The organism is Stenotrophomonas sp. SMYL41 (assembly GCF_036319965.1).
GTDB lineage: Bacteria > Pseudomonadota > Gammaproteobacteria > Xanthomonadales > Xanthomonadaceae > Stenotrophomonas > Stenotrophomonas maltophilia_R.
The window spans coordinates 112,534-227,530 of record NZ_JAWIRX010000002.1 but is presented as its reverse complement, the minus strand read 5'-3'; the positions used below and the strand labels follow the sequence as shown (position 1 = coordinate 227,530).

General features: G+C 66.6%; 103 protein-coding genes and 2 pseudogenes (2 of these 105 running past the window's edge). 47 read left to right on the top strand and 58 right to left on the bottom strand.

The window, feature by feature from the left end:
* On the bottom strand, positions 1-278 hold the beginning of the coding sequence (locus V3B30_RS03440; protein ID WP_262083388.1) for a TetR/AcrR family transcriptional regulator. Its footprint begins 298 nt before the window's first position; only the first 278 of its 576 coding nucleotides appear in the window; the start codon lies at positions 276-278; the stop codon falls past the left edge of the window.
* 69 nt (positions 279-347) lie between these two features.
* Here V3B30_RS03440 and V3B30_RS03435 point away from each other — a divergent pair, with 69 nt between their 5' ends.
* Positions 348-893: a thioesterase family protein gene (locus tag V3B30_RS03435; protein ID WP_262083389.1), complete on the top strand. Its 546-nt coding sequence runs from the start codon at positions 348-350 to the stop codon at positions 891-893.
* 3 nt (positions 894-896) lie between these two features.
* Here V3B30_RS03435 and V3B30_RS03430 read toward each other — a convergent pair whose 3' ends face one another.
* Positions 897-1,619 carry a hypothetical protein gene (locus V3B30_RS03430; protein ID WP_262083390.1) on the bottom strand — a complete coding sequence of 241 codons (723 nt, stop codon included), beginning with the start codon at positions 1,617-1,619 and terminating at the stop codon, positions 897-899.
* A 67-nt stretch (positions 1,620-1,686) separates the two neighbouring features.
* A complete protein-coding gene (locus tag V3B30_RS03425) occupies positions 1,687-2,817 on the bottom strand; it encodes an agmatine deiminase family protein (protein WP_262083391.1) in 1,131 nt (376 codons plus the stop codon).
* 105 nt (positions 2,818-2,922) lie between these two features.
* Here V3B30_RS03425 and V3B30_RS03420 point away from each other — a divergent pair, with 105 nt between their 5' ends.
* On the top strand, positions 2,923-3,807 hold the full coding sequence (locus V3B30_RS03420; protein WP_262083392.1) for a LysR family transcriptional regulator: 885 nt from the start codon (positions 2,923-2,925) through the stop codon (positions 3,805-3,807).
* Here V3B30_RS03420 and V3B30_RS03415 read toward each other — a convergent pair.
* Positions 3,782-4,570, bottom strand: a complete 789-nt coding sequence (locus V3B30_RS03415; RefSeq protein ID WP_100473268.1) for an SGNH/GDSL hydrolase family protein — start codon at positions 4,568-4,570, stop codon at positions 3,782-3,784. The genes V3B30_RS03420 and V3B30_RS03415 overlap by 26 nt on opposite strands.
* A 49-nt stretch (positions 4,571-4,619) precedes the next feature.
* On the bottom strand, positions 4,620-5,585 hold the full coding sequence (locus V3B30_RS03410) for a DUF2268 domain-containing putative Zn-dependent protease (protein ID WP_100473269.1): 966 nt from the start codon (positions 5,583-5,585) through the stop codon (positions 4,620-4,622).
* 138 nt (positions 5,586-5,723) lie between these two features.
* Between V3B30_RS03410 and V3B30_RS03405 the strand changes: the two genes are divergently transcribed.
* The gene (locus tag V3B30_RS03405) at positions 5,724-6,707 is read left to right on the top strand and encodes a hypothetical protein (RefSeq protein ID WP_262083393.1); all 984 of its coding nucleotides are present in this window, start codon (positions 5,724-5,726) and stop codon (positions 6,705-6,707) included.
* A 10-nt stretch (positions 6,708-6,717) separates the two neighbouring features.
* On the opposite strand, the gene V3B30_RS03400 is transcribed toward V3B30_RS03405, so the two are convergent.
* The 12 genes from V3B30_RS03400 to V3B30_RS03345 form a co-directional block, all read right to left on the bottom strand.
* Complete coding sequence (locus tag V3B30_RS03400; RefSeq protein ID WP_100473271.1) at positions 6,718-7,038, bottom strand: hypothetical protein; 321 nt, start codon at positions 7,036-7,038, stop codon at positions 6,718-6,720.
* Positions 7,039-7,165: 127 nt separating this feature from the next.
* A complete protein-coding gene (locus V3B30_RS03395) occupies positions 7,166-8,359 on the bottom strand; it encodes an FtsX-like permease family protein (protein WP_262083394.1) in 1,194 nt (397 codons plus the stop codon).
* A 50-nt stretch (positions 8,360-8,409) separates the two neighbouring features.
* A complete protein-coding gene (locus V3B30_RS03390) occupies positions 8,410-9,726 on the bottom strand; it encodes an ABC transporter permease (RefSeq protein WP_262083395.1) in 1,317 nt (438 codons plus the stop codon).
* A 10-nt stretch (positions 9,727-9,736) separates the two neighbouring features.
* Positions 9,737-10,513 (bottom strand): class I SAM-dependent methyltransferase, encoded by a 777-nt coding sequence (locus tag V3B30_RS03385; RefSeq protein WP_262083396.1) that lies wholly within the window; start codon positions 10,511-10,513, stop codon positions 9,737-9,739.
* Positions 10,497-11,369, bottom strand: coding sequence for a hypothetical protein (locus tag V3B30_RS03380; RefSeq protein ID WP_262083397.1), 873 nt, complete (start codon positions 11,367-11,369; stop codon positions 10,497-10,499). Before V3B30_RS03380 ends, V3B30_RS03385 begins: the two co-directional genes overlap by 17 nt.
* Positions 11,366-12,610: a hypothetical protein gene (locus V3B30_RS03375; RefSeq protein ID WP_262083398.1), complete on the bottom strand. Its 1,245-nt coding sequence runs from the start codon at positions 12,608-12,610 to the stop codon at positions 11,366-11,368. The genes V3B30_RS03380 and V3B30_RS03375 overlap by 4 nt, the downstream gene beginning before the upstream one ends.
* 65 nt (positions 12,611-12,675) lie before the next feature.
* The gene (locus V3B30_RS03370) at positions 12,676-12,978 is read right to left on the bottom strand and encodes a hypothetical protein (protein WP_262083399.1); all 303 of its coding nucleotides are present in this window, start codon (positions 12,976-12,978) and stop codon (positions 12,676-12,678) included.
* 22 nt (positions 12,979-13,000) lie between these two features.
* Positions 13,001-13,291: a hypothetical protein gene (locus V3B30_RS03365; RefSeq protein WP_262083400.1), complete on the bottom strand. Its 291-nt coding sequence runs from the start codon at positions 13,289-13,291 to the stop codon at positions 13,001-13,003.
* Between the two features lie 205 nt (positions 13,292-13,496).
* Positions 13,497-13,841 carry a helix-turn-helix transcriptional regulator gene (locus V3B30_RS03360; protein ID WP_262083401.1) on the bottom strand — a complete coding sequence of 115 codons (345 nt, stop codon included), beginning with the start codon at positions 13,839-13,841 and terminating at the stop codon, positions 13,497-13,499.
* Between the two features lie 129 nt (positions 13,842-13,970).
* Positions 13,971-15,788 carry a M3 family metallopeptidase gene (locus tag V3B30_RS03355; protein WP_262083430.1) on the bottom strand — a complete coding sequence of 606 codons (1,818 nt, stop codon included), beginning with the start codon at positions 15,786-15,788 and terminating at the stop codon, positions 13,971-13,973.
* Positions 15,789-16,085: 297 nt separating this feature from the next.
* Positions 16,086-18,548, bottom strand: a complete 2,463-nt coding sequence (locus V3B30_RS03350) for a prolyl oligopeptidase family serine peptidase (RefSeq protein WP_262083402.1) — start codon at positions 18,546-18,548, stop codon at positions 16,086-16,088.
* Positions 18,549-18,696: 148 nt separating this feature from the next.
* Positions 18,697-19,026 (bottom strand): hypothetical protein, encoded by a 330-nt coding sequence (locus tag V3B30_RS03345; protein ID WP_100473280.1) that lies wholly within the window; start codon positions 19,024-19,026, stop codon positions 18,697-18,699.
* Positions 19,027-19,647: 621 nt separating this feature from the next.
* Between V3B30_RS03345 and V3B30_RS03340 the strand changes: the two genes are divergently transcribed.
* Positions 19,648-20,424 carry a HipA family kinase gene (locus tag V3B30_RS03340; protein ID WP_262083403.1) on the top strand — a complete coding sequence of 259 codons (777 nt, stop codon included), beginning with the start codon at positions 19,648-19,650 and terminating at the stop codon, positions 20,422-20,424.
* Positions 20,402-20,794, top strand: coding sequence for a DUF3037 domain-containing protein (locus V3B30_RS03335; RefSeq protein ID WP_100473282.1), 393 nt, complete (start codon positions 20,402-20,404; stop codon positions 20,792-20,794). The genes V3B30_RS03340 and V3B30_RS03335 overlap by 23 nt, the downstream gene beginning before the upstream one ends.
* A gap of 16 nt (positions 20,795-20,810) precedes the next feature.
* Here V3B30_RS03335 and V3B30_RS03330 read toward each other — a convergent pair.
* The 9 genes and pseudogenes from V3B30_RS03330 to ligA all read right to left on the bottom strand — a co-directional run.
* A pseudogene (locus V3B30_RS03330) lies at positions 20,811-21,059 on the bottom strand (serine hydrolase); the annotation flags it as partial.
* Positions 21,060-21,074: 15 nt separating this feature from the next.
* Positions 21,075-21,290 (bottom strand): annotated as a pseudogene (locus V3B30_RS03325) (lysozyme inhibitor LprI family protein); the annotation flags it as partial.
* A gap of 307 nt (positions 21,291-21,597) precedes the next feature.
* Complete coding sequence (locus V3B30_RS03320; RefSeq protein ID WP_262083405.1) at positions 21,598-24,120, bottom strand: membrane-bound PQQ-dependent dehydrogenase, glucose/quinate/shikimate family; 2,523 nt, start codon at positions 24,118-24,120, stop codon at positions 21,598-21,600.
* A gap of 125 nt (positions 24,121-24,245) precedes the next feature.
* Positions 24,246-26,945 (bottom strand): DNA gyrase subunit A, encoded by a 2,700-nt coding sequence (gene gyrA, locus V3B30_RS03315; protein WP_262083406.1) that lies wholly within the window; start codon positions 26,943-26,945, stop codon positions 24,246-24,248.
* Positions 26,946-27,205: 260 nt separating this feature from the next.
* The gene (gene mtnA / locus V3B30_RS03310) at positions 27,206-28,270 is read right to left on the bottom strand and encodes an S-methyl-5-thioribose-1-phosphate isomerase (RefSeq protein ID WP_262083407.1); all 1,065 of its coding nucleotides are present in this window, start codon (positions 28,268-28,270) and stop codon (positions 27,206-27,208) included.
* Positions 28,271-28,317: 47 nt separating this feature from the next.
* On the bottom strand, positions 28,318-29,049 hold the full coding sequence (locus V3B30_RS03305) for a DUF3011 domain-containing protein (protein WP_100473286.1): 732 nt from the start codon (positions 29,047-29,049) through the stop codon (positions 28,318-28,320).
* Positions 29,050-29,192: 143 nt separating this feature from the next.
* Positions 29,193-30,149, bottom strand: a complete 957-nt coding sequence (gene epmA, locus V3B30_RS03300; protein WP_262083408.1) for an EF-P lysine aminoacylase EpmA — start codon at positions 30,147-30,149, stop codon at positions 29,193-29,195.
* On the bottom strand, positions 30,146-30,631 hold the full coding sequence (locus V3B30_RS03295) for a GNAT family N-acetyltransferase (protein ID WP_014037728.1): 486 nt from the start codon (positions 30,629-30,631) through the stop codon (positions 30,146-30,148). The genes epmA and V3B30_RS03295 overlap by 4 nt, the downstream gene beginning before the upstream one ends.
* Before the next feature lie 49 nt (positions 30,632-30,680).
* Positions 30,681-33,152: an NAD-dependent DNA ligase LigA gene (gene ligA / locus V3B30_RS03290; protein ID WP_262083431.1), complete on the bottom strand. Its 2,472-nt coding sequence runs from the start codon at positions 33,150-33,152 to the stop codon at positions 30,681-30,683.
* A gap of 164 nt (positions 33,153-33,316) precedes the next feature.
* Between ligA and V3B30_RS03285 the strand changes: the two genes are divergently transcribed.
* Positions 33,317-34,441, top strand: coding sequence for a pyridoxal phosphate-dependent aminotransferase (locus tag V3B30_RS03285; RefSeq protein WP_262083409.1), 1,125 nt, complete (start codon positions 33,317-33,319; stop codon positions 34,439-34,441).
* Positions 34,442-34,559: 118 nt separating this feature from the next.
* Here V3B30_RS03285 and zipA read toward each other — a convergent pair whose 3' ends face one another.
* From zipA to rpsF, 5 genes are all read right to left on the bottom strand, one after another.
* The gene (zipA, locus tag V3B30_RS03280) at positions 34,560-35,297 is read right to left on the bottom strand and encodes a cell division protein ZipA (RefSeq protein ID WP_006376490.1); all 738 of its coding nucleotides are present in this window, start codon (positions 35,295-35,297) and stop codon (positions 34,560-34,562) included.
* A gap of 46 nt (positions 35,298-35,343) precedes the next feature.
* Positions 35,344-38,847, bottom strand: a complete 3,504-nt coding sequence (gene smc / locus V3B30_RS03275) for a chromosome segregation protein SMC (protein ID WP_262083410.1) — start codon at positions 38,845-38,847, stop codon at positions 35,344-35,346.
* Between the two features lie 259 nt (positions 38,848-39,106).
* Positions 39,107-39,556: a 50S ribosomal protein L9 gene (gene rplI / locus V3B30_RS03270; protein ID WP_014647660.1), complete on the bottom strand. Its 450-nt coding sequence runs from the start codon at positions 39,554-39,556 to the stop codon at positions 39,107-39,109.
* A 105-nt stretch (positions 39,557-39,661) separates the two neighbouring features.
* Entirely contained in the window at positions 39,662-39,892 is a 231-nt protein-coding gene (gene rpsR / locus V3B30_RS03265) for a 30S ribosomal protein S18 (RefSeq protein WP_002804494.1), read from the bottom strand.
* A gap of 11 nt (positions 39,893-39,903) precedes the next feature.
* Positions 39,904-40,341: a 30S ribosomal protein S6 gene (gene rpsF, locus V3B30_RS03260; RefSeq protein ID WP_049445625.1), complete on the bottom strand. Its 438-nt coding sequence runs from the start codon at positions 40,339-40,341 to the stop codon at positions 39,904-39,906.
* Positions 40,342-40,741: 400 nt separating this feature from the next.
* On the opposite strand from rpsF, the gene V3B30_RS03255 reads away from it, so the two are divergent.
* Entirely contained in the window at positions 40,742-40,975 is a 234-nt protein-coding gene (locus tag V3B30_RS03255) for a hypothetical protein (RefSeq protein WP_262083411.1), read from the top strand.
* 89 nt (positions 40,976-41,064) lie between these two features.
* Here the strand turns inward: V3B30_RS03255 and V3B30_RS03250 are convergent, their stop codons facing one another.
* Positions 41,065-41,403 carry an iron-sulfur cluster assembly accessory protein gene (locus tag V3B30_RS03250; RefSeq protein ID WP_006452998.1) on the bottom strand — a complete coding sequence of 113 codons (339 nt, stop codon included), beginning with the start codon at positions 41,401-41,403 and terminating at the stop codon, positions 41,065-41,067.
* A gap of 128 nt (positions 41,404-41,531) precedes the next feature.
* On the opposite strand from V3B30_RS03250, the gene asnS reads away from it, so the two are divergent.
* The 12 genes from asnS to V3B30_RS03190 all read left to right on the top strand — a co-directional run bounded on the left by asnS (position 41,532) and on the right by V3B30_RS03190 (position 52,050).
* Entirely contained in the window at positions 41,532-42,926 is a 1,395-nt protein-coding gene (gene asnS, locus V3B30_RS03245; protein WP_201116775.1) for an asparagine--tRNA ligase, read from the top strand.
* 30 nt (positions 42,927-42,956) lie between these two features.
* A complete protein-coding gene (locus V3B30_RS03240) occupies positions 42,957-43,256 on the top strand; it encodes a hypothetical protein (protein WP_005417403.1) in 300 nt (99 codons plus the stop codon).
* 7 nt (positions 43,257-43,263) lie between these two features.
* Positions 43,264-43,578, top strand: coding sequence for a hypothetical protein (locus V3B30_RS03235; RefSeq protein WP_014037738.1), 315 nt, complete (start codon positions 43,264-43,266; stop codon positions 43,576-43,578).
* 7 nt (positions 43,579-43,585) lie between these two features.
* Positions 43,586-44,227, top strand: a complete 642-nt coding sequence (locus V3B30_RS03230) for an FMN-binding negative transcriptional regulator (RefSeq protein ID WP_262083412.1) — start codon at positions 43,586-43,588, stop codon at positions 44,225-44,227.
* 72 nt (positions 44,228-44,299) lie between these two features.
* The gene (can, locus tag V3B30_RS03225) at positions 44,300-44,962 is read left to right on the top strand and encodes a carbonate dehydratase (RefSeq protein WP_100473294.1); all 663 of its coding nucleotides are present in this window, start codon (positions 44,300-44,302) and stop codon (positions 44,960-44,962) included.
* Between the two features lie 19 nt (positions 44,963-44,981).
* On the top strand, positions 44,982-45,503 hold the full coding sequence (locus tag V3B30_RS03220) for a 3-hydroxyanthranilate 3,4-dioxygenase (protein ID WP_049442510.1): 522 nt from the start codon (positions 44,982-44,984) through the stop codon (positions 45,501-45,503).
* 165 nt (positions 45,504-45,668) lie between these two features.
* Positions 45,669-46,943 (top strand): kynureninase, encoded by a 1,275-nt coding sequence (gene kynU / locus V3B30_RS03215; protein WP_262083413.1) that lies wholly within the window; start codon positions 45,669-45,671, stop codon positions 46,941-46,943.
* A 31-nt stretch (positions 46,944-46,974) separates the two neighbouring features.
* On the top strand, positions 46,975-48,342 hold the full coding sequence (locus V3B30_RS03210) for an NAD(P)/FAD-dependent oxidoreductase (protein ID WP_262083414.1): 1,368 nt from the start codon (positions 46,975-46,977) through the stop codon (positions 48,340-48,342).
* Positions 48,342-49,781, top strand: coding sequence for an exodeoxyribonuclease I (sbcB, locus tag V3B30_RS03205; RefSeq protein WP_262083415.1), 1,440 nt, complete (start codon positions 48,342-48,344; stop codon positions 49,779-49,781). The genes V3B30_RS03210 and sbcB overlap by 1 nt, the downstream gene beginning before the upstream one ends.
* Positions 49,778-50,464: a DUF2461 domain-containing protein gene (locus V3B30_RS03200; RefSeq protein ID WP_032127674.1), complete on the top strand. Its 687-nt coding sequence runs from the start codon at positions 49,778-49,780 to the stop codon at positions 50,462-50,464. The genes sbcB and V3B30_RS03200 overlap by 4 nt, the downstream gene beginning before the upstream one ends.
* Complete coding sequence (locus tag V3B30_RS03195) at positions 50,464-51,456, top strand: aldo/keto reductase (RefSeq protein ID WP_262083416.1); 993 nt, start codon at positions 50,464-50,466, stop codon at positions 51,454-51,456. The genes V3B30_RS03200 and V3B30_RS03195 overlap by 1 nt, the downstream gene beginning before the upstream one ends.
* A gap of 42 nt (positions 51,457-51,498) precedes the next feature.
* The gene (locus tag V3B30_RS03190; protein ID WP_100473299.1) at positions 51,499-52,050 is read left to right on the top strand and encodes a DUF2939 domain-containing protein; all 552 of its coding nucleotides are present in this window, start codon (positions 51,499-51,501) and stop codon (positions 52,048-52,050) included.
* Between the two features lie 75 nt (positions 52,051-52,125).
* Here V3B30_RS03190 and V3B30_RS03185 read toward each other — a convergent pair whose 3' ends face one another.
* The 3 genes from V3B30_RS03185 to V3B30_RS03175 form a co-directional block, all read right to left on the bottom strand.
* Positions 52,126-53,070, bottom strand: a complete 945-nt coding sequence (locus tag V3B30_RS03185) for a 5'-nucleotidase (RefSeq protein ID WP_100473300.1) — start codon at positions 53,068-53,070, stop codon at positions 52,126-52,128.
* Positions 53,071-53,117: 47 nt separating this feature from the next.
* The gene (locus V3B30_RS03180; RefSeq protein ID WP_262083417.1) at positions 53,118-53,891 is read right to left on the bottom strand and encodes an NAD kinase; all 774 of its coding nucleotides are present in this window, start codon (positions 53,889-53,891) and stop codon (positions 53,118-53,120) included.
* 257 nt (positions 53,892-54,148) lie between these two features.
* Complete coding sequence (locus tag V3B30_RS03175; RefSeq protein ID WP_100473301.1) at positions 54,149-59,125, bottom strand: NAD-glutamate dehydrogenase domain-containing protein; 4,977 nt, start codon at positions 59,123-59,125, stop codon at positions 54,149-54,151.
* Positions 59,126-59,375: 250 nt separating this feature from the next.
* Between V3B30_RS03175 and V3B30_RS03170 the strand changes: the two genes are divergently transcribed.
* From V3B30_RS03170 to V3B30_RS03160, 3 genes are read left to right on the top strand one after another with little or no spacing between them, the layout of a single operon-like run.
* A complete protein-coding gene (locus tag V3B30_RS03170; RefSeq protein WP_262083418.1) occupies positions 59,376-60,032 on the top strand; it encodes a TetR/AcrR family transcriptional regulator in 657 nt (218 codons plus the stop codon).
* A complete protein-coding gene (locus V3B30_RS03165; RefSeq protein ID WP_262083419.1) occupies positions 60,032-61,300 on the top strand; it encodes an efflux RND transporter periplasmic adaptor subunit in 1,269 nt (422 codons plus the stop codon). Before V3B30_RS03170 ends, V3B30_RS03165 begins: the two co-directional genes overlap by 1 nt.
* Positions 61,301-61,315: 15 nt before the next feature.
* Positions 61,316-64,489 carry a multidrug efflux RND transporter permease subunit gene (locus tag V3B30_RS03160; RefSeq protein WP_100473304.1) on the top strand — a complete coding sequence of 1,058 codons (3,174 nt, stop codon included), beginning with the start codon at positions 61,316-61,318 and terminating at the stop codon, positions 64,487-64,489.
* A gap of 187 nt (positions 64,490-64,676) precedes the next feature.
* Here the strand turns inward: V3B30_RS03160 and V3B30_RS03155 are convergent, their stop codons facing one another.
* Together V3B30_RS03155 and V3B30_RS03150 are read right to left on the bottom strand one after the other, a co-directional pair.
* A complete protein-coding gene (locus V3B30_RS03155) occupies positions 64,677-64,940 on the bottom strand; it encodes a hypothetical protein (RefSeq protein ID WP_262083420.1) in 264 nt (87 codons plus the stop codon).
* A gap of 154 nt (positions 64,941-65,094) precedes the next feature.
* On the bottom strand, positions 65,095-66,243 hold the full coding sequence (locus V3B30_RS03150) for an acyl-CoA dehydrogenase family protein (protein ID WP_262083421.1): 1,149 nt from the start codon (positions 66,241-66,243) through the stop codon (positions 65,095-65,097).
* A 153-nt stretch (positions 66,244-66,396) separates the two neighbouring features.
* Here V3B30_RS03150 and V3B30_RS03145 point away from each other — a divergent pair, with 153 nt between their 5' ends.
* The 4 genes from V3B30_RS03145 to V3B30_RS03130 all read left to right on the top strand — a co-directional run bounded on the left by V3B30_RS03145 (position 66,397) and on the right by V3B30_RS03130 (position 72,443).
* Complete coding sequence (locus V3B30_RS03145) at positions 66,397-67,326, top strand: metalloregulator ArsR/SmtB family transcription factor (RefSeq protein ID WP_014037755.1); 930 nt, start codon at positions 66,397-66,399, stop codon at positions 67,324-67,326.
* Positions 67,327-67,339: 13 nt separating this feature from the next.
* A complete protein-coding gene (locus V3B30_RS03140; RefSeq protein WP_262083422.1) occupies positions 67,340-68,431 on the top strand; it encodes a homocysteine S-methyltransferase family protein in 1,092 nt (363 codons plus the stop codon).
* A 57-nt stretch (positions 68,432-68,488) separates the two neighbouring features.
* A complete protein-coding gene (gene metH / locus V3B30_RS03135) occupies positions 68,489-71,173 on the top strand; it encodes a methionine synthase (protein WP_262083423.1) in 2,685 nt (894 codons plus the stop codon).
* Positions 71,174-71,258: 85 nt separating this feature from the next.
* Positions 71,259-72,443, top strand: a complete 1,185-nt coding sequence (locus tag V3B30_RS03130; protein WP_262083424.1) for an MFS transporter — start codon at positions 71,259-71,261, stop codon at positions 72,441-72,443.
* A 12-nt stretch (positions 72,444-72,455) separates the two neighbouring features.
* Here the strand turns inward: V3B30_RS03130 and V3B30_RS03125 are convergent, their stop codons facing one another.
* From V3B30_RS03125 to V3B30_RS03100, 6 genes are all read right to left on the bottom strand, one after another.
* Complete coding sequence (locus V3B30_RS03125; RefSeq protein ID WP_262083425.1) at positions 72,456-74,528, bottom strand: acyltransferase family protein; 2,073 nt, start codon at positions 74,526-74,528, stop codon at positions 72,456-72,458.
* 48 nt (positions 74,529-74,576) lie between these two features.
* Positions 74,577-75,257 carry a DUF2058 family protein gene (locus V3B30_RS03120; protein WP_100473311.1) on the bottom strand — a complete coding sequence of 227 codons (681 nt, stop codon included), beginning with the start codon at positions 75,255-75,257 and terminating at the stop codon, positions 74,577-74,579.
* Between the two features lie 10 nt (positions 75,258-75,267).
* Positions 75,268-75,510, bottom strand: a complete 243-nt coding sequence (locus tag V3B30_RS03115) for a SlyX family protein (RefSeq protein WP_005410256.1) — start codon at positions 75,508-75,510, stop codon at positions 75,268-75,270.
* Positions 75,503-76,852 (bottom strand): UDP-glucose/GDP-mannose dehydrogenase family protein, encoded by a 1,350-nt coding sequence (locus tag V3B30_RS03110; RefSeq protein WP_100473312.1) that lies wholly within the window; start codon positions 76,850-76,852, stop codon positions 75,503-75,505. Before V3B30_RS03110 ends, V3B30_RS03115 begins: the two co-directional genes overlap by 8 nt.
* Before the next feature lie 23 nt (positions 76,853-76,875).
* A complete protein-coding gene (locus V3B30_RS03105) occupies positions 76,876-77,853 on the bottom strand; it encodes an FKBP-type peptidyl-prolyl cis-trans isomerase (RefSeq protein WP_014037761.1) in 978 nt (325 codons plus the stop codon).
* Between the two features lie 96 nt (positions 77,854-77,949).
* Positions 77,950-78,537, bottom strand: coding sequence for a glutathione peroxidase (locus V3B30_RS03100; protein WP_262083426.1), 588 nt, complete (start codon positions 78,535-78,537; stop codon positions 77,950-77,952).
* 606 nt (positions 78,538-79,143) lie between these two features.
* Between V3B30_RS03100 and V3B30_RS03095 the strand changes: the two genes are divergently transcribed.
* The 6 genes from V3B30_RS03095 to V3B30_RS03070 all read left to right on the top strand — a co-directional run bounded on the left by V3B30_RS03095 (position 79,144) and on the right by V3B30_RS03070 (position 83,484).
* On the top strand, positions 79,144-79,503 hold the full coding sequence (locus V3B30_RS03095; protein ID WP_005410261.1) for a GntR family transcriptional regulator: 360 nt from the start codon (positions 79,144-79,146) through the stop codon (positions 79,501-79,503).
* The gene (locus V3B30_RS03090; protein ID WP_100473315.1) at positions 79,503-80,378 is read left to right on the top strand and encodes an ABC transporter ATP-binding protein; all 876 of its coding nucleotides are present in this window, start codon (positions 79,503-79,505) and stop codon (positions 80,376-80,378) included. The genes V3B30_RS03095 and V3B30_RS03090 overlap by 1 nt, the downstream gene beginning before the upstream one ends.
* Positions 80,375-81,403 carry an ABC-2 transporter permease gene (locus V3B30_RS03085; RefSeq protein ID WP_100473316.1) on the top strand — a complete coding sequence of 343 codons (1,029 nt, stop codon included), beginning with the start codon at positions 80,375-80,377 and terminating at the stop codon, positions 81,401-81,403. Before V3B30_RS03090 ends, V3B30_RS03085 begins: the two co-directional genes overlap by 4 nt.
* Positions 81,404-81,428: 25 nt before the next feature.
* Positions 81,429-82,316, top strand: coding sequence for a DUF4097 domain-containing protein (locus V3B30_RS03080; RefSeq protein WP_262083427.1), 888 nt, complete (start codon positions 81,429-81,431; stop codon positions 82,314-82,316).
* Positions 82,317-82,346: 30 nt separating this feature from the next.
* Positions 82,347-82,952, top strand: coding sequence for a hypothetical protein (locus V3B30_RS03075; RefSeq protein WP_100473318.1), 606 nt, complete (start codon positions 82,347-82,349; stop codon positions 82,950-82,952).
* Positions 82,953-83,058: 106 nt separating this feature from the next.
* The gene (locus V3B30_RS03070; protein ID WP_100473319.1) at positions 83,059-83,484 is read left to right on the top strand and encodes a hypothetical protein; all 426 of its coding nucleotides are present in this window, start codon (positions 83,059-83,061) and stop codon (positions 83,482-83,484) included.
* Between the two features lie 70 nt (positions 83,485-83,554).
* On the opposite strand, the gene V3B30_RS03065 is transcribed toward V3B30_RS03070, so the two are convergent.
* Positions 83,555-84,982 carry a class II fumarate hydratase gene (locus V3B30_RS03065; protein ID WP_100473320.1) on the bottom strand — a complete coding sequence of 476 codons (1,428 nt, stop codon included), beginning with the start codon at positions 84,980-84,982 and terminating at the stop codon, positions 83,555-83,557.
* Positions 84,983-85,229: 247 nt separating this feature from the next.
* On the opposite strand from V3B30_RS03065, the gene purB reads away from it, so the two are divergent.
* From purB to lpdA, 6 genes are all read left to right on the top strand, one after another.
* A complete protein-coding gene (gene purB / locus V3B30_RS03060) occupies positions 85,230-86,597 on the top strand; it encodes an adenylosuccinate lyase (protein ID WP_262083428.1) in 1,368 nt (455 codons plus the stop codon).
* 789 nt (positions 86,598-87,386) lie between these two features.
* Positions 87,387-88,802 carry a cupin domain-containing protein gene (locus V3B30_RS03055; protein WP_262082687.1) on the top strand — a complete coding sequence of 472 codons (1,416 nt, stop codon included), beginning with the start codon at positions 87,387-87,389 and terminating at the stop codon, positions 88,800-88,802.
* Between the two features lie 9 nt (positions 88,803-88,811).
* A complete protein-coding gene (locus V3B30_RS03050) occupies positions 88,812-89,708 on the top strand; it encodes a GNAT family N-acetyltransferase (RefSeq protein WP_262082688.1) in 897 nt (298 codons plus the stop codon).
* 187 nt (positions 89,709-89,895) lie between these two features.
* A complete protein-coding gene (locus V3B30_RS03045; RefSeq protein WP_262082689.1) occupies positions 89,896-92,727 on the top strand; it encodes a 2-oxoglutarate dehydrogenase E1 component in 2,832 nt (943 codons plus the stop codon).
* Between the two features lie 40 nt (positions 92,728-92,767).
* Positions 92,768-93,970, top strand: a complete 1,203-nt coding sequence (sucB, locus tag V3B30_RS03040; protein WP_329809636.1) for a dihydrolipoyllysine-residue succinyltransferase — start codon at positions 92,768-92,770, stop codon at positions 93,968-93,970.
* Positions 93,971-94,033: 63 nt separating this feature from the next.
* Positions 94,034-95,470 carry a dihydrolipoyl dehydrogenase gene (gene lpdA, locus V3B30_RS03035; RefSeq protein WP_100473325.1) on the top strand — a complete coding sequence of 479 codons (1,437 nt, stop codon included), beginning with the start codon at positions 94,034-94,036 and terminating at the stop codon, positions 95,468-95,470.
* Between the two features lie 88 nt (positions 95,471-95,558).
* On the opposite strand, the gene V3B30_RS03030 is transcribed toward lpdA, so the two are convergent.
* The 9 genes from V3B30_RS03030 to V3B30_RS02990 form a co-directional block, all read right to left on the bottom strand.
* Entirely contained in the window at positions 95,559-95,804 is a 246-nt protein-coding gene (locus V3B30_RS03030) for a hypothetical protein (protein WP_262082690.1), read from the bottom strand.
* Complete coding sequence (locus V3B30_RS03025; protein ID WP_010486834.1) at positions 95,801-96,013, bottom strand: hypothetical protein; 213 nt, start codon at positions 96,011-96,013, stop codon at positions 95,801-95,803. The genes V3B30_RS03030 and V3B30_RS03025 overlap by 4 nt, the downstream gene beginning before the upstream one ends.
* Positions 96,014-96,169: 156 nt before the next feature.
* Complete coding sequence (locus V3B30_RS03020) at positions 96,170-97,600, bottom strand: replicative DNA helicase (RefSeq protein WP_075677331.1); 1,431 nt, start codon at positions 97,598-97,600, stop codon at positions 96,170-96,172.
* A 347-nt stretch (positions 97,601-97,947) separates the two neighbouring features.
* Positions 97,948-98,508 (bottom strand): NAD(P)H-dependent oxidoreductase, encoded by a 561-nt coding sequence (locus V3B30_RS03015; protein ID WP_262082692.1) that lies wholly within the window; start codon positions 98,506-98,508, stop codon positions 97,948-97,950.
* 66 nt (positions 98,509-98,574) lie between these two features.
* A complete protein-coding gene (asnB, locus tag V3B30_RS03010; protein ID WP_262082693.1) occupies positions 98,575-100,518 on the bottom strand; it encodes an asparagine synthase (glutamine-hydrolyzing) in 1,944 nt (647 codons plus the stop codon).
* Between the two features lie 3 nt (positions 100,519-100,521).
* Positions 100,522-102,801, bottom strand: a complete 2,280-nt coding sequence (locus V3B30_RS03005; RefSeq protein ID WP_100473329.1) for a thiamine pyrophosphate-dependent enzyme — start codon at positions 102,799-102,801, stop codon at positions 100,522-100,524.
* Between the two features lie 78 nt (positions 102,802-102,879).
* Positions 102,880-103,536: a glutathione S-transferase family protein gene (locus V3B30_RS03000; protein ID WP_262082694.1), complete on the bottom strand. Its 657-nt coding sequence runs from the start codon at positions 103,534-103,536 to the stop codon at positions 102,880-102,882.
* Between the two features lie 130 nt (positions 103,537-103,666).
* On the bottom strand, positions 103,667-104,209 hold the full coding sequence (locus V3B30_RS02995; RefSeq protein ID WP_100473330.1) for a GNAT family N-acetyltransferase: 543 nt from the start codon (positions 104,207-104,209) through the stop codon (positions 103,667-103,669).
* Positions 104,210-104,334: 125 nt separating this feature from the next.
* Positions 104,335-105,180, bottom strand: coding sequence for a glycine zipper 2TM domain-containing protein (locus V3B30_RS02990; protein WP_100475219.1), 846 nt, complete (start codon positions 105,178-105,180; stop codon positions 104,335-104,337).
* Between the two features lie 163 nt (positions 105,181-105,343).
* On the opposite strand from V3B30_RS02990, the gene V3B30_RS02985 reads away from it, so the two are divergent.
* Both V3B30_RS02985 and V3B30_RS02980 read left to right on the top strand, forming a co-directional pair.
* The gene (locus V3B30_RS02985; protein WP_100473331.1) at positions 105,344-105,559 is read left to right on the top strand and encodes a DUF6116 family protein; all 216 of its coding nucleotides are present in this window, start codon (positions 105,344-105,346) and stop codon (positions 105,557-105,559) included.
* On the top strand, positions 105,556-106,335 hold the full coding sequence (locus tag V3B30_RS02980; protein ID WP_262082695.1) for a TatD family hydrolase: 780 nt from the start codon (positions 105,556-105,558) through the stop codon (positions 106,333-106,335). The genes V3B30_RS02985 and V3B30_RS02980 overlap by 4 nt, the downstream gene beginning before the upstream one ends.
* 71 nt (positions 106,336-106,406) lie before the next feature.
* Here V3B30_RS02980 and V3B30_RS02975 read toward each other — a convergent pair whose 3' ends face one another.
* Positions 106,407-107,234 (bottom strand): tRNA threonylcarbamoyladenosine dehydratase, encoded by an 828-nt coding sequence (locus V3B30_RS02975; RefSeq protein ID WP_262082696.1) that lies wholly within the window; start codon positions 107,232-107,234, stop codon positions 106,407-106,409.
* A gap of 79 nt (positions 107,235-107,313) precedes the next feature.
* Here V3B30_RS02975 and V3B30_RS02970 point away from each other — a divergent pair, with 79 nt between their 5' ends.
* Entirely contained in the window at positions 107,314-107,748 is a 435-nt protein-coding gene (locus tag V3B30_RS02970; protein ID WP_100473334.1) for a cytochrome c, read from the top strand.
* A gap of 137 nt (positions 107,749-107,885) precedes the next feature.
* Positions 107,886-108,380, top strand: coding sequence for a glycine zipper 2TM domain-containing protein (locus V3B30_RS02965; protein ID WP_005410289.1), 495 nt, complete (start codon positions 107,886-107,888; stop codon positions 108,378-108,380).
* 72 nt (positions 108,381-108,452) lie between these two features.
* Here the strand turns inward: V3B30_RS02965 and V3B30_RS02960 are convergent, their stop codons facing one another.
* Entirely contained in the window at positions 108,453-108,662 is a 210-nt protein-coding gene (locus V3B30_RS02960) for a cold-shock protein (RefSeq protein ID WP_100473336.1), read from the bottom strand.
* 235 nt (positions 108,663-108,897) lie between these two features.
* Here V3B30_RS02960 and V3B30_RS02955 point away from each other — a divergent pair, with 235 nt between their 5' ends.
* The 3 genes from V3B30_RS02955 to arsC all read left to right on the top strand — a co-directional run bounded on the left by V3B30_RS02955 (position 108,898) and on the right by arsC (position 110,997).
* Positions 108,898-109,383 (top strand): DUF456 domain-containing protein, encoded by a 486-nt coding sequence (locus tag V3B30_RS02955; RefSeq protein ID WP_100473337.1) that lies wholly within the window; start codon positions 108,898-108,900, stop codon positions 109,381-109,383.
* Positions 109,384-109,501: 118 nt separating this feature from the next.
* Entirely contained in the window at positions 109,502-110,656 is a 1,155-nt protein-coding gene (locus tag V3B30_RS02950) for a phospholipase A (protein WP_262082698.1), read from the top strand.
* Positions 110,656-110,997, top strand: coding sequence for an arsenate reductase (glutaredoxin) (gene arsC / locus V3B30_RS02945; RefSeq protein WP_100473339.1), 342 nt, complete (start codon positions 110,656-110,658; stop codon positions 110,995-110,997). Before V3B30_RS02950 ends, arsC begins: the two co-directional genes overlap by 1 nt.
* 20 nt (positions 110,998-111,017) lie before the next feature.
* On the opposite strand, the gene V3B30_RS02940 is transcribed toward arsC, so the two are convergent.
* The 3 genes from V3B30_RS02940 to V3B30_RS02930 all read right to left on the bottom strand — a co-directional run bounded on the left by V3B30_RS02940 (position 111,018) and on the right by V3B30_RS02930 (position 113,685).
* The gene (locus V3B30_RS02940) at positions 111,018-111,653 is read right to left on the bottom strand and encodes a glutathione S-transferase family protein (protein WP_100473340.1); all 636 of its coding nucleotides are present in this window, start codon (positions 111,651-111,653) and stop codon (positions 111,018-111,020) included.
* Positions 111,654-111,710: 57 nt separating this feature from the next.
* The gene (locus tag V3B30_RS02935; RefSeq protein ID WP_100473341.1) at positions 111,711-112,046 is read right to left on the bottom strand and encodes a hypothetical protein; all 336 of its coding nucleotides are present in this window, start codon (positions 112,044-112,046) and stop codon (positions 111,711-111,713) included.
* Between the two features lie 121 nt (positions 112,047-112,167).
* Positions 112,168-113,685, bottom strand: a complete 1,518-nt coding sequence (locus V3B30_RS02930; protein ID WP_049429429.1) for a fumarate hydratase — start codon at positions 113,683-113,685, stop codon at positions 112,168-112,170.
* Positions 113,686-113,946: 261 nt separating this feature from the next.
* Here V3B30_RS02930 and V3B30_RS02925 point away from each other — a divergent pair, with 261 nt between their 5' ends.
* On the top strand, positions 113,947-114,843 hold the full coding sequence (locus V3B30_RS02925; protein ID WP_262082699.1) for an RNA polymerase sigma-70 factor: 897 nt from the start codon (positions 113,947-113,949) through the stop codon (positions 114,841-114,843).
* 36 nt (positions 114,844-114,879) lie between these two features.
* Positions 114,880-114,997, top strand: partial view of a carboxymuconolactone decarboxylase family protein gene (locus tag V3B30_RS02920; protein ID WP_053509636.1) — the 5' end (the start) only. 332 nt of this gene lie beyond the right edge of the window; only the first 118 of its 450 coding nucleotides appear in the window; it begins with the start codon at positions 114,880-114,882; its stop codon lies off the right edge, out of view.

Here is a 114,997-nt window from a genome sequence, read left to right as displayed (position 1 = left end):
CGCTCGCGCCACATCGCCAGGAACTGCTGCAGGCCCTTCACCGCCCCATCCTTCAGCAGCTCCGCCAGCAGCGCCTCCACCTTGTCGCCGGCCATGTGCGTGGCACGCGCCAGCAGCTCCTGCTTGCCGCCGGGAAAGTGGTGGTAGGTGGACCCTAGCGGCGCCTCGGCCAGCTTGGTCACTTCACGGATGCTGGTGGCATTGAGACCCACGCGCGCCAGCATCTGTGCCGCAGCATCAATCACGCGTTGAGGCGCATCAGAGGGGCGCGGGCTCACGGCAGGTTCCTTGCCAGGACAGTCGTCATAGATTAGCTTACCGACCGTTCTATAACAGTCGTCATAGCCATGAATCTCTGGTTCCGCCTGCTCCACCTGCTGCTGTGCAGTCTGTTCCGGCCCAGGCTGGAGGCCCCGTTCGGGATCTCGCGGCTGCAGTTCCGGGTACTGCCCAATGACCTGGACAGCAACCTGCACATGACCAACGGCCGCTACTGGAACATTTTCGACCTGGGCCGGCTGGACCTGATCCTGCGCATGGGCCTGGGCCGGGTGGCGCTGCGCGAGAAATGGGCACCGATCGTCGGCGCCGGCACCATCCAGTTCCGCCGCGAACTCAAGCCGTTCCAGCGCTTCACCCTGGAAACGCGGCTGGTCGGCTGGGTCGGTTCGCGCGGCATCATGGAGCAGCGCGTGCTGATCGGTGCCGAGCAGAAGATTGCCACGCGCGCGCTGCTGGTCACCGGCATCTACGATCGCCGCGCGCGCCAGTTCCTCGGCATGCCCACGATGATGGAAGCGATCGGCGTGGTCGCCCCGCCGTCGCCGCCGCTCAGTGCAGCCGCCGAGGCGCTGCTGGCGGCCGATGCGGCGTTGAAGCAGGACGATGCCTGAGCCTCAGGGAGCCGCCACCGGCATCATGGGCTGTCCGCGCGATACGACCTGGGTGCGCCCACCCACGTGCAGCACGTATTCGAAGGACTGCCGCATGCGGCTGTACGCGCCCCCATCCGGTACACCGTAGTTGGCGCCCACGCTGAGGGTATGCCGGCCTGGCGGCAACGGCTTGATCATCACCCAATAACCATCCGCAGCAGCCAGCCGCGAGCGTTCGTCCTCGGCATCCATGCGGAAGCAGCCTTCGCTGCGGACCCGATGCCTGCGCATGTCGCCCAATGGCTGGCCGTCCAGCAGCACTACCGCGCTGATCAGGTAATCGTTGTTGACCGCGGCCCCTGTCTGCAGCTCCTTGCAGGACACACGCTCATCCATCTGGTAGTGCGCCATGTTGATGATCGGCAGCAATAGGTACTTGCCGGCCGGCACCACGCATTCGCGATGTGGCCGGAAACGGCCGTTGGTGCCGGCCAGGTTCCAGACCGGACCCTCCTGGCCCAGATCGCACACACGGCCATCCGGGTCGAGATAGGGCGCGCCGCCCTGGCTGTCGGCCCACCGCCACCACCGTGCGGTCCATTCGGCCAACGACACGCCGCCCACCGGTTCACGCGTCAGCGGCGAAGGCGCCGCCGTGCCTGCACTGAACGCCGGCGCGGCGGCCAGCAGCAATGCCATCGATGCGCCGCCTCGGCGCAGCCAGCCCTGGACTCCCTTCCGCATCACTCGCTCCATCATCCCTGGCGGCCACGCTGCGTGGCCGGCTTCCGCGCCACTGTACCGTGACGGGCTAGACCTTGGGCATGTTCTTGGTCACGCAATGGATGCCGCCACCACCGCCGGCAATCGCATCGATGTCCACCTGCTCGATCGCCCGGCCCGGATACAGATCCTCCAGCAGCTCGCGGCAATAGCCATCGGCTGCATCGTCTCCGAACTGCGGCGCGACCACGGCGCCGTTGATCGGCAGGTAGTTGATGTAGCCCATCGCCAGATCATCGTTGTCGCGGGTATGCACGTTGTCGCGCCCGTCCGAGGGCGGCGGCAGCGTGTGCACCTGCAGGCGACGGCCATCGGCATCGGTGGCCCCGCGCAGAATATCCAGATGCTCGCGGGTCAGATCGTAATCGTAGGACGCCGGGTCGTTGTCCAGGTTGGCGATCACCACGCCCGGCCGCACGAAACGCGCATAGAAGTCAACGTGCGCATCGGTGATGTCCTTGCCGACGATACCGGGCAGCCAGATCACCTTGCGCAGCCCGAGGTGGTGTTTCAGCTCGGCCTCGATATCCGCGCGCGACCAGTCCGGATTGCGATTGCGATTGACCCAGCAGCTTTCGGTAAGGATGGCCGTGCCGTGGCCATCGACTTCGATGCCGCCGCCCTCGCCCACCAGATCGCTTTCCAGCAGCGTGGCACCGGTCACCTGTGCCAGCCACGGCGCCACCGCGCCATCGTTGCGCGCGCTCTGCTTGCCGCCCCAACCGTTGAAGTTGAAGTCGACCAGGCCGAGGCCACCTTTGCCATTGGTGACGAAGCAGCCACCGTAGTCGCGCACCCAGATGTCGTCCAAGGGCACTTCCAGGAACTCGATGTTGTCGCGCCCGCAGCGGTCCTGCGCCTGCTTCAACTGCGCCGGGCGGCACAGCACGCTGACCGGCTGGTGGCGGGCGATGGTGCGGGCCAGCCGTGCCACGGCGGTGTTCACCGCATCGGCCCGCGCCCCCCACACCCGCGGCTGCGCGGCGAAGGCCAGGAAGACGCGTTCCTGCGGCCCATGTTCATCGGGCATGCGCCAGATGCCTACACCCGGTTCCTCGGCAGCCACGCGCCCCGGCAGGCCGGCCAGGCCAAGAGCAGCAAAGCCGCCAAGACCGGCGGCGCCCGCCAGCTGGGTGAGGAAGTGACGTCGGTTGGTCATGACAGGCTCCAGGGCCGGTGTGGGATGGGCGCTATGCTGCGCTTGCCGATACATAAGAACAAACGATATATTCAGCCACCAATTGAACAGTTTTACTTATCTGAAATGCTCAAGCACTGGCCACCGCTGAACGCCCTGCGGGGTTTCGAGGCCGCCGCCCGGCTCGGCAGTTTCCACCGTGCGGCGGAGGAACTGCACCTGACCCAGTCGGCCATCAGCCAGCAGATCCGGGGCCTGGAAGCGTCGCTGCAGCAGCCGTTGTTCTTCCGGCAGGGCCGCAGCGTCACCCTCACCGATGCCGGCATCGACCTGCTGGAAACCACCCAGTCCCTGCTGCGGCAGCTGGCCAGCGGCATCCGTCGGCTCGACCAGTACCGCAAGCCGAATCAACTGATCGTCAACACCAGCCCGGCCTTTGCCCGCCACTGGCTGGTGCCGCACCTGGCCAGCTTCCGCCGGCTGCATCCCGATGCCGACCTTTGGCTGCTGACCAGTGAGGAAGCCCCGGACATGACCACGCAGACGCTTGACGTGGCGGTACGTGATGACCTCGACTCGCAGGCGCAGTGCCAGCATCGCGTGCTGCTGCAGGACCGTCTCTATCCCGCTTGCCACCCCAGGCTGCTGGCCACGCCCGTGCACGAGCGCCTGACCCTGCATGGGGAACGCGAAATGGACTGGAGCCAGTGGCAGGTACAGGGCGGTGCAGATGTCGGCCAGCGCCGCGAGGGCATGAATTTCTCCGAGCCCGGGCAACTGCTGGATGCCGCATGCCAAGGGCTGGGCATCGCGCTGGTCAGCGAACTGCTGAGCGCGCGTGCGTGCGATCAAGGCCTGCTGCTAGCCCTGGATGATGCACGCGTGCGCGGCCCGCGCTGGAGCTGGCTGGTGCATGAGGACAGCGCGGAAGACCCGTTGGTGATCAGCTTCTGCGAGTGGCTGTTGGCGAGCCTGCCCGCCGGTGCTACTTCTGCTGCAGCGCGCGCTTGACCGCCGCTTCAGCCAACGGCGCCATCACCGCATAGCCCTTCGCCGTGGGATGCACGCCGTCGACGGCCAACTGCGGATCCAGCCCACCGGCGGCATTGGCCATGGGCGTGTAGTAGTCCAGATAGACCAGTTGCTGCACATCGGCATAGCGCTTCAACGCCGTGTTCAATGCACGCACCTTGGGCGCAGGTGCCGTGCCCGGCAGCCACGGGTAATCGCTGACCGGCAGCACCGATGCCAGCACCACACGGATGCCGTGTGCGCGGGCCAGGTCCACCATTGCGTGCAGGTTGTCTTCGATCATCGCCTGCGTGGACGGGCCGGTGTTGCCGGCGATGTCGTTGGTGCCGGCCAGGATCACCGCCACCTGTGGCTTCAGTGCCAGCACGTCCTGCGGGAAACGCACCAGCATCTGCGCCGTGGTCTGGCCACTGATACCGCGGTTGAGCCAGCCCTTGCCCGGGAAGAAACCGGCACTGCCTTCCCTGCCCCAGCCTTCGGTGATCGAGTCGCCGAAGAAGACCACGCGTGGCTGACCCGGCACCGCCGCAGGCAGTCGCGCGTTGGCGTCACGATAGCGTTGCAGCTCCGGCCAATCGGCCAGGCGCTGCTGCATGAAACGAACCTCGTCGGGGCGCAGCTGGTCGATGGGCGTCTGCAGCAGCGGATTGACTGCGACGGCTTCGGCGGCGCCCAGCGGAGAAGCCATCGCGAGGCCCAGCGTCACGACGGTGGCAGTGGCAAGCTCAACAGGTCCACGCATGCGGATACTCCTGAAATCATCTTCCGCAGTCTAACGCCATGCCCTGTGCTCAGCGCACAGCCGTACGCGCCGCCACACCCGTGACTTTCGCAGGCATCCACATGCCTGGCGTCCAACCACTGGCGGCGAGGATCGCCTTCGGATTGTCCTGCTGGATCAGCGCACGCACCGCATCGCGCTTGTCCTTGGCCTGCAGGTAATAGGCCTTGGCGATGCGGTAGCCGACCCAGTAGCCGAGGTCATAGGGTTCCTGTGAACCGGGCTTGTAGTTGTACAGCCACGGCGACAGGTCGGTGCTGTCCACGTCCAGCGCAAAGGCGCTTTCAATATGGACCTCCCGGCCGCGCGTCCAGGTGGCGTGGCGACCGTTGCCGACGTTGCCGGAAATCAGCTCGGCAATGAACTCAGCGATGCCTTCGCCCAGTGAAACACGCAGCACCGTTGCATGCGGGTCGCCCGGCTCGAAGTCGGTCAGGCCGGTCTGCTGGATGTGCACGTACTCGTGCGCGATCACGTGCACAAAGCGGTCCTGCACATTGGGATTCATGAAATCCGCTGCGCACAGCGCTTCCAGGCCGATGATCACCCCACTTTTCGAGGTCAACCCGACCGGACGGCCACGGCCGACCGCGATGGTCACCGGCGGAAACGTGGCCTGCGGATAAATAGCCTGCAGGTTACTAAACACCTGCACCAGGCGCTGCTTCACCGCCGGCAGCTCCGCAAGGCAACTGCGGCCCTTTGCATACACCTCGGGCTGGCTGGCAATGGCCTCGGCAATACGCTCGGGCGTGACCCGGCGTGCCTTCGCCAGTTCACCCAGGCCCGTACTGCCTTCGGCCAGGTAACCGGCCAGCTGGGCGACACTGGGCTTGCCGCCGGTGCTGTCGTAGAGCGCGTAGAAACGGCTGGCATCGGTGGTAAGGATCTGCGGCCCGGGCGGGGTACCCGCCGACGCCACGCCGACCACCCCGGCACAGGCCAGGGCAAGCAGGCAACGCAGGAAACTGGACATCGCTCCGTCCTTGGTGGAGTGCATGCGAAGCGCGCAATCTACCACTCCGCCCCGGCCACCGCAGCGGGTACATGCGGCCCCTTCGGGGCTGTGCCAGACTCACTCTGGCACCGGCCATGGATGATGGAGCACCGTACGATGATGATCGTTCCCGCGTACTGGGCTGAAGCCCGCCTGCAGTCCCGCTTTCGTGGCCGGCCGGTGGTGGTGCGCCGCTTCGGCTGGTCCGACGAAGGCCCTGCCCAAGCCCAGGCCCACGCCGACGCACGTGCCCATGAAGCCCTCAACGCCATCATCGCCGGGCAGGTACTGCCGCGCCGCGAAGTGCGCAGCAACTACGGTGTGGAGGGCGTGCCGATCCGCGAGCAGATCGTGCAGCGCGACGGCGATGTCATCATCACCCGCAACAGCTATGGCGCGCTGTGCCTCAACAGCCCCGACGTGCTGTTCGCCGATATCGACCATGCGCAGCCACCAGCCGGGTGCGTGATACCGGCCATCGTCGCTGCGGTCGTACTGCTTGCCGGTGCCATCATCGGCACCCTGCTCTGGCATTGGCTGGTGGGCCTGGTACTGGGCGTGGCGGCAGTGCTGCTGGTCAACGCGGCCCTGCTGATGCGGCGGAAGCAGCGCCTGGCCGCGGCCGGCGGTGCTGAAGGGCTTGCGTTGAAGCGCGTGGACACTTTCAGTGAACAGCATCCTGATTGGCATCTTCGCGCCTACCGCACCCCGGCGGGGCTGCGCGTGCTGGTGATGCATGCCACGTTCTCACCCGAGGACGAGCTGCCGCAGGACTTCTTCAAGGCGCTGGGCACCGATCCGTTGTATGCGCGCATGTGCCGGCTGCAACATTGCTTCCGTGCCCGGCTGACCCCCAAACCCTGGCGTGTTGGCCTGCGATATCGCATCCGCCCGCCAGCGGCGGCATGGTCGGCCGAGCAGGCCAGCAATCCGGATCGCCTGGCCTGGATTGCCGACTACGAAAAGAAGAGCGCTGGCTTTGCCGCCTGTACCTATCTGCGCAGCTTTGGCGACACCACCCGTGTGCATGCAAAGGCCGAGCATGTGCGCGAGCTGCACGACCGGCTGTCGCACGCGCAGGACCGCCTGCCGCTGGCGTGAAGGTGGAGGCTCAGTCAGCACCCTGCACGAACGGCTGCCCTGCCAGGGTAGTGCCCAGCCGCACCGCGACCTGCTGCCCGCCCTTTTCGAAGGTTGTCGTGCAGCGGGTTCCCCCCTTCTGGCATCCGACTTCCGGAAAGCCCTCGAGCGACTCAGGCGTGCCCTGTACCGGGCGCGCCTGCCACCCTGCCGCATCCAGCAGGCGCTTGGCCTTGGCATAGGGCATGCCGGCAACGATGCCAAGCTGCGCCAGTTCCGACGGGAGTGACTGGGCATGCAGGCTCGGCGTCATCCCCAGCGCCAACACTGCGGCAACAAGTTTGGACTTCATTGGTGAAACCCATGGCGGACAGCAACAGACCTGCAGCGTATCGCAGCTTCCGCGCGCCATGGCTGCGGCATCACACACGGTTACGTAATCGCAACAGCACATGACACGGGGTCACCCTGCGGATCAATCAGGTGCTGTTGAGAACCGCGACCGGCGCCTCGCGCGCCGCCCGACGTGCCGGCACCCAGGCGGCAAGCTGTCCCAGCGCGAACACCAGCCCGACCCCCAGCGCGAGAAAGCCAGGATCGATGCGGGGTATCTCGTAGTAGCGCGCAACCCAGATATTCAATGCCAATGCCAGCGCGCTCCCAGCCAGTGCACCGACGAGTGTCAGCATCAGGTTCTCGATCATGAAGAAGCTGACCACATCACGCCTGCGCGCACCCAATGCCCGTCGTATCCCGATCTGGGGATAGCGCTTGCGGACCCAGAAGCTGGCCAACCCGTAAACGCCAGTACCGGTCACGATCAGCAGCGAGACGCCAGCGCACAGGAAAATGATCGCCATGGTGCGGTCACGCCGGAAGTACTCGGCCCGCAGCTCGCTGAAGCGCTGGACGCGAGGCAGCATGCGATTGGCTTCGCGCCCGGCCAACGCGTTGCTGGCAGAGTCGAGCACGGTGGGAAGTACGCCCGGCTCGCTACGCAGCGCATACATCACCCGGGTGCCATCAGGAATCAACGGCAGCAGCAGGCTCATGTCGTTGTCTCCATCGGTCCGCAGCACCGGCCTGGACAGGGTCTCGACGACCCCGACGATGCGCAGTGGATGGATGCCGTCCGTATACAGATCCCGCCCGACCGCACTGGCCGAGCCGAACAGGTGACGTGCGAGCGCGGCGGAGACGATGGCTTCACTGGCTTTGTAGAGGCCGGCGTAGTCCTGCGCGGACTCGGTCTGCACGAATGATGCGGCGGAGAAATCACGGCCTGCGACAAGGCGCATGCCCAGCGCTTCCACCGCACCGGCAGACATGCCATAGACTGCGGGCTCGGCCTCTACGATGCCGGACGTGTCCTGGCCCTGCACCGGCGCATTGGTGAAGCCGACGGTCCAGTTGTGCTGGCTCAACGGCAGTGACTCGGCCGCCACCACGGCCTTCACCCCGGCCACGTTGCGCAATGCCTGCATGTCTGCCTTGACCGCGGCGGCTGGATTGGCCGCCGCGCTGCCGACGAACTCGGTTTCGATGATGCCAAGCCCCTGCTCCTGCAGGCCGGTGTCGTAGGCGAGCGTCTCCACGCGCTGCGCAAGCAGGAAGGCGATATTGGTGACGCAGGCGGTGGCGATGACCACCTGCAGCAGCAGGATGCCGGCCACCAGCCGGTTCTTCTTCATCGCACGGGCAATCAACGGAATCTGTGAAACGCTCATTCAGCGGCCTTGATCTGCATGGCGACACGGGTGGAGGCCGCACGCAGCGCGGGCAGGACGGCGGCGAACAGGCTGGCGATGCATGCCAGCACGGGCGTGGCGATCACCATCGCCGGGTCGATGACAGCGAGGCTGGCATAGTCTTCCGGCTGCATCCGCACCAGGAACAGGCCGGCCTGCGCGACCAGCAGGCCCACGCCTCCTCCCAGCAACCCGATCATCAGCGCTTCGGTGCACAACTGCAGGATGATGTCCCTGCGGCGGGCCCCCAGCGCACGGCGGACCGCGATCTCGTGCGTCCGGCGGACAAAACGGGCGAAGATCAGCGCTCCCATGTTGACCAGGCAGACGACCAGGAAGGCCAGGCACAACGCCAGCTGCAGCCGTACTTCGTCCGGAATGATCCGGCGCTGGACCAGATAGCTGCGCAGGCCGTCCAGGTGCGGGGGCGTCTGCCGGTCGAAGCGCCCACGTGCGTGCTGGTCCTGTACGTAGCGTTGCAGGAAGTGCAGGTACGCCTGCTGGCCGGCCTGATCCGGGATCTCGGCCCAGAGCTGGACCCACGCCGTGCTCGCGTCGACCATGCGGTTCGCCGGCGTGCTGCCTGACCAGCCGTACATGCTGTTGGCAACCCGAAGCTGAAGTTCTACCGCGGTCTGCAGCGGAATGAAGACATCGTCGCGTCCCTTGAAGGGTTCTTGCTGCAGGTCGGTATGGAAGCGCGGCAGCGGCATCCAGTCAGCGATCACTCCGACCACTCTGAAGGGCTGGCCATCCAGCTGCAGGGTCCGCCCGACCAGGGAACGTCCATGACCGAGCCGCTGCGCCAGCGTGTGACTGACCACCACGACCCGGGAGCGCTGCAGATCATCGTCCGCAGACCACCAGCTCCCCTGCAGCACCTCCATGCCGAACATCGCCGCTGCGTCCGCATTGGTGTACTGGCCATCAACGAAGAAGGCCGTCGATGCGCCCGGCTGCGGATCCACCAGCAGCCGGCCCGCAGCCAGTACGGCCTGCCGATGCGCAGGTGCATTGCGCAGCAGTTCGCGGGCATCGGGCCAGGTCATGGCCACCCTCGGATCCAGCCCCCCCTTGAGCTGGTACCCGGCCGGCAGCGGATCCAGGAAGGGGTGGAACAGCTGACCGCTGCGCCCGGGCAGCGGGTCCCAGGACATGGCGCGGACGACAGTGAGCATGGTCACGCTGGCACCGATGCCCAGCCCCAACGCCAGCACCAGAGCCAGCGTCATGCCTTTGGTCTCCAGCAAGCGGGTTCGCGCCAGCCCCAGGTAATACGTCAGCATCATCATCCTCGGCACCTCAATGGAAGAACTCGGCGGCGGTCGGAACGACATCCACCGGCTCGATGCTCAACCACGCAGTGCTGTTCTGCGCACGTGCCCGCGCCTCGATGAGGTGCATCAGGCGGAACCGCGAGCGCTGCACCCGATCGATCGCCGCAGCGGTCTCCTGCGGCGCCCAGCAGCGCGCCAGCCCCAACGGGATCTTGTTGCCGTTGAGATCGTCGACGATCCGCTCCAGCGTCAGGTAACTCAGGCGCTGGGTCGAGGCGCTGTCGATGAATACCGATGCGGTGGGTGACAGGTGGGGCAGGAAGTGGCCCAGAAGGGCCTGGATGCTGTCCGGCGAATGATTGAAGTCCGAGAACAGCATGTCGATGCCGCCGTGCAGAGCGGGAGTAGCCGCGATGGCGGCGAAGTCGATGTCCTCGACGTGCACGTGGGCGAAGTCGGCCACGCCCGCCCAGGTCAGCAGCGCGTGCAGGAACGAAGGATAGTCCTGCCCCGGTTCGACGATCGTGCGCAACGGCCCCTGCAGCTCGGCCAGGAAACGCCGTGCGGGATCGCTGGCATAGTGTGATCCATTGTCATAGCTGTGCAGGGCACCGGTCTCGTTCTCTTTCAGTGCTGCGGCGATCCAGGCAGTGGATACGCCGAACCCCGTACCAAGTTCGACCACTCTCTGTGGACGCGCACGCTTGATCAGGCTGTACAGCAGCACGCAGAGATCCTCGCTGCCGTACAGCCAGCCCATGCGCTCGCGGATCTCGGCCAGGCGCTCAATGCACGAGTGCATGTCGGGCATCGTTGCTCCCACAGCTGGAATCATCAGCGGCCAACCATTTGTCCAGCATGTCCACCATTGCGGGTTCCTCCGCCACTGAAAGCAGATAGGGCGAGAATGCGTGGAAGCGCAGCTGCCCGCCCTCGGCGAAGAGCAGCAGCTCTCCGGTTTCAGAACGGAAGGCACGACGCGCGGCCTGGTTGATGGCGCGCACCCGCTCGAGATCGAACGGCACCGTTTCGCCCCTGGGGAAGTGGACGCCATGCGCCGTTTCACCGCAGAAGTACGCCACCAGCGGTATACCTTGTGGCCGCGAAACGAAGAACTGGTGACGCCGTTTCTCTTCCGGCAGCAGGTTGCGCTCCTGCTTCCAGTCGAACAGCGACCATACCGACTTCTGCAGAGGATCAACCAGACCGCGCAGGTCCGGCGCCTCATAACCGATCGAATAGACGAAGTCGGGCGTCTGGATATCGGCAAGTACCCGCTTGAGCTCGAACCACTGTACGTTCAGCGGCATCAGTGTGCGCGAGACGCCACGCACGCCGGTGTCGTGGCAGACGCTGGCCGCGGAATCGAGCAAGGACTGCAGCCGGATGTGCAGCCAGCGAGCGTCGATTCCGCTGTCACTCAGGAATCCGTCCATGTGGGTGTTGGCCAGCGAGAACACCCGGTTGACCACCCTCGCACCGATGAACCGCTCGCGCATTTCCGCGCTGGGCTCGAAATCCAGAACTGCAGGCCAGCTGCCGGCACGCACCCGTGGCAACAGGTCATCAAGGTGCAGCAAATCGGCCCCGGACCGCGCCGCCCGGCGCGCGACCGGATCAGCGTGATCGGTGTACAACACGATGGTCCTGGCCTTCATTGCTGCCTCCCATAGCCATATTCCCGCTTCATGTCCGCCTGCATCTCGTCCATCATCGTCCCGATGTCGGCATTCAGTGGCTGGGTACTCATCAGCCGGCTGCTGAGATCCTGCTCGATGAGGAATCCGGCAGCACACACCGCAAGGCGACGGTGCACGTGCGCACGGGCAGCGGCATCGATGTTGTCGGCCACCGCAAGATGGCTCTTCAGCAACCGATGGCAGATGTAGTACACGAAGACCGCGTGGATGTACGAGGAGTTGGGGATCGGATTGCCCGACCACGGCGACACCACCCGGTGCTGATAGTCGTTGGCGACAAAGAAGCCATTGGCCAACTCCCACGCTGCAAGGAAATTATGGGTGCTCTCGTGCATGATGCTCTCCATGCAGGCCTCCACGCTCAGCTCGGGGTGGTGGATATTGAGCAGGCGCAGGGAACCGGGCTGGCGCGGTACATGCTCCGACCCGAAACGGCGCGCGACATCGGGCGTTGATTCCTCGGATTTCCGGACAACGATGCGGCGGACGAAGTTGCGGATCACCAGGCCATACAGCGGTTCGGCGCGATCAATGCCTGCCAGCGCGCGCGACAGCTTGTCGAGCACGGCCGTCTGTTCCGCCTCATCCAACGCAAGGCACGGCTGGCTGAGCACGCCGGAACGCGGTTCATGGTGCCTGGCGACCTTGCTGTGCAGGTCGACGGCAACGCAATCACCCAGCATCGGAGGCGCGTCCAGGATCCAGCGCCCCTGCTCGTCCTTGCGGGCGAACTGGTCACCCACCGGGCTGTCGACCACCCAGTCGCGGCTCTCAAGCAGGTAGCGCGAGGGGGTGCCTGTGGCCAGGTCCAGCAACGCCTTTTCCCTCTGCACCAGATCGTGGATGGCAGACAGATTGCGTGCGGTTTCGGCATCCCATGCCATTGCGTCGGCGCCGGCTTCCGGCCGTTGCTTGCGAGCGGCGTCAAGCGCCATGTAGTTCTCGCAGAACTCGGAGCTCAGCAGCACACGCGCCTGGCGGTCGGCCGGCAGCGTTTCATAGATTGCATGGATCGAGCGAGCGATGACGCCATGCTCGGCATTCCCCAGTGCTTCCTGCAGGCGCGTCCGCATGCGTCGCAGGCGGGCCCACATAATGCCTTCCATCACGGCATCCATCTGGGCACTTGTGCGGGTGATCTCCATCAAGCACGCCGGGCGTGCCACATCGGCTTCCAACGGTTTCAGCTGCGCATTCATCGTTGCTCTCCCTGCATCCCGCATCAAAGAGTTGCGGGGGACACGGCCCCCCGCAGGCCGCCAGGTCAGACGTTGAAGCGCGTGGCTTCCACGTTCAACTCCGGCTCCTTGACGATATCGTGATGATGGTGCGAACCAATCGAATCGTCGTGGTGGCCGGTGGCCAGCGCTTCCAGGTTGTTGGCACGCGCGTTGGCCTGGAACTCGGCCATGGCCAGGTCATCCAGGCTCACGATGGCCGTGGCCTGGTCCAGGACACTGGATGCCACCGGAGCCTCGCTTGCCATCACGGCACCGGCTGAAGCGCTTCCGATCACCAGCAGCGTCAGGGCCGACAACGCCTTGGGCATGTTGCGGTTGTCCTTCATGATGTTGCTCCCTTTGACTGACTCAGACGTCGAAACGTGCGTTGGAAAGGCCCTGGGCCTGCTCCTCGGGCACGGCATCGTGATGGTGGTGGGAACCGATGGAATCGGAGTGATGGCCCCCGGCGAGCGCGATGGCCTGCAGTTCGACGAACTCGGACATGCGCAGCGCGTCCAGGTCGGCATTGATCGAGGTGGCCGACTGCAGTCCCTGCTCCGCCGGTGCCGGGAGTGCCGCAGCACCTGCGGTGCCGGCAGCGCCGGCAATGATCAGGGTGAGCGAGGAAAGTGCGGTGGTTTTGATGCGATTGCTCATAACTAACCTTTCTCCAGAATGATGGACTTTCAGGCAACTACGAGTCGCGCTCCGTCCGTCGTGCACGAACGTCGGACCGCGATCGATTAATGCCAGTGTCGGAGAAGGGGAGCAAACACTCTGCTGTGCGCTGCACAGCACCGATGAAGTTGCAGGCTCAGCGATGGGCGTGACCGCCTGGCAGCACGAGGCTGCCGGTGCAGGATCAAAGATAGGTTTCTGCGTTTTCCATCAGCGCGACAACGCTGGCAAGAAACGATACCGGCAGGTGCTTGGAGAGCTCGATCATCTTCTCTTCCAGCCTTGCCCTGGAGCCGCGCACCACGGGCTCGGCGGAAGGGGTTTCGCCCTGGGCCAGCCAGGCCAGCGTGACGCCAAGGGCATCGCTCATCTTATGCAGGTGATCGAGCGTCGGCGTGAATCCCTCCTCGCGCTCCCAATGCGCGACGGTGGCGCGGTTCACGCCCAGGCGGCGTGCCATGTCGGTCTGCGACAAACCGCAGTTGGTACGGGCCAACTTGATTCGTGAAGAGATCGTGCTGACATCCATCGGCTGGCCAAGCTCCCTGATCTGCCCATGTAGTCCAGGGACGGGCAGGAACGCCGAGTGTCAGACATGATCCGGAGCGAGTCAACGCAGTTGCGTCGCCTCCCGTGAATCCATCCGTGCGCCGCCTGTTCAGCGACTGCGCTGGCGCTCGATTTCTGCGTGGAGTTCCTGCAGTTGCGCAAGGTACTGCTGGAAAACACCCAGGTCCGCCTCGACCAGGCGTGGCCAGTCGGGCTTCGCATTCAGCAACTGCTCGACCTGCTGTTGCGGCGCGCGGTCGAACCCCTCACCCAGGACCGCCAGGTAGCGCTGCCTGAAGCCCTCCGGATCCTGCTGGTCCTGTACAAAGAGCTGCACCGCGATCAGTCCGGCATACAGATAATTGGCCAGATAGAGCGGATCTTCGTACATGAGCCGTTTCGATATCCAGGTATTGCGCAGCTCGGGACGTTGCTCCCACGCCCCCCCATACCGGCCCAGAACCTTCATCGTCAGGGCGTCAAGCGCATCCGCATTGCCGACCCCATCGGCCACCACTTCCCGGTAGATGGACTGTTCCAGATCGGCCTCTTCCGAGGAAATGAACAGCTGCAGGATGATGTCATCGAGCAACGATTTCAGGTAATACGCCCTGGCCCGTGGATCACTCGCCTGCCGATAGAGCTGATCGCGGAACTTCAGTTCGTTGTAGATGGCAAACGACTCGGTCAACCACTTGTTGCCGTTGCGCTGGAATGATGATGCGCCGCCGCGCTGCATCCACTGGCCGTGCATGGCATGACCGGCTTCGTGGGCGATCTGGACGTCCCCTTCGAGGTCTCCCTGGCGATGGCCAACGAACAGCAGCGAAGGCATCCCCGGGGCACTGATCGAAAACGCATCCATCGCGCGCCGCCCTGCCGATCCGCCCAGATCCATGCGCCCGCCTGAAGGATCAAGCAACGCTCGCAGTCCTGTCACGTAATCCGGCCCCAGCACCTGCATTGATGCAGCCGCAGCATCCCGCAACTGCGTCAGGTCAAGCGGCGGAGGGATATAGCCGGCATCAGGCAGGTCCATGTCCCATATCTGTGGAGAGGCCAGGCCCATGCGCTCAAGATGGGCCAACTGCATCTGCTGATAGTTCCGCCGCAGCGGCGCGTGGCGCGCTACCGCCGCCAGTGTCGCGTCGACGGCGGCCTGGTCCAGGCCCATGTGCCGGTAACTGCGGCCAGGTGCAGTTCCATCACCTTGCAGTTCCGACGCACGCTCATTGAGGCGCACCAGACCCAGCAGCACCGTTGCCATTTCGCCGCGCCGCGACGCCATCCCCTGCCAGTAGGCACGCCATGCCGCCTCGCGCAGCGGACGGCCCGGCAGGCGGGAAAGGGTACGCGCGTCGGTCCGGCTGTCGAGCGTCCGGCCTTCATGCTCGAAGCGCGCAAAGGACGCCGATTGCAGCAGCTGCCGGTGCAGGCGCCCGAAGCTGTCCAGCGCCGGGTCGGCCAGCGCGTCGACCGCATCAACCAGCGCTGCATTGGCCGGTTGCATGTCCTCCCGCAACGCCCGCTCACGCAGGTCGGCATGCGGCGCGATCCAGGCAGCGTGCGCAGGGGCATCACGCAATGCCTGCTTGGCAATCGCCGCGATACGTCCACACAGGCTGGCCACTTCGCCTTGGGTATTGGCCAGCCGCGCATCATCGGCATTGCGTGCTGCCTGCAGATGCAGGTAACCATGGTGCCGGAGACACTCGCCATACAGATGCTCGGCCTGCTGGAAACGCGCTTCTGCTGGCGCATGCAGGGCCTTGAGGGCATCGGTCCTGCGCTCGAGGTTCTGCCATGCCGCACGTTCAGCAGTGGCGCTGCCAAAGTAGCTGCGGTCATCCGCCCGCAGGGCCTGCGCTTCCACTCCGTGTGTCATCCCGGCCAGCAGCGTCGCGATGATGAAAGTGATGGCGCGCATCCCGTTGCGATGCATCGATGTCTCCTGGACTGTTCCCGTGCGCAGCTTAGCAGCCCCGGCCCCGCCGCTGCCGCATCATGGACCGCCACGCAATGCAGGCCGGGCGGAACAGGCAACCTGCCAGCGACAGGAGCATCACCAGCGCCCTCTGCGCGCGGCCGTTCATGACGATCCATCGCTGCCCATTCCGCATGCCGTTCCTGGATGCTGCCTCTCTGTCAATGCGCGACGAATTCGTCGCGCACGGTTCCCCTCTTCCGATGCAGCAAGGCCGCCCAGAGGCGGCCTTGCCGTTCGTCACCTGGCGTTCTTCACGTAGGTGTCGAACCAGTTCAGCATTTCCGACACCAGCTGCTCGTTCGATTCCAGCGCGGTGTACCAGTGCGGTTCGTTCGGCAGCATCACCAGGCGGGTGGTACCGCCATTGCCGCGGATCGCCTGGTACAACTTTCGCGACTGGAACGGCTCGGTGCCCGGGTTGGCGTCATCCTCGCCGTGGACCAGCAGCAGCGGCAGCTTGATCTTGTCGGCATAGAAGAACGGCGAGGCCTTCAGGTACACATCCTGCGCCTGCCACACCGAGCGACGCTCGTTCTGGAAGCCGAACGGAGTGAAGGTCTTGTTGTAGGAACCGCTGGTCGCTACGCCAGCCTTGAACAGGTTGGTGTGCGCGATCAGGTTGGCGGTCATCAGGCCGCCGTGGCTGTGGCCGGTCACGCCGATGCGGTTGCGGTCGACCACGCCCATGTCCACGGCCTTGTCCACCGCCGCCTTGGCGTCGGCTTCCAGCTGCTCCAGGTAGGTGTCGTAGGCGTTCTTCGGGTCGCCCACGATCGGGAACGAAGCGTTGTCGATGATCGCGTAGCCGGCCAGCAGCATCAGACGGTACGGCTGCAGGCGGGTGAAGGTCTGCTGCGAGCCGGACACCTGGCCGGCCTGCGCGGCGTTGGCGAAGTCGGCCGGGTACGCGTACAGGATCGCCGGCACGCGCTGCCCTTCCTTGTAGCCCGGCGGCGTGTACAGGGTGAACGACAGGTCCACGCCGTCGGCACGCTTGTAGGTCACCAGCTGCTTCTTGATCTGGCGTACCTCCGGGGTCGGGTCGGCCAACCTGGTCAGCGCGGTCGCGATGGAAGCGAACTCCGCCTCGCCGGCCTTCGCATCGGCCACCGCCTCACCCTGCTGGCGGATGAAGGCGTTCGGCGGATCGATCACCGACTGGTGCCAGGTCAGGTAGCGGCCCGGCGTGCTGCTGAAACCGAGGAACTGTTCGTAGGCATCAGCACTGCTGCGGAACAGGCGCTCGCTCTTCAGCGTGCCCAGGTCCAGGCGATCAAGGAACGGACGGTCGCCCTGCGGCGAGGCACCACGGCCGCTGAGGAACACGTAGTTGCCGTCCTGGCGCACGACCTGCGCGCCATTCGCCAGGCGGGTAAAGACCAGGTTGCCGGGGTTGCCGTACAGCTCATCGCTGGACATGTCCCACAGCAGGCGGCCTTCCTTCTTCGGCTGGTCCACGTCGACGATGCGGGTCTGCATCCAGTGGCGGTTCTCGTCGTTCTCGTACTGGAAGGCCACGGCCGGATCGGCGGTCCACGCGAAGCCTTCAAAACGCTGCACGGTACGGGTGATTTCGGTCGGCTTGCCGGTGAACGGGGCCTTCAGCATCAGCACGCGATCGCGATGCGGCACGTTGACCTTCCAGTCGCCCTTGTCCAGCGCTTCGGCATAGACCAGGGTGGCCGGATCGGTGGCACGCCAGTCGAAACCGCGCGGGCCTTCCGGTACGCCGTGCACCGGCACGCGGTCGGCCAGCGGCAGGCTGGCGATCGGCGTGCTACGGCCATTGCTGATGTCCAGCACCGTCACATCATTGGCGAAGCGCTGGTAGGTCACCGCATGCGAGTACGGTGCCTTGATCGATTCGGTCAGCACGTGCACGCCATCGGGCGCGGCGCTCACCTCGTTGAACAGCGCCGGCTGCCCCACCGGGCGCACGCTGCCCGCGGCAGTGTCGACTACAGCCAGCTGCGAGGCACCGTAGTAGGCGAACAGCTTTTCGTCATGCACGCTGGTCAGCGTATCGCGGGCCTCATAGGTGCTGCTTTCGCCACTGCTGCCCAGCGACTCCTGCGCGTCCGGACCGGTCGGCACGCCCCCATTGGACGGCGCCGGGCCCTGATTGGCCGGAACCAGCTTCACCAGCAGATTCTGGCTTCCACCCAGCCACTGCACGGTGTTGCCGAAGACCGGGTTCAGCTGCACGTTCGGCACCTGCTTCACCTGGCCGGTAGCAGCATTGCCCACCCACAGCTGCACGCTGGTATCGACCGCGTTCTGGAAGGCGAAGTGACTGCCATCGGCCGACCACAGCGCCCCGGTCGCGCAGCCCTGCGGCAGGTCCACCTTGTTTTCCTTGCCACTGCCGATGTCGACCAGGGTGAAGTCGGCCACGCAGGCCGGAATGCCGTAGCCGCCGGGAGTGTCATGGCGACTGCGGTTCTTCGGCTCCAGGCGCACACCGGCCAGCTTCAGGTACGGCTGGGCCACGCGGCTGATCGACGGATAGGTCTGCGCGGTAGTCAGCAGCAGGCGCTGGCCACCCGGCGCCACGTTCGGTACTGGCGGCGGCGGTGCCTTCAGCACCTTGAGCAGGTGTTCCGGCGGCTTCGCGTAATCAGCGAAGGCCGGGCCGGCGGCCAGCAGGCCGACGGTGGCAGCGGCAACAGCCGCCGCCAGAGAGGTTCGACGGATCAGCATCCTTATCCCCTGGGTGTGAATGGATGCCCGGATTCGGGCATGGCCCCGAATCTAGCACCGCAGGGGGTGAGGAGAATGGGCCGGAAGGGCTAGTGGCCGGATGGGGCAAAGTGGAGTGCGGGCGGCCATCGCCAGGCATGGCCTGGCACTACTGCCGGGCGTGCAGGTCCCAGGTGGCCAGATAGTCCGGGTCGACCACGATCATGCCGCTGTTGCGCATGCGGTACTCACCGGGCTCGGCCGGCAGGTACTGATCGAGCATCGGCGGCAGGTAGCGCTCGTGGCCATCATTCTCGTCGGCCAGCACCACGCCCTCAACGGCACTGATGCGCAGCACCGTGCCGGCGTACTGCTCGAGTCCCTGCACCTGGCCGTCACCGCCATAGCGCGTTACGCCGACCAGCACCACCTTGCCGATCATTTCCTCGACCTTGGCATCGTCCAGGGGCGGCAGCATGGGAGTGAGTTCGTCGCTCATCGGTACACCTCCAAAGCCTGCAGGATCATCGTGGACAAGGCACCTTCCGCGCGGCAGTCATCGGCGGCATCGCAAGGGGCGCATTGAAAGCAGGTATCCAGCGGAATCGCAGCGCCGGCAATCCATGCCGGTTCCGCCATGATGGCTGAGGCAGGTCGTGCGTTGGGCGGCCATCCCTGCCGGCATTATGACCGTATCAGGCCAGGCTCAACTCCACGCGGTGCATGGCGTGCAGGATGATGCGTGACAGCTGCGCTGTAGCGGCATGACAGCCTCCCGTTGAAAGTTACACGCGGGTGGAATGCTCCATTGAAGGCGATGCTGCCACCGGCAACGGAAGGGCGAAGTGAAGACCAAGCCGCAATTCGTCTTTCCTGTCGCTTTCGCATGGATCAGGTGCACTTGACCTTCGCTTCATCCGGCTCAGCCACCAGACAGAGGGTGCGGGCGCGGCGCAGGACATCTTCATGGTGAAGAGCGCGCAGGAGGAGCCGTCCTCGCTGCGCGCGCCCTCGCCCACCGCAGCGGCCCGTGCAGGACGTCCAGACAATCGCCGGGCTCAACCAGTGCACCGCCGCGGCGTTGCCGGGCGCGCCCCCCAGCACCACGCTAGAATGCGCCATGCGCACCGTACACGCCCTCCGCTACATCACCCCCTTACGGGAGGGGGGCTCCCTGCCGGCTGTGGTCGAGACCGACGACGACGGCATGGCCGTGCTGAAGTTCCGTGGCGCCGGGCAAGGCCCGAAGGCGCTGATCGCCGAGCTGGTCGCCGGTGAGATGGCGCGCACGCTGGGCCTGCCGATTCCGGAAATCCTGTTCGTGGAACTGGACCGCGAGTTCGCCCGCACCGAGCCCGACCCGGAGATCCAGGAGCTGATCCGCGCCAGCGAGGGCCTGAACCTGGGCCTGGACTACCTGCCCGGCGCGATCAATTACGACCCAGCGGCGATGCCGGTGGATGCCGAGCTGGCCTCGCGCATCGTCTGGTTCGATGCGTTCACCAGCAATGTCGACCGCACCACCCGCAACCCCAACCTGATGGTGTGGCACCGCAAGCTGTACCTGATCGACCACGGTGCGGCCATGTACTTCCATCACGACTGGGCCAATGCCGGCGACGCCTGCGAAAAACCCTTCGTACTGATCCGCGACCACGTGCTTCTGTCGTTCGCCAACCGCATCGCCGAAGTGGATGCCGAGCTGGCCGCGCGCCTCACCGATGCCGAGATCGAGCGCATCGTCGGCCTGGTGCCGGACAGCTGGCTGGTCAACGAGCCGGCATTCGACAGCCCGCAGGCCTACCGCCAAGGCTACATCGACTATCTCAAGCATCGCCTGAAAGTGCGTGCGGTGTTCGTGCAGGAGGCCCTCCGTGCCCACGCTGCACACGTATGACTACGCGGTCATCCGCGTGGTACCGCGGGTGGAACGGGAGGAATTCATCAACGTCGGGGTGATCGTCTCCTGTCCTGGAGCGCGTCATCTGGAGGCGGCCATCGAGATCGATCCTGCGCGCCTGCACGCGTTTGCCCCGGCGCTTGACCAGGGGGCATTGCAGCCGTGGCTGGATGCGATCGTGGCGATCTGCCGCGGCGATGCTGGCGCTGGGCCGATCGCGCAGCTGCCCGCACGCGCACGGTTCCACTTCCTCACCGCCAAGCGCAGTTCGATCGTGCAGATGTCGAGCACGCATGTGGGCCGCACGGCCGATCCGGCAGGTGTGGTGGAACACTTGATGACGAAGATGGTGCGGGTGCCGGAATGACCGGCACCTGCCGCGGTCACAGTGGCACTCTGCGCGCGATGTAGTTGACCACGTTGCCGATCGCATCCGGATCGACATTGGCCAGCCCAACGATCACATAGCCCTGTGCGGGCAGCACCACGATGGCGCTGTTGGAGCCGGGCGCACCGCCTTCGTGGCCATACTGGTGTTCCCTGCCCTCGCCCTGCACCACGAAGCCGAATCCATACCAGCCCTTGTGGTTCTGCGCCGTGGTGGCCTGCTGCAGCAATGCAGGCGAGACCAGCGTGCGGCACTGCTGTGCATCCAGCTGGGCAACGGCCGTTCCACCTTCCGGACATCGGTTGTCGCGCTGGCGCATCCATTGCCGCTGCAGATCGCGCAGCACCCGCTGGTCGCTGGCCGTCAGCGTGGAGCGCGCCGCACTATGGGCGGCGTTGAGCGCATCGTCGTGCACCTTGAATTTAGCGTCGGCACAACCACGCTGGGCGTCCAGCGCGTTGCCCGCGGCCGCCATGCAGGGCGCATGGGCGGGGCTCAGATAGCGCGCATCGCCCGCGATCAGCTCGGCACCGCTGGGCACCTTGCGCACGGCAAGCTGGGGTGACGCCTGCGCGCTTGCCCACATACACGGGCCAAGCAGAAGCAGTCCTGCCAACAACCGGGTGGCGCACCCCGGCAGGCGTTCAGAGTTCAGCATGCGTTTCCTTCCATGGGGACTTTGGCCGGCCCCGTCCTGTTTCGATGATGGATGCTGCCCGGCCGCCAGCGAAACGTCAGCGACAGCGGTCCCAGCCCCATGGCCGTGTTCAGGCGAGCAGCCGCTATTTCGGCAGGGCGAAGGCCATCACGTAATCGCCGTTCGGGGTTTCCATGAAATGGTGGCCGCCGGCCATGATCACCACGTACTGGCGCCCGCCCTGTTCGTAGACCATCGGAGTGGCCTGGCCACCGGCCGGCAGCCGGGTGTGCCACAGCTCCTTGCCGGTCTTCAGATCGATGGCGCGCAGCAGGTCATCGGTGGCCGCGGCGATGAACACCAGGCCACTGGCAGTGATCACCGAGCCGCCATTGTTCGGTGTGCCGATCTCGATCGGCAGGCCGGAACGGATGCCGAACGGCCCATTGCCGCGCGCACTGCCGAATGGGCGATCCCATAGCAGCTTGCCGGTGCGCAGGTCGATGGCACGGATGCCGCCATAGGGCGGCTGCTTGCACAGCAGGCCGGTGAACGGCAACCGCCAGCCGGCATTGACATCGATGGCATACGGCGTGCCCACCTGCGGGTCGCCCGCGCCCTCGGCACCGCCCTTGTCGAACCGGATCTTCTCGCGCGGCAACCAGCCCAGCCGGTCGGCCTCGGCACGTGGCACCAGCCGGTTGTAGTTCGGCATGTCGTTGTAGTTGGCCACGATCACGCCGCGGCGTGTATCGATCGACACGCTGCCCCAGTCCGAGCCACCGTTGTAACCGGGGTACTCGATGGAATGGCGGTCACTGCTCGGCGGCGTGTAGAAGCCTTCGTAATAGGCCTTGCGGAACTGGATGCGGCAGACCAGCTGGTCGATCGGAGTGATGCCCCACATGTCGCGCTCGGTCAGGTCATGCTCGCGGCGCAGCGTGTGGTACAGCGAGAACAGCTGGGTGGGTGAACGCTGCTCGGGTTCGACGCCACCCACCGGTACCTTGCGCTCTTCGGCGGCGGTCAGCAGCTTGCCGTTGCGGCGGTCGAGGATGTAGAGGTCACCCTGCTTGGTCGGCAGCAGGATCGCCGGCACCTTGCCCGCCGCCGTCGGGTAGTCGATCAGGCTGGCCTGCGAACCCAGGTCGTAATCCCACACATCCTTGCGCACGGCCTGGAAGTGCCAGGCCGGCTTGCCAGTGGCTACGTCGATCGCCACCAGCGAGGTCGAGTAGCGGTTCTGGTTTTCCGTGCGTGAGCCACTCCAGTAGTCACCCGCGGAATTACCCAGAGGCAGGTAGACCAGGCCCAACGCCTCATCACCGGTGGCCGTGGTCCACATGTTGGGCGTGCCGCGCGTATACGTCTGCTCGCGGGGCGGCAGGCCGCTGCGCTCGGGCTGGTCCATGTCCCACGCCCAGCGCAGCTTCCCAGTGATCGCGTCGTAGGCCTGGATCACGCCCGACGGCGCATCGCGGCGCTGCCCATCCAGCACCTGGTGGCCGGTGACGATGACACCGCGCACGATGGCCGGCGGCGAGGTGATCGACACATAGCCCGGCGGCACCTCGCCCATGCCCAGGGTGATATCGACCTGGCCGTTGTTGCCGAAGTTGGCGCACGGGCGGCCGCTGTCCGCATCCACCGCGATGATGCGCCCGTCCAGCGTGCCTTCGATGATGCGCGCCCAGCACGCCGGACGGCTACCCGGCGCGGCACCGCGGGTGACGCTGGGCGACGGTTCGGGCAAGGCCAGATCGGCTGCGGCATCGGCCAGCGTTGCATCGGCAAGGACCGGTGTGCGGGGCTGCTCGTAGTAGCTCACCCCACGGCAGGCGGCGGTGTACGGGATCGAGGCGTCCTTCACCTTCGGATCGAACCGCCACAGTTCCTTGCCGCTGGCTGCATCCAGCGCGATCAGGCGGTTGCGCGCGGTGCACAGGTACAGGCGGTCGCCGATCTTCAGCGGCGTGGTTTCCGCGCCCCAGCGCTTCTTCGGCAGGTCACCGGTGCGGAACTGCCAGGCCAGCTGCAGCGTGCCGACGTTGGCCGGCGTGATCTGCTGCAGCGGCGAGTAACGGGTGGCGGCGTTGCTGCGGCCCCAGGCCGGCCAATCACTGTCGGCAGGTTGGTCGGCCGGCTCCAGGCCGGTGGTATCACGGGTGGGTTCCAGGCCGGCGCTGACCGCGCCTTCCGGGAACGGCTGGTGCCCATCCACCTCGCCATGCGGCGCAAACGCCAGGCCGAACGCGGCCACGAATACCAGCATCAACATAGCGGCCACCGCACGCGACAGCCGTTTGGGAACGGGATCACGCAGGGTCGGCGCCAACAGCGCCAGCACGATGCCCAGTGCGGTCACCAGGCCCAGCCGCGGCACCCACCGCCAGTAGTCGCTGCCCGACTCCCACCAGGTCCACAGCAGCGTTCCGATGAACACCAGTGCGTACAGCAGCGCGCCACTGCGGCGGTTGCCGAACAACAGGATGCCGCTGGCCAGCAATCCAAGGCCGGCAATGGCGTAGTACGCCGAACCGCCCAGGCTGAGCAGCCACGCGCCGAGCCCGCCGATGACCAGGCCAAGCACGACCAGCAGCAGCGACAGCACGGTCACCAGGGGATGGCGGTACACAACGGGGGCGGCGGACTGCGGCGTGGCGGACATCGTCGATCTCCGGGGCAGCATGGCCTGTTATCCCACCGTCGCTGTGAAGTGCGCGTGCGGTGAGCGCCGGATACAACAACGCCGGCACGAGGCCGGCGTTGTTGAGGTGGCGAGACGACGCGGGCTTACGCCTGCGGCGCGTCCTCGCTTGGTGCGGGGGCTTCGGCCGGGGCGGCGGCTGCCACCTCGTCCTCGTCCTCGTCGATCGAGGCGTCCATGCGCTCCACCGCCTGCAGCTTCTCGTCCTTGGACAGGCGGATCAGGGTCACGCCCTGGGTGTTGCGGCCGACGCGGCTGATTTCCGAGCCGCGCGTACGCACCAGGGTGCCACCATCGGAGATCAGCAGGACTTCGTCGCTGGAACCCATCAGCACCGCAGCAACCAGCTTGCCGTTGCGCTCGGTGGTCTGGATGCCGATCACGCCCTGTGTACCACGGCCCTTGCGCGGGTAGTCCGGCAGCGGGGTGCGCTTGCCGTAGCCGTTCTCGGTGGCGGTGAGGATGTACTGCACGCTGGCGTCATCAGCACCGTCGATCACCGCATCGCCAGTGGCGACGGCTTCATCGACACCGTTGTCGTCCTCGTTCTCATCCTCGATGCCACCGGCACTCTCGGCCACGATCAGGCTGACCACTTCCTCGCCGGCCGGCATCTTGATGCCGCGCACGCCGGTGGCGGTACGGCCCATCGAGCGGACCTTGTCTTCACCGAAGCGCACGGTCTTGCCGTTGGAGGCGAACAGCAGGATGTCGCGTTCGCCATCGGTCAGGCCGACGCCGACCAGGGCATCGCCCTCGTCCAGGTTGATCGCGATCTTGCCGCGGGCCAGACGGAAGGCGAACTCGCCCAGCGGAGTCTTCTTGACCGTACCGTTCTTCGTGGCGAAGAACACGAACTGGCCATCGGCGTACTCGCGGACCGGCAGCACGGCCTGCACGCGTTCGCCCGGCTCCAGCGGGATCCAGTTGATGATCGGACGGCCGCGGGCGTTGGAACCGGCTTCGGGAAGCTGGTAGACCGGCAGCCAGAACACCTTGCCCGAGCTGGTGAAGGTCAGCAGCGTGTCGTGCGTGTTGACCAGCCACAGCTGTTCGATGAAATCCTCTTCCTTGGTCGCCGCCGCACTGCGGCCACGGCCACCGCGGCGCTGTGCGCGGTACACGCTTACCGGCTGCCGCTTCACGTAACCGGCATGCGACACGGTGACCACCACGTCTTCCGGGGCGATCAGGTCGAGGATGTCCAGGTCTTCTTCGCTGTGGCGGATTTCGGTACGACGCTCGTCGCCGAACTCGGCCTTGACGTTGACCAGCTCCTCGCGGATCACCTGCAGCAGGCGGTCGGGATCTTCCAGGATGTGGATCAGCCCGGCGATCACTTCCAGCAGCTGCTTGTACTCGTCGGTCAGGCGGTCCTGCTCCAGCCCGGTCAGGCGGTGCAGGCGCATCTCCAGGATCTGGGTGGCCTGGATCTCGGTCAGCTGGTAGCCGCCCTCGATCAGGCCCACGCCCTTGGGCAGGTCTTCCGGACGCGAGGCTTCGGCACCGGCGGCACCCAGCATCGCCCCCACCAGGCCCGGCTCCCACACGCGCGCCAGCATGCGCTCGCGGGCTTCGTTCGGGTTCGGCGAGGTCTTGATCAGTTCGATCATCTCGTCGATGTTGGCCAGCGCAACGGTCAGGCCTTCCAGCACGTGCGCACGGGCGCGCGCCTTGCGCAGCTCGAACACGGTGCGGCGGGTGACCACTTCGCGACGGTGGCGGACGAAGGCCTCGAGCATCTGCTTGAGGTTCATCAACTGCGGGCGGCCATCGACCAGCGCCACCATGTTGATGCCGAACACCGATTCCATCTGCGTCTGCTGGTACAGGTTGTTCAGCACAACCTCGGCAGATTCACCGCGCTTGATCTCGATGTAGATGCGCATGCCGTCCTTGTCGGACTCATCGCGCAGCTCGCTGATGCCTTCGATCTTCTTTTCCTTGACCAGCTCGGCGATCTTCTCGATCAGACGCGCCTTGTTCACCTGGTAAGGAATTTCAGTGACGATGATCGATTCGCGGCCGTTGTCGGCCACTTCGATATCGGCCTTGGCACGGATGCGCACGCGGCCACGGCCGGTGCGGTAGCCGGCGACGATGCCGGCGGTGCCATTGATGATGCCGGCAGTCGGGAAGTCCGGGCCGGGGATGTATTCCATCAGGCCGTCGACATCGATGTCCGGGTTGTCGATCAGCGCGATGCAGGCATTGATCGATTCACTCAGGTTGTGCGGCGGGATGTTGGTCGCCATGCCCACCGCGATACCGGCCGAACCATTGACCAGCAGGTTCGGGAACCGGGTCGGCATGACCGTCGGCTCCAGTTCCTTTTCATCGTAGTTGGGCTGGAAATCGACGGTTTCCTTGTCGATGTCGGCCATCAGCTCATGCGCCAGGCGCGACATGCGCGCCTCGGTGTATCGCATCGCTGCGGCGGAGTCGCCGTCGATCGAACCGAAGTTGCCCTGGCCGTCGACCAGCATGTAGCGCAGCGAGAACGGCTGTGCCAGGCGCACCAGCGTGTCGTACACCGACTGATCGCCATGCGGGTGGTACTTACCGATGACGTCACCGACGATACGCGCCGACTTGAAATAGGGCTTGTTGCTGTGCGCGTTGAGCTCGTTCATCGCGTACAGCACGCGGCGATGCACCGGCTTGAGGCCATCGCGCGCATCCGGCAGCGCACGGCCCACGATCACGCTCATGGCGTAATCGAGGTAGCTCTTGCGCATCTCGTCTTCCAGGTTGACCTGGATGATTTCCTTGGCGGTTTCTGCCATTCGGGTTCCGTTGTCTGGTAGCGGTCCAGTCCGGCGCAGCCCTCTGCGGGAGGGGGTCGTGCCGGAACCTCGATTCAACCTGCGAATACTACCACAACAGGCTGTTTCCCGCCTCCCTTTACGGGGATTTTACCGGCACAAATCAGGAACTTAGGGGGCTATACCGCGCCAGTCGGGCCAGGCCCATGCTGGGTTGCGGCGGATTCCCGGCTGGGCCGAGTATGGGCTCGGCTCCGCAGGCATCCGCGACCCAGCCTGCCTCAACCGCCGAAGGCGGCGCGCATGTTCTCGGCGGTCGGGTTCAGGATGACCCCCCGCTCGGTCACGATCGCGTCGATCAGCTCGCCCGGGGTGACGTCGAACACCGGGTTCCAGGCAGCAATGCCCTCGGCGACGGTACGGGTACCGCCCACACCGTACAGCTCACCCGGGTCACGCTGCTCGATCTCGATCTGGCTGCCATCGACGGTTTCCATGTCCACGGTCGAGGACGGCGCCACCACCATGAACCTGACACCGTGGTGGCGCGCGGCGATGGCCAGCTGGTAGGTGCCGATCTTGTTGGCGGTATCGCCATTGGCGCAGATGCGGTCCGCGCCCACGATCACCCACTGCACGGCGCCGGTCTTCATCAGGTGCGAGGCGGCCGAATCGGCGATGAGGGTGGCATCGATGCCATCCTGCTGCAGCTCCCACACGGTCAGGCGTGCACCCTGCAGCCACGGCCGGGTCTCGCCGGCGAACACGCGGGCGACGCGGTGCTGGGCCATGCCGGCGCGGATCACGCCCAGCGCGGTACCGAAGCCCGCAGTGGCCAGCGAGCCGGTATTGCAGTGGGTCAGCACGCCGCTGCCGGCCTCGATCAGGCCCGCGCCCAGCGCGCCCATGTGGCGGTTGGCGGCCAGGTCTTCCTCGGCGATGGCCTGCGCTTCCGACTCCAGCAGAGCCTTCCAGTCGGCACCGGCGGCGCTCAGGCAACGGCGCATGCGTGCCAGCGCCCAGGCCAGGTTGACCGCAGTCGGGCGCGATGCGTTGAGGCGCTGCAGGGCCGGTTCCAGCTGCTGCAGCGCGTGCGCACCATCGGCGGCCTGCACCTCTCGCGCGGCCAGCACGACGCCCCAGGCGGCGGCAATGCCGATCGCCGGCGCGCCACGCACGGTCAACGCGTGGATCGCGCTGGCAACTTCGTCGCTGTCATGGCAGACCACGTGCTCGACCACGAACGGCAGCTTGCGCTGGTCCAGCAGTTGCAGGGCATCGCCGGTCCACAGGATCGGGCGGATGTGGTCGTAACGGGCGTAGTCGATGTCAGAGGCAGTGTTCATGGGCCCATTGTAGGGCCAGGCCCCGCAGGGTTGGAGCCTGCCCGGGCTCAATTCACCGAGAATTCGGCGCGGCAGCCGCCGTCCACCCAGATCCCGTTGCGACTCCAGCCCCAGGTGCTGCCTTCCTCGCAGGGCGTGCTGGACAGCTGCTCGGAGACCACGGCGCCAACCGAGATGCTGGCACCGCAGAAACGCCGCTTCTTCGACTTCGATTCGCAGGTGAGGCGGCGTGGCACGTCAACGAAGCGGCCGTCATCATCGGCCACTTCGAAATCGCCCTGGCAGCCACGGCTGGTCCAGACTTCATTGCGCTTGTAGCCCCAGCCCTGCCCTTCGCGGCACGGCAGCACGGACAACTGGCGCAGCAGGCGCACCGGCGCGCCATCGAGCCGTACCGGGCAACTCTGCGGACGGCCATTGGATTCACAGCGCACCACGCGGCGCACCAGGCGCTTTCCAGAGGTGTCTGCCGGCAGCGCCGTCCCCGCTGCGCGCCGGGCACGGAACTCGGCACGACAGCCCAGGGTGACCCACACGCCGCTGCGGTCGGTTCCCCACTCACTGCCACGGATGCAGCTGTTGCTGGACAGCTGGCGCACCAGATCGACGCCGTTGGCGACCTCGATATCGCAGTGCACCCAGCCCATGTCGCGTGATTCGCAGGTCACCACTTCGTCGTCGTAGCCCACCTGCTGGGCCGACGCCGGCGACGGCAGCCAAGCCCCCCACAGCGCGATGGAGTAGACCGGTGCCGCCACGACCGCAAACCACTTGACCAATGCCTTCCCCAACAGGAGTGGACGAATTCCGATGCCAGTGTCCCGCATCTGCCGTGATAAGAGCATCATCCTGCTTGCCGAAGCAAGCACGGAAATGCGGCAATCCGTTCAGTCTTCAATGTTCAGGAACGTGCGCGCCACGCTCACGCGCGGGCAAAGTCGTAGGCCAGCACGTCGGCGATCCGCGGCGTGCGGTTCATCGCCATCAACAGCCGATCAATACCCACCGCCACGCCGGCACAGGCAGGCATCGATGGCAACGCCGACAACAATGCCTCGTCCACGGCCGGCTGCACCTGGCCGCGCTCGTGGCGGCGCTGCAGATCACGCTGGAATCGCATGCGCTGTTCGTGCGCGTCGTTCAGTTCGTGATAGCCGTTGGCCAGTTCCACCGCGCCCAGATACAACTCGAAACGCTCCGCCAGCGGCGGCGTGCCGACACGGATGCGTGCCAACGCGGCTTGGCTGGCGGGCCAATCGTGGACCACGGTCATGACCGCGTCATCGAAATGCGGCTGGATATGATGGGTCATCAGCAGATCCAGCCAATCGTCGCGGGTCAGCCCGACGGGATCGACATGCACGTCACCGAGCGCGGCACGCAGCGCGGCCTGGTCGGCCTCGAACGGATCCACGCCCACGTACTGCTGGAACAGCTCGCGGTAACCGAGCACACGCAGCGTCGCACTGCGCCCGACCAGGGCCAGTGCCTGTCCGACCAGCTCGGCGGTTTCCCCTACCAACCGATGATGGTCCCAGCCGACCCGGTACCACTCCAGCATGGTGAATTCCGGGTTGTGGCGACCACCAGCCTCGCCGTTGCGGAACACGCGGCCCAGTTCGTAGCAATCGCCAACACCGGCAGCAAGCAGTCGCTTGAGCGGATACTCCGGCGAGGTGCGCAACCAGCGGCGGCGCCCGCCCGCGTCGACGTGGCCAGTGAAATCGGTATGGAAGCTGTCGATGTTCGGCTCGGTGTTGCCCGCCACCGACAGGATCGGCGTTTCCACCTCCAGCACATTGCGCTCGGCGAAGAAGCGGCGCACCAGCGCATTGAGCGCGGCTCGCTGCCGCAGCGCGCGCAGCAGGGCCTCGCTCACAGGATGCCCTCCGGGCGCGGATGGTCCAGCGGCAGGGTCAGCAGATCGCGGGTATCGTCGATGTAGCCGCTGGCCAGGTACAGGCGCCGGGCCAGTTCGTTGTGGTGGTTCACTTCCAGGCGCAGGCGGCTGACGCCACGCCCGCGAGCGCGCTGTTCGCAGATGGCCAGCGCCTGCTTGCCGCGGCCGCGGCCGCGCGCGCGATGGCTCAGGTACAGCTCGTCCAGCAGCATGAAGTGGCCGCCCTGCTCCAGGCTGAAGCCCATCGCGATCACTGCGTAGCCAACCACCTCGCCCGCCTCGTCCAGCCACAGCAGCACTTCGCCGTTGCGCGGATCGGCCAGCAGCGCGTCCACGCCGCGACGCACGCGCGCGTCATCGAAGTCGATCCTGTCTTCGGCGTAGAACTCACGCATCAGCTCGATCAACAGTTCTTCGTCGGCACGGGTGGCCAGGCGGAAATCCAGCGGGGCGGTCTGCATCGGTATTCCTTTGTGCTTCATGCCGGGCGCGAGGCACCCGGCGGGGTCATCATTCGTGCTGGGCGAGATAGGCCAGCAGGCGGTCTTCGTCCCATACCGGCACGCCCAGCGATTGCGCCTTGTCCAGCTTGGAACCGGCCTCGGTACCGGCCACCACGAAGCTGGTCTTCTTCGACACGCTGCCGGAGACCTTGGCACCCAGTGCTTCCAGGCGCTCCTTGGCTGCATCGCGGGTCAGCTGGGCCAGGGTGCCGGTCAGCACCACGGTCTGCCCATCCAGCGGGCCAGCCACGATCTCGGCCATCGCCGGCGCCTTGGCCAGGATCTGCTGCATCGCCTTCTCGGCCGCCAGCAGCATCGCGCCATGACCTTCGGCATCCAGCCACTCGGCCAGACCGCGCGCGGTGTCGTCCGGCAGGCCCGCGTTGACGAACTGGCCATGTTCGGCATCCAGCACCGCCTGAGCGCCCGGCAACGCCGCCACCAGCTTCTCCGCACGCAGGCGGGTGATGCCAGGGATCTCCGATTCAACCAGCAGCTGTGCCAGATCCAGCCCCTCGCGCAGCTTGGCACTGGGCGCATGCACGTCGCTGATGCGCACCTGGCCGACCTGCAGCAGATCATCAATGGCCTGCTGGTTGCCCTGCTGTTCGAAGAAGTGGCCGAGCGAGCGCGCCACTTCGCCACCGATGTCCGGCACGCGCTTGAACAGCGGCCACGGCAGGTGGCGGATCAGCTCCAGGTCACCGAACCACTGCGCCAGCGCCTTGGCCGTGCTCTCGCCCACGTGCTCGATGCCAAGCGCGAACAGCAGGCGCTCCAGCGTGGCAGCGCGACTGGCGTCGATGGCCGCGATCAGGTTGTCGGCCCACTTGGTGGCGATCTTCTTCGTGTTCCATTCGAAGCCGGCCGGCTGCGCCAGCGCCTGCGCGCGCCACGCCGGATCGTTGCCATCCAGCTTGAGCACCGCATTGAGCACCGCGCCGCTCCCCTCTGCCGGCAGGTGCAGCTTCAACGCGGCGGCCAGTGCGGAAGGGTCCTCGGCATCCAGCACCAGTTTCAGGTGCAGCAGCTGGTCGCGGTTGAGCCGGTACAGGTCGGCCACGCTCCTGACGATGCCGGCGTCGACCAGCGTTTCGATGTACCTGTCGCCGAGGCCGTCGATATCCATCGCACGACGCGAAGCGAAATGGGCAATGGCCTCCTTGCGCTGCGCCGGGCAGGACAGTTCGCCCGAACAGCGCCACGCGGCGGCACCTTCCTCGCGCACGATTTCCGAGCCGCACACCGGGCACTGCATCGGCATCTGCCAGGGCGCCGTGCCTTGCGGACGGCGGTCGAGGATGACGCTGACCACTTCCGGAATCACGTCACCAGCACGCCGCACGATCACGCTGTCACCGGCGCGCACATCCAGACGCGCGATCTGGTCAGCGTTGTGCAGGGTGGCGTTGGACACGATCACGCCAGCCACGGCCACCGGCGCCAGGCGGGCGACCGGCGTGGCGGCACCGGTGCGGCCGATCTGGATCTCGATCGCTTCCACCGTGGTGCTCTGTTCCTGTGCCGGGAACTTGTGCGCGATGGCCCAGCGCGGCGCACGCGAAACAAAGCCCATGGCCTGCTGGCCGGCGCGGTCATCCAGCTTGTAGACCACGCCATCGATGTCGAACGGCAGGCCATCGCGGCGCTCGCCGATGTCACGGTAGTAGCCGAGCAGGCCGTCGGTGCCTTCCACCACCTTGCACAGCTCACTGACCGGGAAGCCCCAGGCACCGAGCTGGGCCAGCGTGCCCGAATGGGTGTCCGGCAGCTCGCCGCCCTGCACTTCGCCGGTGCCGTAGGCGAAGAAACTCAGCCTGCGCTGCGCACTGATCTTTGGATCAAGCTGGCGCAGCGAACCGGCGGCCGCGTTGCGCGGGTTGGCCAGCACCTTGCCCCCCTGCCGGCGCGCGCGTTCGTTGTAGGCCTCGAAGTCGGCGCGGGCCATGTAGACCTCGCCACGCACCTCCAGCACGTCCGGCCAGTCCTTGCCATGCAGGCGCTTGGGAACATCGTCGATCTCACGCAGGTTGGCGGTCACGTCCTCGCCGGTGCTGCCATCACCACGGGTTGCGCCGAGTACGAAATGACCGTCCTCGTAGCGCAGGCTGATCGCCAGGCCATCCATTTTCGGTTCGGCCGAGAACCGCAGGCTGCGACGACCCAGGCGCTCATCGATGCGGCGCACGAAATCGGCCACTTCCTCATCGCTGAAGGCATTGGACAGCGACAACATCGGCACCGCGTGGCGCACCTCGGGGAAGCGGCCGGACGGACGTGCACCGACCTGCTGGGTCGGGCTGTCGGCACGGGCCAGTTCCGGGTGCTCGCGCTCCAGCGTTTCCAGCTCGCGCACCATCCGGTCGTAGTCGACGTCGGGGATCTCCGGCGCATCCAGCTCGTGGTAGGCGCGGTTGGCCTGGGCGATCTGCCGGCGGAGTTCGTCGGCGCGTTCGGCGGGGCTGGGGCTCATCGGGATCCGGTGGTTCTGGGATGGCCGGGGATTCTACCGCGCCCGGCCGTCAGGCCCTGTAACGCCGCTGCGTTCATAGCGTCGAGCCATGTTCGACTCCACAGAAGGCGGGCTTGCCGCCCACCTCCACCGGCGCTAGCGTGCGACGTTCGCCCTTCGGAATACTGCCCGTGACCCTGCCTGCCTCCCGTCGACGCTTCCTGCAACTGGCCGGTGCCGGCCTCGCCGTCGCCGGCAGCGGGCTGCCGCGGCTCGGCCATGCCCAGCCCGCGACAGCCGCGGCCCCCGCCCCTGCCGAAGGTGCAGTACTGCTGAACTTCAACGAATGCCCATATGGTCCCTCGCCCGCAGCCCAACAGGCAGCGCGCGACAGCATCGCAAGCTGTGGCCGTTACCGCTTCGAGCTGGCGGGCAGCGTGCGCGACGCCTTCATCGAGCAGGCCGGCATTCCGGCCGACCATGTACGCCTCTACCCCGGTTCCAGTGAACCGCTGAACCGTGCCGCCACGCTGTGGACCGGCCCGCAGGCGGGGCTGGTGGTGGCCGCCCCGACCTTCGAGACGCTCGGCGAGGTCGCCGCCGCGCACGCTGCGCACGTGCAGAAAGTGCCACTGCGCGGCGACGGCGCGCATGACCTGCGCGCGATGGTCGCTGCCGCGCACCGGCGCCCGACCGGGTTGCTGTATGTGTGCAACCCGAACAACCCGACCGGCTCGATCAGCCCACCGGATGAGCTTGCCTGGCTGCTGGCCCACAAGCCCGCCTCCACCCGCGTGCTGGTCGACGAGGCCTACCTGCAGTACAGCGAACAGCCCAGCCTGATCACGCAGGTGACGCAGCGCGACGATCTGATCGTGCTGCGTACGTTCTCCAAGCTCTACGGCATGGCCGGCCTGCGCCTGGGCGTGGCGGCCGCCCATCCCGACCGTCTGCGCGAACTGGCGAGCCTTGGCGACAACCCGCTGCCGGTGCCGGCACTGGCCGCTGCACTGGCCAGCCTGCGCGATCCGCAGTTGATTCCGCAGCGCCGCCTGCAGAATGCCAAGGTGCGGCAGGCAACCATCGCATGGCTCGGCAAGCGTGGTTTCAGCTGCGTGCCGTCGGAAGCGAACTGCTTCGTGGTCGACGTGCAACGCGACGGCAGCGCGTTCGCCAAGGCGATGGCGGAGAACGGTGTAGTGATCGGACGCAGCTGGCCGATCTGGCCACAGCGCGTGCGCGTAACCGTCGGCACCGAGGACGAGATGGCCGCGTTCCGCCGCGCGTTCGCCAAGGTGGCCGGCGTACCGGCCTGACCCTGTTGGTGGGGGCGAACCTTGGTTCGCCCCATCCACGCATGGCGTGGACCTACTGTTGTGGGTGCCAACCGTTGGTCGGGGTGGGTGCCGACCGTTGGTCGGCACACCATGGCGCTTACCAGCGCGGGGTCTTGGTCAGCGGCGGCGCCTGGTGCTGGCGGTCATAGGCGCGCAGCTCGTCACGGATGTGCGCGATGCGCTGGCGGCCCAAGGCATTGCGGCTGTCATCCAGCACCACGCCGTCAAGCAGTTCGGCCATGCGCTGCACGGTCGGCAGCATCTTCTCCCAGGCGTCCAGCGCGGTCAGCGGTGCCGGCAGGGTCAGGAAGAAGGCGATGGCCGGGGTCTCCATGGCGCGGATGTTGGCCATGTCGAAGCTGCCCGGCTTCATGATGCTGGCCATCGAGAAGATCGGGCCGCGCTCGGGATGACCTTCCACCAAGCGGTGGAACACGTTCATGTGGCCGAACACCAGGCCGGTCTTCTCGGCCGCCACCACGATGTCTTCGCCACGCAGCTGTTCGCCGGCCCGGGCGGCCACGAACAGCGAGACAATCTTGTCGAAATCCTGGGTGGCGCGCTTGCCGAGATCGCTGGCGCCCGGGTCGGTTTCGCCCAGACCGAGTTCGGCCTGCTCGCCTTCCGTGCCCATGCCCGGTTCGACGCGCCCATCGGCCACGGCGACGCCGTCTTCGCCCAGTACCGGTTCGCGGCGCTCGCCGCTGGTCGGTTCCGCGCCTTCCACGCGGCGCCCCTGGGGCTTCTTTTTCGGACGGCCAAACAGGAAGATCGCGGCGATCAACAGCAGGCCGGCGGCCAGGATGCCGATGCGCAACAGTGCCGTGTCGGACATTCGATAGGTTCTCCGGCTAGTTCATTCAGGTAACTAGGATGGCACGTCAGGCCGCGCCCGCCAATCGCGCGGCTTCTTCCAGGTCCACGCTGACCAGGCGGCTGACACCCGGCTCGCGCATGGTGACGCCCGACAGCTGGTGCGCGGCCTCCATCGTCGCCTTGTTGTGGCTGACGAACAGGAACTGCACCTTCTCGCTCATTTCCTTGACCATGTTGGCCAGGCGGCCGACGTTGGCTTCGTCCAGCGGCGCGTCCACCTCGTCCAGCAGGCAGAACGGCGCGGGGTTCAGCTGGAAAATCGCGAACACCAGTGCCACTGCGGTCATCGCCTTCTCGCCGCCGGACAGCAGCGAGATGCTGGACACGCGCTTGCCCGGCGGGCGCGCCATGATGGTCACGCCGGTGTCGAGCAGGTCTTCGCCGGTCAGTTCCAGGTAGGCGTGGCCGCCGCCGAACAAGCGCGGGTACAGCGCCTGCACGCCGGCGTTGACGCGGTCGAAGGTGTCCTTGAAGCGGCCGCGGGTCTCACGGTCGATCTTGCGGATGGCGTCTTCCAGGGTCTCCAGCGCGGTGGTCAGGTCCACGTGCTGCGAATCCAGGTAGTCCGAACGCTGCGAGGCCTCGCCGTACTCGTGGATGGCGGCCAGGTTGACCGGCTCCAGCCGGCGCATGCGGCCATCGATCTGGTGCACGGCCTGCTCCCAGTCACCCAGGCGGGCGTCCTCGGGCAGTGCGTTGAGCACGTCCTGCAGCACGAACCCGGCCTTCTCCACCGCGCCCTGCAGGGTGTCTGCGCTGAGCACCAGCGCCTGTTGGTCCAGCTTGCGCTGCGAAATGCGTTCGCGCTGGGCCAGCGCCTGTTCGTCGCGCTGGTGGCGGGTCTGTTCGTAATTGCGCAGCTCGGCGTCGATACCGTCCAGCAACGTGCGCGCTTCGGTCAGCACGCGATCAGCCCGCACGCGCTCCTCCAGCGCATTCTGGTGCTCGGCCTGCAGCGATTCGACCGGCGAATCCCCTTCGTCCAGCTGTGAATGCAGCTCCTCCAGCCGCGAATCCAACTGCCCGCGCTGGGTACCCATGCGCTCCAGTGCCTGGCTCAGCGAGGCCAGCTGCGCACGCTGCGATTCCAGGGTCAGCGCCAGCGAATGCGAGCGCTCACGCACCGCGCGTGCGGCGTCGCGGGCCAGGTCGCGTGCCTCGGTCAGCTGGCGGCGCTCGCCCTCCAGCCGCTGCCGGGTCGATTCCAGGTCGCCCATGCTGCTGACCGCATTCTCCAATCGCGAGCGCGCCTCACGCGCCTGCTCGTTGTTGGCCTCGAGCGTTTCCTGCAGCTGCTTCAGTTCGCCCTCGATGCGGTCGATGCGCGTGCGTGCGGCCTCCACCTTGCCCTGCTGGCCCTGCAACTGGCCTGCCAGTTCGGACACCGCACGGTGGGCCTGGTACAGCGCACGCTGCGCGTCTTCGCGCTGCTGTTCGGCCGCCTGCAGCTGTTCGCGGAACCCGGACAGCTGCTCTTCCAGCTCGGCCTCGCGATCCTGCAGTTGCTCGATCTGCTCGCGCAGCTCATTGATCTCACGTTCGCGCAGCAGCGCGCCCTGCTGGGCCGCACCGGAGCGCGACACGCGCAGCCAGCCCTGGCCCAAGCGCTCACCACCCTGGGTGATGATCGAATCGCCTTCCGGAAGACTGCCCTGCAACACCTTCGCCTCGGACAGGTCCTTGGCTGCGTGCAGGTGCGCAAGCAGGCGACGGATCGCTGCAGGACCACGCACGCGGGCCGCCAGCGAGGTCGGCGCGACCTTCAGGTCCGCACCATCGTTGGCGACCAGTGCGATGTGGCCCTCGCCCAATTCGCCGAGCGCATCGACCAGGCTGGCCGGGTCATCGACCAGCACGCCTTCGATCAATTGGCCGAGCGCGCTTTCCACCGCGTTTTCCCAACCGGTATCAACGTCCAGGCGTTCGCCGACACGCGCCGCCGAATCCAGCCCGCGTGTCTTCAGCCACGCCACGGCCGCGCCCTGCTCCTGGCCGAGTGCAGCCTGCTGCAGGGTTTCCAGCGAGGCCAGGCGACCGCGCAGGCCATTGGCCTGCTTGCGCAGTTCGGCCAGCTCGTTCTGGCCACTGCGCTGCTGCTCCTGCACCGCCGCCACGCCCTGCTTGCGCAGCTCCACGTCTTCGCTCAATTCATCCAGCGCTGCCTTCTGCGTGTCGTGCTGCAGGTGCAGCTGCTCGAAGGCTTCTTCCAGCGCGTCCACGTCCAGCCCGGCGCGCTCGGCAGCCAGAGCCTCGCGACGGCGGTCGGCATCGAGGATCTGCTTATCCAGGTAGTCCACGCGCGTGCGCTCGACATCGCCGGCGCGCGAGGCCTCCGAACTCTGCGAGGTGTGCTGTTCCCAGCGCTGCTGCCAGCTCGCCAGCCGGTCTTCGGCCTCGCGCAGGCTTTCCTGCTTGATCTCGTTTTCTTCCTGCAGCGCTTCCAGCTGCGGGGTGGCCGCCTCGACCGCTTCCCGCAGCACCCTCAGCCTGGCCTCGTCGCCGCTGATGTGCTGGCCCAGGTCAGCCAGCGCCTGGCGGGTTTCATCGCGCGCCTTGTGCAGGCGCTGCGACAGCTCGCGCTGGTGCTGGATCTGCTGTTCCAGGCGCGCCAGCGTGCTGCCGACCTGGTAGACCGCGGCCTGCGCGGTATTGAGCGCATCGGCAGCCTCCTCGCGACGCGCGCGCGAGGTCTCGATGCGGGCCTCGGCGTCGCGCTGATCGGCAATCAGCTGCTGCAGCTTGGTCTCTTCCTGCGACAGCCCTTCGCGCAGCTTGGACAGGCGCCCGTCCAACCCGCGGAACTCCAGGGCCTTCCATTCGGCATCCTTGACCCGGCGTTCTTCCTGCAGCGCCTGGTACTGCTCGGCCTGCTTGGCTTGGCGCTTGAGGTGTTCGAGCTGCTTGCTGATCTCGTCGCGCAGGTCGCCCAGCCGGTCCAGGTTCTCGCGGGTGTGGCGGATGCGGGTCTCGGTCTCCTTGCGGCGCTCCTTGTACTTGGAGATGCCGGCCGCCTCTTCAAGGTACACGCGCAGGTCTTCCGGGCGCGCCTCGATGATCTGGCTGATCATGCCCTGCTCGATGATCGAGTAGCTGCGCGGGCCCAGGCCGGTACCGAGGAACAGGTCGGTGATGTCGCGGCGGCGGCACTTGGTGCCGTTGAGATAATAGTTGCTGGTGCCGTCGCGGCTGACCGTGCGCTTGACCGAGATTTCGTTGAACGAGGCGTACTCGCCGGAGATCGTATGGTCGGAGTTGTCGAAGATCAGCTCGACGGTGGCCTGCGAGACCGGCTTGCGGGCGTTGGAACCGGAGAAGATCACGTCGGTCAGCGAGTCGCCGCGCAGGCGGCTGGCCGAACTCTCGCCCATGACCCAGCGCACGGCGTCGATGATGTTCGACTTGCCGCAGCCATTGGGCCCCACCACGCCGGTCATGTTGGTCGGCAGGTGCAGGGTGGTCGGATCGACGAACGACTTGAAGCCGGACAGCTTGATCGTGGAAAGACGCATAGGGGTTCCGGACTGGGGCCGTCGAGCGGCCTGCGTTTACCCTCCAAGTCATTGATCCTGCTGGGATCGCTGGCCGTGGAACGGGTGTGACGCCCTGAGTATACCGATGTGGCCGTGTTCTACGAATGGGCGTGGAACATTGCCCGGCCGTGCCCCTCGGTCGGGCATGGCTCAACGCCACGAAACCCGGGCCGCAAAACAAAACGGGCACCCTTGCGGGCGCCCGTTCTGCGGTGATTCCAGGCCTTGCGGCGAGGGATCAGGCTTCGGCGACGACGACGACCTTGACGGTGGTCTCGACGTCGGCGTGCAGGTGAATCAGCACGTCGTACTCGCCGATGTTGCGGAAGGCGCCTTCGCCCAGGATGACTTCGCTCTTGCTGACCGGCAGGCCGGCGGCGGTGAAGGCATCGGCGATTTCGCGGGCGCCGACCGAGCCGTACAGCTTGCCTTCGGTCGAAGCGTTGGCCGGGATGGTGACGCTCGCGCCGTCCAGCTTGGCCTTGCGGGCGTCAGCGTCGGCGTGGATGGCCTGGGCCTTGGCTTCGTATTCGGCGCGCTTGGCTTCGAACTCGGCCTTGTTGCTCTCGGTGGCCGGAACGGCCTTGCCCTGCGGCACGAGGAAGTTACGGCCGTAGCCCGGCTTCACGTCGACCAGGTCGCCCAGGTTGCCGAGGTTGGTGACTTTCTGCAGAAGGATCAGCTGCATGGTATTGCTCCAGATGAGTTATTCGTTAGCGAGGCGATGCCCCGCAACAAAGGCTGTCCGAATAGCTGGCACAGCGGGGGCGGCACCGGGCCGCCCCGCCGGGCATCAGACGTCGTGGTTGTCGGTGTACGGGATCAGGGCCAGGAAGCGAGCGCGCTTGACGGCGGTCGCCAGCTGACGCTGGTACTTCGACTTGGTACCGGTGACGCGGCTCGGCACGATCTTGCCGTTCTCGGTCAGGTACTGGCGCAGGGTGTTGAGATCCTTGTAGTCGATCTCCTTCACACCTTCAGCCGTGAACTTGCAGAACTTGCGGCGACGGAAGAACTTGGACATGGGAAGGCTCCTTAGGCGGCGGAAGCGGCGTCGTCGCCGGCTTCGTTGTCAGCGGTGGTGGTGGACTCGCCTTCTTCGTCGTCACGACGACGGCGCTCACCGCGCTCCGGCTTGTCACCCTTCTCGTCCTTGCTCTTCATGATCAGCGACTGCTCGGTGTCAGCCTCGTCACGCTTGATGACCAGGTTGCGCAGCACGGCGTCGTTGAAGCGGAAGCTTTCGGTCAGTTCGTTCAGCACGGCCTGGTCGGCTTCGATGTTCAGCAGCACGTAGTGCGCCTTCACCAGGTTCTGGATCGGGTACGCCAGCTGGCGGCGGCCCCAGTCTTCCAGGCGGTGGATGGTGCCGTTGCCGTTCTCGACCAGCGACTTGTAGCGCTCGATCATGGCCGGGACCTGCTCGCTCTGGTCCGGGTGGACCATGAACACGATTTCGTAATGACGACTCATGTTTTTTCTACCTTTCGGATGTGGCCTTGCGGCCGGACAGCCCCCCGCCGTTGAGACCGCGGTGGGGCAAGGATTCCCGCCAGGGAGGCAGGAAGCCGCGCATTATGGCGCAGATGGGGTGGCCGGGCAACCGGCAGGCCCCATGGGGCAACCTGAACCGGGGGCGCCGCTCCCATGCCCTCCCCCTGGGCCGACCAGGAACGGTCACCACCGGAGCCCCCGGCAGAACTCACGGCTCCGCCCGACGTCACCCCAGGTCGACGTGATGGCGTTGCCGGCCGCATTCCGCGCACTGGAACGGGCAGCCAACCCTCATCGGTCCCAGCTCAGATGGTCCAGTCCCCCCGTCGGCAAGAGCGGTCGTTGCATCCGCACCTCCCTTCCGGGCTACATTCCGCCCATGAACCGCCTTTCGCGCCTCCGGCGCTGGATCAACCGCGACGATGGACGCCTGATCCACGTGGGCAATGCCCCGCTCGGCATCCTTGAAATCCTGGGCTGCATGAGCCTGCTGGTGGCAATGCTGCTGCACCTGCTGCGGGAGACGATCGGCCTGTCGGGCCTATGGGCGACAGCGAGCGTGATCCTGGGACTGGTACTGCTGGGACGGAACGCTTGGCGCGAGCGGCGATAGCGCCGGATCATGCCCCGCGTGCCGGCCAAGGACGGCACCTACCACATCAGATTCCGCCAGCACGGGGCATGCCCGGCAGACAACCGGCGTCAGGCCTTGTCGGCGTCGGTGGTGAAGCTTTCGCCGCAGCCACATTCGGCAGTGGCGTTCGGGTTGCTGAACGTGAACGTCTCGCTCAGGCCGTGCTTGCCGAAGTCGATCACGGTGCCGTCCACCAGCGCCAGGCTCTTGGCGTCGACGTAGATCTTCACGCCGTCCTGGTCGAACACGGTATCGCCCTCGCGCTCGTCGCGGGCCAGGTCGGTCACGTGGCCCCAACCGGAGCAGCCGGTCTTGGTCACGCCGAAACGCAGGCCCAGCGCGCCGGGGGTCTGGGCGACGAAGCGCTGCACGCGCTCAAAGGCAATGGGGGTCAGGCTGACGGCCATGGGGCTACTCCAGAGGTACGGGGACATTATAAGGAGCCGTTGCCACGAAAAATGCCTCGCAAGCAGAACGCTGCAACCGGTAAACTCCCTTGTTCACAGATCGAGTCGATCAGCAGAGGATTCAAGTCATGACGGTGGTCAGCGTTGAACATGCGCTTGCCGGGAAGATCCCGGAAGGCGGCGAAGTCACGGTACGCGGATGGGTGCGCACGGTGCGCGGTTCAGCGAATCTGGCCTTCGTGAATGTGAGCGACGGCTCCTGCTTCGCCCCGATCCAGGTAGTGGCCAATGACAACCTGGCCAACTTCGACGAGATCAAGCGCCTGACCAGCGGCTGCTCGGTCATCGCCACCGGCACGCTGGTGAAGTCGCAGGGCAAGGGCCAGTCGTTCGAGATCCAGGCCAGCGCACTGGACGTGGTCGGCTGGGTCGAAGACCCGCTGACCTACCCGATCCAGCCCAAGCCGATGTCGCCGGAGTTCCTGCGCGAAGTGGCGCACCTGCGCCCGCGCACCAACCTGTTCGGCGCGGTCACCCGCATCCGCAACTGCCTGGCCCAGGCGGTGCACCGCTTCTTCCACGAGAACGGCTTCAACTGGATCAGCACCCCGATCATCACCACCTCCGACGCCGAAGGCGCCGGCCAGATGTTCCGTGTGTCCACCCTGGACATGGTGAACCTGCCGCGTGACGAGAAGGGCGCGATCGATTTCAGCCGCGACTTCTTCGGCAAGGAAACCTTCCTGACCGTGTCCGGCCAGCTGAACGTCGAGGCCTACTGCCTGGCGCTGAGCAAGGTCTACACCTTCGGCCCGACCTTCCGCGCCGAGAACAGCCACACCACCCGCCACCTGGCGGAGTTCTGGATGATCGAGCCGGAAATCGCCTTCGCCGACCTGGCCGAAGATGCGCGCCTGGCCGAAGAGTTCCTGAAGTACCTGTTCCGCGCGGTGCTGAACGAGCGCGGCGACGACCTGGCCTTCATCGCCGAGCGCGTGGACAAGAACGCGATCACCAAGCTGGAAGACTTCATCAACGCGCCGTTCGAGCGCATCGACTACACCGATGCAGTCAGCCTGCTGCAGAAGTCCGGCAAGAAGTTCGACTTCCCGGTCGAATGGGGCCTGGACCTGCAGACCGAGCACGAGCGCTGGCTGACCGAGGAACACGTCGGCCGCCCGGTGGTGGTGACCAACTATCCGGAGCACATCAAGGCGTTCTATATGCGCCTGAACGACGACGGCAAGACCGTCGCCGCGATGGACGTGCTGGCCCCGGGCATCGGCGAGATCATCGGTGGCAGCCAGCGCGAAGAGCGCCTGGACGTGCTGGACGCGCGCATGGCCCAGTTCGGCCTGGACCGTGAGCACTACAGCTGGTATCGCGACTTCCGCCGCTATGGTTCGGTGCCGCACGCCGGCTTCGGCCTCGGCTTCGAACGCCTGGTGGTGTACGTCTGCGGGCTCTCCAACATCCGCGATGCGATCCCCTACCCGCGCGCCCCGGGCAGCGCGGACTTCTAAGCCCCACACGACCACGGAGGTACCGCTCCCATGACCCTGTTCTTCGCCCTCTGTTTCGTCGGCGTTGCAGTGGCCGGGTTCAGTGCCTTCGTGATCTTCTGGCCGCTGACCCTGGTGCACGTGCGTGACCGCCATCCGGCGCTCGCCGAGCGCTTCGGCAGCGGCGCCTTCCTAAAGCCCGATGCCCTGGCCTGGCTGCTGCGCCGTGACTATCGCCAGCAGCCGGACCGCTCACTGTCCGGGCTGGCGACGCCGGCCTGGGTATCGCTGCTGACCCTGCTGGCCGGACTGGGCATGGCCGCCCTGCTCTGGCTGGCCTCGCTCTGGTAATACCTCCATGAATGACATCTCCGCCTCGCGCGACAGCTGGTGGCTGGCCAGCCTCGGCAACACCCTGATCTGGGCGCGCCTGCGCGTGCGCCCGGCCGGCACCGCCGAGGTGCTCGACAGCGACGGCAACACGCTGAGCTATGACAGCGAAGACACCGCCCGTTCGCAGCTGTTCGACGCCGAGTTCGTCGAGTACGACGGCCTGGACGAGGAAGACGCGCTGGTGCGCGGTTTCAGCCTGCACGAAGTACAGCCGCCGCAGGCCGACAGTGACGAGGGCCTGCGCGGCCGCATGATCCAGTCGCTGGGCGGGCGCGCCTGACTCTCGCATGTTCACCCCGCGCGCCTTCGCCGAGACCGACCTGCGCTGGCTGGACCGCCTGCTGGCGCGCGATCCATTCGTCACCGTGCTCACCGCCGGCGACGATGGCCTGCCGGAGCTGACCCGGATGCCGGTGCTGTACCGGCGTGTTGGCGAGCGTATCGAGCTGCGCGGGCACTGGGCCCGCGCCAACCCGCAGTCGCGCCACAGCGGCGCGGCCAAGGTGCTGGTCGACGGCCCCCACGGTTACGTCTCGGCCAGCTGGTATCCGGACAAGGAGCCCGCCGCGCGGGTGCCGACCTGGAACTACGCCACTGCCGAGCTGTGTGGCCAGCTGCAGACCTTCGACGATACCGATGCACTGGCCGAACTGGTCGGCGCGATCAGCGACCGATTCGAAGCCAGCGTAGGCCAGGCCTGGCAGTTCGATGCTTCGCGCGCCGAACATGGTCCGGAGCTGCGCGCCATCGTCGGTTTCCGCTTCCAGGTCGAACAGGTGCAGCTGAAGCTGAAACTCAGCCAGAACCACCCGGAAGCCAACCAGCAGGCGGTGATCGCCGCACTGGAAGCGCTGGCCACGCCCTCCTCCCAGGAACTGGCGCAGTGGATGCGCTGGCACCGCGACCCGGCCGCCCTGCAGGGCGACTGAACACCACAGATTCCCGCGACGACGCAGCCGGACGGCTGCGGCGAGCCCCCACCCGACGCCAGGGACCCGAACATGAAAGACATCCACAAGCTGCTGCAGAACAACCGCGACTGGGCCGACCGGATCGAGAAGGAAGACCCCGAGTTCTTCCACCAGCTCGCCAAGCAGCAGCACCCCGAGTACCTGTGGATCGGCTGTTCCGATTCGCGCGTGCCGGCCAACCAGATCATCGGCATGGCCCCGGGCGAAGTGTTCGTGCACCGCAACGTTGCCAACGTGGTCGCCCACACCGACCTGAACTGCCTGAGCGTGGTGCAGTACGCGGTGGACCAGCTGAAGGTCAAGCACATTCTGATCGTTGGCCACTATGGCTGCGGCGGCGTGCATGCCTGCCTGCACAACACCCGCGTTGGCCTGGCCGACAACTGGTTGCGCCACGTCGGTGACGTGATGCAGAAGCACACCGGCATCCTCGATGCGATCGAGACCAATGAGCTCAAGCACGCGCGCCTGTGCGAACTGAACGTGATCGAGCAGGTGGCCAACCTGTGCCGCTCGACCATCGTGCAGGACGCCTGGGCCCGCGGCCAGAAGCTGATGGTGCACGGCTGGGTCTACAGCCTGAAGGACGGACGCGTGCGCGAGATGGGCATCGACGTCGGTTCGCAGGAAGAGCTGCAGCCGGCCTATGAAAAGGCCCTGTCCTACGTCCCGCGCAAGGGCAAGCGCGACTGATCCCCCACGGATGACCACCATGCTCGCTTCGCCGATCAACCTGCACGCCTGGATCGAAGAGAACCGCCACCTGCTGAAGCCGCCGGTGGGCAACAAGATGATCGACAACGGCGATTTCATCGTGATGGTGGTCGGCGGGCCAAACTCGCGTACCGACTACCACTACGACGAAGGCCCGGAGTGGTTCTACCAGCTCGAAGGCGAGATGGTGCTGAAGGTGCAGGAAGACGGCGCGGTGCGCGACATTCCGATCCGCGCCGGTGAGATCTTCCTGTTGCCGGCGAAGGTGCCGCACTCGCCGCGGCGCCCGCCCGGTGGTATCGGCCTGGTGGTCGAGCGCAAGCGCCTGCCGCATGAGATGGACGGCGTGATCTGGCACTGCGAGCGCTGCAACCACAAGCTGCACGAAGAGTTCTTCCCGCTGCAGAACATCGAAACCGACCTGCCCAAGGTATTCGCGCGCTACCACGCCAGCCTGGAACTGCGTACCTGCAGCCAGTGCGGGCACGTGGACCCGCTGCCGGCGCCCGCGGTGGGCTGAACCATCGAACGGTCGTCGCCCACCTGGGTGGGCGCCTGCTCGCACGTGCGCCAACCAAGGTTGGTGACCACCGGATCATGCAGTGCTGGTGTTGGGCTGGTGGCGGCTACCGGGCCATGCCCCAGGCGCTACACTGGCGGTCCCGTTGCAGCCTGTTGCCCGACCATGTCCGACCTGCTCAGCCGCACCCACGCCATCGCCCTGGACGCCGCCGATCCGCTGCGCCCGCTGCGCAATGAATTCCTGATTCCGCGCCACGGTGGCGGCGAGCAGACCTACTTCGTCGGCAACTCGCTGGGCCTGCAGCCGCGCGGCGCGCAGGCCGCCGTGCAGGAAGTGATGAAGCAGTGGGGCGAACTGGCCGTGGAAGGCCACTTCACCGGCCCGACGCAGTGGCTGTCCTACCACCGCCTGGTAAGCGCGCAGCTGGCACGCGTGGTCGGCGCGCTGCCCAGCGAAGTGGTGGCGATGAACACGCTGAGCGTGAACCTGCACCTGATGATGGTCAGCTTCTACCGGCCGACCACGCAGCGCCCGGTGATCCTGATGGAAGCCGGCGCGTTCCCGACCGATCGCCACGCGGTGGAAGCCCAGATCCGCTTCCATGGCTTCGACCCGGCCGAGTGCCTGGTGGAAGTGCAGCCGGACGAAGCCAACGGCACGATCTCGCTGAACGCCATCGAACGCGCCATCACCGAACACGGCCCGCGCCTGGCGCTGGTGCTGTGGCCCGGCGTGCAGTACCGCACCGGCCAGGCCTTCGATCTGGATGCGATCACCCGCGCCGCACGCCTGCAGGGCGCACGCATCGGCTTCGACCTGGCGCACTCGGTCGGCAACCTGCCGTTGCGCCTGCATGACGTGGCCCCGGATTTCGCCGTGTGGTGCCATTACAAGTACCTCAACAGCGGCCCGGGTGCAGTCGCTGGCGCCTTCGTGCACGAGCGCCACCACCGCGACACCAGCCTGCCGCGCTTCGCCGGCTGGTGGGGCCATGAGGAAGCCACCCGCTTCCAGATGGCGCCGCAGTTCACGCCGGCCATCGGCGCCGAAGGTTGGCAGCTGAGCAATCCGCCGATTCTCGGCCTGGCACCGCTGCGTGCCTCGCTGGAGCTGTTCGAGCGTGCCGGCATGGAAGCGCTGCGCGGCAAATCGCTGGCGTTGACCGGCATGCTCGAAGCGCTGGTGCGCGCGCGCCTTCCGCAGGTGCTGGACATCATCACCCCGGCCGACCCGCAGCGCCGCGGCTGCCAGTTGTCGCTGCGCGTGATCGATGGCCGCGAGCGTGGCCGCGCACTGTTCGAGCACCTGCGCGGCATCGGCGTGCTGGGCGACTGGCGCGAGCCCGACGTGATCCGCATCTCGCCCACGCCGCTCTACAACCGCTACCTGGACGTGCACCACTTCGTCGAGGAAGTGGAAGCCTGGGCCGGCCTTTAGGCCGGCCCCTCCCCTACTGCTGGACAGTTCGTTGATCGCACATGCTTCCCGCTCGTTGAGCATTATCGGCGCCGGCCTGGCCGGGTCCCTGCTGGCCATCCTGCTGTCACGGCAAGGCTGGCGCATCACCCTGTACGAACGCCGCGGCGATCCGCGCGTGGCCGACTACGAGAGCGGCCGCTCGATCAACCTGGCGTTGGCCGAGCGCGGGCGCAATGCGCTGCGCCAGGCGGGCGTGGAGGACGAAGTGATGGCGCGGGCGGTGATGATGCGCGGCCGCATGGTGCACCCGCGCGACGGTGAACCGCAGCTGCAGCGCTATGGCCGCGACGACAGCGAAGTGATCTGGTCGATCCACCGCAGCGACCTGAACACCACGCTGCTGGAGCTGGCCGAACAGGCCGGCGCAACCGTGCACTTCCATCGCCGCCTGCACACCGTTGATTTCGATGCCGGCTACGCACGTTTCATCGATGACCGCGACGACAGCCCGCACGACATCCGCTTCGACACCCTGATCGGGGCAGACGGTGCCGGCTCGGCACTGCGCGCGGCGATGAACCGCCGTGCGCCGCTGGGGGAGGACATCGCCTTCCTCGACCACTCCTACAAGGAGCTGGAGATCCCGCCGGCCGCCGACGGCAGCTTCCGCATCGAGCGCAACGCGCTGCACATCTGGCCGCGCGGCCACTACATGTGCATCGCCCTGCCCAACCACGAAGGCACCTTCACCGTCACCCTGTTCCTGCCCAACCAGGGCGATCCCAGCTTCGCCACGGTCAACACCGGCGCGCAGGCCGAAGCGCTGTTCGCACGCGAGTTCGCCGACACCCTGCCGTTGATCCCGAACCTGCGCGCGGACTGGGAACAGCATCCGCCGGGCCTGCTCGGCACGCTCACCCTGGAGCGCTGGCATCAGCACGGCCGCGCCGTGCTGATCGGCGATGCCGCGCACGCCATGGTGCCGTTCCACGGCCAGGGCATGAACTGCGCGTTCGAGGACTGCGTTGCGCTGGCACGCCACCTGACGGAAGCAGATGATCTGGAAGGCGCGTTCGCCGCGTTCGAAGCCGAGCGCAAGCCGAATGCACGTGCCATCCAGCAGATGGCGCTGGAGAACTACCTGGAGATGCGCGACCGCGTCGCCGATCCCGCGTTCCTGCTGCAGCGCGAGCTGGAGCAGGAACTGCAGCGACGCTGGCCGACCCGTTTCGTACCGCATTACACGATGGTCACCTTCCTGCACACGCCCTACGCCGAGGCGCTGCGCCGCACCGAGCTGCAGCGCGACATGCTGGTGGCCGCCACCGCCGGCCACGATTCACTGGACAACATCGACTGGACCGCCCTGGAAGCGCAGATCCACGCGCAGCTGCCGGTCCTGGAGGGCGCGCACTGATGGCCGACAGCTTCCTGTTCTACGACCTGGAAACGTTCGGCCAGGACCCACGACGCACGCGCATCTCGCAATACGCCGCGATCCGTACCGACGCCGACCTGAACGAGATCGACACCCCGGTCAGCTTCTTCGTGCGCCCGGCCGATGACCTGCTGCCCTCGCCGATGGCCACCCTGGTCACTGGCATCACCCCGCAGCAGGCCCTGGCCGAGGGCATCAGCGAGGCCGAGGCCTTCGATCGCATCAACGAGCAGCTGTCGCGCCCCGGTACCTGCGCGCTGGGCTACAACACGCTGCGCTTCGACGATGAGTTCGTCCGCTACGGCCTGTTCCGCAACTTCCACGACCCGTACGAACGCGAGTGGCGCAACGGCAATTCGCGCTGGGACCTGCTGGACATGCTGCGGCTGATGCGCGCGATGCGCCCGGACGGCATCCAGTGGCCGCTGCGCGAGGATGGCGCCACCTCGTTCAAGCTCGAGCACCTGGCCGAGGCCAACAACGTGCGCGAAGGCGATGCGCACGAAGCGCTGTCCGACGTACGCGCCACCATCGGCATGGCACGCCTGTTCAAGCAGTCGCAGCCACGCCTGTGGGACTACGCGCTGAAGCTGCGTGACAAACGCTTCGTCGGCGGCCTGCTGGACGTGGCCGCGATGAAGCCGGTGCTGCACATTTCCATGCGCTACCCGGCCAGCCGCCTGTGCGCGGCACCGGTACTGCCGCTGGCCGTGCACCCGACCATCAACAACCGGGTGATCGTGTTCGACCTGGAAGGCGGGATCGACGACCTGCTGGAACTGCCGGCCGAGGTGATCGCACAGCGCCTGTACATGCGCGCCAGCGAGCTGCCCGAAGGCGTGGCGCGGGTGCCGCTGAAGGAAGTGCACCTGAACAAGGTGCCGGCGCTGATCGCCTGGAACCACCTGCGCGCCGATGACCACGCGCGCCTCGGCCTGGACGTGGCCGCGATCGAGGCCAAGGTGGAACGCCTGCGCGCGTTCGCCCCACAGCTGGCCGAGAAGGCGCGACAGGTCTACAACCAGCCCCGCGCCGCCACCGTGGCCGACGTCGATGCCTCGCTGTACGACGGCTTCCTCGGCAGTGGCGACAAGCCGCTGCTTGCGCTGGCACGCACCACCGCGCCGGAGCAGCTGGCCGCGCTGGAAGGCCGCTTCCGCGACCCGCGCCTGCCGGAACTGCTGTTCCGCTACCGCGCGCGCAACCACCCCGACAGCCTCGCACCGTCCGAACGCCAGCGCTGGCAGGAGTACCGCCGCCAGCGCCTGCTGGGAGACGGCGGGCTGGGCGAACTCAACCTGCCCCAGTACCAGCAGCAGCTCGATGCACTGGCCGCCGAAGCGCCCGACGACGCCCGGCGCCAGGCCCTGCTGCAATCGCTGCGCGACTGGGGCCAGCACCTGCAGGAGACGCTGTGAGCACCTACTTCTCGGACGCCAGTTTCAAGTTCCTGCGCAGCCTGGCGCGGCACAACGACAAGGCCTGGTTCAACGACCACCGCCAGCAGTATGAAGACCACGTGCGGCAGCCGTTCCTGCGCCTGCTGGGCGACCTGCAACCGGCACTGGCCGAGGTCAGCGACCATTTCCGCGCCGATACGCGCGGCGTCGGCGGCTCGCTGTTCCGCATCCATCGCGACGCGCGCTTCTCCAACGACAAGTCACCGTACAAGACCTGGCAGGGCGCGCGCCTGTTCCATGAGCGCCGCCGCGAAGTGGCCGCGCCTTCGTTCTACGTGCACCTGCAGCCCGGCGAGAGCTTCGTCGGTGCCGGCCTGTGGCATCCGGAGCCGGAAACCCAGCGTCGCGTACGCCACTTCATCCTCGACAACCCGGGCAGCTGGAAGGCCGCCGCGCATGCGCCGGCCCTGCGCAAGCGCTTCGATTTCGAGGAGAGCGAAAAGCTGGTGCGGCCACCCCGCGGCTTCCCGGCCGACTTCGAGTTCATCGACGATCTCAAGCACCGCAACTGGGTGATGTGGCGCTCGCTGGACGACGCCACCATGACCGGCCCGCGCCTGCTGTCCACGCTGGGCAAGGACCTGGCCGCGCTCGGTCCGTTCGTCGACTACCTGTGCGCTGCGCTGGATCTGGAGTTCTGATGTCGCCGGATCTTCCGCTGGCCCGCCAGCGGCGCGTGCTCGGCCGCACCGGCCTGGCCGTTTCACCGATCGGCCTGGGCTGCTCCGGCTTCTGGGGTCATCGCCGCTTCCCCGAGCCTGAGGCGGCTGCCGTGGTCGAGCATGCGCTCGCCCATGGCGTGAACCTGCTCGATACCGGCCACAACTACTCCGGCTTCCATGCCGAACCGCGCCTGGGCCGCATCCTGCGTCCGTTGCTGAAGCAGTACCCGCGCGACGCGCTGGTGGTCTCCAGCAAAGGCGGCACGCTCACCGGCCAGGCCGGCATCAGCGGTGCCGAGCAACGCAACTTCTCGCCCGCGGCCATCACCGCCAGCTGCGAGGCGTCGCTGCGCAACCTCGGCCTGGATCATCTGGACCTCTACCAGCTGCATGGCGCCAGCGAACACGACATCAACGATGACCTGCTAGCCGCGCTGCAACGCCTGCGCGAACGCGGCCTGGTCCGCCACACCGGCATCAACACCCACTCGGCATCGACCCTGCGCTGGATGATCGCCCATCCCGACGCGTTCGATGTGGTGCTTCTGGACTACAACGCCCTGCAGCAGGACCGCGAACCGCTGATCGACCAGCTGCAGGCGGTGGGCATTGGCGTGCTGGCCGGCACCGTGCTGGCGCAGGGCCACCTGCTGCCCGCCCGTCCGCGCCTGCCACGGCTGGCCGATGGCTGGTACCTGGCGCGCGCCTGGCTGAAACCCAGCAGCCGCCAGCTGATGCGCAGTGCCCGCCAGATGCGGCGCGCCATGGGCGCGATCCACAGCCAACGCCCGGCCCAGACCGCCTTCGCCTATGCGCTGGGCCATCCCGGCGTGGCCAGCGGCATCCTCGGTACCACCCGCACCCGCAGCCTCGACGAGGTGCTGGCGACGCGGCTGGAAGCACTGACCCCGGCCGAACGGCAACAGCTGGTCGATGCCTTCGGTGACGGCCGTGGTTCGCCCAGTCATTGAGTCTTCACCCGGCACTGCCGCCATTGCGGCAGTCTGGTCGGCATGAAGAAACTCACCGCACTCATTGTGCTGCTGGTCCTGGCCGTGGCGGCCTGGTGGTTCGGCGGCCCCTACATGACCGTCAATGGCCTGTCCAAGGCCATCGAGCAGCGCGACACCGCCCGCCTGGAGCGTTATGTCGACTTCCCGCGCGTGCGCAGCAGCCTGCGCGCGCAGCTCAATGACTATCTGGTGCGCCAGGCCGGCCCCGAGGTGGCGGCCAGTCCATTCGGTGCCCTGCTCTATGGGCTGGGCGACCAGCTTGGCGGTGCCGCAGTGGAGACCATGGTGACCCCGACCGGGATCGGCGCGATGCTGCAGGGCCACGTGCTGTGGAAGCGTGGCCGCAATGAACTGCAGGGCGGCGATGCCTTCGGCGCGACCGAACCGGCGCGGCCGCTGAAGCATGCCGAGCACCATTTCGAGGCACTGGACCGCTTCGTGATCGATGTCGATCGCGGCCCTGGCCAGCCGCCGCTGAAGGTGGTGCTTGAACCGCAGGGCCTGCGCTGGAAGGTGGTGGACCTGCAGCTTGGGATGTCGGTCGCGCAGTGACCAGTAGAGGCCCACCTCGGTGGGCACCGATGCATGGCAGGGCCAACCGACGGTTGGCACCTGCCCGTCATGGCCTCAGCTCTCGTTGGCGACACCATGCGGTACGTGGCCAGCGGCCACATGCTCGCGGGCACTGTCGATGTTGTGCTGCGAATCATCGAAGAAGATGTCGGCGCCGAACGCCTGCAGGAACGGCCCCTTGTGGCGGCCACCGAGGAACAGCGCCTCGTCCAGGCGCACGCCCCACTCGCGCAGGGTGCGGATCACCCGTTCATGCGCCGGTGCCGAGCGCGCGGTGACCAGTGCGGTGCGGATCGGCGCACTCTCGCCGGCCGGAAACACTTCCTGCAGCGTGTGCAGGGCCGACAGGAACCCCCGGAACGGCCCGCCGCTGAGCGGCTCGCGGGCGCGCTCGCGCTCGTGGCGGCCAAACGCCTCCACGCCCTGCTCGCGCGAAATGCGCTCACTCTCGTCACCGAAGATCACCGCGTCACCATCGAAGGCGATGCGCAGCTGGCCGGCCGGGCGACCGATATCGATCTGGTCGGCCGCTGCCGCAGCGGTCTCGCCGGGCGGCTTGGGCAGGATGGTCGCCGCCGCGATCCCATGGCGCAGCGCGCTGCGCACCGATTCCGGGTTGGCCGACAGGAACAGGTCGGTACCGAACGGCTTCACGTACGGCCAGGTCGGCTCGCCGGCGGTGAACGTCGCACGGATGATGCCCAGGCCGTAGTGCTGGATCGAGTTGAAGATGCGCAGGCCGGTATCGGCCGAGTTGCGCGACAGCAGGATCACCTCGACCCGTGGGTTCTCCGGGCTGGCGCCCTGGTTCAGCGCCAGCAGCTTGCGCACCACCGGGAAGGCCACGCCGGGGCCGAGGATGTCGTCCTCATGCTGGCGCTGGAATTCGGCATAGGCCGCCACGCCATCACTCTCGAACAGCGCATGGCTTTCCTCGAGGTCGAACAGGGCGCGCGAGGTCACCGCGACGGTCAGCAAACGGGGGGAGTTGTCGCCCATCGGTGGGGGTCCTTCAAGCGGTCGGCGGGGCCGGCCGCCCATTGTCCTCAAAAAACGAACTGTTCGCTCAGGATCCGGTCTTCCAGGTTGTGCTCCGGGTCGAACAGCAGGGTCACGCGGCGGTCCTTCGACTCGCGGATGGTCACCTCGACCACGTCACGGGTCTCGTGCGAATCCGCAGTGACGCTGACCGGGCGCTTGTAGGGGTCAAGCACGCGGAAGCGCACCTCGGTGTCGGCCTTGAGGATCGCCCCGCGCCAACGACGCGGCCGGTACGGAGCCAACGGCGTCAGCGCGATGGTGTGCGAGCCCAGCGGCAGCACCGGACCGTGCGCGGAATAGTTGTAGGCGGTGCTGCCGGCCGGGGTGGCCACCAGCACGCCGTCACCGATCAGCTCGGCCACGCGTTCCTGGCCGTTGAGGTCGATGCCGATATGCGCTGCCTGCCGGGTCTGGCGCAGCAGCGACACATCGTTGTAGGCCAGCGAACCGGTACTGGTGCCCGACTCGGTCAACGCGACCATCTCCAACGGGCGCAGGTTGGCCGGCTCGGCACGGGCAATGCGGGCCTGCACGTCGTCGTCGCCACGGTACTGGTTCATCAGGAAGCCGACGGTGCCCAGCTTCATGCCGAACACCGGCTTTCCCAGGTGCCCGTGCCGATGCAGGGTCTGCAGCATGAAGCCGTCGCCGCCCAGCGGACACAGCACGTCCGCCTGGTCCGGCGCGTGATCGCCATAACGCGAGACCATCGCGGCGCGGGCCATCTGTGCAGGTTCGGTGGCGCTGGCCAGGAAGGCGATGCGGGGGGTGTCGCTCATCGGTGGATCCGGGGGGAAGGCATGAGGGAGAGCATAACCGAGCGCCGGGCATTGGACCCCGCAGGGCGGATGACCGGCGTCGGGTCAGTGATCGCAGAAAAACAGGCAGAAACAGAACGGCCCCGCTTTCGCGGGGCCGTTCCTCCAACTGCCCCCTGAGTCAGGGGGGCGCGCCAACGGCGCGGGGGTCCGGGAGCATGGTTGGCATGGGGCCCACGGTTTGCAGAGCAAACCGTGAGGCGTCAGCGCGAATGCGCTTACGCACCATGCGCGGCCAGCTGGCCCAGGCGCTGGACCGCGACCGAGACGGTCGGGTAGTCCAGGGTCTTCTGCTCGGCCAGTTCGGCCAGCATCGCCAGGGTGAAGCGCAGGCTGTTGTCGTCGCGACCCATCCAGGCCGCCACCTTCGCTTCAGCACTGCTGCCCTTGGTGCCCAGCACCTGGCCGGCCAGGTTGCGGTGGTTGGCGGCCAGCTCGTCACGCAGCACGCCCCGTGCCACGGCGTGCCAGCGGCCGTTGACCTCCAGCGCGTCGACCTGCTCGAACAGCCACGGCAGCTGCAGGGCATCGCCCAGGCGGAAGTGGACCTTGGACACGTCCACCGGCTTCAGCTTGCGGGTACGGGCCAGTTCGATGATGTCGAACGCCGGCTCCAGGAAGTGCAGTTCGGCAAGCTGCTGCGCCAGCGCGGACGGCAGGCCCTTTTCCTTCCACTCGGCCACCAGGGCTTCGTAGGTCGGACGCTGCGAATCCGGCAGCACGCCCGAAGCAACGCGGATGTCGTTGAACGGACCCTGGTAGCGGTTGACCGCTTCGGTGATGCCCGGCATCGCACCCGGGCGCGACAGCAGCCAGCGCACGAACGAACGCTGCAGCTTCCAGATCACTTCCAGTGCGTCGATCTGCACCGACTCCGGCACCTTGCCGTCGAGCGCATCGATCTGCGCCCACAGCGCGCGTGCATCCAGCGTTTCACGGCTGATGGTGTAGGCCTTGGCGACCTCGGCGATGGAACGACCGGTGTCTTCCTGCATGCGCATCAGGAAGGTGGCGCCCATGCGGTTGATGGTCTGGTTGGTCACGGCCGTGGCGATGATTTCGCGCTTCAGGCGGTGACGCTCCATTGCGTCGGCGTACTTCTTCTGCAGCGGGGTCGGGAAGTAACGCTGCAGTTCCTTGGACAGGTACGGATCTTCGGGGATGTCCGAATCCAGCAGCTGGGCGAACGCCACCAGCTTGGAGTACGACAGCAGCACCGACAGTTCCGGACGGGTCAGGCCCTGGCCGCGTGCCTTGCGCTGCGACAGCTCGGCATCGGACGGCAGGAACTCGATCTGGCGATCGAGCAGGCCCTGCTGTTCCAGGGTACGGATGAAGTGCTGCTTGGAGCCCAGGCGCTTGACCGCCATCCGCTCCATCAGGCTCAGCGCCTGGTTCTGGCGGTAGTTGTCGTTGAGCACCAGCTCGGCGACTTCATCGGTCATCGAGGCCAGCAGCTTGTTGCGCTGCTCGACGGTCAGCTTCTTGGCCCGCACCACATCATTGAGCAGGATCTTGATGTTGACTTCATGGTCGGAAGTATCAACACCGGCCGAGTTGTCGATGAAGTCGGTATTGAGCAGCACGCCAGCCTGCGCGGCTTCGATACGGCCCAGCTGGGTCATGCCCAGGTTGCCGCCCTCGCCCACCACCTTGCAGCGCAGCTCGCCACCGTTCACGCGCAGCGCGTTGTTGGCGCGGTCGCCGACATCGCTGTGCTGCTCGCTGGCGGCCTTCACGTAGGTACCGATGCCGCCGTTCCACAGCAGGTCGACCGGCGCCTTCAGGATCGCGCTCATCAGATCGTTCGGCGACAGCGCCTTGACGTTTTCGTCCAGGCCCAGCGCCTCGCGCACCTGCGGGGTGATCTCGATCGACTTCAGGCTGCGCGGGTACACGCCGCCGCCCTTGCTGATCAGCTTGGCATCGTAGTCCGCCCAGCTAGAACGCGGCACAGTGAACAGGCGCTCACGTTCAACGAACGTGGTGGCCGCATCCGGGTTCGGGTCCAGGAAGATGTGGCGGTGGTCGAACGCAGCGACCAGGCGGATGTGGCGCGACAGCAGCATGCCGTTGCCGAACACGTCGCCGGACATGTCGCCGACGCCGACCGCAGTGAAGTCCTGGCTCTGGCTGTCGCGGCCGAGCGCACGGAAGTGGCGCTTGACCGACTCCCACGCACCGCGTGCGGTGATGCCCATGCCCTTGTGGTCGTAACCGACCGAACCACCGGAGGCGAACGCATCGCCCATCCAGAAGCCGTGCGCGATGGCCAGGCCGTTGGCGATGTCGGAGAAGGTCGCGGTGCCCTTGTCGGCGGCCACCACCAGGTACGGATCGTCCATGTCGTGGCGCACGACATCCACCGGCGGCACGATCTTGTTGTTGACGATGTTGTCGGTGATGTCCAGCAGGCCCTGGATGAACAGCTTGTAGCAGGCCACGCCGTTGGCGAAGATCGCATCACGGTCGCCGTTCACCGGCGGGGTCTTGGCGAAGAAGCCGCCCTTCGCGCCGACCGGCACGATGACGGTGTTCTTGACCATCTGCGCCTTGACCAGGCCCAGCACCTCGGTACGGAAGTCTTCGCGACGGTCCGACCAGCGCAGGCCACCACGGGCGACCGCGCCGAAGCGCAGGTGGGTACCTTCCACGCGCGGGCCGTAGACGAAGATTTCGCGGTACGGACGCGGCTTCGGCAGGTCCGGCACCAGCGCCGAATCGAACTTGAAGCTGATGACATGGCCGTGCTGGCCGTTGGCATCGGTCTGGTAGTAGCTGGTACGCAGGGTCGCGTCGATCACGCCCATGAACGAACGCAGGATGCGGTCCTCGTCCAGGCTCGACACGCGGTCCATCAGCTTCAGCAGCGCATCGCGCGCGGCCTGCATCTGTGCGTTGCGGTCACCCTTGCGGGCATCGACCACGGTCTTGAGCACCTTCAGGGTGGCATCGTCGCCAGCAGCCAGCACATCGAAGTGGGCCTTCAGCTGGGCCTGGCCGGCCGCGATGTCGTCCTTGCTTTCGTGGCCGGTGGCCGGATCGAAGCGGGCTTCGAACAGCTCGACCAGCAGGCGGGCCAGCAACGGGTAGCGCGCGAAGGTGCCTTCCACGTAAGCCTGCGAGAACGGCACGCCGGTCTGCAGCAGGTACTTGCAGTAGCCACGCAGCATGGCGACCTGGCGCCAGTGCAGGCCGGCAGCCAGCACCAGGCGGTTGAAACCATCGTTTTCGGCATCGCCGTGCCAGACGCGTGCAAAGGTCTCGCCGAAGGCTTCATCGACGCTGGCGGCATCGATCGCGCCGGCGGTCGACTCGACCTCGAAGTCCTGCACGTACACCGGGGCGTTATCGACCGACAGGCGGTACGGACGCTCGGCGATCACGCGCAGGCCCATGTTTTCCATCATCGGCAGCGCGTCCGACAGCGGAATGTCGTCCAGCTGGCGATACAGCTTCAGGCGCAGGCCATCGCCGCTTTCGCGCGGCACGGCCTGCAGGCTCAGGCGCAGGTCGTCCGGGCCGGTCAGGGCGTCGAGCTGGCTGACATCGTTGGCGGCAACCGCGGTGCTGTTGTCTTCGATGTAACCGGCCGGCAGTGCCTTGCCGATACGGGCGGCGATGCGCAGGCCTTCGGTCTCGCCATGGCGGGTCACCAGCGCTTCGCGCAGGTCGTCCTGCCAGTTGCGCAGCACCTGGGCCAGCTTCTGCTCCAGTTCGGCGGTATCGACGTCGAGCATTTCACCCGGCTTCGGACGCACGATCAGGTGCACCTGGGCCAGCGGCGATTCGCCCAGCACCACCGAGCTGTCGACGTACTCGCCATGCAGCGCGTCCTTCAACATCGCTTCGATGCGCAGGCGCACGTCGGTGTTGAAGCGCTCGCGCGGCAGGTAGACCAGCGCGGAGATGAAACGGCTGTACTTGTCACGGCGCAGGAACAGGCGGCTGCGCACGCGCTCCTGCAGGCCCAGCACGCCCATCGCGGTGCGGAACAGTTCGTCCTCGCTGGACTGGAACAGTTCTTCGCGCGGCAGGGTTTCCAGGATGTGGCGCAGGGCCTTGCCGCTGTGGCTGGCCGGGGCCAGGCCCGACTGCTTCATCACGTGCTCGTGGCGCTGGCGCACCAGCGGGATTTCCCACGGGCGACGGTTGTAGGCACTGGACGTGAACAGGCCGAGGAAGCGCTGCTCGCCGATGATCTTGCCCTTGGCGTCGAATTCCAGCACGCCGATGTAGTCCATGTAGCCGGCGCGGTGCACGCGCGAGCGGGCATTGGTCTTGGTCAGGATCAGCGCGTCCTTCAGACCGGATGTGGTGTTCAGGCCCTGCGCGGCCAGGGTCTTGACCGGGCGGGCGGCGGACTTGTCCTTGCCGCGCATCAGGCCCAGGCCGGTGTCGTTCAGCGGCGCGAGCACTTCTTCCTTGCCCTGCTTCTCGACGCGGTACTCGCGGTAGCCGAAGAAGGTGAAGTGGTTGTCGGCGGCCCAGCGCAGGAATTCCTGTGCTTCCTTGCGCGACGCGTCGTCGACCGGCAGCTGGCGGCTGCCCAGGTCGTCGGCCAGCGCCAGCGCCTTGTCCTTCATCGGCTGCCAGTCGCGCACGATCGCGCGCACTTCATCCAGCGCCTTGTTGATGGCCTGCTCGATGGCGGCCATGGCTTCAGCCGGCTGGCGGTCGATTTCCAGCAGCATCACCGACTCGGCATCACCTTCGCCGACCTTGACCAGCTTGCCGGCCTTGTCGCGGGTGAAGCGCAGCACCGGGTGGCCCAGCACGTGGACACCCACGCCCTGCTCGGCCAGCGACATGGTGACAGTGTCAACCAGGAACGGCATGTCGTCGTTGACGACCTGCAGCACGGTGTGCGGCGATTCCCAACCGTTGGCCTTCGCGGTCGGATTGAACACGCGGACGTTGGCCTTGCCGGCCTTGCGGGCGCGGGCGAATTCCAGCGTCTCAGCCGCGAGAGCGGCCCACTCTTCAGCGCTGTGGTGCGGGAACTCGTCCGACTCCATGCGCTTGTAGAAGTCAGTGGCGAAGGCCACTGCTTCGGCCTGTGCGGCCGCGGGGTAACGCTTGCGCAATGCCGTGTACACCGGCTCCAGGGAGAAACCAGCGGTCACTGCGACCTCCGACTCAGCTGGTTTGGTCTTGTTTTTCACGGTCTTGGCTGCGGTTTTTTGCGGTTTCATGGCAGAGCGATGCGCTTGCTCAGTTGGGAAAATGAAATTGTAGCCCTACCGCACGAAAAGGCCTTGCTGCAGGACGGAATAACCAGATTCGGGTTTGCTGCGGTTTAGACGCCTATTCAGTTCGCTCCGGTATGGAGCTGGCGCCTGTTTCAGCACTGCCGACAGGATCGGCAAAACGTGTTACCGGAAGACACACGCGGCGACGCAGATTCGATTCCACAATCCTGAACTGGACGGTATAGTCCACCGCGTGAACCCGGCCTACCTCCCCGTTGCCCTCGACGCGCGCGATGAGCGCGTGTTCGATGCCGTGCGCGAACTGCTGGCCCAGCAGGGCATGCAGATGAGCATGGACGCGGTGGCCCAGCATGCCGGCTGCTCCAAGCAGACCCTGTACTCGCGCTACGGCAGCAAGCAGGAACTGCTGCGCCGGGTGATGCAGCGCCACGTCGGCCACGCCACCGGGGCCATGCTGCGTGCACTCCGCGGTGACGACCTGCGTGCCAGCCTGCTCCAGTTCTCCACCGACTTCCTGGAGCATTTCAACCAAGCGCACGTAGGACAGGCCTGCCGGCTGATTGCGGCCGAGGCGGCCCAGTTTCCCGAAGAGGCGCGTACGCTGTACCGGCACGGTGCCGGCGCGCTGACGCTTCATCTTGCTGAATGGATTGAAACCGTTTGCATGCGAGGCCAGCTCCGGCATGACGACCCGCACTTCATGGCCGAACTGCTGCTGAGCATGATCGCCGGTCAGGATTTCGACAAACAGCGCTTCCATACCCCCCATCGTGATGACGCACTCTTGCGTCGGCGCTGGGCAGAGTTCTCCGTCGACAGCTTCCTGCGCGCGTTCGCGCCACGGCCGTCGCCGGCCCCGTCTACAAACCAACCCCGGAGTTCCTCCTGATGACCGCCCCACTCCGCACCCTTGCCTTGACGTGCGCCGTTGCTGTCGCTCTGGCTGCCTGCAAGAAGCCGGAACAGCAGACGCCCCCGCCGCCGGAGGTGGGCGTGATCGACGCCAAGCCGCAGACCCTGCCGCTGCAGCGCGAGCTGGTCGGCCGCCTGTCGCCGTTCCGCAGCGCCGACGTCCGCGCACGCGTGCCCGGCGTGCTGCTCAAGCGCGTCTACCAGGAAGGCTCGCAGGTCAAGCAGGGCCAGACCCTGTTCCTGATCGACCCGGCGCCGTTGCGTGCCTCGCTCAATGCCTCCGAAGCGCAGCTGGCCTCGGCCCGCGCGAGCTACGCCAACGCCAAGGTCGCCGCCGACCGCGCACGTTCGCTGGCGCCGCAGCAGTTCGTCTCCAAGGCCGACCTGGACAACGCCGAATCGGCCGAGCGCACCGCCCTGGCCGCGGTCAAGCAGGCCGAAGCGGCGGTGACCTCTTCGCGCATCAGCCTGGGCTACACCGAAGTGACCGCACCGATCAGCGGCGTGGCCAACAAGCAGCAGGTCACCGAAGGTGCGCTGGTCGGCCAGGGCGATGTGACCCTGCTGACCACCGTCGACCAGCTCGACCCGCTGTACGTGAACTTCTCGCTGAGCGTGGATGAACTGACCCAACTGCGCGCGCAGCAGGCCAAGGGCGCGCTGGCGCTGTCGGGCGACGGCAAGGCCACGGTCAACGTCAAGCTGGCCGATGGCAGCACCTACAGCGAGCCGGGCACCCTGGACTTCTCCTCGACCACGGTCGACCCGGCCACCGGTGCGGTGTCGTTGCGTGCGTTGCTGCCGAACCCGCAGCAGATCCTGCTGCCGGGCGCCTTCGTCAGCTTCCAGGCCAACCTGGGCGAACGCAACAATGCCTTCCTGGTACCGCAGCAGGCCCTGCTGCGCGACACCACGGGCGGCTACGTGATGGTGGTCGGCGCCGACGGCAAGGTCGCGCGCAAGAACGTGAAGACCGATGGCGCGCAGAACGGCAACTGGCTGGTCAGCGACGGCCTGGCTGCCGGTGACAAGGTGATCGTGGCCGGCGTACAGAAGGTCAAGGAAGGTGCACCGGCGGTGGCCAAGCCGTGGACCCCGGGGCAGGACGCCAACGGCAAGTCTGCCGCAGGCGGCGCCGCTCCGGCGGGCGCAGCACCGGCCGCAGGCAAGGCACCGGCCGACGCGGCCAAGCCCGAGCAGGCCGATGCGGCCAAGCCGGCCGCCACCGATTCGAACAAGCAGTAACGGGAACCTTCCGTCATGCCTAAATTTTTCATCGAACATCCAGTCTTCGCCTGGGTGGTGGCGATCCTGATCTCGCTCAGCGGCGTGATCGCGATCCTCAACCTGGGCGTGGAGTCCTATCCCAACATCGCCCCGCCGCAGGTCACCGTCTCGGCGACCTACCCGGGCGCCAGTGCGGACACCACCGAGAAATCGGTCACCCAGGTGATCGAGCAGCAGCTGACCGGCATCGATCACCTGCTGTACTTCAGCTCCTCGTCCGCCTCCAACGGCCGCGCGCAGATCACCCTGACCTTCGAGACCGGTACCGATCCGGACATCGCCCAGGTGCAGGTGCAGAACAAGGTCTCGCTGGCCACGCCACGACTGCCTTCGGAGGTGACCCAGCAGGGCGTGGTGGTGGCCAAGGCCAACGCCGGCTTCCTGATGGTGATCGCGCTGCAGTCCGATACGCCGGCCATCAACCGTGACGCCCTGAACGACATCGTCGGCTCGCGCGTGCTCGACCAGGTCTCGCGTATCCCCGGCGTCGGCAGCACCCAGCAGTTCGGTTCCGAGTACGCCATGAACATCTGGCTGAACCCGGAAAAGATGCAGGGCTACGGCCTGTCGGCCAGCCAGGTGCTGGCCGCGGTACGCGCGCAGAACGTGCAGTTCGCCGCCGGTGCGCTTGGCTCGGATCCGTCGCCGGAAGGCCAGCACTTCACCGCCACGGTCTCGGCCGAAGGCCGCTTCAGCTCGCCGCAGGAATTCGAGAACATCATCCTGCGCGCCAACGCTGACGGCTCGCGCGTGCTGCTGAAGGACATCGCACGCGTTGCGTTCGGCGCCAACAATTACGGCTTCGACACGCAGTACAACGGCAAGCCGACCGGCGCCTTCGCCATCCAGCTGCTGCCGGGCGCCAACGCCCTGAACGTGGCTGATGCGGTGCGCGCCAAGATGGACGAGCTGCAGCCCAGCTTCCCGGCCGGCGTGACCTGGTTCTCGCCGTACGACAGCACGACCTTCGTCAAGATCTCCATCCAGGAAGTGGTCAAGACCCTGTTCGAGGCCGTGTTGCTGGTGTTCCTGGTGATGCTGATCTTCCTGCAGAACTTCCGCGCTACCCTGATCCCGACCCTGGTCATCCCGGTGGCCCTGCTCGGTACCTTCCTGGGCATGTGGATGATCGGCTTCACGATCAACCAGCTGACCCTGTTCGCGATGGTGCTGGCGATCGGCATCGTGGTCGATGACGCGATCGTGGTGATCGAGAACGTCGAACGCATCATGACCGAGGAAGGCCTGGCGCCGAAGCCGGCCACGCAGAAGGCGATGACCCAGATCACCGGCGCGGTGGTGGCGATCACCGTCGTGCTGGCCGCGGTGTTCATCCCGTCCGCCCTGCAGGGTGGTGCCGCCGGTGAGATCTACAAGCAGTTCGCGCTGACCATCGCCATCTCGATGGCGTTCTCGGCGTTCCTGGCACTGGGCTTCACCCCGGCGCTGTGCGCGACCTTCCTCAAGCCGACGCACAACGACAACCCGAACATCGTCTACCGCACCTTCAACAAGTACTACGACAAGATCAGCCACACCTATGTGGGCCACATCACCTCGGCGGTGCGCCATGCGCCGCGCTGGATGATCCTGTTCGTGGTGCTGACCGCGCTGTGCGGCTTCCTGTTCACCCGCATGCCGGGCAGCTTCCTGCCGGAAGAAGACCAGGGCTATGCGCTGGCGATCGTGCAGCTGCCGCCGGGCTCGACCAAGGGCCAGACCAACGAAGTGTTCGCGCAGATGCGTGGCATCCTGGAAAAGCAGGATGGCTATGAAGGCATGCTGCAGGTGGCCGGTTTCAGCTTCGTCGGTTCCGGCGAGAACGTGGGCATGGGCTTCATCCGCCTGAAGCCGTGGGAGGAACGCAAGTTCACCGCACCCGAGTTCATCCAGAACATGAACGGCGCGTTCTATGGCATCAAGGAAGCGCAGATCTTCGTGGTCAACCTGCCCACCGTGCAGGGTCTCGGCCAGTTCGGCGGCTTCGACATGTGGCTGCAGGACCGCAGCGGTGCCGGCTACGAGCAGCTGACCCAGGCGCGCAACATCCTGCTCGGCAACGCAGCGCAGAAGCCCGAGGCACTGGTCGGCGTGCGTCCGAACGGGCTGGAAAACGCCCCGCAGCTGCAGCTGCACGTGGACCGCGTGCAGGCGCAGTCGATGGGCATGTCGGTGTCGGACGTGTACAGCACCATCCAGCTGATGCTCGCCCCGGTGTACGTCAACGACTTCTTCTACGAAGGCCGCATCAAGCGCGTGACCATGCAGGCCGATGGCCCGTACCGCACCGGCCAGGAGTCGCTGAAGAGCTTCTACAGCCCGTCCAGCCTGACCACCAATGCTGACGGCACCAACGCGATGATCCCGCTGAACACGGTGGTCAAGTCCGAATGGGTGTCGGCACCGCCGTCGCTGAGCCGCTACAACGGCTACTCGGCGATCAACATCGTCGGCTCGCAGGCCCCGGGCACCAGCTCGGGTGAAGCGATGCAGACCATGGAGAGCATCGTCAACGACGACCTGCCGGCCGGCTTCGGCTACGACTGGTCCGGCATGTCCTACCAGGAAATCCTGGCCGGCAACGCCGCGACGCTGCTGCTGGTGCTGTCGATCGTGGTGGTGTTCCTGTGCCTGGCGGCCCTGTACGAAAGCTGGTCGATCCCGGTGGCGGTGCTGCTGGTCGTGCCGCTGGGCGTGCTCGGTGCCCTCGGCCTGTCGATGCTGCGCGGCCTGCCCAACGATCTGTTCTTCAAGATCGGCCTGATCACCGTGATCGGCCTGGCGGCGAAGAACGCGATCCTGATCGTGGAGTTCGCGGTGGAGCAGCGCGCAGCAGGCAAGAACCTGCGCGATGCCACCATCGAGGCGGCCCGCCTGCGCTTCCGCCCGATCCTGATGACCTCGTTCGCTTTCATCATGGGCGTGATCCCGATGGCGATCTCCACCGGCGCCGGCGCCAACTCCCGCCACGCCATCGGTACCGGCGTGATCGGCGGCATGCTGTTTGCCACCCTGCTGGGCCTGCTGATGATCCCGGTGTTCTTCGTGGTCGTGCGCCGCATGCTGGGTGACAAGCTGGATGAGCCGTCCAAGGAGTTCATGGAGCGCCAGCGCGATGCGGAATCCGCCCACCGCCCGGATCGTTGATCCGGTGGTAGGCTGAAACGAGAAAGGCCCCGGAGCGATCCGGGGCCTTTTTTCTTGCCGCTTTTGAATCCATGCCAACCAAGGTTGGCATCTACCAGGGCAACGGCATGCCCGAAGGTTGCAATCCACCAGAGCAACGGCATGCCCGGTAGCCGCCAACCTTGGTTGGCACTACCAGGGCAACGTCTCAGCGCAGCAGCGCAACCACTGCGCACACCGCCACGATCACCAGTGCAGCCCATTGCATCGGCACAAAGAAGAAATGATGGGGTGCGACCTCGCCCTTCTGCCGGGGCGCACGGTTGAGCCACAGACCCAGCAGTACGTTCACCGCTGCGCCGATGCCTGCACCCAACAGAACCTGCGCCAGCGGCGTGTTGCCCTTGGAGCCTTCATGCGGGAAGAAGTACGCCAGCAGCAGGATGGCTGCAATCGGCGTCACCAGCGTCATGAATCCCCAACCACGATAGATCATATTTGCAGACCGCGTAAAAACGGCCTGCATTGGAACAGATCGGGTATCGCTCGGCCAAGTGGACCGTGTATCCACGCATGCCGTGGATCTACTGGCCGCGCCGCCGTTGCAGCGGCGCGGCCGTTGCGACTCAGCGCAGCCCGGTCTCGTTGCGGGCGATCACCAGGCGCTGGATTTCCGAGGTGCCTTCGTAGATCTCGGTGATCTTGGCATCACGGAAATAGCGCTCCAGCGGCATTTCCTTGGAATAGCCCATGCCACCGTGGATCTGCACGGCCTGGTGGGTGATCCACATCGCTGCTTCCGAAGCGGTCAGCTTGGCAATGGCCGCTTCATTGCTGAAGCGCTTGCCCTGGCCCTTCACCCACGCCGCGCGCAGGGTCAGCAGCAGCGCCGCATCCAGCTTGCACTTCATGTCGGCAATCTTGGCCTGGGTCATCTGGAAGGTGCCGATGGCCGCGCCGAACGCCTTGCGTTCCTTCACGTACGCCAGGGTCGCTTCATAGGCGGCACGGGCGATGCCGATGGCCTGCGAGGCGATGCCGATGCGGCCGGCATCGAGAACGCTCATGGCAATCTTGAAGCCCTCGCCTTCCTGGCCCAGCACGTCTTCGGCCTGCGCCACGTAATCGTTGAACTCGATCTCGCAGGTGGCCGAAGCGCGGATGCCGAGCTTGGGCTCGGTCTTGCCACGGCCGAAGCCGGCCTTGTCGGTATCGATCAGGAAGGCGGTGATGCCGCGCGCGCCCTTGTCCGGCTCGCTCATCGCGAACAGCACGATGTACTTGGCCACCGGGCCGGAGGTGATCCAGCTCTTCTTGCCGTTGATGACGAAGGTGCCATCGGCCTGCTTCACCGCACGGCAGCGCATGGCGGTGGCGTCCGAACCGGACTGCGGCTCGGTCAGCGCGAACGCGCCGATGGCCTCGCCTTCGGCGATGGCACGCACGTAGGTCTGCTTCTGCTGCTCGCTGCCATGGGTGAGGATGCCGTTGCAGAACAGCGAGTTGTTGACCGACATGATGGTCGAGTGGGCTGCGTCGGCGGCGGCGACCTCCACCATCGCCAGCACGTACGCCACCGGGTCCATGCCCGCACCGCCGTATTCGGTCGGCACTTCGATGCCCATCAGGCCGTTCTCGCCCAGCAGGCGGATGTTGTCCAGCGGGAACTCGCCCGTGCGGTCATGGTGCTCCGCGCTGGGGGCGATCTTTTCCTGCGCGATGCGCCGCGCCACGTCCTGCAGCATCAACTGCTCTTCGGTAAAGCTGAAATCCACAACACCCTCCCGGGTACATGAAGTTATGGGCTGCATACGGCGCGCCCAGGTGCCCCGATTGTACCGGGGCCCGGCTGTTTCCGTACGCTGGCGACTTGACCGCGGCAGGCCTTCTCGGCGAATATATCTCTATATCGCGATAGGTAGATATTTATGGATCTGGAAGACTGGTCGACCCGCCTGAAGGTGTTCGCCGATGCCACCCGCGTGCGCCTGCTGGCGCTGCTGGAGCAGGAAGAGCTGACCGTGGCCGAACTGTCGGCGATCACCCGGCTGGCGCAGCCGCGCGTGTCCACCCACCTGGCGCGCCTGAAGGAAGCCGGCCTGGTCCGCGATCGCCGCGCCGGCGTGTCGGCCTACTACCGCTTCGACGAGGCCCAGCTGGACCCGGCGCAGCGTGCATTGTGGCATGCCTTGAGCAACGGAAGCGACGACCCGTTGCTGCGACAGGATGCCGAGCGGGTGGCTGCAGTGCTGGCCCACCGCGCCTCGGACCAGAACTGGGCCGACAGCGTGGCCGGCGACATGGAGCGCCACTACTCTCCGGGCCGTACCTGGGAGGCGCTGGCGCGCACCGCCCTGCCGTTGCTGGAAACCGGCGACGTGCTGGACATCGCCTCCGGTGACGGCGTGCTGGCCGAACTGGTCGCGCCCCACGCCAAGCGCTACATCTGCATCGATACCAGCGCGCGCGTGGTCGCCGCTGCCAGCGAGCGCCTGCGCCGGCTGCCCAATGTGGAAGTCCGCGAGGGTGACATGCATGCCCTGCCGTTCAAGGACGGCAGCTTCGACCTGGTGGTGCTGATGCACGCGCTGACCTACGCCAGCAAACCAGCGCAGGCGGTGACCGAAGCCGCGCGCGTGCTGCGCCCGGGCGGCCGCCTGCTGCTGTGCAGCCTGGCCCGCCACGAGCACAAGGCGGCGGTGGAGGCCTACGGCCACGTCAACCTCGGCTTCAGCGACAAGGAACTGCGCAAGTTCGTCGACAAGGCCGGCCTGCAGGTATCCAGCCTGGAGACGGTCACCCGCGAGAAGCGTCCGCCGCACTTCGAAGTGATTTCGCTGATCGCCAACAAGCCCTGAGCCCGAGACCGCCATGCCCGCCCTGCCCTGGTTGCATCCTGATCGTGCCAACGCCCTGCTCGATGCCCTGCGCGAGCGGATCCTGATCATCGACGGTGCGATGGGTACCATGATCCAGCGCCATGGTCTGCAGGAAGACGATTATCGCGGCGAGCGTTTTGCCGGTGGCTACGATCATGTGCATGGCCCCGCATGCGACCACGCCGTGCCGGAAAGCCATGACCTGAAGGGAAACAACGATCTGCTGCTGCTGACCCGGCCGCAGGTCATCGCCGACATCCACACTGCCTATCTGGACGCCGGCGCGGACCTGGTCGAGACCAACACCTTCAACGCCACCTCGGTCAGCCAGGCCGACTACCACCTCGAGCACCTGGTGTACGAGTTGAACAAGGCCGGTGCTGCGGTCGCCCGCACCTGCTGCGACGCCGTGGCTGCAACCACGCCGGGCAAGCCGCGCTTCGTCATCGGGGTGATCGGCCCGACCAGCCGCACCGCCTCGATCAGCCCCGACGTCAATGATCCCGGCTTCCGCAACACCAGCTTCGACGAGCTTCGCGACACCTATCGCGAAGCCATCGAGGGCCTGATCGACGGTGGCGCCGACACCCTCATGGTCGAAACCATCTTCGACACGCTCAATGCCAAGGCGGCGCTGTATGCGCTGGAGGAAGCCTTCGACGCGCGTGGCGGACGCCTGCCGGTGATGATCTCCGGCACCATCACCGATGCCTCCGGACGCACGCTGTCCGGGCAGACCGCCGAGGCCTTCCATGCGTCACTGGCGCATGCGCGTCCGTTATCGATCGGCCTGAACTGCGCGTTGGGCGCCGATGCGATGCGCCCGCACGTGGAAACCCTCTCGCAGGTCGCCGACTGTTACGTCAGCGCACATCCCAACGCAGGCCTGCCCAATGCCTTCGGCGAGTACGACGAGACGCCCGAGGACATGGCCAGCACCCTGCGTGGTTTCGCCGAGGATGGCCTGTTGAACCTGGTCGGCGGCTGCTGCGGTTCCACCCCCGATCACATCCGTGCGATCGCCCAGGCCGTGGCCGGGCTCCCGCCGCGCGCCCTGCCCGGTGTCCAGGAGCAGGCCGCATGAGCATCGCCGCCACCGTCCCGCACTTTCCGCCCTATTGCCGCTGAGCCGCCGCCTGCCATGACGCCCGTCCGCCCTACCCGCCTGTCCGGCCTGGAACCCCTGGTCATCACGCCGGACCTGCTGTTCATCAACGTCGGCGAACGCACCAACGTCACCGGCAGCGCACAGTTCCGCAAGCTCATCAAGGAAGGCCGCTACGAAGAAGCGGTGGACGTGGCCCGCCAGCAGGTCGCCAGCGGCGCGCAGATCCTCGACGTCAACATGGACGAGGGCCTGATCGATTCGGAAGCGGCGATGACCCGCTACCTCAACCTGATCATGTCCGAGCCGGACATCGCCCGCATCCCGGTGATGGTCGACTCCTCCAAGTGGAGCGTGATCGAAGCCGGCCTGAAGTGCCTGCAGGGCAAGAGCGTGGTCAATTCGATCTCGCTGAAGGAAGGCGAGGCGCTGTTCCGCGAGCACGCGCGCAAGGTGCTGCGCTACGGTGCCGCCGCGGTGGTGATGGCCTTCGATGAGAACGGACAGGCTGACACCTGCGCGCGCAAGGTCGAGATCTGCACCCGCGCCTACCGCATCCTGGTCGACGAGATCGACTTCCCGCCCCAGGACATCATCTTCGACCCGAACATCTTCGCCGTCGCCACCGGCATCGAAGAGCACGACAACTATGCGGTGGACTTCATCGAAGCCACCCGCATCATCAAGCAGACCCTGCCGCACTGCCATGTCTCCGGCGGTGTCTCCAACGTTTCGTTCTCGTTCCGCGGCAACGAAACGGTGCGTCAGGCCATCCACTCGGTGTTCCTCTACCACGCCATCGCCGCCGGCATGGACATGGGCATCGTCAACGCCGGCGCCATGCCGATCTACGACGAACTGGACCCCGAGCTGCGCGAGCGCGTCGAGGACGTGATCCTCAACCGCCGCCGCGATGCCACCGAGCGCCTGCTGGAGATCGCCGAGCGCTACAAGGGCAGGAAGGGCGCAGCGAAGACCGAAGACCTGGCCTGGCGCGGCAAGCCGGTGGCACAGCGCCTGGCGCACGCGCTGGTGCACGGCCTGGACGCCTGGGTGGAGGAAGACACGGAACTGGCCAGGCAGGCCTCCAGCCGCCCGCTGGACGTGATCGAGGGCCCGCTGATGGACGGGATGAACATCGTCGGCGACCTGTTCGGCGCGGGCAAGATGTTCCTGCCGCAGGTGGTGAAGTCCGCGCGCGTGATGAAGAAGGCCGTGGCCTACCTGCTGCCGTACATCGAAGCGGAGAAGGTACGCAGCGGTGATACCGCCAAGAGCAACGGCAAGATCATCATGGCCACGGTGAAGGGCGACGTGCATGACATCGGCAAGAACATTGTTGGCGTCGTCCTGGCCTGCAACAACTTCGAGGTGGTCGACCTCGGCGTGATGGTGCCTGCGCAGAAGATCCTCGATGCCGCCCGTGAGCACAACGCCGACCTGATCGGCCTGTCCGGACTGATCACCCCGTCGCTGGAGGAGATGAGCCACGTCGCCCGCGAGATGGAGCGCCAGGGCTTCGACCTGCCGCTGCTGATCGGGGGCGCGACCACCTCGCGCGCGCATACCGCGTTGAAGATCGACCCCCATTACAAGGCACCCACGGTGTGGGTGAAGGATGCCTCGCGCGCGGTGGGCGTTGCCCAGTCGCTGATCTCGCGCGACCTGCGCGAAGCCTTCGTCGCCGCCAATGAAGCGGACTACGCGGAGATCCGCGCACGCCACCGCAACCGCGGCGACGCCAAGCGCCTGGTCACGCTGGAACATGCCCGCGGGCAGAAGTTCCAGGGCGGTTGGGACAGCTACACGCCACCGGCACCGGACCAGCCCGGCCTGCACGTATTCGACGACTACCCGTTGGCCGAACTGGTCGACTATATCGACTGGACGCCGTTCTTCCAGGCCTGGGAGCTGGCCGGCAAGTTCCCGGCCATCCTCACCGATGAGATCGTCGGCACCCAGGCCAGCGAGCTGTACCGCGATGCCCGCGCGATGCTTGACCGCATCGTCGGCGAGAAGTGGCTGACGGCCAAGGCCGTGTTCGGCCTGTGGCCGGCCAACAGCATCGGCGACGACGTGCGAGTGAAGCACCCGCAGGGCGAGACCACCCTGCACTTCCTGCGCCAGCAGGTGGACAAGCCGGCCGAGCGCCCGGACTTCTGCCTGGCTGACTTCATCGCGCCCGCCGACAGCGGCAAGCAGGACTGGATCGGCGCGTTCGCGGTCACTGCCGGTATCGGCATCGACGCGCACGTCGCGCGCTTCGAAGCCGAGCATGACGACTACAACGCGATCCTGCTGAAGGCCCTCGCCGACCGCTTCGCCGAGGCGCTGGCCGAGCGCCTGCACCAGCGCGTGCGTACCGAATTCTGGGGCCATGAGCGCACCGAGACGCTGGACAACGAGGCCCTGATCGACGAGCAGTACCGCGGCATCCGCCCCGCACCCGGCTACCCCGCCTGCCCGGAGCACAGCGAGAAACGCTGCCTGTTCGACCTGCTGCAGGCCGAAGCCAACGCCGGCATGGCGTTGACCGAGAGCTTCGCGATGCTGCCCACGGCCGCTGTTTCGGGCTACTACTTCAGCCATCCGCAGAGCCAGTACTTCGTGGTCGGCCGGCTCAGCCGCGAGCAGGTCAGCGACTACGCCCGCCGCAAGGGCGTGGACCGTGCCCAGGCCGAACGCTGGCTGGCCTCCAACCTCGACTACGACCCCGAGTGACACAAAAAGGGGACGGAGGGGATTAAGTCGCTTATGCACAAACGACTAAATCCCCTCCGTCCCCTTTTTGCCTCATCATTCCGCGATGACCGTTCCCGTTGCCCGCCTCTCCAGCTTCTACCTGTTCTACTACGCGGCGCTGGGCGCGTTCACTCCGTACTGGAGCCTGTTCCTGACCGCGCGCGGCATGAGCGTGACCGCCATCAGCGTGATGATGGGCCTGTGGTATGCCACCCGCGTGATCGCGCCCAGCACCTGGACCTCGCTGGCGGCCGCATCACCGCGACCGATCCGCCTGCTGCGCATCGGCTGCGTGCTGACCCTGCTCAGCTTCGCGGTATTCCTGCTGCCGCTGCCGCAGCCGTGGATGTACCCGGCCATGGTGGTGTTCTGCTTCTTCTACAACGCGGTGATGCCGCAGTTCGAGTCGATCACCCTCACCCACCTGGGCAACGACAGCCATCGCTACGGGTTGATCCGGGTCTGGGGTTCGCTCGGCTTCATCGCCGTCGTGACCCTGTTCGGCTGGCTGATCGAAGGTGACGGCACGGCCAGCCGCGCCGGGCTGCTGCCGTGGATGATGCTGCCACTGTTCGCGCTGCTGGTCGCCTCGGCCTTCGGCAACCACTACGCACGCGGCATCGGCAAGACCGACGGCGACGCCAGCGGCTTCTGGCAGATCGTGCGCCGCCCGCCGGTGCTGGCATTCTTCCTGGCCGCCTTCATGGAGCAACTGTCTTTCGGCCCGTACTACACGTTCTTTTCGGTCTACATGGACCATCACGGCTACCGCACCTCCACCCTGGGCCTGTTGTGGACCATCGGTGTGGTCTTCGAAGTGGGTGTGTTCTTCACCATCGGCCGCTTCTTCCGCCGCTATGACGCCAGCTGGATGCTGCTGATCGCGCTGGTCAGTTCCTGCCTGCGCTGGGCCGTGACCGCATTGTTCCCGGAAAACCTGCCGGTGATGCTGCTGGCGCAGAGCGCGCACGCACTGGGCTTTGCGGCGTTCTTCGCTGCGGCGATGCAGATGCTGGCGACCTACTTCCCCGGTCGCCTCAATGGGCATGGCCAGGGGCTGCTGTACGGATTCTCGTCCGGTGCCGGCGGTGTGCTCGGCGCACTCATTGCCGGCCAACTGTGGAAGATCGACGACGGTCGCACCGCATTCCTGGCCGGCAGCGGCTTCGCCCTGATCGGCGCCCTGCTGTGCTTCTTCGCGCTGAGCCTGCCGCTGATCCGTGCGCGACGGAACAACCGCGCGCACTGACCCGATTCCGGTTCAGCGCTGCAGCACCACCTGCAGCAGCGACGGCAGCAGCGCGCGATTGCCATGCGCGCTGAGATGATCGCCATCGAAGAACAGCGGGCGGCCATCGCGTTGCGCGGGACACAGCGCGTCGTCGCACAGCACCGGCATCGGGTCCCACAGCACGCCGCCCGGCAGGCCATCGACCAGCTGCTGCAGGCTGCCCAGCATCGGCGCCCGCAGCGTTTCCATCGCCTCGCGCGTGCTGTCCAGGCCGTTGCGGCAGACCTCGTTGCGGGCGTTGAAGCGGTCCGAGCAGCGATAGGGAGGCGCCGGCAGCACCGGCTTGGGAGCCTCCAGCACGATGCGCACACCACGCTCGGCCAGTGGCCTCCACTGCGTGATCGCCTCGGCTACTTCGGCCGCACGCCCTGCCGCCGCTTCCACAGTCAGTTCGCCCGCCAGCTGCGCCTGTGCATCGAACAGCACGAACTGATCGGACAGGCGCGGCACGCGCAGCGACACCAGCACCACCGCGTCTCCCGGCTGCGCACGCCGCTCGATGTCCGCGAACACTGCTGCGTCGAAATCAGCGCACCCGGCACCGGCGCCGCGCCACTTCTGCAGGCTCACCTGCGGGCATCCGCCACGGCCATAGAGGGACACCTCCGAGCCGGTTTCCAGCGCCAGCCGTTGCAGCAGTTCGATAGAGGCCATCGCATGCGAATCACCGGCAACGAACACCCGCTTCGGTGCACCGGCCGGCAGCGGGCGGTCGCAGTTTCCACGGGCGAAGGTCCGCGCACTACCGCCTTCGAAACGATGCTTCGCGGCCACCAATGTGCAATCGGGATAGTCACCTGCCACGCTCTTGCCATTGGGGTACCAATCGGCCGGATGCCGGCTGACCGTACTCAGCGACAGCCGCGGTGCCTGCTGATAGAGCAATGCCTGGATGCCGGCCGCGCACAGCAGCACGACCGCGCCAGCCAACACCCAGCGCCCAGGGCGCAAGCGCTGCGCCAATGGCCCGCGGAACGGTTGTTCCACCCAGCGCCATGACAACCAGGACAACAGCAGTACCAGCGCGATCGCAGCGATCATCTGTAACGGTGTCTGCAGGCCCACTGTCCAGCGCATCAGCACGAACACCGGCCAGTGCCACAGATACAACGAGTACGACAGCAGGCCGATGCGGCGCATCGGAGCGCTGGCCAGCAGGCGCGCCACCCACGCCTGCGGATGATGATGCAGCGCCCACAGCAGGCCTGCGGTGGCGAAGGCCGGCAGCAGGCCGTCAGGCCACGGTGAACGTCCTGCGCGCGCAGACCACAGCGCCCACCCCAGCAGGGCCAGCGCCCCCATGGCCAGCAGGGAGAACACCGGCGCAGCGCGCTTCAGTGCCTGGCCGGTTGCCGGGTCCAGCGACTCGCGCACGTGCAGCAGCTGGAACAGCAGCACGCCCACTCCCAATTGCCAGAGACGGGTGCTGGTGGCGTAGAACGCCCACGACGGCGGCACCTCGCGCAGGCCCAGCACAGCAGCGTGCAGCAGCGACGCCATGCTGACCACGGCGAACAGGCCCAGGCTGATCCAGCGCCCGCGTGCGCCGCGTGCCCAGGCCAGGAACAGCAGCGGGAACAACAGGTAGAACTGCTCTTCCACACCCAGCGACCAGGTATGGGTGTAGGGATTGAATTCGGCTTTGGGCGCGAAGTAATCGTTGCCGATCGCCGCCAGCACCCAGTTGCTGAAGCCGAACAACGCCATCAGCCCGGTCCTGTCACTGGCTTCGCTGAGCCAGGACTCGGGAATGAACAGCACGCTCGCCACGGCCGTCAGCAACAGGCAGGCCAGCAGTGCCGGCGCGATGCGGCGGATCCGGCGCGCATAGAAGCGCAGCATCGACTGCCCCAGCGACAACGGCGGCAGCCGGTGTACCGACGCGCTGACCACGAAACCGGAGATGACGAAGAACACATCCACGCCGGTGAACCCGCCCGGCAACCAGGCCGGGTCCAGGTGGAACACGATGACGGCCAGCACGGCGATCGCGCGCAGGCCATCAATGTGCGGCACGTAGCCGCGGCTTGGATCAGCGGTCATCCCTTCCCCCACGGCCGCAACGGCAGTGCGCCCGCGGCGGTCACGCGTTTACCAGACCAGGTCGTCCGGCACCTGGTATTGCGGGTCTGCGTACGGATCTTCCTCGGCCGGCGCATTCGGATCGACCTTCAGCGCCACCGACGCGGCGAACACCGCCTCGGCCTGCGCCAGCACCTCGGCGGTCACCAGCAGGTAGCGGCCATTGAGCTGGACCACACCCAGCTCACCGGCGTTGAGCGCGGTCAGCTGTTCAGCAGTCACATAGATGCGCTTGATCTTGCCGCCGTACGGGAAGTGACGGGCAATGTCCGCCGCTTCGGCATTCAGGCCCTTGTCCTTCAGCAGTTCTTCCAGCTTGGCCTTGGCCTCGCGGCGCACGCGCGCTTCTTCCTGCTTCAGGCGCTCGGTCTCGATGCGCTCTTCCTTTTCCTTCTGAGCCCGGATGGCGTAGGCCTTGGCCAGGTCCATCTCTTCGGCGCTGCGCGGCTTGCGCGGGCCCTGCTGGCCCGGACCCCGCGACTGGCCAGGCTTGCCCGGGCCACCGTGGCCATGCCCACGGCGCTCGCCGGGCTTGTGCTCGCCCTTGCCAGCGCCCTGCGGCTTTCCATTGCCGTTGCCACCCTTGCCCTGCGGGCGGCCGTCACGGCGGGGGGCGTCATTCTTGCGCTCGGGCTTGGGCGCAGGCTTGAAGCCCAGGCCCAGCAGCTGGTCGCGGAGGGTATCGCTCATAGAGTTCGGATCAATAGTGCGGCGGCGGCGGTTCGCTCGCCGGATCGGAAGAATTCAGTGCGTTGCGGACCTTGCCCAGGTCTTCCAGCAGCACGCGCAGCACGTCAGCGTTGCGCATGCCCTGCATGCGGGCATCGGCCAGCGCATCGCTCAGTTCGGCCAGCGCCTGTTCCTGGAAGGATACGCGCATTTCCAGCTCGACCAGGCGCGCTTCCAGCGCCTGCTCGCGTTCGGTTGGCAGCAGATCAGACATGCAGCGAGCGCCCCCGGCCGATGCCGTAGTAAGCCAGGCCCGCCGCTTCCACATCCGCCGGCTCGTACAGGTTGCGGCCGTCGAACACCACCGCGTCCCTCAACTGCTCGCGCAGCTTCTGGAAATCGGGGCTGCGGAACTGCTTCCACTCGGTCACCACGACCAGTGCATCGGCGCCCTGCAGCGCCTCGTTGGCATTGCTGCAGAACACCAGGTCATCGCGTTCGCCGAAGATGCGCTGCGACTCGTGCATCGCTTCCGGATCATAGGCACGCACCGTCGCGCCACCTTCCCACAACTGCGCCAGCAGGCGGCGACTGGAGGCTTCGCGCATGTCGTCGGTGTTCGGCTTGAACGCCAGGCCCCACACGGCAAAGGTCTTGCCACGCACGCCTTCGTCCTCGCCCTTGTCGTAATGGCGCTGGATCAGGGCGAACAGATGGCCCTTCTGCGCATCGTTGACTGCTTCCACGGCGTTGAGCAGCTTCGGCTCCAGGCCGGCCTGCTGGGCGGTGCGGGCCAGCGCCTGCACGTCCTTGGGGAAGCACGAGCCGCCGTAACCGGCGCCCGGATAGATGAAATGCCAGCCGATGCGCGGATCCGAGCCGATGCCCTGGCGGACCTGCTCGACATCGGCACCGACACGTTCGGCAATGTTGGCGATCTCGTTCATGAACGAGATCTTGGTCGCCAGCATCGCGTTGGCTGCGTACTTGGTCAGCTCGGCCGAACGCACGTCCATTTCCACCACCCGGTCGTGGTTGCGGTTGAACGGTGCATACAGGCGCCGCATCACCGCCACCGACTCGGCACTGGTCGCACCGACGATGATGCGATCCGGGCGCATGCAGTCGGCAACGGCGTCGCCTTCCTTCAGGAATTCCGGGTTGGACACCACATCGAAAGCGATGTCCGCGCCACGTGCAGCCAGCTCCGCGGCAATGGCGGCACGTACCTTGTCGGCGGTGCCCACCGGCACCGTCGACTTGTTGACCACCACGGTCGGCACGCTCATGTGCTGGCCGATGGTGCGGGCCACAGCCAGCACGTACTGCAGATCGGCGCTGCCATCCTCGTCCGGCGGCGTGCCGACGGCGATGAACACGACCTGGCCGTGGCCGATCGCGGTCGCGGCATCGGTGGTGAAGGCCAGCCGCGACGCGGCGTGGTTGGCCTTCACCATCGGTTCCAGGCCCGGCTCATAGATCGGGATGATGCCCTGGTTGAGGCCATCGACCTTGGCCTGGTCGATATCGACGCAGACCACCTGGTGGCCGACGTCGGCCAGGCAGGTACCGGTCACCAGTCCCACGTAGCCGGTACCGAAAATCGCAACGCGCATGTCCGTGCAGGCTCCGTGGTCGCTTAGGGCAGGACGCCCAGCAGCTCGACGTCGAACGTCAGAGTCGCGTTCGGGCCGATCGGGCCACCCGGGGTACCGTTCTCACCGTAGGCAAGCTCGCCCGGGATCCAGAAGCGGTACTTCGAACCGACCGGCATCAGCGCGACGCCTTCGGTCCAGCCCTTGATCACCTGGTCCAGGCCGAACTCGGCCGGCTGGCGACCGTAGGAGCTGTCGAACACGGTGCCGTTGAGCAGCTTGCCTTCGTAGTTCACGCGCACCTTGCTGCTCGGCAGCGGACGCTCGCCGCTACCTGGGCGGATGATCTGGTACTGCAGGCCCGACGGCGTGGTCACCACGCCCGGCTGGGTCTTGTTCTTGGCCAGGAACGCGTTGCCTTCCTCGCGGTTGGTCTGCGCGGCGGCGGCAGCCTTGGCCTGCATTTCGGCCTGCTTGCTGCCCATGAAGGCCTGGATGGTGGCGGTCGCGTCAGCTTCCGTCATCTTTGGCTGACCCTTGCTCAGGCCGGTGCTGATCGCGTCAAACAGCGAGGCGACGTCGATGTCGTCCTTCAGCTGTGCCAGCGACGGGCCGACCGAGTACGAACCGATCATCTGCGACACCTTGACGCGATCGACCTTCGGCGGCTGCGAACCGGGGGCCATGCCCGGCACCTGCTGGCCACTGCGGGCCATCACGACCTGGCGCAGCGCGGCATCGGTGGCCTTGGCCTGTTCCTGGGTGATCTGCGGCTGCAGGCCTTCGAACGAACGCTCCACGGCGGTGCGCAGCGCGGCCACATCGATCTCATCGGCGATCGGGGTGAACGACTTGGCGACATCAAGGCCGATGGCGTAGCCGAGCTTCTGCTTGGGGGAATTCAAGGTTGCGGTCTCCTTGGCGGCTGCGGGGGCAGCCGGTTGTTGCGACAGAGCGACACCCGAAGTGCCCATCGCCAGAATCAGAACCGACGCCGCGGCGCCGCGCATTCCCATCTTCATTCGCTGCATTCCTGGAAGTGTCTGGGCGCCGACGTCGGCGCGAAAAGAAGCATTGTCGCACGCATGCCGTCGATGTCGAGGCATCCGTGCCGGATATCAATGCGTAGCGGCTGCGGCCAGCGCCTTGTCGATGGCCGCGGTCAGCTGCGGATCGTCCGGCGTTACCTTGCTGGCGAACTGGGCGATGACCTTGCCATCGCGGCCGACCAGGTACTTGTGGAAGTTCCAGCCCGGCGCCACGCCAGTGGCTGCGGCGAGCCGCTGGTACAGCGGCGTCGCCTCTGCACCGACCACGTGCACCTTCTCGAACATCGGGAATTTGACGCCATAGGTGAGCGTGCAGAAATCCTGGATCTGCTTCTCGTCACCGGGCTCCTGGCCCTTGAAATCGTTGGACGGGAAACCGAGCACGGCAAAGCCGCGCCCGGCATAACGCTTCTGCAGCGCCTCCAGCCCTTCGTACTGAGGGGTATAGCCACACTTGCTTGCAGTATTGACCACCAGCAGCACCTGCCCGTGGTAGCGCTGCTGAAGGTTGACCTGCTGCTTGCTGGCCAGCGGGCGGTAATCCAGGTCCAGCAGATCGGCCGCCAGCGCATGGGTGGAAGCGGCCAGGCCGGCCACCAGCAGGGTCAGCAGGGACAGGCCGCGCAGGGGGCGCGGAACAACGGTCGGCAGGGGCATCGAGAGCAGTCCGCGGTAGCCATTCACAGGGCCGGCCGGTAGCGGCCGGGAATCGGCCGAACTATAGCACCGGGGCCCAGTCCCTCCTGTTGCGACGGGCGCTGGCGGCTTTGCGCAGCGTGGCGCTTCCCAGCAGGACACACCAGCAAGGGCGCAGTGATGACATAGCATGGACAACGCTGAATGGAAGGCAGGGTTTGATCGGCCCGCACGACAATTTTATTTCACTTTCCAATCAAAGAGATAAGGTGATATTTCAGCGATTTGACCACCCCTGCCATCAGTTGGGGACGGCAAGGGGTTGCACGTAGGCGTGCCGGTGTTATAGTTGCATACAACACCAGTCACCTGAGACAGGGGGGAAGCCATGAACGCCCGGATCCGTCGCAACCTCACCGCACCTGCGGCCGCTGTTGTTTCGACCCTGATCGTGTTGGTCTGGCTGGCCATGCCAACCTCCCCTGACTCCGCCGACAGTGCGCAGGACGCAATCGCTTCACCGGCCGGGAACGCCGCTCCCTCCCCCCCTCCCCCGCGTCGGCTGCACAGCTCCCTGTCCATGCCGTATTTCTCGTTCGCACAGCCGCTGACCCCACGGAGCTGAATATGAGCGACATCCAGTGGAGCGACGGCGCTCCCATCTACCGTCAGTTGAAGGAGCGCGTGATCGCCATGATGCTCGACGGAATCCTCAAGCCGGGCGATGCCCTGCCTTCGGTGCGCCAGGTGGCCGCCGACTACCAGCTCAACCCCATCACCGTTTCGCGCGCTTACCAGGAACTGGCCGATGAAGGCCTGGTCGAGAAGCGCCGCGGCCTGGGCATGTTCATGACCGAGCAGGCGGCCACGCAGCTTCGCAGCAGCGAGCGCGAGCGCTTCCTCAATGAAGAATGGCCGGCCGTGCTGGAGCGCATCCAGCGCCTGGGCCTGAGCCTCGACGAATTGCTGCCCCAGGGGAAAGTCTGATGAATAGCACTGCAAGTGAACCGGTCATCACCGCCCGAGGCCTGCGCAAGGCCTACAAGACCACCGTGGCCCTCGACAATGCCAGCTTCAGCATTCCGAGCGGGCGCATCGTCGGCCTGATCGGGCCCAACGGCGCCGGCAAGACCACCGCGCTGAAGGCCATCCTCGGGCTCACCTCGGTGGAAGGTGAACTGAGCGTGCTCGGCCGCGACCCGCGGCTGCACCGCGACGAGCTGATGAACGACATCTGCTTCATTGCCGACGTCGCCGTGCTGCCGCGCTGGCTGAAGGTCCGCGAGGCGATCGATTTCGTGGCCGGTGTCCACCCGCGCTTCGACCGTGCCCGCTGCGAGCGTTTCCTGGCCAACACCAAGCTGCAGCCGAAGCAGCGCGTGCGCGAACTGTCCAAGGGCATGATCGTGCAGCTGCACCTGGCGCTGGTGATGGCCATCGATGCCCGCGTCCTGGTGCTGGACGAGCCCACCCTGGGCCTGGACATCCTGTACCGCAAGGAGTTCTACCAGCGCCTGCTGGAAGACTATTTCGACGAGCAGAAGACCATCATCGTCACCACCCACCAGGTGGAGGAGATCGAGCACATCCTCAGCGACGTCATGTTCATCCGTGATGGCCGCATCGTGCTGGACGCGGAAATGGACGACGTCGGCCAGCGCTACACCGAGCTGCTGGTCAATGCCGACCAGCTGGAGACTGCGCGCGCGCTGAAGCCGATCGACGAGCGCAGCCTGGCGTTCGGCAAGACCGTGATGCTGTTCGACGGCGTGCCGCGCACCCAGCTTTCCACCCTTGGCGAGACCCGCAGCCCGGGCCTTGCCGATCTGTTCGTCGCGATCATGAAGGGGACCTACGCATGAATGCCGTCAATCATCCTGTCAGCCCGATGGGCACCCTGCGCTGGCTGCTCAAGCGCGAGTACTGGGAGAACCGTGGCGGTTTCCTGTATGCGCCGCTGATCGCCGGCCTGATCTCGCTGGTGATGAGCACCGTCGGCATCGCCTTCGGCCTGTTCGCCCTGCACCGTGCTGCGCGTGATGGCGGCCTGCATATCGACGGCGAGGACGTGAACATCAACGGCCTGGACCTGGCCCTGCTGACCCGCGACATCAGTGCCAAGGACCTGACCGACCTCGGCAACGGCCTGGACCTGACCCTGGTGCTCAGCTCGGCCTGGCCGTTCCTGGTATTGGCCTTCGTGGTGTTCTTCTACTGCCTGGGCGCCCTGTACGACGACCGTCGCGACCGCAGCATCCTGTTCTGGAAGTCGCTGCCGCTGTCGGACACCCAGACCGTGCTGTCCAAGGTGATCAGCGCACTGGTCGTGGCCCCGCTGATCGCGGTGATCGCCGGCATCATCACCATGTTCGGCTTCATGCTGGTGATCAGCATCGTCGCGCTGATGCACGGCGGCAGCCCGATGACCCTGATCTGGGGCCCGGCCAGCCCGCTGACCCTGGCCGCTGGTCACCTGGCCTGGATTCCGGTCTACGCCCTGTGGGCCCTGCCCACCGCCGGCTGGCTGTTGCTGTGCTCGGCCTGGGCCCGTAGCAAGCCGTTCCTGTGGGCAGTGATGCTGCCGCTGTTCGCCGGCGTCATTGTCAGCACCACCAAGGTGATGCCGCTGATCGGCCTGACCACCGGCTGGTTCTGGCAGAACATCGTCGGCCGCCTGTTGCTGGGCGGCGTGCCGGGCACCGATCTGGTGTATCGCCTCAGCGACGGGGAAGGCTCGCGCCGCGATCTAGAATCGGTGGTCAGCCTGATGTCGCCGGCCTCGCAGCTGAAATCGCTGGCGATGCCGGAACTGTGGATCGGCGCCGCCGTCGGTGTCGTCTTCATCGTCCTTGCCATCCGCCTGCGCAAGCGCGCCGGCGAGATCTGATTCCATCCACCCGGAGGCACCGCCCATGCGTTCCCTGCTCGCCTGTTCTGCGTTGTTGCTGCTGCCGCTGTCGGCGCTGGCCGCCGATGCTCCGAACTGCAAGTTCACTGCCGCCCGCTCGCTGAAGCTGGATGTGTCCGGCGCCAAGGCGGTGGTGCTGGAGGTGAACCAGCACGACCTGAAGGTCATCGCCAGCAAGGGCGGTGGCCAGCTTGATGGCCGCGCCTGTGCCTCCAGCCAGGAATGGCTGGACCAGCTGGTACTGGACCAGCGCAGGGAAGGCGACAAGCTGGTCGTCAGCCTTCGCCGCGACGGCCGTCACAGCGGCATCAGCCTGGGCAACAGCTATGCCTGGCTGGACATCCGCGGCAGCGTGCCGGACAACCTGCCACTGCAGCTGAAGGTCGGCTCCGGCGATGCCAGCATCGACAACGCCCAGTCGCTGAGCGTGGACGTCGGCTCAGGCGACGCGATCGTTCGCGGTACCCGCGGCAGCATCCACGCGGCGGTAGGTTCGGGTGACCTGGACATCGACGGTGGCGGCTCGCTGAACCTGTTGTCGCTGGGTTCCGGCGACGTCAAGGCGCGCAACATCGGCGGCGATGCGGTCACCGGCACCGTCGGTTCGGGTGACCTGAAGATCAGCGATGTCCGCGGCAACGCACGGCTGGACACCGCCGGTTCCGGCGACATCGGCTTCAAGCGCGTGCAGGGCAACGTCGAGGTCGGCGTGGTCGGCTCGGGCGATGTTGATCTGTCCGACATCGGCGGCAACGTGCATGTGCGCAGCCATGGTTCGGGTGACATCCAGGTCGATGGTGTGCGTGGCAGCCTGACCGTCGACCACAGTGGCAGCGGCGATGTCGAGCACCGCAACGTCAGCGGCACGGTCACCCTGCCCCGCAACAAGTAACCGCCACCGGACCGATTCGAGGACATTGCCATGAACCTGCTGCGCGTGCTGCCTGCCACCCTGCTGTGCCTGCCGCTGATCGCCTGCGGCGGCACTTCTTCCGCGCCCGACAAGACCGTCGGCAAGAGCGTCGCCGAGGCCACCAGCGGTGTCGGCCAGACCGTCAAGGACGCCATGGTCGATGCCCGCAAGGACCTCACCCAGGGCAACATCAAGATCTCCGCCGACAAGCAGCCGCGCGCAGAGATCACACCGGACGGCCACCTGTTGATCGACGGCAAGGACGTACCGGCCGACGAGGCCCAGCGCCGTCGCTTGCTGGAGTATCGCGGCCACGTCGTCGCCATTGCGATGGACGGCATGGATGTCGGCCTGGCCGGCGCCAAGCTCGGCGTCAACGCCGCCGGCGAGGCACTCAAGGGCATTTTCAGTGGCGACAGCGAAGGTATCGAGAAGCGGATCAACGCCGAAGCCGAGAAGATCGAGGCCCAGGCCAAGCGCATCTGCAACCGCCTGCCGGCGATGCTGGCCAGCCAACAGGCACTTGCGCGCGAGCTGCCGGCGTTCAAGCCCTACGCCACGATGGACCAGAGTGACGTCGACGACTGCGGCAAGGACACCGTGGTCCTGCCCTAGGCCTGTGACAGATCAGCGCACCCGGCCGGCAGCGGCACCCCGCTGCCGGCCGCAGTGCGCCAGCCGGCTTACAATGTCGGCCCCGGAGGCCCCCGAACCGAATGCCATGAAGAAGTTGTTCCTGCTGCTGGCCGCCCTGCTCTGCCTGGGCCTGGCCGGCTGTGACAAGGATTACCGCAACCACCGCGCCGAGCGCGGCAAGCCCAAGATTTCCGTCAGCGACGGCATGGTCACCGTGCGTCGCCCGCCGGCACCGAACATCATCATCCTCGGCGATGGCTCGATGAAAGTGGACGAGATCCAGATTCCGCTGGACGAGGCACAGAAGCAGATGCTGCAGACCATGTTCGGCAAGCTGCAGGTGCTGCGCCAGAACACCCTGGTCGCCGCTCCGGCCGATCCGAACATGCAGCCGGTGAAGATCCAGCCGCCGGAGGGCATGGAGGTGATCCCGGCCGACCTGATCCAGCGCATCCCGGAATTCAAGGATTACACCGACACCTTCGGCAACATCGTCGCCGACCGTCGCTGAAGAAAAACGCCGCCCAAGGGCGGCGTTTCTGCGTGTGGTGGGTGCGGACCTTGGTCCGCACGCCGTTCGATCAACCGCCGGCGCCACCGCCCCCCGCCTGGATGCCGCCGGCAGTCAGCGCGGCCGGGTCCAGCAGGCGGCGCAGCTCGGCTTCATCCAGGCCACTGTCCTCCAGCGCGACGTCCAGCACCGGGCGCTGTTCCTTGTAGGCACGCTTGGCGATGGCCGCGGCCTTCTCGTAGCCGATGATCGGGTTCAGTGCGGTCACCAGGATCGGATTGCGCGCCAGCGCCTCGGCCACGCGGTCTTCGCGTACCTTCAGCCCGGCAATCGCGCTGTCGGCCAGCAGGCGGGACACATTGGCCAGCAGGCCGATGCCATCGAGCAGGTTCACCGCGATCAACGGCAGGGTGACGTTGAGCTGGAAGTTGCCGGTCTGGCCGGCCACAGTGATCGCGGCATGGTGGCCGATCACCTGCGCGCAGGCCATCACGGTCGCTTCCGGAATCACCGGGTTGACCTTGCCCGGCATGATCGAGCTGCCCGGCTGCAGCGCAGGCAGTTCGATCTCCCCCAGCCCGGCCAGCGGACCGGCGTTCATCCAGCGAAGATCATTGGCGATCTTGATCAGCGCGACCGCCAGTGCATTGAGCTGGCCCGACAGTTCCACTGCATCATCCTGCGCGGCCAGGCCCTCGAACTTGTTCTCGGCGCTGTCGAACTTGAAACCGGTCTGCTGCTTCAGCGCCTTGGCCACCTGCGCGCCGAAGCGCGGGTCGGCATTGATGCCGGTGCCGATGGCGGTGCCGCCCAGCGGCAGCCGGCGCACGCGCTTGAGGCTGTCTTCGATGCGTTCCTGTGCCGAGGCCAGCTGTGCCGACCACGCGCCGAATTCCTGCTCGAAGGTCAGCGGCATCGCATCCATCAAATGGGTACGGCCGGTCTTGACCACCTTGCGCAGGCTGCGGCCCTTCTTGTCGAGGGTCTTGCGCAGGTGCACCAGCGCCGGCAGCAGCTGCTCATGCGCCGCCAGTACCGCCGATACGCGCAACGCGGTCGGGATCACGTCATTGGAGCTCTGCCCCTGGTTGACGTGGTCATTGGGGTGCACCGCGGTCTTGCCCGCCTTGCCGGCACGGTTGGCCAGGGTGGCGATCACCTCGTTGGCGTTCATGTTCGAGGAGGTACCAGAACCGGTCTGGTAGACGTCGATCGGGAAGTGCGCGTCCCATTCGCCTGCAGCCACTTCGGCAGCGGCTGACTGGATGGCCTTGGCCACATTCTTGGGCAGGTGGCCGAGCTCGGCGTTGACGCCGGCAGCGGTGCCCTTGACCAGGCCCAGAGCACGAATGAAACCGCGCGGCATGCGCTGGCCCGACACCGGGAAGTTCTGCACGGCACGCTGGGTCTGCGCGCCCCACAGGGCGTCGGCAGGTACCTGCAGCTCGCCCATGCTGTCGTGTTCGATTCTGAAACCCTTGCTTGCAGCTTTGCTCATTGCATCAACTCCGCACTACTTCAGTTGGGGAAAGGGAAGCGGCGGCTGGCAGGGTGTCGCTTCCCGGGCTGGCGGCTGCGCCAACGATACTCCCTCGCCCGTAGCGTGGGATGACGAGGACGGGCCAGATCGTTCCGTCCGCAGGGCCGTTCTGCACGCTCAAGGGGTAGTGCCGGCCGCTGGCCGGCACTACCTCGCCGGCACGTCGTAGAATATCGGCCCCGCCGCTCGTCCCAGCCCTGCCGACATGTCCGATTCCGCCCTGCTCGCCCTGTCCCCGCTCGATGGCCGCTATGCCGGCAAGGTCGACGCCCTGCGCCCGATCTTCTCCGAGTACGGCCTGATCAAGGCCCGCATCACGGTCGAGGTGGAATGGCTGCTGGCCCTGGCGGCCGAGCCGGGCATCGTCGAGCTGGCCCCGTTCTCCGGCGCCGCCATCGCCCGCCTGCGTGCGCTGGCCGAAAGCTTCAGCCCGGCCCAGGCCGCGCGCGTGAAGGAGATCGAGCGCACCACCAACCATGACGTCAAGGCGGTGGAGTACTTCATCAAGGAACAGCTGAAGGACGACGCCGAACTGGCGCCGGCGCTGGAATTCGTGCATTTCGCCTGCACCAGCGAAGACATCAACAACCTCAGCTACGGCCTGATGCTGGAACAGGCGCGCCGCGAGGTGCTGCTGCCGACCCTGGACGGCATCGCCACCACCCTGCGCACCCTGGCCCACGCCCAGGCCAGCCAGCCGATGCTGTCGCGCACCCACGGCCAGACCGCCTCGCCGACCACCCTGGGCAAGGAACTGGCCAACGTGGTCGCCCGCCTGGAGCGCCAGCGCAGGCAGATCGCCGCTGTCGAACTGACCGGCAAGATCAACGGCGCGGTCGGCAACTACAACGCCCACGTGGCCAGCTACCCGGACGTGGACTGGCCGGCCTTCGCCGAGCGCTTCGTGACCGGCCTGGGCCTGGTGTTCAACCCGTACACCACGCAGATCGAGCCGCACGACAACGTCGCCGAGATCGGCGATGCCGCACGCCGCGCCAACATCATCCTGATCGACCTGGCCCGCGACATCTGGGGCTACATCTCGCTGGGCTACTTCAAGCAGCGCCTGAAGGAAGGCGAAGTCGGTTCGTCGACGATGCCGCACAAGGTCAATCCGATCGATTTCGAGAATGCGGAAGGCAACTTCGGCATCGCCAATGCGCTGTTCGAGCACTTCAGCGCGAAGCTGCCGATCAGCCGCTGGCAGCGTGACCTGACCGATTCCACCGTACTGCGTGCGCTGGGCACCGCGTTCGGCCACAGCCAGGTGGCTCTGGATTCGCTGGCCAAGGGGCTGGGCAAGCTGGAAGTGAACCCGCAACGCCTGGACGCCGATCTGGACGCGGCCTGGGAAGTACTGGCCGAAGCCGTGCAGACGGTGATGCGCCGCCATGGCTTGCCGAACCCGTACGAGCAGCTGAAGGCGCTGACCCGTGGCCAGGGCATCACCGCCGAGTCGATGCGCGCGTTCGTGCAGGGGCTGGAGCTGCCGGCGGATGCGAAGCAGCGTCTGCTGGAGATGACCCCGGGCAGCTACACCGGCCTGGCCGAGTCGCTGGCGAAGAAGATTTAAGGGTTTTCTTTGCGGCGGCGGCCGCGGGCGCTGCCAGCGGCAGGCCTTACTGCAACGGCAACGGCAACAGCAACTGCAACAGCAACTGCAACGTCAAAGGCGGCTCTGGGTTATGCCGTGCTTGGCGGGGCGGGGGGGGGGGGGGGGGGGGGGGGGGGGCGCCGCCCCCCCCCCGGGGGGGGGGGGGCGGCCCCCCCCCACCCGCCCCCCCCCCCCCCCCCCCCCCCCCCCCCGCCCCACCTCTGACAGATTCCCGGGGACGGATCGAAGAGCATTGGGTTGTCGGGACGGAATTTGAAAGAGGGACGCGGCTTCGCCGCGTCCCTCTTTCGTTTGTCCGATGGGGCCAGATTCCTTTTCCATTGGAAAAGGGATCTGGCCCCACGAGCGCAGGAGCATGAGCAAGCGCAGCGCGCGACCCGCTTTTGCCTTGCTTTTCTTCTTTCATTCCGTGGCGGGCTGCGCAGGAAACTGTCAGGGGCCGGGGGGGGGGGGGGGGGGGGGGGGGGGGGGGGGGGGCCCGCCCCCCCCCCCGCGCGGGGGGGGCCCCCCCCCCCCCCCCCCCCCCCGCCCCCCCCCCCCCCCCCCCCCCCCCCCCCCCCCCCCCCCCCCAAACCCGGCCTTTGCTTTCAGCGACCAACCCAGACCCCGCCACGAGGGGCCCCGCCGTTGGCCGGACCCCCCGCGACAATCCCGCGCACGTGCGTAATCCCCACGAACGGCGGACAATGGGGATCTCAGGCGGCCCGTCGTGCCGCCTCTCCCGCTTTCCGCTGCAAGGATTCCCCCATGGCCGCCCGCAAGTCCTCCGCCCCCCTCATCGAAGTCACCGCCCGCCCCGGCCAGCCGCTGGGCATGGCGCCGGCCACCTTCCTGCGCGACTTCTGGCAGAAACGCCCGCTGCTGATCCGCAATGCCTTCCCGGACTTCCAGACCCCGGTGCAGCCGGAAGACTTGGCCGGGCTGGCCTGCGAGGATGGCGTGCTAGCACGCCTGATCGAGCACGACAAGGCCGAGGACGGCTGGCGCGTGCGTACCGGCCCGTTCCAGGAAGACGTGTTCCCCGCCCTGCCCGACCATGACTGGACCCTGCTGGTGCAGGACGTGGACAAGTGGGACCCGGACGTGCGCGCCCTGATCGAGCACTTCAGCTTCCTGCCGCGCTGGCGCATGGATGACGTGATGATCAGCTTTGCCGCCACCGGCGGCTCGGTCGGCGCCCACGTCGACCAGTACGACGTGTTCCTGCTGCAGGCCCACGGCCACCGCCGCTGGCAGATCGACGCCAGCGAATCGATCAAGGGCAAGCAGCCGCCGCTGGGCTTCCGCCCGGACGTGGAGCTGAAGCTGCTGAAGGTGTTCAAGCCCACCCACGACTGGGTGCTGGCGCCGGGCGACATGCTGTACCTGCCGCCAAACGTGCCGCACCACGGTGTCGCCGAAGATCCCTGCCTGACCTTCTCGTTCGGCATGCGCGCACCGGCGTCGGCCGAGCTGATCAGCGACTACCTGGACACCCTGATCGCCGATGCCGACGAGAACATCCGCTACCAGGATGCCGACCTGAAGGTGCCGGCCGACCCGAACGAAATCGACACGGTGGCGATGGCACGGGTGATCACCGCGCTCAATGCCATCCGCATGAACGACCCGGACAAGCTGGGCGACTGGTTCGGCCGCTTCATCACCACCTACCGCGCCGCCGGCGAAGTGATGGCCCACCAGGCCGCACCGCCCATGGAGGAGGTGGTCGATGCGCTGGCCTCTGGCCTGCTGCTTCAGCGCCACCCCTGGGCGCGCCTGGCCTGGCGCCGGGCCAAGCGTGGCGCCAGCCTATACGTCAGCGGCCAGGACTTCGCGCTGCCGGTGAAGGACGCCCAGCGCCTGGCCGGCGCCGAGCAGCTCGACGCCGCCGCCTATCGCGGCCTGTCCGACAAGGGTCGTGCCGTGGTCCAGCAGCTGCTGGTCGGCGGTGTGTTCCAGCTGATCGACCCGAATGAGGTATACGAGGCCGAAGACGAGGAAGATGGCGAGGATGCCGTGGTGCTCGGCGAGGTCGTCGAAGGCCGCGACCGCGTGGATGCGATCGACGCCGATGCGGTGTCCGACGATGTCCACTCCGTCACCGTGCACGACGACGGTATCGAGGTCATCGTCAACTTCGAGGATGATGAGGAAGACGACAGCGCCCCCGGCCGCACCTGAGCCTTCGCCATGATCCGGGTCCAGCAGGTCAGCCACGCCGACGCCCACGTTGCCATCCATCAGGTGCGCCAACGCGTATTCGTGCAGGAACAGGGCATCGCCGCCGAGCTGGAACGCGATGCGCTGGACCCGGTCAGCGCCCATGTGCTGGCGCTGGACAGTGACGACCAGCCAGTCGGCACCGGCCGGCTGGCCCCGGACGGCCGCATCGGCCGCATGGCCGTGCTGGCCAGCCATCGCAGCCAGGGGGTCGGCGAGGCCGTGCTGGAGGCACTGGTCGAGGCCGGGCGCCGGCTCGGCCTGGCCGAGCTGCACCTGCATGCGCAGCTGCCCGCCCGCGATTTCTATGCACGCCAGGGCTTCCTGCCCGAAGGCGAGGTGTTCGAGGAGGCCGGCATCGGCCACCAGCAGATGCGCCGCCGGTTGGGCGCGGCCAGCGCCATCGACAGCCGCGCCGAGGCGGTGGCGATCACCACGGCCATCATCCACCGCGCCCGTCGCCAGCTGTGGCTGCACAGCCGCCAGCTGGACCCGGGCCTGCTCGACGCGCCCCCGGTACAGGCCGCCCTGCGCCGCTTCGTCACCGCCCGCCACGACAAGCAGCTGCGGGTGATCGTGCACGATGCCGCTGCGATCGCCGCTGCCGGCGCGCCGCTGCTGGCACTGGCCCAGCGCCTGCCAAGCGTGATCCAGTTCCGCGAGGTCAGCGATCCGGTCGACCGCGCGCTGGCCTCGGCCTGCCTGCTCAACGATGCGGGCGACTTCTACTTTCGTCTGATCGGCCATCGCCTCGACGGCGAGGCCGGCATCGCGCTGCCGGCACGTTCGCAGCCGTTCGGGCAGCAATTGCAGCGCGTCTGGGACCGTTCGCGCGATTGCAGCGAACTGCGCGCGCTCGGCATCTGAGCCGGCGCAGCTGACCCAACCTGTCTGGAACCGGCACCGGCGCACGCGGGATACCTGCGGTGGTGCCCCTTCGTGTCCGGTTGGGGGTACAATTTGGCTGTTTGAACGCGCCCGCGCAGGGCTATTCATCATTCCTGCCGGGTCCTTCTGAAGCCATACCCCACAAAGCGAATCAACACCCTCCATCGTGGACAATCAACTGAAGCAGTTTGCGCAATCTTCGCAACTCGCCGGCGGCAACGCCTCCTATGTCGAGGACCTGTACGAGCAGTACCTGGTCTCCCCGGATAGTGTCGATCCCAAATGGAAAACCTACTTCGACGGCTTCAAGGGCCGTGAAGCAGGTGACATTCCGCACTCGGCCGTCATCTCCCACATCGCGGACGCGGCCAAGGATGCGTTGAAGGCCGGCACCGGTAGCGGTGCGGGCGACGAGCGTGAGCGCAATGTCGGTCGTCTGATCACCGCCTACCGCTCGCGCGGCCACCTGGATGCCCGCCTCGATCCGCTGGGCCTGGCCGCGCCGGTCAACACCCCGGACCTGGGCCTGCCGTTCCACAGCCTGTCCGATGGCGACCTCAACAGCGAGTTCAGCACCGGCGGCGTCGGCGGCCAGCCGCGCATGAAGCTGCGCGACCTGCTGGCACGCCTGAAGGCGACCTACACCGGCTCGATCGGTGCGGAGTTCATGCACATCTCCGAAGTCGAGCAGCGCCAGTGGATCTACAAGAAGCTGGAACTGGCCGGTGGCAACTACCAGCTGGACGCTGATACCCAGCGCCGCACCCTGGAGCGCCTGACCGCGGCCGAAGGCCTGGAGCGCTACCTGCACACCAAGTACGTCGGCCAGAAGCGCTTCTCGCTGGAAGGCGGCGACTCGCTGATCCCGATGATGGACACCATCATCCGCAGCGCCGGCAAGGATGGCGTCAAGGACGTGGTGATCGGCATGGCCCACCGCGGCCGCCTGAACGTGCTGGTCAACACCCTGGGCAAGAACCCGCGCAAGCTGTTCGACGAGTTCGAAGGCAAGTTCGAGCACGACGAGCACGCGTCGGCCGGCGACGTGAAGTACCACATGGGCTTCTCGGCCGACGTCGCCACCGACGGCGGCCCGGTGCACCTGGCGCTGGCGTTCAACCCGTCGCACCTGGAAATCGCCGACCCGGTCGTCGCCGGCTCCGTGCGTTCGCGCCAGGAGCGCCGCAAGGACACCGCGCGCAAGCAGGTCATGCCGATCCTGATCCACGGCGACGCGGCCTTCTCCGGCCAGGGCGTGGTCATGGAACTGTTCCAGATGTCGCAGGCACGCGGCTTCGCCGTCGGCGGCACCGTGCACATCGTGGTCAACAACCAGGTCGGCTTCACCACTTCCAACCCGCTGGATACGCGCTCCACGCGCTATGCCACCGACGTGGCGAAGATGATCGCCGCCCCGGTGCTGCACGTGAACGGCGATGATCCGGAAGCGGTGGTGTTCGCCGCACAGCTGGCCTTCGAGTTCCGCCAGAAGTTCGCCAAGGACGTGGTCATCGACCTGATGTGCTACCGCCGTTGGGGCCACAACGAGGCCGACGAACCGGCGATCACCCAGCCGCTGATGTACCAGGTGATCCGCAAGCACGCCACCACCCGCGAGATGTACGCCGAACAGCTGGAAAAGGCGGGCGTGATCGCCGCCGGCGCCGGCAAGGCGATGGTCGATGCCTACCGCGAGAAGCTGGATGCCGGTGAAGTGACCACCGAGCTGGCCAAGGTCGAGAAGACCCCGCCGACCAGCCCGCTGTTCGTCGACTGGCCGAAGCTGCTGGAAGGCAAGCTGTCCGACCCGGTCTCGACCAAGGTCGAGAAGAACAAGCTGGTCGAGCTGGCCAAGCTGATCAACACCATTCCGGACGAAGTGCAGCTGCACTCGCGCGTGGCCAAGGTCTACGACGATCGCCGCAAGATGGCCGCCGGCGAGATCCCGGGCGACTGGGGCTTTGCCGAGAACCTGGCCTACGCCACCCTGCTCGACGAAGGCCATGCACTGCGCCTGGTCGGCCAGGACGTGGGCCGCGGTACGTTCACGCACCGACACGCGATCCTGCACGACCAGAAGACCGACAACTACTACATGCCGCTGCGGCAGCTGGTGGATTCGCCGGAGAAGGCCACCGTCATCGATTCGCTGCTGAGCGAAGAAGCGGTGATGGCCTACGAGTACGGCTTCTCGACCACCGATCCGAACACGCTGTGCATCTGGGAAGGCCAGTTCGGCGACTTCGCCAACGGCGCCCAGGTGGTGATCGACCAGTTCATCGCCGCCGGTGAGGCCAAGTGGGGCCGTATTTCCGGCCTGACCCTGCTGTTGCCGCATGGCTATGAAGGTCAAGGCCCGGAACACAGCTCGGCGCGCCTGGAGCGCTTCCTGCAGCTGTGCGCGCTGGAGAACATGCTGGTGGTCGTGCCGTCGACCCCGGCACAGGCCTTCCACATGCTGCGCCGCCAGCTGCACCTGACCACCCGCAAGCCGCTGGTGGTGATGTCGCCGAAGTCGCTGCTGCGCCACAAGCTGGCCGTGTCGTCCCTGGACGAACTGGCCAACGGCGAGTTCCAGCACCTGATCGGCGACGCCAATGCGGACGCCAAGAAGGTCAAGCGCGTGGTGCTGTGTTCGGGCAAGGTCTACTACGACCTGCTGGAAGACCAGACCAAGCGTGGCCAGGACGACGTGGCGATCATCCGCGTGGAGCAGCTGTACCCGTTCCCGCGTGCGCTGCTGGCTGCCGAACTGAAGAAGTACGGCAAGGCCACCGACGTGGTGTGGACGCAGGAAGAACCGCAGAACCAGGGTGCGTGGTACCAGATCCGCCACCACCTGCAGTTCTGCCTGGCCGATGGCCAGAACCTGCACTACGCCGGTCGCGCACGTTCGGCTTCGCCGGCTGCCGGTCACATGGCTGACCATGTCCGCGAACAGCAGCAGCTGGTCGCCGATGCACTGGTCAACCCGTTCAACGACACGTTCGCTGAATAATCCTCCCCCTATTTAGAAGACAAACCAGGAAGCTCCCGCAATGGCCACCGAAGTCAAAGCCCCGGTACTGCCCGAATCCGTCGCCGACGGCACCATCGCCACCTGGCACAAGAAGGTGGGCGACGCCGTCAAGCGCGACGAAAACCTGCTTGACCTGGAAACCGACAAGGTCGTCCTGGAAGTGCCGTCGCCGGTCGACGGCGTGCTCAAGGAAATCAAGTTTGCCGAAGGTTCGACCGTGACCTCCAGCCAGGTCGTGGCGATCATCGAGGAAGGCGCCGTCGCAGCTGCCCCGGCCCCGGCTGCTGAAGCCGCTCCGGCTGCCGCTGCGGCCCCGGCCGCCGCTGCGCCGGCCGCAGCCGCTGCCCCGGCCCCGGCTGCCAAGTCGGCTGCCGACGCGCTGCCGCCGGGCGCCCGCTTCACCGCCATCACTGAAGGCGTGAACCCGGCCGACGTCGACGGCACCGGCCGTCGCGGCGCGGTAACCAAGGAAGACATCGTCAACTTCGCGCGCAACGGCGGCGCCGGCAAGGCCGGTGGCGCACGTCCGGAAGAACGCGTGCCGATGACCCGCATCCGCAAGCGCATCGCCGAGCGCCTGATGGAGTCGAAGAACTCCACCGCCATGCTGACCACCTTCAACGAAGTCGACCTGTCCAAGGTGTCGGCGGCGCGCAAGGAACTGCAGGACGAGTTCGTCAAGGCACACGGCATCAAGCTGGGCTTCATGAGCTTCTTCGTGAAGGCCGCTGCCAACGCGCTGCAGCGCTTCCCGCTGGTCAACGCCTCGATCGACGGCGACGACATCATCTACCACGGCTACTCGGACATCTCGATCGCGGTGTCGACCGAAAAGGGCCTGGTCACGCCGGTCCTGCGCAACGTCGAGCGCATGTCGTTCGACGACATCGAGAAGACCATCGCCGACTACGCCAAGAAGGCCCGTGACGGCAAGCTGGGCCTGGAAGAACTGCAGGGCGGCACCTTCACCGTGACCAACGGCGGCACCTTCGGTTCGCTGCTGTCGACCCCGATCATCAACCCGCCGCAGAGCGCCATCCTGGGCATGCATGCCATCAAGGAACGTCCGATCGCCCAGAACGGCCAGGTCGTGATCGCGCCGATGATGTACCTGGCGCTGTCGTACGACCACCGCATCATCGACGGCAAGGATTCGGTGCAGTTCCTGGTGGACATCAAGAACCAGCTGGAAAACCCGGGCCGCATGCTGTTCGGCCTGTAAGAAACCTCCCGCCCCTCCGCGCCTGCGCGGAGGGGTTCTGGTAATGCATCAAGGAATAATTCAATGGCTGAACAATTCGACGTCGTCGTCATCGGTGCCGGCCCGGCCGGTTACCACGCTGCCATCCGCGCGGCCCAGCTGGGCCTGAAGACCGCCTGCATCGACGCAGCGCTGGGCAAGGACGGCAAGCCGGCACTGGGCGGCACCTGCCTGCGCGTGGGCTGCATCCCGTCCAAGGCGCTGCTGGATTCCTCGCGCCAGTTCTGGAACATGGGCCACATCTTTGGCGACCACGGCATCAGCTTCAAGGATGCCAAGATCGACGTCGAGGCGATGATTGGCCGCAAGGACAAGATCGTCAAGCAGTTCACCGGCGGCATCGGCATGCTGTTCAAGGCCAACAAAGTGGCCGCCTATTATGGTTTTGGCGAGCTGCAGCCGGGCAACGTGGTCAAGGTCACCCAGCATGACGGTTCCATCGTCGAGCTGAAGGGCACCAACGTCATCATCGCGGCCGGTTCGGATTCGATCGAACTGCCGTTCGCCAAGTTCGACGGCGAGACCATCGTCGACAACGTCGGCGGCCTGGACTTCACCGAAGTGCCGAACCGCCTGGCGGTGATCGGCGCCGGTGTGATCGGCCTGGAGCTGGGCAGCGTGTGGAAGCGCCTGGGCGCTGAAGTCACCATCCTGGAAGCACTGCCGGAGTTCCTGGCCGTGGCCGACGCCGAAGTGGCCAAGACCGCTGCCAAGGAATTCAAGAAGCAGGGCCTGGATATCCGCCTCGGCGCCAAGGTCTCCAAGACCGAGATCATCGGCAAGGGCAAGAAGAAGGAAGTCGTTGTCACCTACACCGACAGCGAAGGCGAAAAGACCCTGACCGTGGACAAGCTGCTGGTGGCCGTTGGCCGTCGCGCCGCCACCAAGGGCCTGCTGGCCGAAGGCACCGGCGTCAAGATCAACGAGCGCGGCCAGATCGAAGTCGACGCGCACTGCCACACCGGCGTCGACGGCGTGTGGGCAGTCGGCGACTGCGTGCGCGGCCCGATGCTGGCGCACAAGGGCTTCGAGGAAGGCATCGCGGTGGCTGAGCTGATCGCCGGCCTGCCGGGCCACGTCAACTTCGACACCATCCCGTGGGTCATCTACACCGAGCCGGAACTGGCGTGGGTCGGCAAGACCGAAGCCCAGCTGAAGGCCGAAGGCATTCCGTACAAGGCCGGCAGCTTCCCGTTCGCCGCCAACGGCCGTGCCGTGGCGATGATCGAGCCGGCAGGCTTCGTGAAGATCCTGGCCCATGCCGAAACCGATCGCATCCTCGGCATGCACCTGGTCGGCGCCAACGTCTCCGAACTGGTGCACGAAGGCGTGCTGACCATGGAGTTCAGCGGCTCGGCCGATGACCTGGCCCGCATCTGCCACGCCCACCCGTCGCTGTCGGAAGTGATCCACGACGCGGCGATGGCGGTCAGCAAGCGCGCCATCCACAAGGCGAACTAAGCCTTCACGGATGCTGCAACAAAAAACCCCGCCTTGGCGGGGTTTTTTGTTGGCCATTATTCCTGGAGGGCCGAGCATGGGCTCGGCGCTATACCTTCCCCGTTGGCTTTCGTGGCGGGTCGTCACAGATGCGATGCTGCACCACGGCCTCACCGACCTTCCATTCCTTCACCACCCTGCAGCGCTCCTTGGCTTTAGGCACCGAGGCCGCAGCGTTCGCCTCGTCAGCCGCAGCCGTCTGCTGGCGCTCCAGCCACACCGAGGGCGGCGCTGGAGGTGCGGCCAGCACCGGAGACGCCAACAGGACCAGCCCCGCCAGCAGCCCCGTCCTCATGCAGCCACCGCCCGGCCACCGAGCAGGCGTGCCGGCAGCATGAACAGCGCGCGCAGGAAGGCGAACAGAGCCGAGAAGGTGATGCCGACCAGGCGGAACGGCAGGCTCAGCAGCCACACGAACGGCCAGGCGATCAGGGCGAGGATCGCCAGCGGCCAGCACAGCACGAACAGCAGGCACCACACACCGAGCGCGAACAGGGTCTTCATCACGGTCTCCTTGGGGCGGCACCCTGCCGCCTGCGGACACCTTGGCGCCCTGCCCCACCTGGCCGCAAAGGGTTTGCGACGAAACCGGCCTGGCGGCGATGAAAGCCGGTGGGCATCGGCCGGGCATGGCCCGGCGCTGGGGTAACGTCGAAGGCGTTATTCGAACGAACCGACCGAATCGTGGGCCAGGTTGTCGAAGCGGGTGTATTCACCGAAGAACTTCAGCTTGCACGAACCGGTCGGGCCACCACGGTGCTTGCCGATGATGATCTCGGCCAAGCCCTTGTCCGGCGAGTTTTCCTTGTTGTAGTAGTCATCGCGGTAGATGAACACGATCATGTCCGCGTCCTGCTCGATTGCGCCCGACTCGCGAAGATCGGCCATCACCGGGCGCTTGTCGGTACGCGTTTCCAGCGAGCGGTTGAGCTGTGACAGTGCGATCACCGGCACATTCAGTTCCTTGGCCAGCCCCTTCAGCGAACGCGAGATCTCCGAGATTTCGGTCGCGCGGTTCTCGCTGTTGCCCGGCACGCTCATCAGCTGCAGGTAGTCGATCACGATCAGGCCAAGATCATGCTCGCGCTTGAGGCGGCGGCACTTGGAGCGCAGCACTTCCGGCGACACGCCCGGCGTATCGTCGATGAAGATCTTGGTTTCCTTCAGCATCTTGATCGCGCTGGTGACGCGGCTCCAGTCCTCGTCTTCCAGCTGGCCGGTACGCAGGCGCTGCGCATTGATGCGGCCATTGGAGGAAATCAGGCGCATCGCCAGCTGCGATGCCGACATTTCCATCGAGAACACCGCCACGCCCTTCTTCGACTTGATCGCCGCGTACTCGGCAATGTTCAGCGCAAAGGTGGTCTTGCCCATTGCCGGGCGGGCGGCAAGGATGATCAGGTCGGTCGGCTGCAGGCCGGCGGTCATCGCATCGAAATCGTTGTAACCAGTCGGCAGGCCGGTGATGTTGCCGCCGTTCTCGAAGCGGTTGCGCAGCTCCTCGAAGGCATCCTTCAGCGCGCCGGGCATGGCCACGAAATCGGTGCGACCGCGCGCACCCTGTTCGGCGATGGCGAACACGCTCTTCTCCGCCGAGGCCAGCAGCTCGCTGCTGTCACGCCCTTCGGGCTGGAAACCGTCGTTGACGATGTCGGTGCCGACCTGGATCAGCTGCCGCAGCACCGCCTTGTCACGCACGATCTCGGCGTAGGCCACGATGTTGGCAGCCGACGGCGTGGTACTGGCCAGTTCGATCAGGTAGGCGCCGTCGCCCACCAGTTCCATCTTGCCCTGCGATTCAAACCACTCACCCAGCGTCACCGCATCGAACGGCCGTTCGCGCTCGGACAGTTCGCGGATCGCCCGGTAGATCATCTGGTGATCGCGACGGTAGAAGTCGCCTTCGGTCAGCTGGTCGTTGACCCGGTCATACGCTTCTGGCGCCAGCATCAGGCCACCCAGCACCGCCTGCTCGGCCTCCACCGAATGGGGCGGTACCCGCAACTGGTCGATGCGCGACTCGTCGCGATCGCGATCGAAGCCATCACCGCGCTCTCTGCGGTTGGAACGGAAGCCGGGACGAGCGGACATGCTGCGGTGTTTCCTGCAAAAGTGGGCCAGACGAGTGTAGGCATGCGCCGACCCCGGCGGCCATGGACAAGCCTGTGGATAAGCCGTGGAGAAACGGGGGATATCCGCCGGCGCCTGGCCAGACTGGCGTGGGGGCGTCGCACTGCCTGCGACGGGCGCCATTGCGGCACCCGAGCAGGGCATTATCGCAGATCAGGCGACCAGGGTCGGATCCCGTGCGATGCACGGGCTCTGGCCCGCTCAGCTGGACGTGGGGTCAGAGCCCGCCACTGCGCGACGGGATCCGACCCCGGGCATGGCTGGGGTCGGATCCCCCTGCAACGCAGAGTGCTCTGACCCCGCCGGCCTCAATCGCCCTTGACGTGCACCGCGATCAGCGCCAGGAACCGGTCCACGTAGCCCTGCAGGAACTTCTGCGTGCCCTCGTTGTGGATCGAGCCGTCGGCATCGATCAGGCCGTCCTTGAAGTGAATGAATGCCTCGGGCTGGCCCAGCACGTGCATGTCCAGGAAGGCCAGGCTGTTGCGCAGGTGCTGCTGGGCCACGGCGGTGCCGATCTGGCCGATGGAGGCACCGATCACCGCCGCCGGCTTGCCCGCAAACGCACTGTCACCGTAGGGGCGCGAACCGATATCAATGGCGTTCTTGAGTACGCCCGGCACTGACCGGTTGTACTCGGGGGTCACGAACAGCACCGCGTCGGCGGCGCGCACCTGGTCCTTCAGCCGGGTACCCTGCGGTGGGTACTGCGCGTCGAAGTCCTGGTCGTACAGCGGCAGGTCGCCGATCTGCACGTACTGGAAGCGCGCGCGGCCGCCAGCGATCTTTTCCAGCGCATGGGCCAGCTTGCGGTTGCAGGAGTCCTTGCGCAGGCTGCCGACGAACACGGCGATGGTGGGGACGGACATCGGGACATACTCCTCACGGTGCGGGAGGCCCAGCCTAGTCGCCGGGCCCGTGCAGGCCGGTGAAAATCAGCCGCCGGCAACGCCCGCGCGCACCTGGCGCCAATGCGCCTGCCAGGCCTGGAACATCAGCACGTTCCACAGATGGGTATGCCACTTGCGCTGCCCTCCCAGGAACTGCTGCCACAACGGCTGCACCGCGGCCGCCGACAGCACGCCCTCACGCTCCAGCCGCGCCGGCTGCAGCAGGTCCTCGGCCCAGGGGCGCAGGTCGCCCTTCAGCCAGTCACTGACCGGTGCGCCGAAGCCGCGCTTGGGACGATGCACCATCGAATGCGGCACGTAACGGCCAAGCACGCGCTTGAGCAGCACTTTGCTGGTGGTCTCGCTGCGCTTGAAGCCCAACGGCAACGACCACGCGAACTCGGCCACGCGCCAGTCCAGCAGCGGCGCGCGCGCCTCCAGGCTGACTGCCATGGAGGTACGGTCGACCTTGCACAACAGGTCATCCGGCAGGTAGGTCACGAAATCGGCCAGCATCATCGCGTCGGCCGGCGTACCCGCGCCGTGCAGCGGATCAGCCAGATCGTAGAAGCTGCCGGCGGCCTGCGCGCCGGGCACCGCCGCGGCCGGGTCGCGCCAGCGCGAGATGCGGTTGCGGTAGACGTCGCCGATGCCACGTGCGCCGGTTTCCGCCAGCAGCGCCGCCAGGCCACCGGTCCGCGAGGCCTCGCCCTGCTGCTGCGAGCGCGCGCCCATCCAACGCCGCAACGGCCCAGGCACGCGGCCGAGCATCTGCCAGTTGCGCAGCGCGCGTACATACCGGGTGTAGCCAAAGAACAGCTCATCGCCGCCGTCGCCGGACAACGCCACGGTCACCCCCTGCCGCGCCAGCCGGGCCACCAGTGCGGTCGGCACCTGCGAAGCATCGGCAAAAGGCTCATCGAACATCGCCGGCAACTGCGGCACCACCGCCAGCGCGTCGGCGCCGCTGACGTACAGCTCGGTGTGATCACAGCCCAGGTGAGTCGCCAGCTCCCTGGCCAGTGGTGCTTCGTCATGCCCCGAGTCGGTGAACCCGATGCTGAAACTGTGCACCGGCTGCCCGCTCTGCGCCTGCATCAGCGCCGCCACCAGCGATGAGTCGGTGCCGCCGGACAGGAACACACCGACCGGCACGTCGGCCACCATGCGCAGCGCCACCGCGTCGCGCAGCAGCGTGTCCAGCTGTTCCTCGGCCTCCTCGATACGGCCCTGGAACGGAGCGGCCAGCGCCGCCTGCATGCGTGCACGCGCATCCCAGTACGGGCGTTGTGCCTGTTCCGGGCGATGTGCGGATGCACCGGCGGCGACCATCGCTGCATCCAGGCGCAGCACGCGGCCGGGCATCAGCTTGTAGCAGCGCTGGTGGATGCTGTGCGGCGCCGGGATGTAGTCAAGCCGCAGCAGCAATGTGAGCGCATCGCGATCGATGTCGTTGTCGAACGACGGGTGCTGCCAGAGCGCCTTCAGTTCCGAACCGAACACCAGCGTGTCACCGGCCCAGCCGTAGTACAGCGGCTTCTTGCCAACGCGGTCGCGGGCCAGCCACAGGCAACGCTCCTGACGGTCCCACAGCGCGATGGCGAACATGCCGTTGCAGCGCTGCAGGGTGTCTTCCACACCCCATTGCAGGATTGCCGCCAGCAGCACTTCAGTGTCGGAATGGCCGCGGAAGGCATGCCCCAGCGGCTCCAGTGCCTCACGCAGGGCGGCGAAGTTGTAGACCTCGCCGTTGTAGGCCATCACGTAGCGGCCATCGGCCGAGGCCATCGGCTGGTGGCCCAGCGGGGACAGGTCGAGGATGCTCAGGCGGCGATGCGCCAGCGCGATGCCCGCCTCGGCATCGACCCAGCTGCCGCCGTCATCCGGCCCGCGATGGTGCAGCGCCTGGCCCATCGCCAGGGCCTGCGCCTGCAGCGCCTCGCCCGACGCCAGCGGCGCCGGCAACAACATTCCCGCCAATCCACACATGCATCAGGGTTCCTGCGCCAGGTCGAGGGCGGCGCCAATCACCCCATTGTCGCTTGGAAGCCCGAACATTGCTGCCCCCGCCAGTGGGGTGTAGGTATCGGCACCACAGACCCGGCGCAACGGCAGGTGGCCGAACCCGGCCTCGACCAGCGCCGTGACCACGCCCTCCCCCACCCCGCCACTGTGGCGCCCCTCGTCCAGCACCAGCACCCGCTGTGCACTGGCAGCCTGGGCGGCAATGAAGCCGGCGTCCAGCGGTACCAGCCAGCGCAGGTCGACCACCCGTACCTGCCAGCCCAGCTGCTGCTCGATTGCCCGCGATGCGCGCAATGCCATTGGCACGCCGTTGCCATAGGTATAGATCACCAGGTCCCCGGCCTCCGGCGCATAGACCCGGCCCTCGCCCGGCACCAGCGCCTGGCCCTGTGCGGGGTAGTCGAACAGCCATTGGCCATCCCCCGCTTCATGCAGGTCCTTGCTCATGTACAGCGCGATCGGCTCCAGGAACACCGCCACACGGCCATCCACCCGCGCCAGTGCGGCCAGCGTGCGCAGCATCATCACCGCATCGTCGCCGCGCGACGGGCAGCCCACCACCAGTCCGGGAATGTCGCGCAGCGCGGTGATCGAGTTGTCGTTGTGGAAGTGCCCACCAAAGCCTTTCTGGTAACCCAGCCCGGCCACCCGTACCAGCATCGGGTTGCGGTACTGGTCATTGGAGAAGAACTGCAGCGAACACGCTTCGCCGCGCACCTGGTCGATGGCGTTGTGCAGGTACGCCAGGTACTGGATCTCCGGAACCGGCAGCATGCCCAGGTTGGCCAGGCCCTGCGCCATGCCCAGGATCATGGTCTCGTCCAGCAGCGTGTTGAACACCCGGCGTGGGCCGAAGCGACGCAGCAGGTCCTTGGTGACGGTGTAGACACCGCCCTTCTGCGCGACGTCCTCACCGAACAGCAGGCTCTGCGGATACTTCGCCAGCAGTTCCTGCAGGCCATGGTTGATCTGGATCGCGAGGTGGCGTGGCGCCTGCCGCTCGGGCAGTGCCTGCGCACCGCCGTACAGCGCTTCACGCGTCCCGGCGGTCACCTCGCGCCGCGCTTCGGCCTGCACCGCTGCCGGCGTGTACGGTGCCAGCGGTGCCATCACTTCCTGCAACGACTGCAGCTTCCGACTGCCTTCGGCCTCGGCCGCTGCCGCCATGCAGCGCGCGCGCATCGTCTCGTAGGCCACCTCGATGGCTGCCGCATCCATCCAGCCCGATTCCATCGCGATCTGTGCCGAGCGCAGCAGCGGATCCTGCGCCTCCGCCGCGCACAGCTCCGGCAACGCGCGCCATTCCACCTCGAAGTCGGTGCCGGCGTGCCCCATCAGGCGCGTGGTGCGCAGGTGCAGGAAGGTCGGCCGCCGCGTGCGCCGGCAGTGCTCCACCGCCGCCTGCACCTGGGCATGGCCCGTGGCCAGGTCGAGGCCATCGGCATGGAAATAGTCCAGCCCGGGCTGGCGACTGAAGCGTTCGGCGATCCAGCCTTCAGGCGTTTTCACCGAGATGCCAAGGCCATTGTCCTCGCAGACGAAAAGGACCGGTGCCGGCAGCTTCTGGTAAGCAGACCACATCGCGGTGTTGAACGCAGTCTGCGCGGTGGCATGGTTGGCCGAAGCATCGCCGAACGAGCACAGAACGATGCTGTCGGCCGGAATCGGCAGTTCATGGCCCAGCCGCTTGCCACTTTCAATGGCCAGCGCAGTGCCCAGCGCTTTCGGCAGATGCGACGCAATGGTCGAGGTCTGCGGCAGTACCCACAGCGGTTTGCTGCCCCACACCTTGTGGCGCCCGCCGCTGGCCGGGTCATCGGCGCTGGCAGCGAAGGACAGCGCGGCATCCCGCAGCGGATCGATCCCCGGCACCTGGCGCGAACGCTCGGCCATGAAGGCACCGGAGCGGTAGTGCAGGAACGCTGGATCCGTATGCCGGCAGGCCCGCGCCAACAGCGCGTTGCCTTCGTGGCCGGAGGAACCGATGGTGTAGAAGACCTTGTTCTGCACGCGCAGCACGCGCGCCATCAGGTCCAGCTGGCGGCTGGCCAGCTGCGAATCGAACAGCTCGCCGAACGCTGCGGCAGTGAGCGTGCTGCCAGGCAGGATCGGCGCATCCGGTGCCGGGCGCGGATGCGGCGCACCGCGCCAGCCTCGCACCGCGTCGAGGAAATTGGCGTCGCACACGTCGGCGCGGTTGAGCACGCGCATGCGCGCGGGAATCGGATCTGGAACCACAGCGAACATCGAACACCCTCCGTGTCGTTGTTGCATTCCGCCCGGCGCTGGCCAGGCGCTACCCTGCGGGGGTCACCCTGGTGAGCGTCACGCGGCCTCGAAGCGTGCCCGCACCTCGGCGGTTACCGCCGGCATCGGCAGGAAGCGCGGTTGCCCACGCACGCGTTGCAGCCAGGCACGCACCTCGGGGAACGGCTGCAGGCTGATACCGCCCTCGCCTGCCACATCGGTGTAGGCGAACAGCGCGATGTCGGCGATGCCGTACCCACTGCCGGTGAACCACGGCGCATGGCGCAGGTGCTGCTCCATCACCGCCAGCGCGCTGGCAGCACGTTCATGCAGGCGTGGCAGTTCGGCACGGCGCGCCGACTCAGGCGGCGTCCAGCCACGGATGAAGCGCGCCACCGCCACGCACGGCTCGTGCGTGTACTGCTCGAAGAACATCCAGCTCAACGCCTGCGCGCGCTCCCAGCCATCGGTGGGCAGGTAGGGGGTGCCTTCGGCCAGCCAGAACAGGATCGCATTGGATTCGGTCAGCACGCGGCCATCGTCGCGGACGATCAACGGCACCTTGGCATTCGGATTGAGCGCGAGGAACTCGGGGGTGTGGGTCTGGCCATGGGCACTGTCCACTTCCACCCAGCGGTAGCGGCTGCCGAGCTGCTCCAGCAGCAGACGGACCTTGTGGCAATTGCCTGACACCGACATGCCGTGCACCGTCAACGGGACGCGCTCTTCCACCATGGCCTGCTCCATCGGATCCGGCCAGCGGCCGGCTGGGTGCAGTCTGGCAAGCACGCCGGTGAATGCCAAGCGCGGGTGCAACATGGCGACGCGGCAGTGCCGGCCGCTGGCCGGCACTACCGGGCAACGCTCAGCGCGCGCGCTGCCGCCACTGCTCGCGCGACTGGCCCCAGATCTGCATGGGCTTGTCGTTGTACGGCGCTGGCAACTCCCCCATGCGCAGCAGGGTGCTGCCCAGCTTGCGCGCGACCGCCCGCGAGTTGTCGTTGTTCTCGGCGATGGTGTGGATCACCTCCTCCCAGCCCAGCGTGTCGAAGGCCCAGTCGATCGCTGCAACCGCCGCCTCCGGCGCATAGCCCCTGCCCCAGCTGGCGTGGCGGATGCCCCAACCGACCTCGGTACCCGGCCAGTCCTGCGGCTGCCACGGTCCCGTCCGCCCGATCCAGTCGCCGCTGGATTTCTCGATCACGCTGAACATCGAGAAGCCGAACAGCTGCCAGGCGCCGGCCAGGCTGCAGAAACCACGCCAGGCCACCGACGGCGGCTGTACGCCACCCAGGGTACGCATCGCGTCCTCGTCGGCGCAGAAGGCCAGATACGGTTCATAGTCCTCGCGCAGCAGCGGGCGCAGGATCAGCCGCTCGGTTTCGATGCGCAGGTCGAAGATGCTCATGCCGACTCCATGTCGAGGGGGCGTCCATGATGAAGGATTGCCTCCCTGCGCGGATGAACATCGCCGGCTGCAATGAAACGGGCCGGCATGGGCCGGCCCGTCGGGTGTTGCGTGCAGCGCCTGGATTACTGGCGCGTGGCCGCGGCGGTGCCACCGGCGGCAGCGGTCTGCGTGACCAGCTGGCCATCGACCACCGGCAGGCGATCGCTGGCCGGCTTGTTGTCCATGCGCACGGTCTTCTCGGCGCCGTCATAGCGATAGGTCACGTTGTACCCCTTCACCACATCATTGGTACCCATGGCGATGCGGTTACCCGGCTTGCTGGCCATGCGCATGGTGCCGGTGGTGCCGTCTTCGTTGCGGTAGGTCACGTTGTAGCCGGTGACGCGGCTCGACTGGGAGGTCGCGGTCTCGGTGTGGCACTGGCGCTCGGTGCGGTTGACCACGCGGCCACCCACATGGCGCTTGTCGACCTGGTTGCCGATGAAACCGCCGGCCACTGCACCGGCTGCGGTCGCAGCCTTCTTGCCGTTGCCGCCGCCGACCTGGTTGCCGAGCAGGCCACCGACCACAGCGCCGACCACGGTGCCGCCCACGTTGCCATCACGCTCCGGCAGGCGCTCCTGGACCGTCACGTCCTGGCAGACCTCATGCGGGGTCTGGGTGGTGGAGGTCTCGCGTACCGCGTCGGTGCCGATCACGGTGGCATACGCCTTCTGCTTTTCAGTGATCGGATCGACCTTCAGCACATCGGCATACTCCAGCCCACGCGGCGCGGACGGGTCGAGCTGGTCACCACGCGCGCCATCGTCGGTGGCGCTGCCATCGACCAGGCGCGACTCGCCGTTGGGGGTTGCGGCGCTGATGGAATCGGGCGACTTGTCGCCACTCTTCATGAAGGCGGCGGTGGCGATGCCACCGACCAGCAGCGCGCCCGCTGCGACCAGGACAGTTGTAGTTGTGCTTTTCATGACCTGCTCCTTGCGGACCATCCGCAACGTTCTCGAGCCAGATTGCAGCATGCGCCGCCTGAACGGAATCTCCACATTTCCTGCTCATCCCTGTAACCCATTCAGCATCGGGAAATGCTGGGCCCGTGGTAGCGTTTGCATGTTCCCCACCAGGATTCCCGCCATGGCCAACCCGATGCTGCTGCCGCTACTGCAATGGGCCCGCCGGCTGCGCTACCCGACCCTGTTCAAGCTTACCGCCGGCCTGTTCGTGCTGACGCTGTTCATCCCGGACCCGATCCCGTTCGTCGATGAGCTGGTGCTGGGCTTCGGTACGCTGCTGCTGGCCAACTGGAAGAGCCGCAACGCCCCAACGCCGCCACCGCTGGAACAGCGTTGAGCGTGCTGGTCGACAGCCACTGCCACCTTGACGCCAGCGAGTTCGACCGTGACCGCGCTGCCGTGGTCGAGCGTGCGCAGGCGGCCGGCGTGCGCCTGCAGGTGGTGCCGGCAGTGACCGCGGCCAGCTGGCCGAAGCTGCGCGAGGTCTGCCAGCAGGCCCCGGGGCTGTATCCGGCCTACGGCCTGCATCCGATGTTCCTGGCCGAGCACCAGCCTGGGCACCTGCCGCTGCTGCGCGAGTGGATCGAACGCGAACGCCCCTGCGCGATCGGCGAATGTGGTCTGGACTTCTTCGTTGAAGGCCTGGATGCCGAGGCGCAACAGGCATATTTCATCGGTCAGCTGGAACTTGCCCGTGAATTCGAGCTGCCGGTGATCGTGCATGCACGGGGCGCGGTGGATGCGGTGATTGCCGCGATCCGCCGCGTCGGCGGCCTGCGCGGTGTGGTGCACAGCTTTTCCGGCAGTCCGGAACAGGCAGCGCAACTGCACCGGCAGGGCTTCCTGCTCGGGCTCGGCGGCCCGTTGACCTACGAACGCGCGCAGCGCCTGCAGCGGCTGGTGCGCGGGATGCCGCTGGAACAACTGCTGCTGGAGACCGACGCCCCCGACCAGCCTGACGCCGGCATCCGCGGCCAGCGCAACGAACCGGCACGGCTGGCGATCATCGCACGCCACGTGGCGGCGCTACGCGGGATGGAGCTGGACGCGGTGGCACATGCGACGACGGAGAATGCGCGGCGGTTGTTCAACTTGCCCGCCATTCAACGGTAGTGCCGTCCTCTGGCCGGCATCTGCACTGATTCAATCATTCCGAAGTTGCCGGCCAGCGGCCGGCACTACCGTCACGCGTCGGCGTGATCCTCGATCACTTCCGCCTTGACCTTCTTCGGCTCCAGCAGCATCCCCAGCGCCTTGCCGACCGCCGCGAAGGCGAACGCGCCGGTAATGTGGGTTGCCGCGCCCAGGCCGGCGCCACAGTCCAGCTTCAACGCCGCATCAGCGCCCAGGTTCGGACGGATGCCGCAGACGCTGCCATCGGCTTGCGGGTACTTCACATTCTCCAGCGAATACACCGCTGGCACGCCGAAATAGCGCTTGGCATTCTTCGGGAAGTTGAATTCGCTGCGCAGCTTCTTGCGGATCAGCGCCAGCATGGCGTCGTGCTCGGTGCGCGAGACATCGCGGATACGCACCAGGGTCGGGTCGGTACGGCCACCGGCGGCGCCAACGGTCAGCAGCGGCAGCTTGCGGCGGCGGCACCAGGCGATCGTCTCGACCTTGACCCGGAAGCTGTCGCACGCATCGATCACCAGATCGAATCCGCGGTCCAGCAGCTCGGCCATGTTGGACACGGCCAGGAACGCCTGCACGGCGTCGACCTCGATGTCCGGGTTGATCGCACGGCAGCGCTCGGCCATCGCTTCGGCCTTGTTGCGGCCGTAGTTGCCTTCCAGCGCCGGCAGCTGCCGGTTGGTGTTGGACACGCAGATATCGTCGGCATCGATCAGGGTCAGGTGACCGACGGCAGAACGGGCCAGCGCCTCCACCACCCACGAGCCGACGCCGCCCATGCCAACCACCGCCACGCGGCTGCCCTGCAGGCGCTCGAGTGCACCCACGCCATACAGCCGTTCGATGCCGGCGAAGCGTTGTTTGACCTGTTCGTTCATAGGGCTATTTTAACGTGCAGGTGCCGGCACCTGCAGTGCGCCTGCATCGAACCCACCGTTGCACGCCCGGAGAGCCCGCATGAACGACAGCCCGCCCCGCCGCCTGTCCACCGCCCAGCGCTACCTGTTCGTACTGTGCCTGGGCCTGTTGATCGGGTTGATCGCCACCGTGATGGTCGGTCGCGCCCTGCAGGCGCGTCGCGACCCGTTCCCGGCCAGCCTGATGCAGGTGATGCAGCGGCAGTCGCAGCTGCTGCTGCAGGCGCAGCAGCAGAACCGCTGCAGCCTGGCCGACAGCGTGCCGCGGCTGCAGGCGCTGCGCCTGCTGTCCAACGACCTGGACCAGGCCTTTCCGGGGCTGAAGGACAGTGCACGGTTCCAGCAGCACGCCAGCCAGCTGCGCGGCAACCTCAACGCGGCACTGGCCTCACCGCCAGGCGACTGCAAGGCCCTGGCCCAGGTGGGGGAAACACTGCAGGCGGACTGCCGCGCCTGCCACCAGGATTTCCGCTGAGGGCGCATTCATCCTGCAGCCGGGCACCGCGCGCACGGTTGGCGCGTTGTTCACGTTCGAAAGGAGAGGATTCCTCCACCCTGCTGCATGACGCAGTACCACCCAACACACCCGCCTTCACGGCCAGGAGACGCCCCATGAAGATCCAGCTCATCGCCGCCAGCGCCATCGCTACCCTCGCGCTGGCCGGCTGTGCCACCTCGCCCGGTTATGGTGGCGGCGGTTACAACAACGGCTACAACAACGGCGGCTACGGCAACAATGGCGGGTACAACCAGGGCCGCTGCGCCGACTGCGGCATCGTCACCCGCATCAATACCGTGCCCTCGGGCCGCACCGCGCCCAGCGCAACCGGCGCGATCCTCGGCGGCATCGTCGGTGCCGTGGCCGGCCATGAAATCTCCGACCACACCGGTGGCAGCCGTGGCAACAAGAACATCGCCGCCGCTGCGGGCGCGGTCGGTGGCGCCCTGGCTGGCAACCAGATCCAGAAGAATGTCACCAGCGATACCTACGACATCAGCGTGCGCATGGATGATGGCCGCACCATCGTGGTCAACCAGCGCGATCTCGGCGGTATCCGCGAGAACACCTACGTGCGCGTAGTCAACGGCAAGGTCATCCTGCGCTGACCTGCACCGGGCCAACGGCAAAGAAAAAGGCCCGCTTGCGCGGGCCTTTTTCGTGCCGTCGGGCGGCGGGTATTACACCGGCTGCACCTTGTCAGCCTGCAGGCCCTTCTGGCCCTGCACGACTTCAAAGCTGACAGACTGGCCTTCCTTGAGGCTCTTGAAGCCCTGGGTCTCGATGGCACGGAAGTGAACGAACACATCCTCGCCATTGGCACGGCTGATGAAGCCGAAGCCCTTCGCATCGTTGAACCACTTCACGGTACCGTTCTCGCGATCAGCCATCTCACTAACTCCCTTTGACTCTCTCTTGTGTTGGATACGCCTGTTTGGGCGGCTGACAAGCAAGGGGGAAGCGAGGTGCATCGATGCAGCGGATCGGGAAGATCTTGCTTCATCAGGCCACGATCCACGGTGACCTTGCCAAGCTCAGCGACTGCAACTTAACCCGCCCAAAACGAAAAAGCAACTGGCAAAATCTTTCACTGTCAACCCCAAAACGGACACCATACGGGACAGCATGGGTCTCTCATTCATCTTATATCTGCTAGCGGTCATTTTTGTCCTGATCGGCATCGCCGGCATCGTCCTGCCGGCCCTTCCGGGCATCCCGCTGGTGTTCATCGGACTGCTGCTGGCCGCCTGGGCCGACGGCTTCGCCCATGTCGGCTGGCCCACCCTCGTCGCACTTGGCGTACTGACCCTGCTTTCACTGCTGGCCGACGTGCTGGCGACCGTGGTCGGAGCGCAGCGCGTCGGCGCCAGCCGCAAGGCCCTGTGGGGCACCTTTGCCGGCAGCATCGTCGGCCTGTTCTTCATGCCCATCGGCCTGTTTGCGGGACCACTGATCGGCGCGCTGCTCGGTGAGTACTGGCATACCCGCGAACTCGGCCGCTCGACCAAGGTCGGCCTGGCCACCTGGCTCGGCATCCTGCTGGGCCTGGCACTGAAACTGGCGGTGGTGATCGCGATGCTGGGCCTGTTCGCGTTCGCCTGGTTCTTCTGAGCTACCGGGCCTTCACACCACGCGCACGCTGTGGCCGTGCATAAACCATGGGGCTGGCCGCGACCCGGTACAGCCGCCACACTGTGCGATTCCCGTACCCACCGAAGGGCCTGCTGCAATGACCCTCCCCACGCTGTTTCCCCGCCTGGCGCCGCTGGCGCTTGCCCTGGCCAGTGCACCGCTGGCTGCGCAGGAGTTCGCGGCCAGCGCCGACACATCGCCGGCCGCCTGCGCGGCGATCACCACCGACGCGGCCCGCCTGGCCTGCTATGACCGCTTGTTCGGGCGCACCCCGGAGGCTACCGCCGCCGCCGATGCCGCTGCCGAAGCGGCGGCGCAGGCCCGCCGCGAAGAGCGACAGACCGCGCGCGTGAGCCAGGGCGAGGAAAAACTGCGCGAGCGGGTCAGCGACCTGTTCCGCCCGGCGACGCCGGACAGCGCGCTGGCCAACGCCGGCCGCGGTTCGCTGCTGGACAGCCGCTGGGAGCTGGCCGAGGACTCCAAGCTGGGGCCGTTCCAGCTGCGCGCCTACAAGCCGGTGTACCTGCTGCCCGCGTTCTGGACCAGCGACCGCAACACCACGCCGCATTCGCCGAACCCGGCCAACACGGTCACCACGCCGCAGGTGCTGGACAGTGCAGAGCTGAAGTTCCAGATCAGCTTCAAGACCAAGATCGCCGAGAACCTGTTCGGCGACAACGGCGACATCTGGGCCGGTTATACCCAGAGCTCGCGCTGGCAGGCCTACAACAGCGAGGATTCGCGCCCGTTCCGCGAAACCAATTACGAGCCGGAAGTGATGATGGTGTTCCGCAACGGCTACTCGATCGGTGGCTGGCGCGGGCGCATGACCGGCATCAGCCTCAACCATCAGTCCAATGGACGGGCCGATCCGCTCTCGCGTAGCTGGAACCGGGTCATGCTCAACATCGGCCTGGACCGCGAGAACTGGGCGCTTGTCCTGCGCCCGTGGTACCGCATCCCGGAAAGCCGCAGCGAAGACAACAATCCGGACATCGAGGATTACATGGGTCGTGGTGACGCGACCCTGATCTGGAACCGCAATGGGCATGAGGTCTCGCTGATGGCGCGCCATTCGCTGCGCACCGGCAGCCGCTCCCACGGTGCACTGCAACTGGACTACGGCTTCCCGATCAGCAACCTGCTGCGTGGCCATGTGCAGGTCTTCGACGGCTATGGCGAGAGCCTGATCGACTACAACCACAAGGCCACCTATGTGGGCGTGGGCGTGTCGCTGCTGGAGTGGTTCTGATGGACGTGACGATCTGGCACAACCCAGCCTGCAGCAACTCGCGAGGCGCACTGAAGCTGATCCGCGATGCGGGCTTCGATCCGGTGGTGATCGAGTACCTGGGCAACCCACCCGACCTGGCCGCGCTGCGCCAGGTGCTGGCCGAATCCGGGCTGGACGCGCAGGCGCTGGTGCGCAGCAAGGAAGCCCAGTTCACCGAACTGGGCCTGGAAGATGCGGACGAGGCCACGCTGCTGGCAGCCATGGCCGAACACCCGCGCCTGATCAACCGCCCCGTCGTACGCACGGCCAAAGGCACGCGGCTGTGCCGCCCACCGGAAACGGTGCTGGAGATCCTGTAACCCCTCCGTCCCCTTCTTGGCTACAGCCAGTCGGTGATGCCTTCGCGGCGGCATACCTCGGCGAATGCGGGGCGCGCCTTCATCGTTGACGCGTGCGCCTCGAGCGCCGGCCAGGTGTCGCTGGGCTTGGGCATGTTGCGCGACCAGCGCATCAGCATCACCAGCATGTAATCGACCACGCAGGGGGTTGCACCCAGCAGATACGGCCCGTGCGCCTGCAGGTGCATGGCCAGCCGCTGCCATGCGTTTTCCAGGCGCTGGCGTGCCATCCCGCGACTGGCCTCGACGTTTGCCTCGCCCGCCACTTCGTGCGGATAGAACCAGGCACGATAGGCCGGCTGCAGCGTATTGGCACACCAGAACATCCAGCGGTAGGCGTCACCCCGCTGCGGCGAACCCAGGGCCGGCAACAGACCGGCCTCCGGATGGCGGTCGGCCAGGTACAGTGCGATCGCCGCCGCTTCGGTCAGTACCACCCCATCGATCATCAGCGTCGGCACCACGCCGGCGGGATTCAGCGCCAGGTACTCCGCCGACTTGTGCTCGCGCGCGTCGAAATCCAGCAGCACCAGTTCGTGCTCGATGCCGAGCTCGATCAGCAGCCAGTGCACCACCAGGGCGGCAGTGCTGGTCGAACCATACAGCGTGGTACTCATGCGGCGGATCCTGTGCGGGTGGACCGGCCGATTATGCGCCTCGCCGATGGCAGCCGCTCAGCCGCAGCTGCTCATGCAGGTATCGCGGCGTTCGCCACAGGACATCATCGGCGCGCGCAGCGTGCAGTCATGCGCCTTGAGTTCGCAGGCGCGGCGCAGCTCAGGGTTGGCGACGTCCTTGCAGCGCTTGTCCGGCGCTGGCACCACCTGCTGCTCGCAACTGAAGGCGCTGTTGCCGGTACTACCCTGCGCCATGCAACTGCGGTGGCTGGCCTGGCACTGCATGCGACACTGCGCGGATGCGGAGAAATCCGCACCCTCCCAGGAGGAGGTCGTGCTGCAGCCAGCCAGGCTCAGCAGGGACGCGAGCGCGAGGGTTCGATGCAGGGCCATGGACACATCCTGTGCGAGGTGGTGCCAAGCCTAGCAGAGCGATGCTGCGCGATCGCCAACCCCATTCCCTTAAGACAACGGCGCCACGCGGGCGCCGTTGCCTGGATCGAAGCGACCGGAATTACTCCACGACCACCGGAATCTTTCCGATGCGGGCCTGCCACTCACGCGGGCCGGTCTTGTGCACCGACTCGCCGGTGGAGTCGACCGCCACGGTCACCGGCATGTCCTGCACGGTGAACTCGTAGATCGCTTCCATGCCCAGGTCGGCGAAGCCCACCACCTTGGCCGCCTTGATCGCCTTGGACACCAGGTAGGCCGAACCACCAACCGCCATCAGGTAGGCCGACTTGTTGTCACGAATCGCTTCGATCGCCGCCGGGCCACGCTCGGCCTTGCCGACCATGCCCAGCAGGCCGGTCTGCTCCAGCACCTGGCGGGTGAACTTGTCCATGCGGGTCGCGGTGGTCGGGCCGGCCGGGCCCACCACTTCGTCACGCACCGGATCGACCGGGCCGACGTAGTAGATGAAGCGGCCCTTCAGGTCGACCGGCAGTTCCTCACCCTTGTTGAGCATGTCGACCATGCGCTTGTGCGCAGCGTCGCGGCCGGTCAGCAACTTGCCGTTGAGCAGCAGGGTCTGGCCCGGCTTCCAGCTGGCCACGTCTTCCGGCGTGATCGTGTCCAGGTCCACGCGGGTGCCCTTGGACGCGTCGTAGGTCAGCTTCGGCCAGTCTTCCAGCGACGGCGGATCCAGCATCACCGGGCCACTGCCGTCCAGGGTGAAGTGCGCATGGCGGGTGGCCGCACAGTTCGGGATCATCGCCACCGGCAGGTTGGCCGCATGGGTCGGGTAGTCGTTGATCTTGATGTCGAGCACGGTGGTCAGGCCACCCAGGCCCTGTGCACCGATGCCCAGCGCATTGACCTTCTCGTACAGCTCCAGGCGCAGCTCTTCAATGCGGTTGGACGCACCACGGGCCTGCAGCTCGGTGATGTCGATCGGCTCCATCAGCGCTTCCTTGGCCAGCAGCATCGCCTTTTCAGCAGTGCCGCCGATGCCGATGCCGAGCATGCCCGGCGGGCACCAGCCGGCGCCCATGGTCGGCACGGTCTTCAGCACCCAGTCGACGATGGAATCGGACGGGTTGAGCATGGCGAACTTGGTCTTGGCTTCCGAACCACCGCCCTTGGCGGCCACGATCACATCGACCGTGTTGCCCGGGACCACCTTCACGTTGACCACGCCCGGGGTGTTGTCCCTGGTGTTGATGCGCTTGCCGGCCGGATCCGCCAGCACCGAGGCGCGCAGTTTGTTGTCCGGGTGCATGTAGGCGCGGCGCACGCCTTCATTGGCCATGTCTTCCACGCCCATGGTGGCGTCGTCCCAGCGCACGTCCATGCCGATTTCCAGGAACACGGTGACGATGCCGGTGTCCTGGCAGATCGGACGGTGGCCTTCGGCGCACATCCGCGAATTGATCAGGATCTGGGCCATCGCCTCCTTCGCAGCCGGCGACTCCTCGCGCTCGTAGGCGGCGGCAAGGTTCTTGATGTAGTCGACCGGGTGGTAGTACGAGATGTACTGCAGCGCGTCGGCGATGGACTGGATGAGGTCTTCCTGCTTGATCGATGTCACGGCTTGCTCGCTTGCTCGAGGCTGGCGGGGGTAATCCGCCCATTTTACCCCCTCCCCCGGCCGCAGGTAGAGTCGGGGGTAGAGTCAGGGGGGGGGTGAGGTGCCAACGCGGGAGGGAGATGGGGCGGCAGCCCCGGCCCCCCGCCCCCGGCCGCAGGTAGAGTCGGGGGTAGAGTCAGGGGTCAGATCCCTTTCCCAGGGAAAGGGATCTGACCCCGCCTCCCCTGTCACGCCACGCGCCACTGCGGCGTCCTTGCCCACATGAACGCCGAAACCGCTTTCCAGACCCACCGCCCGCGCCTGATGGCCCTGGCCTACCGCCTGCTCGGCAGCCGCGCCGACGCCGAAGACGTGGTCCAGGATGCCTGGCTGCGCTGGTCCGGGGCCGACCCGGACAGCGTCCGCGACGCCGAGGCCTGGCTGGTCACCACCACCACCCGGCTCGGCCTGGACCGGCTGCGCGCGGCCAAGCGCGAGCGCGTGCATTACGTGGGCCCGTGGCTGGCCGAGCCGCTGGCGGTCACCCTGGAGCCCGACCCGGCGCCCGGCCCGGCGCAGCTGCATGCGCTGGCCGACGACATATCGGTCGCCTTCCTGACCCTGCTCGAACAGCTCGGCCCCGAGGAGCGCGCCGCCTTCCTGTTGAAGGAGGCCTTCGACCACGATTACCGCGAGATCGCCGAGCTGATCGGCCACAGCGAGGCCAACTGCCGGCAGCTGGTGCACCGCGCCCGGCAGCGCCTGCAGGCCGGACGGCCACGCTTCAATGCCGATGCCAGCCAGCACCGGCATCTGCTGGCGCGCTTCATGGACGCCTCCCAGCGCGGCGACAGCGAGGCGATCCAGGCCCTGCTGCACGCCAACGCGGTACTGGTTTCCGACGGCGGCGGCGTGGTCACTGCGGCTGTGCGGCCCCTGCTGGGCGCCGAACGCATTGGCCGCCTGTTCTGGGCCATCGCCCGCCGCGGTGCGGTGCATCCGGCGCGGCTGGGCTACGCCAACGGCGAACCGGCGATCCTGCGCTTCATCGGCGATCGCCTGCATTCGATCACCACCATCGAGGTGGTCGATGGCCGCATTGCCAATGTGTACAGCGTGTTGAATCCGGAAAAGCTGCCGGGCGTTGTCACGAACGCAAGCGGTGCGGCGTCCTGGTAGTGAAAGGCGGCCATCGTGGCCGCCGTGGAGCCGAAAATGTCCGACCACGCCTCTCCCCGCGTTCCCTATACCCGCCTCGCCGCCGAGGCCTTCAAGGGCCTGCTGGCCACCAGCAAGGCCGTGCATGACAGCTCGATTGATCCGACCCTGATGG

Coding starts and splice junctions, on each gene's coding strand:
- V3B30_RS03435 (WP_262083389.1), top strand. CDS start 348: ATGAATCTCTGGTTCCGCCTGCTCCACCTGCTGCTGTGCAGTCTGTTC.
- V3B30_RS03430 (WP_262083390.1), bottom strand. CDS start 1,619: ATGCGGAAGGGAGTCCAGGGCTGGCTGCGCCGAGGCGGCGCATCGATG.
- V3B30_RS03425 (WP_262083391.1), bottom strand. CDS start 2,817: ATGACCAACCGACGTCACTTCCTCACCCAGCTGGCGGGCGCCGCCGGT.
- V3B30_RS03420 (WP_262083392.1), top strand. CDS start 2,923: ATGCTCAAGCACTGGCCACCGCTGAACGCCCTGCGGGGTTTCGAGGCC.
- V3B30_RS03415 (WP_100473268.1), bottom strand. CDS start 4,570: ATGCGTGGACCTGTTGAGCTTGCCACTGCCACCGTCGTGACGCTGGGC.
- V3B30_RS03410 (WP_100473269.1), bottom strand. CDS start 5,585: ATGTCCAGTTTCCTGCGTTGCCTGCTTGCCCTGGCCTGTGCCGGGGTG.
- V3B30_RS03405 (WP_262083393.1), top strand. CDS start 5,724: ATGATGATCGTTCCCGCGTACTGGGCTGAAGCCCGCCTGCAGTCCCGC.
- V3B30_RS03400 (WP_100473271.1), bottom strand. CDS start 7,038: ATGAAGTCCAAACTTGTTGCCGCAGTGTTGGCGCTGGGGATGACGCCG.
- V3B30_RS03390 (WP_262083395.1), bottom strand. CDS start 9,726: ATGATGATGCTGACGTATTACCTGGGGCTGGCGCGAACCCGCTTGCTG.
- V3B30_RS03385 (WP_262083396.1), bottom strand. CDS start 10,513: ATGCACTCGTGCATTGAGCGCCTGGCCGAGATCCGCGAGCGCATGGGC.
- V3B30_RS03380 (WP_262083397.1), bottom strand. CDS start 11,369: ATGAAGGCCAGGACCATCGTGTTGTACACCGATCACGCTGATCCGGTC.
- V3B30_RS03375 (WP_262083398.1), bottom strand. CDS start 12,610: ATGAATGCGCAGCTGAAACCGTTGGAAGCCGATGTGGCACGCCCGGCG.
- V3B30_RS03370 (WP_262083399.1), bottom strand. CDS start 12,978: ATGAAGGACAACCGCAACATGCCCAAGGCGTTGTCGGCCCTGACGCTG.
- V3B30_RS03365 (WP_262083400.1), bottom strand. CDS start 13,291: ATGAGCAATCGCATCAAAACCACCGCACTTTCCTCGCTCACCCTGATC.
- V3B30_RS03360 (WP_262083401.1), bottom strand. CDS start 13,841: ATGGATGTCAGCACGATCTCTTCACGAATCAAGTTGGCCCGTACCAAC.
- V3B30_RS03355 (WP_262083430.1), bottom strand. CDS start 15,788: ATGCGCGCCATCACTTTCATCATCGCGACGCTGCTGGCCGGGATGACA.
- V3B30_RS03350 (WP_262083402.1), bottom strand. CDS start 18,548: ATGCTGATCCGTCGAACCTCTCTGGCGGCGGCTGTTGCCGCTGCCACC.
- V3B30_RS03345 (WP_100473280.1), bottom strand. CDS start 19,026: ATGAGCGACGAACTCACTCCCATGCTGCCGCCCCTGGACGATGCCAAG.
- V3B30_RS03340 (WP_262083403.1), top strand. CDS start 19,648: ATGCGCACCGTACACGCCCTCCGCTACATCACCCCCTTACGGGAGGGG.
- V3B30_RS03320 (WP_262083405.1), bottom strand. CDS start 24,120: ATGTCCGCCACGCCGCAGTCCGCCGCCCCCGTTGTGTACCGCCATCCC.
- gyrA (WP_262083406.1), bottom strand. CDS start 26,945: ATGGCAGAAACCGCCAAGGAAATCATCCAGGTCAACCTGGAAGACGAG.
- mtnA (WP_262083407.1), bottom strand. CDS start 28,270: ATGAACACTGCCTCTGACATCGACTACGCCCGTTACGACCACATCCGC.
- V3B30_RS03295 (WP_014037728.1), bottom strand. CDS start 30,631: ATGCAGACCGCCCCGCTGGATTTCCGCCTGGCCACCCGTGCCGACGAA.
- zipA (WP_006376490.1), bottom strand. CDS start 35,297: ATGTCCGACACGGCACTGTTGCGCATCGGCATCCTGGCCGCCGGCCTG.
- smc (WP_262083410.1), bottom strand. CDS start 38,847: ATGCGTCTTTCCACGATCAAGCTGTCCGGCTTCAAGTCGTTCGTCGAT.
- rplI (WP_014647660.1), bottom strand. CDS start 39,556: ATGCAGCTGATCCTTCTGCAGAAAGTCACCAACCTCGGCAACCTGGGC.
- rpsR (WP_002804494.1), bottom strand. CDS start 39,892: ATGTCCAAGTTCTTCCGTCGCCGCAAGTTCTGCAAGTTCACGGCTGAA.
- rpsF (WP_049445625.1), bottom strand. CDS start 40,341: ATGAGTCGTCATTACGAAATCGTGTTCATGGTCCACCCGGACCAGAGC.
- V3B30_RS03255 (WP_262083411.1), top strand. CDS start 40,742: ATGAACCGCCTTTCGCGCCTCCGGCGCTGGATCAACCGCGACGATGGA.
- V3B30_RS03250 (WP_006452998.1), bottom strand. CDS start 41,403: ATGGCCGTCAGCCTGACCCCCATTGCCTTTGAGCGCGTGCAGCGCTTC.
- asnS (WP_201116775.1), top strand. CDS start 41,532: ATGACGGTGGTCAGCGTTGAACATGCGCTTGCCGGGAAGATCCCGGAA.
- V3B30_RS03240 (WP_005417403.1), top strand. CDS start 42,957: ATGACCCTGTTCTTCGCCCTCTGTTTCGTCGGCGTTGCAGTGGCCGGG.
- V3B30_RS03235 (WP_014037738.1), top strand. CDS start 43,264: ATGAATGACATCTCCGCCTCGCGCGACAGCTGGTGGCTGGCCAGCCTC.
- V3B30_RS03230 (WP_262083412.1), top strand. CDS start 43,586: ATGTTCACCCCGCGCGCCTTCGCCGAGACCGACCTGCGCTGGCTGGAC.
- can (WP_100473294.1), top strand. CDS start 44,300: ATGAAAGACATCCACAAGCTGCTGCAGAACAACCGCGACTGGGCCGAC.
- V3B30_RS03220 (WP_049442510.1), top strand. CDS start 44,982: ATGCTCGCTTCGCCGATCAACCTGCACGCCTGGATCGAAGAGAACCGC.
- kynU (WP_262083413.1), top strand. CDS start 45,669: ATGTCCGACCTGCTCAGCCGCACCCACGCCATCGCCCTGGACGCCGCC.
- sbcB (WP_262083415.1), top strand. CDS start 48,342: ATGGCCGACAGCTTCCTGTTCTACGACCTGGAAACGTTCGGCCAGGAC.
- V3B30_RS03195 (WP_262083416.1), top strand. CDS start 50,464: ATGTCGCCGGATCTTCCGCTGGCCCGCCAGCGGCGCGTGCTCGGCCGC.
- V3B30_RS03190 (WP_100473299.1), top strand. CDS start 51,499: ATGAAGAAACTCACCGCACTCATTGTGCTGCTGGTCCTGGCCGTGGCG.
- V3B30_RS03185 (WP_100473300.1), bottom strand. CDS start 53,070: ATGGGCGACAACTCCCCCCGTTTGCTGACCGTCGCGGTGACCTCGCGC.
- V3B30_RS03180 (WP_262083417.1), bottom strand. CDS start 53,891: ATGAGCGACACCCCCCGCATCGCCTTCCTGGCCAGCGCCACCGAACCT.
- V3B30_RS03175 (WP_100473301.1), bottom strand. CDS start 59,125: ATGAAACCGCAAAAAACCGCAGCCAAGACCGTGAAAAACAAGACCAAA.
- V3B30_RS03165 (WP_262083419.1), top strand. CDS start 60,032: ATGACCGCCCCACTCCGCACCCTTGCCTTGACGTGCGCCGTTGCTGTC.
- V3B30_RS03160 (WP_100473304.1), top strand. CDS start 61,316: ATGCCTAAATTTTTCATCGAACATCCAGTCTTCGCCTGGGTGGTGGCG.
- V3B30_RS03155 (WP_262083420.1), bottom strand. CDS start 64,940: ATGACGCTGGTGACGCCGATTGCAGCCATCCTGCTGCTGGCGTACTTC.
- V3B30_RS03145 (WP_014037755.1), top strand. CDS start 66,397: ATGGATCTGGAAGACTGGTCGACCCGCCTGAAGGTGTTCGCCGATGCC.
- V3B30_RS03140 (WP_262083422.1), top strand. CDS start 67,340: ATGCCCGCCCTGCCCTGGTTGCATCCTGATCGTGCCAACGCCCTGCTC.
- metH (WP_262083423.1), top strand. CDS start 68,489: ATGACGCCCGTCCGCCCTACCCGCCTGTCCGGCCTGGAACCCCTGGTC.
- V3B30_RS03130 (WP_262083424.1), top strand. CDS start 71,259: ATGACCGTTCCCGTTGCCCGCCTCTCCAGCTTCTACCTGTTCTACTAC.
- V3B30_RS03125 (WP_262083425.1), bottom strand. CDS start 74,528: ATGACCGCTGATCCAAGCCGCGGCTACGTGCCGCACATTGATGGCCTG.
- V3B30_RS03120 (WP_100473311.1), bottom strand. CDS start 75,257: ATGAGCGATACCCTCCGCGACCAGCTGCTGGGCCTGGGCTTCAAGCCT.
- V3B30_RS03115 (WP_005410256.1), bottom strand. CDS start 75,510: ATGTCTGATCTGCTGCCAACCGAACGCGAGCAGGCGCTGGAAGCGCGC.
- V3B30_RS03110 (WP_100473312.1), bottom strand. CDS start 76,852: ATGCGCGTTGCGATTTTCGGTACCGGCTACGTGGGACTGGTGACCGGT.
- V3B30_RS03105 (WP_014037761.1), bottom strand. CDS start 77,853: ATGAAGATGGGAATGCGCGGCGCCGCGGCGTCGGTTCTGATTCTGGCG.
- V3B30_RS03100 (WP_262083426.1), bottom strand. CDS start 78,537: ATGCCCCTGCCGACCGTTGTTCCGCGCCCCCTGCGCGGCCTGTCCCTG.
- V3B30_RS03095 (WP_005410261.1), top strand. CDS start 79,144: ATGAGCGACATCCAGTGGAGCGACGGCGCTCCCATCTACCGTCAGTTG.
- V3B30_RS03090 (WP_100473315.1), top strand. CDS start 79,503: ATGAATAGCACTGCAAGTGAACCGGTCATCACCGCCCGAGGCCTGCGC.
- V3B30_RS03085 (WP_100473316.1), top strand. CDS start 80,375: ATGAATGCCGTCAATCATCCTGTCAGCCCGATGGGCACCCTGCGCTGG.
- V3B30_RS03080 (WP_262083427.1), top strand. CDS start 81,429: ATGCGTTCCCTGCTCGCCTGTTCTGCGTTGTTGCTGCTGCCGCTGTCG.
- V3B30_RS03075 (WP_100473318.1), top strand. CDS start 82,347: ATGAACCTGCTGCGCGTGCTGCCTGCCACCCTGCTGTGCCTGCCGCTG.
- V3B30_RS03070 (WP_100473319.1), top strand. CDS start 83,059: ATGAAGAAGTTGTTCCTGCTGCTGGCCGCCCTGCTCTGCCTGGGCCTG.
- V3B30_RS03065 (WP_100473320.1), bottom strand. CDS start 84,982: ATGAGCAAAGCTGCAAGCAAGGGTTTCAGAATCGAACACGACAGCATG.
- purB (WP_262083428.1), top strand. CDS start 85,230: ATGTCCGATTCCGCCCTGCTCGCCCTGTCCCCGCTCGATGGCCGCTAT.
- V3B30_RS03055 (WP_262082687.1), top strand. CDS start 87,387: ATGGCCGCCCGCAAGTCCTCCGCCCCCCTCATCGAAGTCACCGCCCGC.
- V3B30_RS03050 (WP_262082688.1), top strand. CDS start 88,812: ATGATCCGGGTCCAGCAGGTCAGCCACGCCGACGCCCACGTTGCCATC.
- sucB (WP_329809636.1), top strand. CDS start 92,768: ATGGCCACCGAAGTCAAAGCCCCGGTACTGCCCGAATCCGTCGCCGAC.
- lpdA (WP_100473325.1), top strand. CDS start 94,034: ATGGCTGAACAATTCGACGTCGTCGTCATCGGTGCCGGCCCGGCCGGT.
- V3B30_RS03030 (WP_262082690.1), bottom strand. CDS start 95,804: ATGAGGACGGGGCTGCTGGCGGGGCTGGTCCTGTTGGCGTCTCCGGTG.
- V3B30_RS03025 (WP_010486834.1), bottom strand. CDS start 96,013: ATGAAGACCCTGTTCGCGCTCGGTGTGTGGTGCCTGCTGTTCGTGCTG.
- V3B30_RS03020 (WP_075677331.1), bottom strand. CDS start 97,600: ATGTCCGCTCGTCCCGGCTTCCGTTCCAACCGCAGAGAGCGCGGTGAT.
- V3B30_RS03015 (WP_262082692.1), bottom strand. CDS start 98,508: ATGTCCGTCCCCACCATCGCCGTGTTCGTCGGCAGCCTGCGCAAGGAC.
- asnB (WP_262082693.1), bottom strand. CDS start 100,518: ATGTGTGGATTGGCGGGAATGTTGTTGCCGGCGCCGCTGGCGTCGGGC.
- V3B30_RS03005 (WP_100473329.1), bottom strand. CDS start 102,801: ATGTTCGCTGTGGTTCCAGATCCGATTCCCGCGCGCATGCGCGTGCTC.
- V3B30_RS03000 (WP_262082694.1), bottom strand. CDS start 103,536: ATGGTGGAAGAGCGCGTCCCGTTGACGGTGCACGGCATGTCGGTGTCA.
- V3B30_RS02995 (WP_100473330.1), bottom strand. CDS start 104,209: ATGAGCATCTTCGACCTGCGCATCGAAACCGAGCGGCTGATCCTGCGC.
- V3B30_RS02990 (WP_100475219.1), bottom strand. CDS start 105,180: ATGAAAAGCACAACTACAACTGTCCTGGTCGCAGCGGGCGCGCTGCTG.
- V3B30_RS02985 (WP_100473331.1), top strand. CDS start 105,344: ATGGCCAACCCGATGCTGCTGCCGCTACTGCAATGGGCCCGCCGGCTG.
- V3B30_RS02975 (WP_262082696.1), bottom strand. CDS start 107,234: ATGAACGAACAGGTCAAACAACGCTTCGCCGGCATCGAACGGCTGTAT.
- V3B30_RS02970 (WP_100473334.1), top strand. CDS start 107,314: ATGAACGACAGCCCGCCCCGCCGCCTGTCCACCGCCCAGCGCTACCTG.
- V3B30_RS02965 (WP_005410289.1), top strand. CDS start 107,886: ATGAAGATCCAGCTCATCGCCGCCAGCGCCATCGCTACCCTCGCGCTG.
- V3B30_RS02960 (WP_100473336.1), bottom strand. CDS start 108,662: ATGGCTGATCGCGAGAACGGTACCGTGAAGTGGTTCAACGATGCGAAG.
- V3B30_RS02955 (WP_100473337.1), top strand. CDS start 108,898: ATGGGTCTCTCATTCATCTTATATCTGCTAGCGGTCATTTTTGTCCTG.
- V3B30_RS02950 (WP_262082698.1), top strand. CDS start 109,502: ATGACCCTCCCCACGCTGTTTCCCCGCCTGGCGCCGCTGGCGCTTGCC.
- arsC (WP_100473339.1), top strand. CDS start 110,656: ATGGACGTGACGATCTGGCACAACCCAGCCTGCAGCAACTCGCGAGGC.
- V3B30_RS02940 (WP_100473340.1), bottom strand. CDS start 111,653: ATGAGTACCACGCTGTATGGTTCGACCAGCACTGCCGCCCTGGTGGTG.
- V3B30_RS02935 (WP_100473341.1), bottom strand. CDS start 112,046: ATGGCCCTGCATCGAACCCTCGCGCTCGCGTCCCTGCTGAGCCTGGCT.
- V3B30_RS02925 (WP_262082699.1), top strand. CDS start 113,947: ATGAACGCCGAAACCGCTTTCCAGACCCACCGCCCGCGCCTGATGGCC.